A 99223-nucleotide genomic window follows, 5' to 3' on the forward strand; every position below is an offset into this window, starting at 1 on the left:
AAACAGACGTACCAGCGGAATCTCCTCATCGAGGTCAATATCATCCACCGCCAGATTAACTGCTTCGGAAATCCGGGCTCCTGTCGCGTAGAGGAACTCCAGCAGCGCTCGATCTCGCAACGCATTGTTGTCGCCGGGAGCACTAGCGGCCTCCAGCAGGGCTTGGACTTCTTCCACGGTCAACACCGTGGGCAAATGGGCGCTGACCTTGGCAGGCGCGATGCCTTTTGTCGGATTCGAGTGAGCCGCGCCGGTTTCGTAAGCATAGCGATGCCAAGAGCGCACACTGGCGATGGCACGGCGCGCCGAGGAGGGGGCCACCGCAGCATAGTCACCAAAACCCGCTTCTAGGGCACGTACAAACGACTCCAAAACCGGCAAGGTCACCTCATCGAGACTTTTGACACCGTTAGCGACCAGGAATGCTACGTAACGCCGCAGGTCCCGAGTATAAGCCGCTACGGTATGCGGGGAAGCGCCGCGCTCCACCGCCAGATAGTCCAAGTAGGGTTGGGGGTCCAGCCGTTCCGGATACGCAAAATCGGGGGCAGGTCGCGAGCCCATATCCTCCCCCTTTCACCCGGTTTTTTTATAGTATCGAGTGACGGGGACAAAATCCGCGAGTATATATCCGACTTTCCGATAATTTAGGTGATGAGTTATGACATTTGTGGCAAGTGAACTGGACAAACAGGCGATTAACGCCGCCAAGGCTCTGGCGGCAGACGCGGTAGAAAACGCCGGTAACGGACACCCGGGAACCCCAATTTCTCTGGCTCCCGCCGCTTACCTGCTCTACCAGTATGTGATGCGCAGTGATCCGGCAGACCCCTGGTGGTTGGGCCGAGATCGTTTCGTTCTCAGTGCCGGACACGCCTCGGCTCTGCAGTACGTGCAGCTGTTCCTGGCTGGCTACGGGATAGAGCTGGAGGACCTGAAAAAGTTCCGTCAAGCGGGCGGGCTACTAACCGGCCATCCCGAATACCGTCACCAGCCCGGTGTGGAAGTGACCACCGGGCCTTTGGGCACCGGCATCGCGGCTGCGGTCGGCATGGCGATGGAACAGCGCCGTCTGCGCGGGCTGCTGGACCCGGACGCGGCTCCCGGCGAAAGCCCCTTTGACCATCACATTTATGTGGTGTCCGGAGACGGCTGCCTGCAGGAAGGCATCAGCTACGAGGCGATGTCTCTGGCGGGTACTCAGGAACTCGGAAACCTCATCTACCTATATGACGAAAACCGGATTTCTATCGAGGACGATATTGAGATTGCCTTCACTGAGGATATTCGCGCCCGGTTTGAATCTCAGGGTTGGCACTACCAAGAAGTGTCCTGGGTGCAAGACGACGGGTCTTACGTGGAAAACCTGGAGGCCCTATTTGCCGCGTTCGAGGCCGCAAAAGCCGAAACTCACAAACCCTCGATTATTAAGTTGCGTACCATTATTGGCTGGCCCTCGCCGAACAAACAGAATCAGGGTGGCATTCACGGCTCCGCTCTGGGTACTTCAGAGTTGGAAGGCCTCAAGACCGCGCTGGGGCTTGACCCCACTAAGATGTTCGACATTCCTGCCGAAATTGTCGCTGCTACCAGGGAAAACGTCACCCAGCGCGCCCGGGCATTCCGGGCTGAGTGGGACCCGCGCTTTGCCGCCTGGCAGCAAGCTCACCCACAGCAGGCCGCGTTGCTGAAGCGTTTGCAAGATGGGGAGCTGCCCGCCGATGTGGAGTCGGCGCTGCCGCAGTTCGAGCCTGGCAGCGCAATCGCCACCCGCGCCGCCTCCGGCAAGGTCATCAACGCTTTGGCCGGCGTGCTGCCCGAGTTGTGGGGCGGCAGCGCGGACCTGGCAGGCTCCAATAACACCGCCATCGCCGACGAACCGTCTTTTGCTCCCGCCGACCGCGCCACAAAAGCGTGGACGGAAGTCAGCGAATGGGGTCGCAACCTGCACTTCGGGGTGCGCGAGCACGCTATGGCAGGAATCCTCAACGGCATCGCGACCAGCGGTTTGACCCGACCCTATGCGGGAACTTTCCTGGTGTTCTCGGACTTTATGCGCGGGGCGGTGCGCCTCTCAGCGCTGATGAAGCTGCCGGTCACTTACGTGTGGACCCACGACTCTATCGGGGTTGGCGAGGACGGACCGACCCACCAGCCGGTAGAGACGCTGACCAGCTTGCGCGCCATTCCGAACCTGGCGGTGGTACGTCCCGCGGACGGCGCGGAAACCGCGTATGCCTGGTTAGAGATTATGCGGCGGCGCGGCCCGGCTGGTTTGGCGTTGAGCCGTCAAAAGCTGCCCAATCCCGCACGTGGGGCGGACACCGGCTTGGCCAGCGCGAACAATGTGGCGCGCGGTGGTTATGTGCTGAAAGACTTTGGGGACAATCCCGCGGTCATCTTGCTGGCGACCGGTTCTGAAGTCGCTCTGGCTCTGCAGGCCGGAGAACAGCTGGCTCAGGAGGGCGTGGCGGCACGGGTCGTTTCCCTGCCGTGCCTGGAGTGGTTCGAGGAACAGGACGCGGCCTATCGGGAATCGGTGTTGCCCGCGTCAATCCGCGCCCGGGTGTCCATCGAAGCCGGACTGGCGATGCCGTGGTATCGCTATCTGGGCGACGCGGGGGTAGCCGTCTCGGTGGAAACGTTCGGTACTCCGGCAAGCGGTGCGGATAACTTTGCCCACTTCGGGTTCACCGTGGAAAACGTGGTCGCAAAAGCGAAAGAGAGCCTGGCGAAAGCCTAGGCAAAAGCCCCAGAGACCACTGGAAGCCCCGGAATATTCCGGGGCTTCCACTTTTAAGATTTAATGCGGCTTACTTTTGAGCCGGAGCGGGGCTGGTCGGCAAAGCCGGAGTCGGATTGGCCGGAGCCGTAATGGGTGCGGTAGGCGTCTGATTAGCCTTGGCGTCAGGCGCCGCCGGCTTATCCATGGTGAAAGCGAACAGCACGATGGCAAAGAGCCACACCAGGGACACCACCACGGTCAAAATGTTCAGGTTACGCTGACCCACGCCAGAGGAGGACATAGCCGAAGTCAAGCCGCCGCCGAACATATCGGACATGCCGCCGCCTTGACCCTTGTGCATCAAAATGGACAAAACCAGCAGCAGAGAGGTGATAACCAAAAGCACCTGTGCCACGATGTTGAAAGCAAATAACATGTTTTCCTCTGTGTTTATCTGTTCACGAACTCAGCCTTGCAATGATACCACGACCCGGGTATTAAGATGATTTCGTGACCGCAACACCCAAAGATTTATCCCCTCTCAGCGCCACCACCGCTGTCTTTATCGGCGGCGCACTAGGGTCGCTGCTGCGCTGGGGTGGGTCTTTGGTAGCCCGTAGTGCGTCGTCCTCGCCAAGCTGCCAGGGCCTTTGCCGGGTCATTGTCGGGGGCGGCGGAGTCAACATCGACACCTGGATTTTGAACCTCATTTCGGTGGTGGTGCTGGCATATTTGACGGGTCGTTTGGTGTCTAATCCGCATCGGCATCGTTCCCAAGCCCTGAAGCTGACGATTGGCACCGGATTTTGCGGTGGACTGGGGACTTACGGGGGTCCGGTGTGGCAGATTGTGGTTTATCAACAGTTTCACCTGGGGCACTTGCTGGAGCTGATTGCCATGTTTGCCGTGGCTCTGCCGGCGGGATTGTTTGCGCTGTGGCTGGGAACCCGGAGCGCTTTCGTATCCGGCGACATCTACCGCGACTCTCCCGCTGACTTTACCCTGCCCAATGCTAACGACCCGACCTCCCTGCCCCCCTTGTCCACAGCGGCTGCCTCCGCTGCACCGCCCACTGAGTCTTTGGAAAACGCCCCCACCCGGCCTTCTGACCCAGCACCAGTATCTACCAGCGATAACAGCACGGGGAGGTCAGCATGATTCCCCTCTTCATAGCCCTCGGCGGAGGACTGGGCGCGGCCGCCCGTTTTGGCATGGACAAACTATCCACGCGCTGCATCGACAAGTTTCGAGAGAAGCGCAGCGCCAAACACCCCAGTGAAACCGTGACCGGGAAGCGCTTGTGGGGCGGCTGGGGAATTATTTTCGTCAATATCACGGGGTGTTTCCTGGTGGGCTGGGTCGCGACCGCGCCGTGGCTTGATGTCGTCATGGGCGGGCCGTTACAAGCCCAACTACCCACACACACGGTGGCGGACGTGCTGCAAGCCGGTTTCCTGGGAGCCTACACGACCTTTTCCACCGCCATCATGGACACTATCGGCTATACCTGGAAGCCCAAGTTTGACTTTGTGTACGCCGTGAAAGCCACACTGCTGATAGGTGTGGTCATTTTTATCTGTATCGGGGCGGCGCTGGCGGGCGTGGCGCTGAACACCGGCGTTTTCGTCCTGCCGAGCCTGCATTCCTAGGGGTATCAGCGACAAAATGCCAGTTTGAACACGGCACCAAGAGTACTTCTGGTGGGCTGGGGTTTGGGCATCTGCGCGCCGGATTTTGTCACGTCTAATCACATAAAAACCCTGTACTTGTAGCGGTATTAGATGTAAAATTATGCTATAGCGCTCAGTACAAGATGAAGAGAAAGTGAGGGAAGTTAACATGTACATTTACAGTCTTAGACCTTACGTTCCTCCTCCAGATTATTTGAAGGCTTATTCCACACAGATTGACTCAGTACCGAGTTTCAAGATTGATAGTCTAAATCTAGGTTCACTGATTACTGACAAAGAAGAAATTAGTGATGCCGCTAAATTAGCATCAGCAGCTTTTGAAGATTTCTCCAAAGTAGACAACATATTACGTCGTGAAGATAATTCTTTAACCGCTTTCGCAAAGGAATATGCCCGGCGGCGTGATTTGATTATTAAGGCTGGGGAAACTGATGAGACCTACAAAGCGAATCAAGCGAAGTTGATTGACGCTCTCGATACTGCGATGCGTGATCGAGTTTCAGCCTTTGCTGATGACTGCGTGACACTGATTGGTAAAGTAGCTTCTTTAGTCTCGACTGGGGACGCGGATTTGGTGCAATCTGGCTGGGTGCGAGGCTACCAAGGAAGCGAAAAACTCTGGCTTTCAAGCTCTGAAGAACAAGGAATTAAGGCTGATATCAAAGAAATGTTCTCGCTAGCCATGAAGTCCGGGAGCGAGTCCGTGTCGGCAGGCAAGAACGAAAGTTCGATTCCTAATGGCCAATTCTTAGCCTCTTCTGATTTTGCGGGGCGCTCTTTCTACCGAAAGCTAGAGGATTTTTCAATTCAGATAGTCGATAAAGGTTATACTCGCTGGGCTATGAAAGGAACCGAAGAAGGTGAACGTTCTGTCCGGGCAATCTGTGAGAGGGACAGCCTCGGTCTTAAAGCCTTTCAATATGATTGGGAAACCTTTATTGTCGATATGGAGGATACCTCAGCAATTGAGAAATTCTCTGGCGGTCTCAAAGCCATTTTGAGCCGATTCGATGAAGCAGCGAGCGTACACAAGAGACATAGTGATCTCGAATATGACCAAAGCCCAGCTGTGGACGAGTCAATGAAAAAAGTCGCGGAAAAACTGGATCCCAAGGTTCTCGCTGCGGGGACCAAGACCTTTGAGAAATATGCTCCACGCATTGAACGATTTGCCGATAAACTGTCCGATTCTCAAAAGTCTTTGCTCGGAGTCATGTATCACGATGCCGAAATTCTAGGGACAAAAAACGCTTTTAAGAAAGTCGACGCATTCGCGAAAGCTTTGGCGACTAAAAACTTTTATGGTTTTAAGTTCGAGCCGCTCAGCAACCCCAAGAATTTGACCGTGTTAAACCTGTTGCAATGGTTTAATGATGACGAAGCGAGCACGGGGATCCCCAAGGATCGCGCTCCACAAAAGTTGACAGCTTTCGAGAGAAAGGCGCTAATCACCCAAAAATACCTTCCTCACCTGGTAGTTGGCAACGAGATAATCCAAGATGAGCTTGCTCATGCCCTGTTCAAACAAGGCAAAGCCGACGAGGTTAAGAGATTGAATCTAAAATACTCTAAATAGCTTTACCGCACAGGCAGTGATGACTGGCTGGCATCATAACAACTTCCTCGGCTTTTTCCGAGGTCGCGGTCTCATCGGTGTCGATAGCACAGATAGGCTCACACGCTACCACGCACTTGGCGGCTAACCAATGACGCCAAAACTATAGCCCTGTGCAGCAAAGTAGTCGATAATGCTGGGCAGTGCCGCAACGGTAGCTGTTTTTGGCGCCGAATCGTGCATCAACACGACTGCCACGTTTCCGGTACGCGGAACCTGTGAGCGCATTCGATTCACAAGCTGGTTGGCATTCAACGATCGGCTCAACGCGTCCCCGATTTCCACGTTCCAATCTATCCACGTCATTGCGCGTGAAGCCATCAACTGGTTACAAGGTGCCATGCCGCGCCACGACATCTGTCCTCCCGGATACCGGAAAGCGCCGGTCCCCCACTGGGGACCCAAAATCGAACGCACCGTATCGACCGCCCGGGCGTAATCTGCCCCGACATTCGCCGGCGAACACACGCGCCGAGGGTATAGATACTGATAGTTATGCGAGGCGGTATGCACCGCCACCGCATGACCATTGAGCAGTTCTTGGCGCAAAATCTGTTGGGTAGCGGCACTGCCCAGCTGGTTTGTCGCCACAAAGAAAGTGGCGTGAACTCCGCGGCTCGCTAAAGTCTGCAGGTTCTGGGCGGTGTTGGCGGAGGGGCCATCGTCAAAAGTCAGGAACACGACTTTTTGCTGGGGGTAGGTCGGCGAAGTTTGGCGGCGCAACAGCCAGTCCTGCACCTGCCCAGCCGGATAAACGTAGCTTTGCGCGGCATAGATGTGGTTTTGTCCAGGGACTATATCCGTCGGCCGCACCGGTGGCGGGCACACTTTTCCTGTCGCCTCATTCGACACGGCACCGGTGCCACCGAGGACGGTTTTGGTCTCTACTGTCGAAAGGCGCTTGACTACCGGCTGACTGTTGCACGTCGGTCCGCTGAGTAAAACCGGCAACCCCGCAGCTTTTGCCAGAACCGCTCCGGATAGAGCATCGGGGAAGTTCTGGGCCGAAGTTACCAGTGCCCCAGAAAAGCCTTGGCCCCAGAACTGCTGGGAAACATTAAATGCCGTATCGAAACGGTCAGTTCCGCCCACAGACACCAGGGAAACCCCCGGCAGAGATGCCCGAAGCTGGGCTGAGGCATCGGAAGGGAGTTTTTTCCCGATGACGTAAACAGTTTGGGGTTTCAGACGTTTCAGTTCTGTCAAAGTTGTGGCATCAAATCCCGCGGGATTGCTCAGCAACAGCGGCGCTCCCAGGCGGGCCGCAGCCGGTCCCGCCACCAGCGCGTCAGGAAAATCGCTGCCGGAAACCAACATCACCGAATCAGTTTCCGAACCCCAAAAATGCTGCGAAACCGCTGCTGCTGTCTGGTATCGGTCCTCTCCGGAAACTCGCAGCAGCTTCGCGCCAGGCAGGATTGTTTCCAGGCGGTTTTCCATCCCCATATCGATTGCACCCGAACCTCCCACCAGCAGGATTTGCTTCGGATTGAGACGTTTTAACTCAGCCGCGGTCGATGGTGGCAAGCTGGAGTGAGCGGTCAGCAACAAGGGTGCGCCCAAACGCGCCGCGGTGGCGCCCGCCACCAGACCGTCAGGATAATTTTCCCCGCTGACCAGCACGGCTGTGCCCGCCGAAACGGGAAAAATCGTGCGGCTGATTTTAACGGCAGTTTCGTACCGGTCCGCTCCGTCCAGACGTTGCTGGTTAGCCACCTGGACCGAAGGAAGGGCTTGGGGCGTTGTCTCAAAAGCCAACGTGGTTGCGTTGGCCGCGGAATATGCCCCACCAGATGAGGCCACGAACAGTACGGCTGCCAGCAATCCTGCCTTTGCGTTCATGATTGAGATTCCTTCCACGATGACGTGCAAAATTCACTATAGCTTTGTTTTGCTGTGGGATGCCACCCCCGCGATGCGGTCAGTCAGAAAGAAAAATTTTCCCGGGGAGACTACTGATTATCAATAGCCTCCCCGGGAGAGTTTTAGGGTGTGTGTGCCGTGGCGTTACTCACCGAGGCGGCAAATCTTGCCAAATTCTTCGGCTTTCAGAGAAGCTCCGCCGACCAAGCCGCCGTCCACGTTAGGTTGAGCCATGAGCTCGGCCACGTTCGCGGACTTCACCGAACCGCCGTAGAGGACGCGGATTCCATCAGCGGTTTCCTGACCGTAAAGCTCCGCCAGCTTGGCGCGGATAGCCCCGCAGACTTCCTCAGCGTTTTCCGGGGTCGCGGTCTCGCCCGTGCCAATCGCCCAGATAGGTTCATAGGCGACCACACACTTGGCGGCGTCCGGGGTAGGGATAGCGTCAAAAGCGGCTGCAATCTGCGCCAAAACGTGCTCAACGTGCTTTCCAGCCTTGCGCACCTCCAGAGCCTCGCCGCAGCAGATAATCGGTACCATACCCGCCGCCAGAACCTTGCGCGCCTTTTCATTAACGACAGCGTCGCTTTCCTGGTGATATTCGCGGCGTTCCGAGTGACCCACCACCACGTAGGTGCAGCCCAGCTTGGTCAGCATCGCGGTGGACACTTCGCCGGTGTAGGCACCGTTGTCGTGAGTGGAGACGTCTTGCGCGCCGTACTTAATCTTCATATCGTCACCATCAATGGTGGTCTGTACCGAACGAATGTCGGTAAACGGCGGAATGACCGCCACTTCCACCTTGCTAAAGTCGTGACGATGATCTTGCAGATCAAGGTTCAGCTGATTGACCAACTGAATTGCCTCGAGGTGGTCGAGGTTCATCTTCCAGTTGCCTGCCATCAGGGGAATACGTGCCATGCTTAGGCCTCCAATACTTCAATACCGGGCAAAACCTTGCCCTCCAACAATTCTAGTGATGCTCCGCCACCGGTTGAGATGTGGCTGAACTTGGACTCATCAAAGCCCAGCTGGCGCACCGCTGCCGCGGAGTCCCCGCCGCCCACGATGCCAAAGGCAGTGCCGTCCTGCAATGCCTTTGCTACCGCTTTCGTGCCGCCCGCGAAAGCCGGGAACTCGAACACACCCATCGGGCCGTTCCACGCCACGGTCTTTGACTCGGCAATCTTCGCGGCAAAGAGTTCACCCGATTTCGGCCCGATATCCAGGCCCATCTGGTCCTCGGGGATAGCATCGGCGGCCACTACGGTTGCCGGGGCGTCAGCCTTAAACTCGGGAGCCACCACGACGTCTACCGGCAGCACCAGTTCAACGCCGTTTTGTTTCGCCTGATCCAGGTAGCCTTTCACGGTGTCAATCTGGTCGGATTCCAGCAGGGACTTGCCTACTGCGTACCCTTGCGCCGCCAGGAACGTAAACGCCATACCGCCGCCAATCAGCAAGGTGTCGGCTTTCGTCAATAGGTTCGCGATAACGCCGAGCTTGTCGGAGACTTTCGAGCCGCCCAGCACCACCGTGTAAGGCCGCTCCGGGTTCTCGGTGGCCTTGCGCAGGGATTCGATTTCCTTTAACACCAGGAAACCAGCCGCTGCAGGCAGCAGTTTCGCCACGTCATAAACCGAAGTTTGCTTACGGTGCACCACCCCGAAGCCATCGGACACGTAGCAATCCGCCAACGCCGCCATTTCAGCCGCGAAAGCAGCGCGTTCGGCATCGTCTTTCGAGGTTTCACGAGGGTCGAACCGGACGTTTTCCAGCATAAGGATTTCGCCGGATGCCAGGGCGGCAGCTTTCGCTTTCGCGTCCGCTCCGGTCGTGTCCTCAGCCAAAGTGACCTTGACCCCAATCAGTTCAGCAAGGCGCTGCGCTACTGGAGCCAGAGAAAATTCGGGCATAACCTGGCCTTTAGGACGCCCCAGGTGAGCCATAGTGATAACTTTCGCTCCGCTGTCCAGCAACTTTTGCAGGGTGGGCAGCGCCGCGCGGATACGCCCATCGTCAGTAATGACGCCGTCCTTGAGAGGCACATTAAAGTCGCAGCGCACCAAAACGCGCTTGCCGCTCAAATCTCCCAAGGAATCGATAGTTTTCAGCATATTTATTCCTTTCCTTAAACACTAGGAAAATGCGAGAGGACGCCCGCAAATCGCGTAGAAATGCAGGCGTCCTATCTCACTCAAAACTCCTGAATTAGAGCTGCTTGCCCATGAACATGGTCAGGTCAACCACGCGGTTAGAGTAGCCCCATTCGTTGTCGTACCAGGACACGCACTTAATCATGTTGTCGATCTGCTTGGTCAGCGGTGCATCGTAAATGGATGAGTGCGGGTCGGTGACGATGTCGGTAGAAACAATGCCATCGTCGTTGTAAGCCAAAATACCCTTCAAAGAGCCCTCGGCAGCAGCCTTCATCGCGGCATTAATGTCATCGATAGAGCAGGACTTCTTCGGGATGAAGCTCAAGTCGGTGACGGAGCCGGTAATCACCGGCACGCGCAAGGCGTAACCATCGAGCTTGCCCTTCAACTGGGGAAGCACCAGGGCGACCGCACGGGCAGCACCGGTGGAAGTCGGCACAATGTTTTGGGCCGCAGCGCGGGCGCGACGCAAGTCCTTGTGCGGAGCATCGTGAATGCGCTGGTCGCCGGTGTAGGCGTGAATAGTGGTCATCAAACCATATTCAATGCCGAACTCGTCGTCCAGGACCTTGGCCATGGGGGCCAAGCAGTTCGTGGTGCAAGAAGCGTTAGAAACCACGTTATGCTTTGCCGGATCGTAAGTCTCATGGTTTACACCCATGACGAAAGTTGCATCCACGTTGCCCTTGGCGGGAGCGGAGATAATAACTTTCTTGGCACCAGCCTTAATGTGGGCGCGAGCCGCGTCTCCATCGGTAAAGAAGCCGGTGGATTCAATCACAATATCCGCACCCAAATCGCCCCAAGGCAGGTTGGCGGGGTCACGCTCTGCCATCGCGGCAAATTTCTTGCCGTCAACGGTAATGGAATCGTCATCATAGCTGACTTCCCTGCCCAGGCGGCCGGTCACCGAATCATATTTCAACAGGTGAGACAAAGTATGGTTGTCGGTCAAGTCGTTCACGCCAACAATCTCGATGTCCGCGCCCTGCTCCAGGGCGGCGCGGAAGAAGTTACGACCAATACGGCCAAAGCCATTAATGCCAACACGGACAGTCACAGTTTCCTCCATCTTGTGCAACTCTGTGCACATGTAGGTTCTTTAGTTATTCAATCCCGGCAGTGAATGCACTGCGGAACCCGGTCAAAAATGTCGACCAGCCCTTAAAACCTACCTGAAACACACCTATAAATCATCAGAAATCGCAGTTAAATTCCGGTTAATTTCGCTCTTATGCGCCAAAACCGTCCCGAAAATCCCGAATTATTAATTCACAGCGCACCCGTTTCGACACCGCGGACCCGCAGGCCGAGCCCCTTGGCGGGGGACAAAACCGCAAACCAACCCGAAAAAGGACGTAGGATTCAGGTATGACCAAGATTGATGTTTTTTCTAAAGATTTGCCCGCCCTGTCCACTCCCCTGGTGCTTGCTGTCGCCAAAGAAGGCCAGGAACTGCAGGTTCCCACTTTTCCCGCCCTGCGGGATTTTGCCCGCGCTGCCGGAGTGACCGGAAAACTCGGAGAGGTCAACAGGGTTCCCTCCCCGCATGATTTTTCCGCCGCGTTCGTCGTGTTTGTCGGAGTCGGCTCCCCGAAAAATACCGCCGAAACGCTCCAGAACTTCCGCGAAGCGGCCGGCAACGTGACCCGTAGCGTCAACAGTGAAGAACTCGCTTTTTCTTTCCCCACAAAGAACCATGAGGAAGTCCTGGCCATGGTCGAGGGGGCGCTTCTGGGGGCCTATCGTTTTGGAAAGTATCAGTCCAAACCCGCCAAAACCCTGAAAACTCTGTGCATTCCGGCTCACGATGCTCTCAGCGATACGGAGCGGGCCCAACTGCAAACTACCGTCAAGGCGGTCACGCGAGTCCGCGACCTGGTGAACACTTCCCCCTCCGAGCTGTACCCCGAATCTATGGCCAAAGCGTTCCAGAAAGCCAGCAAGAACCTGCCGGTCAGCTTTGAAAAGTGGAGTTACCGGGACCTCAAAGACCAGGGCTTCGGCGGCCTCGTTGCGGTAGGGAAAGGCTCCAAGCGCAAGCCCTGCCTGGTGAAGTTGACCTACGCGCCCGAGGGAGCGAAAGCGCATGTCGCCCTGGTCGGCAAGGGCATCACTTTTGATTCCGGTGGTTACAGTCTGAAACCCAGCAATTTCATGCTCACGATGAAATCAGATATGACCGGCGCCGCCACCATGGGAGCGGTGTGCTTAGCGGCGGCGGAAATGGGTCTGCCGGTGAAAGTCACGGCGTGGCTGTGCTTGGCGGAAAACCTGGTCAGCGGCAACGCATCGCGGGTCGATGACGTCATCACGATGAAAAGCGGGAAAACCGTGGAAATTACCAACACCGATGCGGAAGGACGGTTGGTGCTGGCAGACGGTTTGACTATGGCTGTGGCGCAGCATCCCGACTTGGTCATCGACATGGCCACCCTGACCGGTGCCCAGAGAATTGCTTTCGGTACTCGCATGGCCGGAGTGATGGGATGCCAAAAGGACCGGATACGCGATGCCTCCGTGGCGGTCGGGGAACCGGCTTGGACGGCGCCGCTGCCGGAATACCTGTTGGAGCACTTGCATTCTGACGTGGCTGACATCGCGAATTCTTCCTCGAAACGCGAAGCCGGCATGCTGGTGGCCGGGATTTTCCTGAAACAGTTTGTTGGCGACACCCCGTGGGCGCATATCGATATTGCCGGTCCGGGCTTTAATACCAGTTCAGCCTGGGGATACACCCCGAAAGGCGGTACTGGTTACGGGGTGCGTACCCTGCTGCGGGTCATTGCCGAAATGGGACGCTAACGGCAGTTTTCTCTCACCCTGTTTGCATTAACACATGTAAAACGTTTAGTGAAAGAATGAACCTGCTGAGAATTTTGTTCCTTTGACAGAACTGGAGTTGAACATTGAGCGAAGAACAATACGATGTAGTGATTTTAGGCGGCGGAAATGGCGGTTACGCTTGTGCTTTGCGAGCAACTTCTCTGGGAATGAGCGTCGCTCTGGTCGAAGCGGACAAAGTTGGCGGCACCTGTTTGCACCGCGGTTGCATACCGACCAAGGCTTTGCTGAGAGCCGCGGAAGTTGCTGATACCGTGCACGAGTCCTCGGATTGGGGAGTCATTTCCGCCTTTAACGGCGTCGATATGGCTAAGGTACTGGAGTTCCAGAGCGGAATCATCAACAAAATGCATCGTGGCCTGTCCGGGTTGATTAAGAGCCACAAGGTCGAGTTCGTCAACGCTCACGGCGTGCTCAGCGGAGTCGATACGGTCACCGCTGGAGACCGGGTGCTCAAGGGCAAGAACATCGTTTTGGCCTCCGGTTCCGTCACCAAGACGTTGGGAATGAACTTGGGCGGACGCATTATCGGTTCCGAGCACGCCCTGTTCCTCGATCATGTTCCCAGTTCAGTAGTCATTTTGGGCGGCGGGGTCATTGGTGTCGAGTTTGCTTCCGTGTGGAAGTCTTTCGGGGCAGACGTCACCATCGTTGAGGCTTTGCCACGCTTGGTGCCTAACGAGGACGAGGACATTTCTAAGGGCTTGGAAAAGGCTTTCAAAGCGCGCGGGATTAAGTTCATGACTAACACCCGGTTTAAGAACGCTATAGAGGACGGGTACGGGGTAACGGTCAACACCGAGGACGGTCAGACTCTCCGTGCTGATTACCTGCTGGTAGCGATTGGACGCGGCCCGAACACAGCGAACATGGGTTACGAGGCACAGGGCATCCCGATGGATCGCGGTTTCGTGTTGGCCAACGAACGCCTGCACACCGGAGTGGGGAATATTTATGCAGTCGGAGACATTGTGCCCGGTCTGCAGTTGGCGCACCGCGCCACGATGCAGGGGGTCTTTGTCGCAGAGGAAATCGCAGGACTGAACCCGCGTGTCGTGCCCAATGACAACATTCCGCGCGTAACGTTCTGCGAACCCGAAATTGCCTCCGTGGGCTTGACCGAAGCGAAAGCCAAGGAAGTTTACGGCGCGGACAATGTCATCTCGAAGCAGTCCAATATGTTGGGCAATGCGAAGTCGCAAATGCTGAAAGCCGCCGGGTTCGTGAAGCTGATACAGGTCAAGGACGGTCCGATTGTGGGTTTCCACGCTTTGGGTCAGCGTATCGGGGAACAGATTGGTGAGGGTCAGCTCATTGTGAACTGGGAAGCTGATGCCGAGGATTTGGCTTACCTGATGCACACCCACCCGACTCAAAACGAGATGATTGGTGAAGCGGCGATGGCTTTGGCTGGCAAGCCGCTGCACGGCTGAAACTTCGAGAAAAGTCAATCAAGGGAGAAGGACGAAATAATGGCTCAATCAGTTGCAATGCCCGCGCTCGGAGAATCGGTGACCGAAGGTACCGTGACGGCTTGGTTAAAGAAAGTCGGGGACACTGTCGCCCTAGACGAACCCCTCCTGGAAGTCTCGACAGATAAGGTCGACACGGAGATACCCAGTCCCGTTGCGGGCGTGCTGACCAAGATTTTGGTGCCAGAGGACGAAACGGTTGACGTAGGCACCATTTTGGCTGAAGTCGGCGAGGCTTCAGAAGTCAGTGCCACCCCGGCTGTTCCGGCGGCACCGGCGGCTCCAGAGTTGCCGAATCCCGAAATTCCCTCTACCGTCACGGCTGGTAGCGATGGCGGCGCGCAGGTTGAGTGGTCCTATCCGACAGTTCCGCCGATTCCTCCGAAGGCTGAGGAGATTCCAGCTCCTCCGGTTCCCCCGGTTCCTCCGGTCCCCCCGGCGGCTCCGGCGGTGAGTGGAACGGGTCAGCCCATTAAGATGCCGGCGTTAGGTGAATCCGTCACCGAAGGCACCGTCACGAAATGGCTAAAGAACGTCGGCGACACCGTCGCCTTAGACGAACCCCTCCTAGAAGTCTCCACCGACAAAGTCGACACCGAAATCCCCTCACCCATAGCCGGCACCATCACCCAAATCGTCGTCACCGAAGACGAAACCGTAGATGTCGGCACCGTACTGGCCTACGTGGGCTAGAGCCGGATTCCCGAAATAACCCGCTCAATCGAGTCGGACCACCGAAGCAATCTTCCACGGATTGCCGGATAACAGAATCTCAGATTCCGTATCGGGAATGGCCGCGATTTGGTGGCGGTTCCCGATACGGTCAATTTGGGTGTAGGCGCCTTGCGTCAGAGTCACCTGCAGACGCACTGAACGCGTATTCTTGCCGGCGCCGCCCTTATTGCCCGCCACGATAGTCGCTGACTTCACCGCGGTGGACAGGCCCTCAACCTGGGCTTGACTGGCCTGCAAAGTGGCCAGCAAACTCGCATCGGCGGACCCGGCTATCGAATCCTTGACACTGAGTTTCTCTAAAGCCGCCCGGTCCTGGCGTGTCAGGGCCGCATCGCGTTTGGTCAGCAACAGCTGCAGGATTTCTTGGGCCGAAGCATCGTCCGTGATGGGATCGCGCAAGTTCGGGGTTTTCGCTTGACTATCCGGTGAATTAGGCAACAGGTCAGCCGGTGGTGTGGCTGGTGACGTGACTGCGGGAGTTGCCGGTTCCGCGAGGCTTTCGGACGGCATCATCGCATCGGGCTGGGACGCAGCAGTGTGGTGCGGCAAGTTTGGCGTGTTGGAACTGCCTTTTTGAATCGCACCGGGGCCGGACGAGGTGTTATCCGTCAAAAGCGCCGCCGCGCTCGGTTTTGCGGACTGTGCGGGCAACGCTTGGGCCGCGCTTGGTAGCTCTGCCAGTCGTGGAAACAAGACCGCTCCCAGCGCCAGCGCCGCTCCCGCCAAAGCCGGCAGTCCCCAGCGCAATATCGGGCTGGACGGGCGAGTTTCGTGGCGTTGGCGCCGCGCTGGCACCGGACGGCGCGACCGCGAAACCAGTTCAGTAGCCACGTCTCGTCCCGCTGCCCGCATCCGTGCCGCCATCAGCTCCGACCCGCCCAGCAGGTCAATGCCACAGCACGGCAGACTCTCCCACGCCTCGGCAAGTTCCCCCGCGCTGGGTCGCGCGCTCGCCACCGGGTTCAACGCAGCTTTCAACAGACCCGCATCCATCCCCAATGCCAGCAGCACCTGCGCCATCGCATACACATCACCGGCTTGATTCGCCGCCACACACACCCCGGTATCAACAGCGGATGCCGCCTCCGGTCCAGAGGCTTCTCCCGCCGCGGTGCTCCAGGTGAGCCCCTCCGTCTCTGGCGCGCTAAACGCCCGGGTCGTCCCCACGTCACCGAGCAGGTCTACCAGAACCACCCGGCCTTGTGCCGTCACCATCAGATTCGCCGCCGAAACGTCCCCGTGACTCAAACCGACCTCGTGCAGCGCCGCCAAACCTCGAGCCAGGGACAGCGCGATGAAGTTGACCTGCGGCGTACTGAACTCGCGTCCCGCCCGCAACACTTCCAGGTCTTGCCCGTCCAGATACTCAAAAATAGCCACGTAGCGGCCATCGGTCAGTTTGCGCAACTCGTGGAGTTTCAGCAGGTTCGGGCACGATACCTTTCGCAACGTCCGCAGTCGGGACTCCAGCTGAGCCGACAGCGTGCCGCCCAACAGCTGCAGCGCGTGGGTACCGCCCTGGTCGTCTACCACCCGCCACATGGGGCCGCTTTTACCAAACCCAACCGGTTCATATAAGACATAGCCAACAAGTTCCATAGCTCAATATATATCTAATTACATAAACAAAAATCAACAGACATTTTCAAACCTGTGGATAACTTTGGACACGGCGGCAGAACTCGGTTTACCCCGAGAGCAAAAATCCCCTAAGATAAAGGCGATGGCTAAGAAAAACAACACCGCGACCGGGGGCGACACCTCCGGGAAGAAACGCAATATATTCCAAAACTTAAAGGACTCTTTCACCATTGTGAGGCGGTCCTTCCCGTGGATTGTGTGGGCGATTTTGGCGACTCTGGTAGTGGCGGAAGCCTTGACCGTGTGGTACATGATTGCGGGCAAACACTGGATTATGGGGGCAATCACCATTGTTCTGGTGCTGATGGTTGTGCCGATGGCCTGGATTTCCGCGTTTTTGTCACGGGCTATGCTGCGCCAGATTGAAGGCATGAAGGGCTGTGTCGGGGCGCTGCGCCAGCTGCTGCGCCGGTCCTGGTTTGCCGAGGAAGAGCCCGTTGCGGTTAACAAGGATCAGGACTTGGTGTGGCGTTTCGTAGGGCCTCGCGGGATTTTCCTGGTCAGTGAGGGACCGCACACTCGCGCCAGCAAGCTGCTCAACGATGAGATGAAAAAGACCACGCGGGTCGTTGCTCAGGTGCCGGTACATGCCGTGGAATGCGGTACTGAAGACGGCCAGGTTCGCTTGGAACACGTGATGAAAGCCATGTATAAAGCGCCACGCGCTTTGAATCGAAACGAGATTCCCGCGGTGCAAAAACGACTGCTCGCGATTCACCGCAATCAGGGGCTGCCCATCCCCAAAGGGATTGATCCCTATCGGGTTCGCCCTAATCGGCGCGCTTTGTACGGATAAAATTTCCCACGGCCGTCCCGGATATGCGGGATGAAAAATTATTACAATTTCTCTATTTTTATGCGCTAAGACTTGCATAAAGTTGCATGGCTCTGTAAATTTATACCGATAGTTCATTTACACGACCGTCAACAAGGAGAATCTCATGCGTCGTCTTACCGTTGCCATGCTTCTAGCTGCAGCCTCTCTGGGCTTAGCCGGATGCTCTACTGCTTCCACAGGAAACGCAGGTAGCGACGATGCTGCTAATCCGCAATCCAATTCCACCGCCGCTTTCGATTTTTCGACGATTAAGCCCGACCCCAAGGTTGAGGAGCTGGTTCCTGCCGACGTGAAGGAACGCGGAGTGCTGCGCAACGGCGCTTCTACCAGCTACGCTCCGGCGGAATTCCTGATGGAGGACGGCACTACCCCCACCGGCTACGAAGTGGACATGGTAAAGGCCATTGCCCTGACAATGGGTCTGGAGGACGGCACCACCACTACCGAAGCGTTCGGAGCGCTGCTGCCCAAGATTGGCACGACTTACGATTTGGGGGCATCGTCGTTCACGGTTACGGAAGAACGCGTTGCTAATTACGACATGCTGGCTTATATGGATATGGGCTCACTGTTCGCGGTGGCGAAAGGCAACCCGCAGGGCTTCGACCCCCAGGACGTTTGCGGCAAAACCATCGGGGTTCAAACCGGCACCTTGCAGGAAACGGAACTGTTGCCGAAAATGAGCGAACAGTGCGAAGCCAGCGGCAAACCGCCGGTCGTCATTCAAAAGGAAGAGCTGCTGTCTAATGTGTTCCCGAAAGTCATTTCGGGACAGTATCAGGCGATGCTCGCCGATGATCCGGTCACGACCTATTACGTGAAACAGACCCGCGGTCAGATGGAGCAAGTCGGCGAGATTCTGGACCCCAGCCCCATCGGGATTGTGGTGGATAACCAAAATCAACAGCTGTCCGCCGCAATCAAAGCGGCGATGGATTCCCTGCTGGCCTCGGGCAAACTGCGCGAAATTATGGATAACTACGGCGCTGGCGCGGGCCTGTACGACGCGGTGGAACTGAAAACTTCCGTAGGAAAGTAACCCGGCATCCCAGCCTTTTGACGTCTCACTTTCTGCCCCGGGCTTCTGAACGAAAACCGCATCGGTGAGACTGCACAAAGTAAACGAATCGAAGGAAGAAAACGCATGAGCGAAGACAACCTAGAATTCAACCATCCCCGACCGGTGTTCCGTTTGGGCAGGTGGGTCAGCGTGGCGGTGGTCGCGCTGGTGGTGTTGGGGCTGATTAATTCCCTCTTCACCAACCCCAACTACCACTGGGAAATGGTGTGGGCGTACTTGACGCACCCGAACTTGATTAAAGGCATCGGTTTCACTCTGGCGCTGACGGTAGGAGCGATGACTATCGGCGTCACCCTGGCTATTACCATGGCGGTCATGCGCCAGTCTCCGAACCCGGTGCTGAAAGGCGTTGCCTGGTTCTATATCTGGTTCTTCCGCGGCACCCCGATTTACACCCAGTTGATTTTTTGGGGCTTGTTGCCGACGCTCTACCCGATGATTACCCTGGGGATTCCTTTCGGACCTCAGCTGTTTGCGGTGGAAACGAAGCTGGTGCTAAACATGTTCTGGTCAGCCATGCTGGGACTGGGCTTGAACGAGGGCGCCTACCTGGCTGAAATCGTGCGCGCCGGGTTGAACTCGGTCAATCCCGGACAGTGGGAGGCGGCGACCGCGCTAGGCATGAAACGCGGCATGATTTTGCGCCGCATCATCATTCCCCAAGCCATGCGCGTCATTGTCCCGCCCACCGGCAACGAAACGATTTCCATGCTGAAAACGACTTCCCTAGTCTCGGTGGTTCCGTTTACCTTGGAGCTAAACTTCCAGGCCCAAAACCTCGGACGCCTGACTTTCATGCCGGTGCCGATGATGATTTGCGCCGCCATCTGGTATCTGCTCATCACCTCAATCCTGATGGTGGGCCAATACTACCTTGAGAAATACTTTGGCAAAGGCTTTAACGCTCAACAAGCCACCACTTCGCCGCGCCACAAAACTCTCAGCGCAGCCCCGGAAACGAAAACGCTATTGGATGTGAAATCTTGAGTAACGACCTGATGACAAACAGTCCTCTGGACACTGCAGACCTCGGAGGCATCGTCGATGCTTTCCCGGATTTGCAGCCGGGAGAACTCATTCCCGCCCCCGCAGATGTGGCAGGCACCATGGTGGCTTTGCGCAATGTCCACAAGTACTTCGGTCACCTGCATGTGTTGAAAGGCATTGACTTAGACATTCACAAGGGCGAGGTGTGCGTTCTCATTGGCCCTTCCGGTTCGGGTAAATCTACAGTTTTGCGCTGCATTAACCAGCTGGAAACCATCACTTCGGGACGGATTTACTTGGACGGTCAACTGTTGGGTATGTCCGAGGAAAAGGCCCCGCTACCGGGTCGGAAGCGCTCGTGGTATCTGAAAACCGGCGCTTTGACGGAGCGGAACACGGTCCTGCGCGAACTGCCCGATAAAGTCGTGTCCGCCCAACGGGAACGTATCGGCATGGTATTCCAGCGTTTCAACCTGTTTCCTCACAAGACCGCGCTTGAAAACGTCATGGAAGCCCCGGTTCACGTCTTGCGGAAATCCCGGGACGAAGCTACCGAGCAGGCTCGGCAACTGCTTGATCGGGTCGGTCTGGGCGACCGAATGGAGCACTACCCGTCCCAGCTGTCCGGCGGCCAGCAGCAGCGGGTGGCGATTGCTCGCGCTTTGGCGATGGACCCCGAACTGATGCTGTTCGACGAACCGACCTCCGCCCTCGACCCCGAACTGGTCGGAGAAGTGCTACAGGTCATGAAAGATTTGGCGAGGGACGGCATGACCATGATGGTGGTGACCCACGAAATCGGTTTTGCCCGCGAAGTCGGTCACACCCTGGCTTTCATGGACGAGGGACAAATCATGGAAATCGGCAGTCCCGCCGAGGTGTTGGATAATCCCCGCGAGGCCCGCACCCGCGAGTTCGTCTCGAAAGTGCTCTAGCTATAGGCCAAACCACGCCTGAATCACCTCTGTTCCGCCGTTTGCCGCCACGCCGAAACCGATGGCCAGCGACACTGCCGCAACCGGAATGGCTGTCAGCAAATCCAGCAGCACGTGTTGCTTGGTGAACTGGGTAGCCAGGATAATGGCCAGAGACACCAGCAGCGAAATGACTCGTAGCCACCAAGGCATTTGATTGGTCACCACAGCCACGAAAGCAATCATCATCGAGGTGGAACAGTGCAGGCTGGGGGCGCAATTGACCCCGCGATAACTCGTCTTATAGACCAGCGCTAACACGCGCTCGGTCCTGCCCTGACCCAGCTTTTCACGCTGAAAGGTCGTGGGATACGCCAGGTAGGCTACAACTGAGATGACCACGCAAAATATCCACGCTATCTGGAGCGCCACCCAGTTGCCTGGTGAAAAATAGTACAACCCAATCGGGAATATCACGATGAGTGGAAACCACAGCACATAGGGATAGACAAAAGCGGGAATGCGCGGGATACGCTGATCCAGCCGGCGTTGAGGATTATGAAACACTTGCTGGAAACGCTCCGAGCCGAAGTACAGGATAATCTGAATCACCAGGATAACGGCCTGAATAATTGTTAACTTGGCTAGGGTGTTCACGGTTCTAGGTTTTCTGTTCTGCAGGTTTCCGGGACGGTGTCGCGTCGTTGATACTGGCCGGGTGGCTCAGCTGAACAACACGGCTTCCAGTTGTTCGCGGGCTTCTTTGGAGGTGCGCGGCTGAGCTCCGGGTACCACCGGCCAATCCTCCACTTTACGATCCGACCATAACTCGGCTTTCCAACCGGCGGTCGGACTGCCGGTAGCCATCGTGAGGGAACAGTTTAGGCAAGGGAACTGCGATAACAGGTCAAGGGTCAGGCCCTCGATGCGGTTTGCGCCCCACACGCGCATAATCGCGCCGTGGATGATGACCACCACTGTGGCCTGCGGATCGTCCTCCAAGCCGGCGCACAGCCGCGCAATGCCCCGGTCGAAACGCGCCAAAGTTTGGGCCCCGGTTTCCGCTCCGGGCATCCTCCGGTCCAGGTTGCCGGTCCCCCAGTCGATAGCGGTATAGAGGTATTCTCTGGTGTCCTGTTGGGTCGTGGACATTTCCAGCAGTCCGGCTCTCACTTCGCGAAAATCGGGGTCTACCTGTACGGGAAGGCTAAATTCCTGAGCCAGCGGCTCGGCGGTTTGGCGCGCCCGGAGGATGAAGGAGCTGGCCAAACGCTGCGGAGCCACCCCCACCAGCTGGTGATACTTCTCAACCAAAGCCGCTGCCTGCTCGCGCCCCGTGGCGTTTAAAGAACGCCCCGGCCAAGCCGTATCCAAAGCCCCCGAGAGGTTCGAGTCGGTTTGTCCATGACGAATCAATACCAGTCGCAACGTTGTTCCTTTCTGTGCCCATCCCACCTTAGCGCGTTTTCCTGCTCCGGACTGATTTGGCAGACTGACGTTCCATTCTAGGCCGAAAAAGCGATATCAATTCTTGCCCCGGCGAGGCCAGCGAGGTTCAGGAGCAGCCGGGGTAGAAATTAAAATACTCATCTCAATGAAACCTAGATCCCTCACACCAGGACAAGTTTTCCGCGATATTGCAACAATAAAGTATTTTGTTTTAAGTCTTGACTTAATTGCTTGCGTAGAGTAATCTTGCAACAACGAGTTTGATTGCCTGGCATCCAATGAAGTAGCCGGCAACGCATAACCTAACCTCGAGGGAGGGACAATGAAGTTTACTGACGGCTATTGGTTGAATCGCGATGGATGGAAAGTATTTCACCCCCGCCAGATAGTAGACGTACAGGTGAAAAACGAAACGGTGAGAGCTGTCGCTTCCACCAAGATATTGAATAAACGCGGAGACGAACTCGACTCGACCCAGTTGACCATCAGCCTCACACCTGTATCCGACGGAATAATCAAAGTTAGGCTCGAGCACTACCGCGGTTACCTGGAACCCGAACCTCATTTTGCGCTTAACACTGAGGCTTTCGGGCAAGTACAAGCAGATAAAGAGCACCTACGTGCTGTGGTAATAGCAGGTGATTTACAGGCTGAAATTTCAGGCGCTGACGATTACAACCTCGTTTTCACCAGTCCTGACCACGAACTTACACGGTCAAAGTTACGGTGCGAAGGTATTGCGATTTCCCCGACAGGAGAAAAATACCTCCATGAACAGCTGGTAATACAGCCCGGGGAATCCGTTTATGGCCTGGGTGAACGTTTCGGACCGGTAGTGAAAAACGGCCAGATTGTGGATATGTGGAACGCAGACGCGGGCACCGCTTCCGAACAAACGTACATCAATGTTCCGTTTTACCTGACAAATCGCGGTTATGGAATTTTTGTAAATCACCCTGAAAAAGTTTCTTTTGAAGTCGGGTCAGAGGTTAACACGCGCGTTCAGTTCTCAGTTCCAGGGGAATTCTTGGAGTACTACGTCATCTACGGCCCTACCCCCAAAGAAATCTTGAACCGATACACGAAATTGACCGGTCGTCCTCCCCAGCTTCCTGCCTGGTCTTACGGATTGTGGCTCTCGACCTCATTCACCACCGATTATTCAGAGGATACGGTCAACAGTTTCATCGATCAGATGGAGCAACTTAGCATCCCCCTCTCGGTGATGCACTTCGACTGCTACTGGATGCGCCCCTCGCACTGGTGCGATTTCACGTGGGATCCGGAAAAATTCTCAGACCCGCATGGTATGCTGCGTAGGCTGCACGAACGGGGTATAAAAGTTTGTGTCTGGATTAACCCCTACGTTGGTCAACAGGGTGAAATTTGGCAAGAGGGGAAAGACAAAGGGTATTTCCTGAAGAAAACCGACGGCTCAGTGCGTCAATGGGATCATTGGCAGTCCGGTATGTCGTGGGTAGACTTCACCAATCCTGACGCTAGGCAATGGTACAAAGAACATCTGAAAACTTTGCTTAAACAAGGAGTAGACTGTTTCAAAACCGATTTCGGCGAACGGGTCCCTACGGACGTAGTTTGGCATAACGGCGCTAATCCCGAACGGATGCACAACTATTACACGCACCTCTACAACCAGACTGTTTTTGAAGCCCTCAAAGAGGCTCGCGGGCACGAGGAAGCCATCGTGTTTGCGCGATCTGGCACCGCTGGTGGCCAGCAATTCCCGGTGCATTGGGGCGGAGATAGCGAACCGACTTTTGAGTCTATGGGCGAGACTCTCCGCGGCGGCCTGTCGCTTGGACTGAGCGGATACGGGTATTGGAGCCACGACATGGGCGGATTCGAAGGAAAACCCAACCCGAACGTGTTTATTCGATGGCTGCCTTTCGGTTTGTTATCTTCCCACTCACGACTCCACGGCTCGTCCTCTTACCGGGTACCTTGGATTTATGGGGATGCGGCAGTCAAGACTGCCCAGCGTTTCACCGCTTTGAAAAATCGCCTCATGCCTTACCTGATGACAATCGCTCGAGAAGCGAGCCAAACCGGGACCCCGATGTTACGCCACATGATACTGGAACATCCCGAAGACAGAGGTTCAGCAAACGTCGATACCCAGTACTATTTAGGTGACAAAATCTTAGTTGCCCCGGTGTTTACCGATGAAGGGACTGTTCAGTACTACCTACCGACCGCGGGTTGGACTAACTTTCTGGATGGCACCCGCAAAGACCAGCTTGGCTGGCATACCGAAACTCACGAGCTGGATTCTCTTCCAGTGATGATTCCAGACGGCACGGTGCTGCCTCTAGGCGCTAACTCGAAACGACCTGACTACGACTGGAACGAGGGCGTCTGCCTCTACATTTTCAATCCGCCACCGGGCGAAACTACGCTCAGAGTGCCCGGCCAGTATGACGATGAGTTGTTCCACATTTCCCGCAGGGGTCCGGAAGTTGAAATTCTCAGCGAATCAGAGAAAACTTGGTCCGTTTGTGTTGTCACCAAGCAAGATGTTCAGGTAGTCAGTGGGCAGGTAACTGATGAGTCTTTCTGTCCAGAAGTCGTTTCCGGGCTAAGAATACTGCCGCAAACCGGGCCAGATGTCGGTAACAAGCGTGTAATATCTTATCAATTCATTGAAACAAACAAGTAACTAATACGAAGGAGAGGACTATGGAAGTCAGTATGAGAAAGCGGGCTATTGCCTTGGCCGCCGCAGCTCTAGTAGCGATGAGCGGTGCCCTAACTGCTTGTAGCTCAGCAGGAGGCTCCGCCAGCAGCTCAGGGGAAATTGAAGTCTGGGATTATGAGGGCCAAGGAGTTTCCAATGAAGCAATGGAATCAGCCGTCAAGGCCTTTGAATCTGAGAATCCTGATTTAAAGATTAAACGCACCTCATTTGCTTTTGGAGATTTATCCAAATCTATCGTCCAAGGCGGTGTAGGTGGCGAAGTGCCTGATGTGGCCATTATCGACAACGTAGACAACCAGAATTTTGCTGCCCTCGGTCTGCTCCAAGACATTACCTCGGAAGTGTCTTCGCTGAAAGACGAATACTTCGAAGGACCGTGGAACTCTACGCAACTGGACGGCAAAACGTTTGGGCTTCCCATGAACTCAAATAACCTGGCTTTGTTCTATAACAAGACTATGTTTGCCCAAGCCGGTATCACGGAGCCGCCAAGTACTTGGGAGGAATTGGCCACCACAGCCAAGAAACTTGCTACCGGTGGAAAATCCGGCTTGGCGATTTCAGGTGTCAAGAATGAACAAGGGACTTTCCAAGTACTGCCCTTTGTTTGGCAAGCCGGCGGCGACATTGACAATTACGCTAAGTACGGTGGCGAAGCCTTGAGCTTCCTCAAAAAGATGATTGACGATGGCGCTATGTCCTCGGCCGTATCTAACTATTCCCAGGAAGATGCCCGCACCCAGTTCACGACAGGACAAGTGGCAATGATGGTCAACGGTCCGTGGGAGATTTCCAACCTGAAGGACGTTGACTTTGAGTGGGGCGTAGCTCCTTTACCGAAGGGACAACGTGTTGCGACCGGTCTGGGCGGTGAAAACATCGTGGCTTTCGCGAGTGCCAAGAACCCGGAAGGAGCACTGAAATTCGTGAAGTGGATGGCCTCTCAGAAGGGCGTTCAGACATTCTGCGATATCTCAGGACAGCTCTCACCCCGCCCGGATTTATCCGGAAAGTTGAAGCTATCCAGCGATGCGAATATGCAAGTCTTTGAAAAACAAATGCAAGATACGCATGCACGCTCGTACGGTGAGAACTACAACAAGATTTCCGAAGCCGTTCAGCTTTCCATCCAGGAAGCTTTAACCGGAGCTAAGAGCCCTGAAATAGCCGCTAAGGATGCTGAAACAACTATTTCTGAACTCTTGCCCAAGAAATATAGTTAGGGTAACCATGTCAGCGGAAGTATCCAACAAGACAAGCGGAAAAATTAAGAAAAAGCAGGACAGCCAGCTACGCCTGGGACTGCTCTTGGCGACTCCTGCCTTGATTTACATCATCGTATTCATGGCGTTTCCGCTTTTCTACAATTTTTTCCTGAGTCTCACAGAAGCTAACGGTGCGAACCTAATTTCCAGAACATTTACGTTCAATAATTTTAAGAACTACTCAACAGTTCTTAATGATCACGGATTCTGGAACGGTCTGGTTCTATCGTTAATTTTCACCATTGCATGCTTGATAACTCAATACGTCATAGGGTTTGCCTTGGCGTTATTTTTCAGGAGACCATTTCCAGGCAACGGCGTCATGCGAGCCTTGCTACTTGTCGGCTGGATACTTCCGCCAGTGGTTACTGGCACCATATTTAAGTGGATATTTGACTCAGATTACGGAATTTTAAATTACCTCCTTATAAATATGGGAGTAATTGACGAAGGCATCAAATGGCTAACAGTAGGTCCAACCGCACTTTTAGCAATCATTATTGCAAATCTGTGGGTCGGAATCCCCTTTAATCTTTTACTGTTGCTTTCCGGACTTCATACTATTGACGATTCACTTTATGAAGCTGCCCATGTCGATGGGGCAAATCCGTGGCAACAGTTCTGGAAGATTACCTTCCCTCTGATGAAACCGGTCTCGATTTCTGTCTTATTGCTTGGAGTAATTAACACCTACAAAGTCTTTGACCTGATTTATACCATGACCAAAGGCGGCCCGGTAGACGCCACCACTACCCTGCCCGTCTACACCTATCTGGAGACATACAAGCTCTTCCAGTTCGGTAACGGCGCTGCAGCGTCAGTTCTTACCTTAATACTGCCTTTGGTTCTTTCCTGGTTCTATGTACGTTCCCTAAACGAGGAGGATTTACGATGAATAATGTTCGTTTATCCAGTCAGAGCAAAACAACTATTTTCAAATCTGTGATTGGGTGGCTTATAATTATCATCTACCTCTTCCCTGTTTATTGGATGATAAATACTTCATTCAAAACAGGTAAGGAAATGTTTGCTAACCCACCCACGCTTATTCCGCAAGACTTTTACCTCGGTTCTTACAAAGCTGTTTTCACAGGAAATTACGGCACATGGAACGCGCTGCTTAATTCGATAATCATTTCAGTTTCGGTGCTCTTGCTTACCCTGGTTATCGCTATTCCATCATCTTACGCTGTTGCGAGATTACGGACTCGCACTACTACCTCAATGATGGTTATGTTAACAGTAGTACAATTACTGCCAGCTATCGCCATATCAATTCCTATGTTCGTAATGTTCCGACAAGTCGGTTTGGTAAACACATACGTATCGGTCATTTTGGCGGATATTTCCGTAACTTTACCTTTTGCTGTCATTTTGCTAAGACCGTACTTTAAACAGTTCCCTTATGAAGTAGAAGAAGCGGCGCAGCTGGATGGTTTGAATACTTTACAGACTATCATTAGAATCGTCATGCCAACGATTAAACCCGGAATCGTCATGATTGGATCCTTCTCTTTCCTTATGGCTTGGGGAGAATTTACCTTTGCGTTGACCTTAACCACAAATCAAAATATTCAACCACTCACTGTGGCTTTGAACCGGATTATTGGTCAGTACGGAACCAACTGGAACGATCTAATGGCGGTAGCAACAGTCATAGCGTTGCCTGTGTTGCTGATCTTTATATTCCTGCAGCGCTACATCGTAGCGGGTCTGGCCGGAGGTGCCACAAAGGGATAAAACTGCGTGGGTGTCCCCTACCGGGTGAATTTTCCGAACTCGGTAGGGGCATCCAGGAGCGTTCGGAACCCCCGGATGGCAGCTCCCCGCACAGTTGGCATCTCGTAAGCTGAGCTGGTAATTTGCAGGGATCTTTGCTCGTCAGCGATGGTGTGCAAATGCATCAGTCGGGTTACCTCGGCCTTGTATTCAGCAAAAAAGTTGGTCAAATCTCCGCCGATGATGATGAGAGACACATCCAAGATATTAGTTAGAGCTGCCATGGCCAGGCCTAATGCCCGGGCAGACTCGACTAAGGCAGCTTCATTCCCACGCCGGGTTTCCAATGCCTCCCGGCCTACATATCTTTCCAGGCAACCTTGCGCCCCGCATTTACATTGAATTCCGCGCGGGTCAATGGTCAGGTGTCCGATTTCCCCCACCCAGCCATGACAGCCCTGATAGAGCTGCCGGTTCTCCACAACGGCGGCGCCAACCCCGATTCCGCCTGAGATATAGGCAAATGTATCCAGTCCAGAGGGACAACCCGGGTGTTTCCACGCTTGGGCCCATGCCGCCATGTTCGCCTCGTTGTGGACTTCAATCGACTTTACCGGGAACTGAATGGAACGCTTTATCTGTTGGCACACATCAACGTTAGACCACCCCAGGTTCGGGGCATAGATGACTCTCCTGTTGTCACTGTCAACCAAGCCAGGCACTGACACCGTCACGGAAAAAATTATTGTTTTAACGGAAAGCTGGGAAACAACCCCATTCAACTCGTGGCCGACCCGGGAAAAAACCTCCTCCGGTGGTAAGGATGGAACCTCGAGTTCAAATCGTTTCCGGCACAGTTCCTGGCCTCCCAAGCCCAACCCCAGCAGGCGAATTTCGGAAACCCCAATATCCACTCCCAGTGAGACTAAATTATTGTTCCCCACCAGGACTCTGCCCGGACGACCGGGACCGCCCGTCATAACGGGCGGTAGCTCCTGAATTAACCCCAAAGCGACCAGCTGGTCAGAAAGTCGCGTTGCCGTAGCCCTGGTTATTTGCACCCGGGAAGCAATTGCGGCACGAGTGAGAGCTTCATCAGGACCGGAAGAAAGCACCTCATGGAGCACTCGTCTCAGGTTCATGGCACGCTGGGTGGAAACAGAGACGAACTCTTGCATAACGCTCCTTACGGACCCGAAATCCCCAACAGCGTTATCTTATCAAGTCACCAGCCTGTTTGGCCGCTCCTAACGCCACGTATTCTCCCGGTGGCGCCACCTCGATTTCTATACCAAGCTTAGAGGGCAGTATCTGGGTAACGGCAGGAGATTTAGCTCCTCCACCAATCAGGGTAGCTTTGTTAACCTCAACTCCGCACCCTTGGATTGCCTGCAGGGCATAATCGATAAGTCCCACCAGCCCTTCCACGGCGGCTCGGGCTAGGTGGGCTGGGTCATAGTTTCTCAGAGTCATTCCCCGGATTTCGGCAGTGGCATTAGGCAAATTCGGAGTACGTTCGCCCTGGAAATACGGAATCATCTTTAGCCCGTCCGTATCGGGAACTTGCAAGGCTAGCTGGTCAAAAGTAGACACATCTACATCCAAGAGAGCCGCAGTTTTGTCCATTACTTGAGTTCCGTTCAAAGTACAGGCCAAGGGGAGCCAATTGCCGGTGGCATCCATGAATCCTGTCACAGAGCCAGATTTATCAATAACCGGCTTATCGGAAACTACCGAAACCACACAAGAGGTTCCAATCGAAATAGCCGCTTCGCCAACTCGTAAACCTAAGCCCAAAACTGCACCCGCATTGTCCCCACAACCCGGAGCTATTTTTGTTCCCGCTCTCAGCTCAATCTCGGGAATGTCGTGAGTTACTTCCCCGCCCAATTCCTGAGGAGATACAACTTTAGGTAAGACGAGTTGACGTGCCTTGTCCTCGGGAATTCGCAAAGCATGCGCCAGCAAATCATACCGATACTCACCGGTGTGAGTATCTAAATATGCAGTACCGGAAGCATCTGAGCGATCAGTGAACAGTGAATGGATATCTGCACTGCCTTGTATTCTCCAAGATAACCAATCATGAGGTAGGCAAACCGCGGCAACACGCGACCAGGATTGTGGTTCATGATCAACTAGCCACCTCAACTTCGTAATAGTCAATGAGGCTACAGGGGCACAACCACAGGATTCAACCCAGAAATCTAATCCTTTTTCCTCCACAAGTTGTTTAGCGGCAGCAGCTGAACGGGTATCGTTCCACAGTAACGCATCACGCACGACAGTCCCGTTTTGATCTAAAGCGACCAAACCGTGCTGTTGAGCTCCCACGCTAACAGCTTCCACATCAGCCAGTCCCCCAGCTTGTTTAGCCGCAGAGATAAAGGCTTCCCACCAATGCTCCGGATTGACTGAAGTTCCTTCCGGATGTGGCGCACTTCCCTGTCGAAGAATCTGTTGACTCTCAGTGTCCCAAACCAACACCTTGGTGGATTGAGTGGAGGAGTCCACACCAGCTACAACGGCCATTTTCTGCTCCTAAAGCCCGCACATCTATGAAAATGATTCGCACATGGGGGTGAGACGACGAGTCGAATTCGACTAGTCCCTACCCTACGAGGTGACGCATGGCTTGTTGGTACAACTCCACGAAGTGATATTCACGCTGAGCGGCCTGCTCCGGGTCAACGGTAGGACTGTTCATGAACTCCGCGTAGGTTTCGCCCTCATTCATGGTAGGTTCGCCCAGTTCGAACACTGAAGCCGCTTCCATGAGTTCCTTGGTCAGCGGATCAGCCCGGAAAGCTAACGCTTTGTCTTTCAGCATCAGATACATTTCCATATTGGCCGCCGCGGAAGCCCAAACCCCTTCGAATCCCTCAGTACGCGAGGGCTTATAGTCGAAGTGAATCGGGCCATCGTAGCGGTTCCCGCCGCCGGGGAACCCATTGACCAGCAGGTCCACTGTAAAGAAAGCTGAGGCCAAGTCTCCATGACCGAAGCATTTATCCTGGTCGTACTTCAGCCCCGATTGACCGTTCAAGTCGATGTGGAAAAGTTTCCCGGCGTTCAGCGCTTGAGCCAGAGCGTGGTTGTAGTTCAGGTTTGCCATCTGTTCGTGGCCTGTTTCCGGGTTCAAGCCTACGATGTCCCCATTGTCAAGCTGGGCAATTAGCGCCAAAGCGTGACCAACCGAGGGCAGGAAGATGTCACCACGAGGTTCATTTGGCTTGGGTTCCAGCCCGATGCGCAAGTTGTAACCTTTTTCTTTGATGTAGCCAGCAACAGCGTCTAGACCTTCCTTATACCGTTCAAAGGCGGCGTTAAGATCCTTGGAGGAATCGTACTCAGCACCTTCGCGACCTCCCCACATGACGAAAGTCGAGGCGCCCATTTCCGCAGCCAAGTCAACGTTTTTCAGAATTTTCTTGAGGCCGAAACGACGAATCTCCCGGTCGTTGTTCGTCAACCCGCCATCTTTAAAGATGGGGTGGGTAAACGTATTGGTTGTCACCATTTCGATAACTAAACCAGACTGGTCGCAAGCCTCTTTGAACTTTTTAATGATGGATTGGCGCTCAGATTCCGAAGCTGAAAAATTGAACACGTCATTGTCATGGAAAGTCACTCCCCAGGCTCCAAGTTCAGCAAGTTTCTGGGCGTATTCCCAAGGATCTAAGGCTTCCCGGGTTGCCACACCGAATGGGTCAACCCCCTGCCAGCCCACTGTCCAAATCCCGAAAGAGAACTTATCTTCTTTACACGGCTTACGCATGATCTGTGCTCCTTTACACTCGCGGCGTTCATTACCAGCGATTCTATGCTTTATTCCCCGCTGATATGACAGCCTTCCAAAAACCTATTTTGTTTAGTCTTAAAACTAACACGCTGGTTCTAGAGAGTCAAGGGTTTTACTAATCTTTCACGTCCCGAAAACTAAGGTTCCCCCGGGGTGCCCCATGTGCCGCGCCGCACCCACACTTTTGCGCGTTGACCCAATCACCAGGAACCTAAGAAACGCAGAGCATCGCCGCAAGACTCTAATCGTAAAAGATTTGCTCCACTACCCCGCGGGCCAAGCGCGCGGTGCGCATCCAGTCGTCGGTCAGGTCCTGGTGAGCGCCCTCCGCATAACCCAGCAGCGCCGCCACGGATTACTCTTGTAAAAGTTGACGCAAGGCTCTCATCGGAATGGACGCACTGATGAGCAGGTACACCGCGAAGCCGGCAACAGCGACCCCTGCGGGTATCAAACTGACCAGTGTAGTGGTATTACCAGAGGAATCTTCGCTCCACATTGATCCGAGCAACACCATGACAACGGCTGCCATGCACAGTATTCCCGCGCCAATCAGTTTGGTGACATAGGTTTGATGGAATTTTTCTCGGCGTTGTTTAGCCATGCCATCCACCCCGTATGCCGTCTCCTACGTGTCATTTTCCAGATATTCGAATGGTTTAACTCGCATTCCATAGGCAGTGAGCGCAGCCACGCCGGTTCCTACCAGTATCACCATTCCCACCATACCAATGCTTAAGCTTAAGTTTTCCGAAAGTCTCACTCCCGGAAAATCAATGAGGAATGCAAACAGCACCAGAAAGGCAGCCCCAAAAATGCACAGCGCGATTCCCCAGGCGGCAAGTTTGGAACTTTGTGTTTTCACGTCCAGCAAACCTACCGCTTCCTCCATGGAAACGACTCGTAGCCCGGAGGGAGAAGCATCACTGACGGTGGATTCCTGAACAGATGGGGTAGCATCGGACATCTCCAGTTCGTCTTTGACCAGGAAATCCGTACTCACCGAGAAGATCTTGCTCATATCCAAAATTCGTGTAATGTCCGGTATTGAGCGGGCGCTCTCCCACTTAGAAATCGCCTGCCTGCTGACACCTAACTCGGCCGCTAAGTCTTCCTGTGACCAACCGTTCTTCTTTCGTAGCTGAATGATTTTCTCTGCCATTATCATTTCTAATGCTCCTAACCTAGATTCTTTCGAGTGCCATCGCACCCTCAAATCATTGTGAGAAATTCCCCAGTTGCATTCCAGCACCTCCACCTTGAATCTAATCTATATTCCGCAACTTATGGTTGCATTTTGCAGGTAAGCGGTTGCTTAGTTCTCTTCGGAGAGTTGGCAAGGGGTTAATCGTAAAAGATTTGCTCCACGACCCCGCGGGCCAAGCGAGCGGTGCGCATCCAGTCGTCTGTCAAGTCCTGGTGAGCACCCTCTGCATAGCCCAGCAACGCCGCGGTGGTCACCAAGAGACGATCGACGGGCAGCACGTCGAGTTTTTTCCCGGTAGTCCGCCCCGAACCCAGCACATTGGCGGCGCGAATCGACATGGCCATCATCCACGCGGTACGCAGGGTTTCCGCGTCCGGGGCGGAAATCAGCCCCGCGCTTACAGCCGCGCGCAGGGCGTCTCCGGTAGACACACAACGTAACCCCGGCACGTCGCTAGCATGGCACATCTGCAATAATTGTACCGACCATTCCACATCAGATAATCCCCCGGGGCCCAGCTTGACGTGGCGTACTGCTGCCGCGGTCTTGCCCGCACCAGCGACCTGGCCTCCGCCAATTCGTTCGGCCTCCATGCGGGCTTTCAAGCGACGAATTTCTTTCAGCTCTTTCGCCTCCGGCGGGGTGTCAAACCGCACCGGATCCACTATCGCAGCAAAATCCGTGCGCAAGGCCGGCGAACCCACCACGGGACGAGCCCGCAGCAGAGCCTGACGCTCCCAAGCGCTAGCCCACCGGGCAAAATAATCCTCCAGCAACCCCAAGTCCTTGGACACCGGCCCGGAGCGACCCTCGGGACGTAAATCAGTGTCGACGCGCCAGGCCCCGGCTTGGGCTCCGTTCAAGATTGCGCTGACGGCATTAACCAGGCTCGCTGCCTCCGCCGCAGCTTGTTTGCGGATTTCTGACGCCGCGGGGTCGGTCTCTGTACCCTCTGCGGGGGATTCCGCCACCGGCGCGGTCGGCAAATACCCTGCTGCCGGATTGCCCGGCTCTCGCCAGGGACGATAGTAAAACACCACGTCGGCGTCCGAAGCATAGCCGGATTCCCCGCCACCAAACCGACCCATCCCCACGACTAGGTGGTCGGCGTAATATCCCCCGGACGCCAGGGCGCGCTTCGCGGGCGTCGCAGGCGCAACCTGCGCGGACGTTGGCTCCCCACCATCCTGGTGACTAGGCGCAGCCGGGGGCTGCTGCACGTTGAGCTTTCGCAACGCCAAATCGAGAGCCCCGGCAAGGACCACTTCGCCCACGTCAGTCAGACGCTGAGCGGTTCGCAGCGGGTCAATGCCTTGCAGCACGTCCACCATAGCCGCCCGCAACAGCTCCCGGCCCCGCACTGCCCGCAGCCGCGCGGCTTGCTTGTCCAGATCAGGTTGGCGCTCAAAAGACGCCAGGATTTCGCGCTCCAGCTCCTCGCGAGTCCGCCCGCGCAACTGCGACTCATCGTCAAGCCACTTAATGGCATCGGGATTAGCGGGCAACAACCCCGCCACCAGCGGCGAAGACGACAGCAACCGGGTCAAACTCCGGGCGGCCGTACCCGAATCACGCAGCAAACCCAGATACCAATGCGTGTCCCCCAAAGCGTCAGATACTTGCCGGAAAGCCAACAAACCGCCGTCCGGATCCACCCCATCGGCCAGCCAATCCAGCAACACCGGCAACAGCTGGCGTTGAATCGCCGCCCGCCGACTCACCCCGGTGGTCAAAGCCTCGATGTGTTCCAAGGCTCGTTTGGAATCGCGGTATCCGATGGCTTGTAGCCGGGACTGCGCAGCGGCACTATCCAAGGCCGCTACCCCCGCCGATAGTTTCGCCACGGCGGGCAGCAGCGGGCGATAATAGATTTCCTCGTGCAGCCCCCGAACCTTTTGGCGCACTTCCTGCCAAGCCTGGGTCAGCTTCTCCCCTTCAGAAAAACGGGTCACATCAATGGAACGCGCGACTCTGCGCAGCTGGGCGTCCTGGGGGAACAGGTGGGTACGGCGCATTCGGTCCAGCTGGGTGCGGTGCTCGATGACGCGCAAGAAACGGTAATAGTCCGCCATTTCTTCGCCTTGCTCGCGACCGATATAGCCTCCGGCGATGAGGGCTTGCAAAGCGTCCAGGGTCGCGCGCACCCGCAGGCTCTCATCGACCCGGCCGTGGACCAGCTGCAGCAACTGCACGGTAAACTCCACGTCACGCAGTCCCCCGGCACCGAGTTTGATTTCGCGTCCGGCTTTCTTTGGATCCAGCAGCTTTTCCACCCGCCGGCGCATAGCACGCGTATCTTCCACAAAGCCTTCGCGTTCCACCGCGGACCACACAAAAGGACGGATGGTGCTCAGGTAGCGGGCGCCGAGTTCACGGTCCCCCGCGGCCGGACGGGCTTTCAGCAGCGCCTGGAACTCCCAAGTCTTCGCCCAACGTTGGTAATAGTCCAGGTGAGACTCCAAGGTACGAACCAGGGCGCCGTCCTTGCCCTCGGGGCGCAACGCGGTGTCCAGCACCCACAGCGCCGGTTCCGGGCCGGTCGCGGAGCAATAGGAGCCGAGCGCCTGAGCGATAGCGGTGGCACGCCGGTTCGCCTCGGCGCTATCCAGGTCGGCACCGTCCCGGGCTTGTCCCACGTAGATAACATCAACATCAGAAATATAGTTCAGTTCCCGCGCCCCGGTTTTCCCCATCGCCACCACGCTGAAAGCAATCTGCCCTTCCGGGTCGTGGTCGCGGCGTGCCAGCGCCAAACCGGCCTCCAAAGCCGCATCTACCAGGTCGCTGATGCGCCGGGAGGTCGCCTGGAACTCGCCTTTAGTCGCCGCCATTCCTGCGTGAGCCAGGTCCTCAGCTGCCAGCTGTGCCAGCAACGCGTAGTAAACCCGGCGCAGTTCCAGGTCGCGAGCTTTAGGGTCAGCGACCCAGCACGGGTTTTCGTCGCTTCCCAGGTTCTTTGCTCCCACCGCGTTCAGTAGCCGTGTGAGGTAAGATTCCGGTTCGGGCTGCTGTTCCAGAGGCGCAAGGGCCGCCTGGTGGTTCACCAGGTAGCTGGCAAAGAATTCGGAGGCACCCAGGAGGCGCAGCGTGCGATTTCCGATTTGGCGGGCGCTCAGCGTCGCGGTAATGCCCGAGGGGTGGCGAGCGTCCTCAGAAAAGATTCGGTCCAGGCTCAGCAGCACCTGGTCGGGATCCGCGGTCTGGCCCAGGTTCTCGATAAGTTTCGGGATCTCAATCTGGGGGGCTGCCTGCATAATGGCGGTCAAAAGGGTCTTGGCGCGCCCGACATCTTCCACCCCGGAGGTCAACAGTGCCACCGTCTCGGAATACTCTCGAGCCATTCTTTACCCTTTCAGCACCGCAGTCCCACCACCAACTGAGGCAGGAACCTTCGGCATTGGCTAATGCAGATGCAGCAGCAAACGTTTCTCTTGTTCCGTCACCTGGTGGCGGTATTCGGTCCATTCCGCCAGCCGCGTGCGCAAAACGTAATCAAAGACTTCTTCGCCCAAGACCGCCGGCACCAACTCGGAGGCCTGCAGGTGGCGAATCGCGTCTTCCAAAGAGCGCGGCAGCGCCTCGATGCCGTAGGCTTTCCGTTCCGCGTCGCTCATCTCCCACACGTTGTCTTCGGCTTCTTCGGGCAGTTCCAGGCGCTGTTCAATCCCTTTCAGGCCCGCCTCGATAATCAAGGCAAACCCCAGATACGGATTCATCGCGGGGTCAGGAGCCCGGTACTCGACCCTGGTGTAAGTGTGCAGACCGGGCTTGTGATCTGCCACGCGAATCAGAGCGGAAGGATTATGGTGGCCCCAGCACACGAAAGCCGGCGCCTCATCTCCGCCCCACAGCCGCTTGTACGAGTTCACGTGCTGATTGACGATAGCCGAGATTTCCTTGGCGTAGTGCAACAAACCGGCGGTGAACTGACGGCCCACAATGGACAGGTGGTCAGCCGCGGCGGGATCATAGAACGCGTTTTGGTCGCCCTCCCACAGCGAAAAATGCACGTGCATCCCGTTACCGGGAAACTCAATATCCGGTTTCGGCATAAACGTCGCCAGCAGACCTTTGACTTCTGCCAGGTCCTCTACCGCTTCACGCGTGGTCACCAGATTATCTGCACAAGACAGGGCGTCAACGGAGCGCAAGTCAATTTCGTTTTGTCCGGGACCCCCCTCGTGATGGGAAAACTCGACCGAAATACCGTACTCTTCCAGCATCCGCACCGCCCACCGGCGAAACGCGTTGCCCGGACCTGCCGATACGTGATCGAAGTAACCGCCCTGGTCCACCGGGCGCAGGCGCTCCTCCAGACTGCCGGGTTGTTTGAACAGGTAAAACTCGATTTCGGGGTGTGCATAAGGCACGAATCCCAGGGATTGGGCCCGTTTCATGGTGCGTTCCAGCACGTAGCGGGGGTCAGAATGCGAGCGGGTCCCGTCCGGGTTGTACACGTCACAGAACATCCGTCCGATAGTATCCTGCGGAATATCCGCAAGCTGGGGCATAATCTGGAACGTTTGAGCATCGGGGAAAAGCAACATATCCGATTCCGCCACGCGGGTGAAGCCTTCCACGGAGGAACCGTCGAAAGCCACCCCTTCCGTAAAGGCTCGTTCCAGTTCTACCGGCGCAATCGTGACAGATTTCAATACGCCCAACACATCGGTGAACATGAGGCGCACATACTTCACGTCACGTTCCCCCACCTGGCGAATCACGTCTTCTTGGCGAGAATCCACGATTTCTCCCTTCCATTGTCCGTTCCGGCGGTTTTCCGGAGGCTCACAGTTCCTGGTCTAAAGTTTCATTCTGGCGGTGTAACGGCCCTGCTCCGTGTGGGTTATCTCAAGGTTCAGGCCGTACATGGCGCTCAAAGTCGCACTGGTCAGCACGTTTTCTAGCGGTCCCGAGGCGAATACGCGGCCCTCCTTAAGGGCCAGCGCGTGGGTAAAGCCGGGGGGAATTTCCTCTAGGTGATGAGTGACCATGACCATAACCGGGCTCTTCGGGTCACGGGCCAGTTCCGCCAACCCGCTCAGCAGCAGCTCGCGTCCGCCGAGATCCAGGGCAGCCGCCGGTTCGTCCAAAATCAGCATCTCCGGGTCAATCATGAGAGCCCGCGCCACCAAAACGCGCTGTTTTTCGCCCTGGCTCAAGGTGGCGAACTCGCGGTCTTTCAGGTCAGCCACTTCAAACATGCCCATCAAGGCTTGGGCGCGCTGCCGGTCTATCGGTTCGTAGCTCTCCCGCCAGGATGCCGTCACCCCCCAAATGGAGGACAGCACGGCCTTTTCCACGGTTTCCTGGGGAGGAATCTGCGCTGCTAGGGCTGGGGAGGCATACCCCACCCGCTGACGAATCTCGGCGATTTCGGTTTTGCCCAAGACTTCGTCTAAAACTTCGACCCGTCCGCGCGAGGGGTAAATGCGTCCCGCCAGCATATCAACCAGCGTGGTTTTTCCCGCCCCGTTTGGCCCCAACACCACCCAATGCTGTCCCAGGTGAATCTGCCAATTGAGGCCCTGCAAGATGGAGGTGTGATTGCGCCACAATTCAACGTTGTCACACCGGGCGACCAAAGTCATACTGTTCTTTCCTATCCGCGGCTGGGAGCTTTGGGTTAATTGTGACGCTGAGCGATGACTTTTTCGTACAACGCCACGGTTTTATCCCCAATGGCCTCCCAGGTGAAGTGTTCTTGGGCCCGTTTGCGACCGGCCTCGCCCATCGCCTGAGCCCGAGACGGATCTGCCAGCATATCAGTGATCCGCTTGGCCATCGCCTGCTCGAATTCCTCGGGATGCAGGGGCTTGCCGGTACCATCATTGACCTGTTCAATTGGTACCAAAAAGCCGGTTTCCCCATCGACGACCACGTCGGGAATGCCCCCGGTATCGGTGGCGACCACGGGCAAGCCGCAGGCCATCGCCTCTAGGTTCACGATTCCCAGCGGCTCGTAAATCGAAGGGGTCACAAACAGGGTAGAGCCGGTCAGCAGGGCAATCATGTGGGCACGGTCCAGCATGTCCGCAATCCACACCACTCCCGGACGTTCCTGCTGCAGGTCACGCACCAGGCTTTCGACTTCCTCCATAATCTCCGGGGTGTCGGGAGCTCCCGCGCACAAGACGATTTGGGCGTCACGAGGTACGTCGCGCAGGGCTCGCAGCAGGTAGGGCAGGCCTTTTTGACGGGTAATGCGCCCGACGAAAGCTATCGTGGGTGCCCCTTCTGTCAGTCCGTAGTCAGCCCAGACCTGGCTGCGGAATTCGGGGGTGATATTGGAGAAATCCCAGGTTACTAGGTCAATGCCGTTATGAATGACGTGGACGCGGTCAGGGTCGATAGTGGGATAGCAACGCAGAATATCGTCTTTCATGGCGCGAGACACCGCCACGATGGCGTCCGCGGCTTCGTAAGCGGTTTTTTCCGCCCAGGAGGAAATCCGGTATCCCCCGCCCAGCTGTTCAGCTTTCCACGGACGCAGCGGTTCCAAGGAATGCGCGGAAATAACGTGCGGAATGTCATACATCAGGGAAGCCCAATGCCCGCCCATATTGGCGTACCAAGTGTGGGAATGTACTACATCAGCACCTTCGGCACCAGCCACAAACTCTAAATCCACGCCCAAAGTGCGGATAGCAGCGTTCGCCTCAGCCAGTCCTTCCAGATAGTCGTACCCGGTGACCCCCTGCTCGCCGCCTTCCGTACCCGCGGTGCGCGGACCCTCAAAACAGTGCACCCTGACTTCTGCCCGCTGACGCAAAACCTTGGCAAGTTCAGTGACGTGAACCCCGGCACCCCCGTAAACTTTCGGAGGGTATTCCCGACTCATCAAATCAACACGCATGGCAACCTCGCTTCAACACAAAATGGACCCTGGAAACCCGGTTCGTAACGTCCCCGGAAAAACCCCTGGCCAGCGAACCGCAATTACACTTCTAACTTATCCCATTTGCTGGTAAAAGATGCCCCAAAAGCCCCACAAAAGCTAAAAAATCTTTTAGGGTTAATACGTGGCTCTACCAAAAGTTTTGACAATTATTCTTGCTGGCGGCGAAGGCAAACGCCTGATGCCCCTAACTGAAGACCGCGCCAAGCCCGCGGTGCCTTTCGGCGGACACTACCGGCTCATTGACTTCGCGCTGTCTAACGTGGTGAACTCCGGTTATCATCGGGTCATCGTCCTCACTCAATACAAGTCCCATTCTCTGGACCGACACATCGCCACAGCCTGGCACATGTCGAACATTCTGGGCAACTATGTGGCACCGGTTCCGGCTCAGCAACGCACCGGAAAACACTGGTACATGGGTTCGGCGGACGCAATCTTCCAATCTGAGAACATCATCAGTGATGAGCGCCCCGACTACGTGCTGATTATCGGCGCGGACAATATTTATCGGATGGACTTCTCGCAGATGGTGAACGAACACATCGCGTCCGGTCTGCCCGCTACCGTGGCCGGAATCCGTCAGCCGCTCAGCTTGGCTTCTTCGTTCGGAGTCATTGAAGCGGACGCATCGGGTAAAATCGCAGCTTTCCGGGAAAAGCCCCAAGACGCGGTCGGCCTACCCGATGCCCCGGATCAGATACTGGCATCGATGGGCAACTACGTGTTCAATACTGATGCCCTGCTCGAAGCACTCCAGCTAGACTCCCAAAATGACGATTCAAATCACGATATGGGCGGGGATATCGTGCCCTATTTCGTGTCCCGCGGGGAAGCTCACTGCTACGACTTTATCCGCAATGACATCCCCGGCTCGACTGAACGGGACCGGGACTACTGGCGTGACGTCGGTACTCTTGACGCCTACTACGAGGCCTCCATGGACCTCATCGCGGTTCACCCCGTCTTTAACCTGTACAACCCAAAGTGGCCGATTATGACGACTGTGGACGGCGAGTTGCCCCCCGCGAAGTTCGTCTACGGTGATGATTCCCGCATGGGTCACGCCATCGACTCTTTTGTTTCCAGCGGCACGATTATTTCCGGAGCGCGTTGTGTTCACTCGATTCTCTCCCCGGGAGTCCGGCTGAACTCTTGGTCCGAAGTGACGGACTCGGTCTTGATGAACGGCGTGGTGCTGGCGCGGCACGCGAAAGTCGACCGGGCTATCTTGGACAAGAACGTTTACGTTGGCGAGGGCGTCACTATCGGCGTTGACCTTGAACAAGACCGGGCGCGCGGTTTCCTGGTGACCGATTCCGGAATTACGGTCGTCCCCAAAGATACCCGCGTCGAGCACTAGCCTATGACAGAACCTACGCTACCCCTGCGCTTTACCTGCGTATGGGAGGGGGACTCTGCGGGCGTAACGCCTGGGGCATTTTTGTCCGCGGTAGTTCGTGCAACCGGACTGAGCCCTACCGCGCTCCCCAACCAGTCTTCGTCAGAGGGGCTAAGCCGGGTGTCGCTGTATGTTCCCGTGGCACCCCCCACGACTCGTGAACAGAGAGCCGCGTGGACCCGCGCTTTGGAGCATGACCTGGACTCAGAGGGCCTGGCTGTAGCGATAACGGCAGGGGCAATGGCCCAGCGCGGTCCCGCCTTGGTGGTTTTGGACGGGGACTCCACCCTGTTTACCGGGGAGGGCATCGACCTGGTGGCTGCTCACGCCGGTACGCAGGAGGAAGTCGCCGCCATCACCGCTGCTGCGATGCGCGGTGAACTTGACTTTGCCCAGTCTCTGCGGCGGCGCATGGGAACCCTGCGGGGCCTTCCGGTCAGTGTTTTGGACCAGGTGCGCCAGGATTACCATTTTTCCCCGGGAGCGGCACAAATGGTGTCGGCTTTTCATCGCCGCGGCGTAAAAGTCGGGGTGGTTTCCGGCGGATTCAGGGAACTGGTAGCGCCGCACGCCACAGATATCGGGCTGGATTTTGTCAAGGCAAACAGTTTCGAGGTGGCCAACGGTCAGCTGACCGGCGAGCCGGAGGGCGACATTGTCACCGCTGAAACTAAGGAAACCTGCCTGCGTTCCTGGGCGGCCGAACTCGGAGTCAGCGCGGAGAGATGCGTGGCAATGGGAGACGGGGCTAACGACCTGAAAATGGTGCGCGCCGCCGGATTGGGAGTTGCCTACCTGGCAAAACCTGCTCTGCAAGCCGCTGCCGATGTGCGCCTCTCGCGACCCAACTTGACGGCGCTCTCTGCGCTCACCCTCCCGGACTGATGACCATAGCGAACGCTGTTCACCCGGCAAAAGCCCGCGTTTGCGCTTAGCGGGTCGAGGGACGCTCCGGGTTGGATACGTCCACAACTTTCACACCCTGTACCGTAAACAAAAGTTTAGCTACCTGGGCTTTTTCTACCGAGTCACGCGAATTGCCCCACACCAGGGCTCGGCCGTCACGCAGTTTAAACTGCAACTGAGCGGGGTCGTCGGAAGTCACCGAAGCAATCATGGAGCGCAAATCCTCAGGCATATCTCCAAAAGCAATCAAGGCCGCATCAACCAGCTTGCGGGTTTGCCCGCCCAGCTTCTCCATGTCGACATCCAGCTGCGGCAGCCCCGCCACGTCACCAGGAGCAATCTCCAGAATCACTCCGGACCGGTCCACCCCCACAACTTTGCCGTTTTGCCGTACGGTGGCTACCGGAACGCGCTCCACCACGTGAATCTCTAACCCGTGCGGCCACGCGGGCTTGACTTGTGCATCCTTTAAGGCACTGACTTCCTGCAGCACCGTCTTCGCCACTCCCGCCGTAGCCAAACTGGTGATGGAGCGCCCCTCAAAACGCTGAGTGGCTTGGCAAACCTGTTTAATGTCTACGTTCCGCGCGCCCGTGACATGGCACTGTGCGAGTTGGTAGGTGAACAGCGGTGAAAAAAACACGACGTACAAAACGATGAGGACTCCCGCCAATACCCCAATCAGACTGGAAATCCGCAGACGCAGCCGATGGCGGCGAATGAACTCCTGTTCCTCCAACCGGTCCAGCAGCGTATTGTCTACGCTTGCCACCCGCAGCGAATCCCAAGGGGAACTCGCCTCGTAGCGCGAACCGTCAGCGGGGGACGCATTTGGATGGTGTTTGCGCTGAGAAACCTTTTGGGCCGCTTTCACAGCTTCCCGGTTTGCTTTCGCAGCCCGCTTCTGGGTTTTCTTGATGGCCTTCTTTTCGTCACGTTCCTGTTTATCGAGTTGAGCCGGGGTCAACTTTTTCGATTTCGTTTTCGGTTGAATCGTTTCGGAGTTCGCCGTATCAGTCGCGGCGGCACGGTCACGAGGGCGGCGCGGAGAGTCCTTATCGAGGTCAACGTTTTTGGGGTCGACTACGGGTCGACGGTGTCGCCCCCGACCGGCGTCGTGGCTCTCTGTGGACTTCCCAAGGGTGGGGCGGGGAGGTGGTTTCACGCCTGACTCTCTTTCGCCTGGGCGGCCTGTTCCACCGAGGCATAGTCATGTCCCGCGGCGATAGCGTGGCCCACGTGGGTAATGGAGCCCGCACCCAAGAACAGCAGGAGGTCGCCGGGACGGGCGGCGTGAAATGCGCGCAGTCCCGCCGCGTACATATCCGCCACGTAGGTTCCCTGACCGAGACGCTCGGTGATGATGTTACCGTTTACTCCGGGAATCGGCGCTTCGCGGGCGGCGTAGACCGAGCATACGGTCAGGTCATCCACGGCTGCAAAAACTCGCGCGAAAGCCTCGACGTTGTGATAGGTCCGGGAATACAGATGCGGCTGGAAACACACCAGCAGCCGACCGGTACCGGCTAAGTCGCGGGCCGCCTGCAGAGTGGCCGCGATTTCAGTCGGATGGTGTCCGTAATCGTCATAAATGCGCACGCCATCGCGTTCACCGACTCGCTGCATCCGGCGACTGGCTCCCGAAAAAGTCCCCAACGCGGCGATGAACTGGGGCAAGTCCACGCCTAGGGCATAGGCGGCGCCCAGCGCCCCGCCCGCGTTCAGCAACATGTGCTGGCCCCCAATCCGCAACTTGAGCTGACCGTGAAATACCTGCTGACCGGCATCGGTAACGCTGACTTGGCAATGTCCTTGGCCCGGCCCCAGTTCGGGCTCACTTAACTGAACTACCACGTCGCCTGCCAAGGGAACCCCGAAACCGTAGGAAATAACCCGCGGCCCACCCTCGCCGCGCTGCGCTGAAACCTGCGCGGCAAGCCGCTTGACCCCGGCATCATCGGCACACAGCACCAGCGCACCGCCCTCGCGCAACCTACCCGTGAAATCCACAAAAGCCTGCTCGAACGCCGCCGCGCTACCCCAGTGATCGAGGTGGTCAGGCTCTATATTGGTGATGACTTCCACCGCGGGGGAATAGTTCAGGAAAGACCCGTCGGATTCATCAGCCTCGATGACAAAGGCGGAACCCGACCCCAAACGCGCGCCGGTATCCAGCTCGGCGATGACTCCCCCGATAGCAAAGGAAGGATCCGCCCCGATTTTCAGCAGGGCGTGGGCAATCATGGATGACGTGCTGGTTTTGCCGTGTGCCCCGGCCACCGCCACCAAATCGTGGGAACGGGTACAAAAATCTAAAGCCTGGGAACGATGCCAGATTTCTAAGCCCAGAGCCTGGGCACGAGCCGCTTCGGGATTGTCCTCATGCACCGCTGAAGTCACCACCACGATGGCGTTGGCAGGCACTTGTTCCTCCCGGTGTCCCACAAAAACGGTGATGCCCGCCTCTCGCAGCTGTCCCAGCGTATCGGCCTGTACCTGGTCGGAACCGGACACGTGATAACCCAGGTCGTGCAGCAGTAGCGCGAGGACGCTCATGCCGGCCCCGCCGATACCAATCAGATAGAACTCCTGGTCGGACGGGACTTTGTGGGCTTGCGTGACATTGGACAAATTCGTGGAACTGTCTTTAATCTCGGGCATGTTTAGGCCTCCTCGGGTTTCCCGGTCGTTTCGCCCAGAACTGTCATAATGAGCGCACAGAGATTTTCGGCGCCATGCGTGGTGCCGACCTGGGCCGCTGCCGCACGCATGGCCGCGTTCTGCTCCGGGTCAAGCAGACGCACCAGCAGTTCGGCGGCCGCCTGTTCGGTCAGTTTCTTCTGGTCGAGTAGGAACGCCCCCGCGGCGTTAACGACCCCTTGCGCGTTTAGGGCTTGTTCTCCGTTGCCGATAGGCAGGGGCACGTAGAGGGTGGGAATCGCCAGCGCGGTGTTTTCCGCGACAGTTGCCGCCCCCGCTCGACACACCACGCAGTCAGCTAGAGCCAAACCGTAGTGCATCTCGGTGAGATAGTCGCGCACTTGGTAACGCTGCTCCAGGTGATGTTCAGCAACGAAGTCCTGGACAGGACCGTCCTTACCTTTCCCGGTCAGGTGAATGACCTGGGCAGTCGAGTTTTCCTGGAAGACCCGCAAAAGCGCGCCGGGCAAGACTTCGTTGAGACGCTGCGCCCCCAGGGAGCCTCCGGTGATCAGCACTGTGGGGTGGGAAGCCGGCAAACCGAAAAAGTCGGCAGCTTCAGCTCGCGCCGCATCCCTGGTCAGGGGCATTTCCAGCTGACGCGCCAGTTCGAGAATACTGGGGCGCAGGGGCAGACCGACGACACGAGTTTCGCCGTGCTTTGCTTTCAGCCCGGTTCCCTCAAAAGTCAGGCCCACCCCGGCCGCATAGCGTGACCCTACCCGGTTGGCGAGCCCTGGCCGAGCGTTTTGTTCATGAATGACGATGGGAATGCCCAAACGTTTTGCCGCAAAGTACACGGGGGTGGAAACGTAGCCACCAAAGCCCACTACCAGCCGTACCTCCCGGGCTTGGAAAGTATCGCGCAGCGAAGCCACCACGTGACGCATCCGAACCGGCAAACGAACCAAATCCGAACTGGGGCGACGCGGCATCGGTAGGCGGGGAATGGTCAACAGTTCATAGCCGGCGGCTGGAACCAGTTCGCTTTCCAGCCCCTCGGAAGTACCTACCACCAGAGGTTCGAAGCTCAATTCGGTGGACTGTAGCGCGGCAATAGTCGCCAGCAAAGGGTTCACGTGTCCAGCGGTACCGCCGCCGGCGAAAACAATGACCGGTTTCGAGATGTCACTCACACCCTCAACTTTAGCGTGTTTTGTCCGGGAACATTTTCAGGAGCACGGTTGCTGTGGCGGTTGTGGGCAAAGTTTTCCCTCGGTTTTCGCGCCGCACCAGCTTCGGGAAGCAAACGTTTAACGGTGCATCCGTCCGGGCAGCAAAACAGCCGCACCGCGCCGCAGGGGACGCAGTCGGGCTTTTAGCGCCGCGTCCGCCCCAGGTTCAGCGCGTGCAAAACACATCATCATGCCCATCGCTGCCATGATGGACAGTAGGGAGGAACCTCCAGAAGAAATCAGCGGCAAGGGCACCCCAATAATCGGGAGCAGGCCAACCACAGCTCCGATATTGATGATGGCTTGGGAAAAAATCCAGCCCATCATGCCGGCCACGGTGTAGCTCACGAATTGATTCGTCTCCGAGTTCATCAGCCGCATCATCGTCAGGCACAGCACCACGAACAAACCCAGAACCAGGAAAGTGCCCAAAATCCCGAATTCCTCGCCCAAAATAGCGAAAATGTAGTCCGTATCCGCTTCGGGCAGGTAGGACCATTTCTCCCGGCTGGCACCCGGTCCGACTCCGGTCAATCCCCCGGTGGCCAGGGACCACAAGCCATGTTGTCGCTGGTAGCCGATGCCGGTGGGGTCAGTGGTGGAGGCGTCCATAAAGCCAAAGACCCGCCGACGGCGATTAGCTGAACTCATGACTGCCAAAGTGACCCCAAAAATGCCTAGCAAGACGATGCCCGCAAAGTAGCGCCAGGGAATCCCCGCTACGAAAATCGCCGACAAAATGAGCGCTGCCATCACCATCGCGGTGCCCAGATCCCGCCCAATCATGACCAAACCCAACGACCCCACCGCTGGCACGCCCGCGTTGATGAGCCAACGTTTCTTGTCCCGGGCCTCCCGCAGTTCCGGATCTGCCAAGACCCTCCCTAACGCGACAGCCAAAGCCAACTTCATAAACTCGGAAGGTTGAATGGTAATGACGCCACCGAGGTTAATCCAGTTTGTGTTACCGCCCGCGGACGTGCCGTGCATGCCCGGAACGAACACCATAATCTGCAGCAGCCACGCCGCCCCCAAAAACCACCAGGTCCACTTTTGATAAAAAGTCAGCGGGACCCTGGAGGCAATGAACAAAACCAGCAGCGCCGCCACATAAATGAGTGAACGTTTCCCAAAGGACAGGAACGGATTCGCTCCGCTTTCCAAGGCAGTGATGGTCGAGGCGGAAAACACCAGGATAAAGCCGATGATGAACAGCAGCAGGGTGGTGACCAAAATGAGGTAGTAGCTCAGAACCGGTTGGTTCTTCCACCCTTCGGACAGGGTGCGCAGAGCGGATTTTTCCTGGCTTGGCGTTGCGGACGGGGCTGAGTTGGCGTCAACCAGGGTAGGCGTTGAGTTTCGCGGGGAAAACTTTGCCAGTTTCGCGTCCCGAGGTGCCTCAGGAGCCTTGTTCCTCCCCGCCATCTTGGTTCTCCCCCAGTTTCCGCGCCGCCTGAGCAAATTGGTCGCCGCGCTCGTGATAGTTGTTGAACTGATCCCACGAGGCACACGCCGGAGCCAGTAGCACGGTATCCCCCGGAACGGCTAAAGCTCGCGCCTCTAAAAGCGTCCTTTCCATAAGATTGTCCCCCGGAGCGACCCGTTTCAGCGGGATTCCCGCGCCGTTTTCAGCAAATGCGCTCTCAAAAGGCTCCGGGTCCAAGCCAATCAGCACAGCGGCTTTCACTTTCGGGGCTGCCACCTGCACCAGAGAGTGAAAGTCTTGGCCTTTCGCGTCTCCCCCGACAATCCACACGGCGCGCTTGTCGTCAATGTCACGCAGCGAAGCGGCTGCTGCGTGCGTATTCGTAGCTTTGGAGTCGTCGATATAGGTCACACCTCCGAACGTGCCGACCACGGCGCGACGATGTTCCGCCAACTCAAACTCGAGAATTCCGCGGCGCACCCATTCGGGCTGCAAACCGTAGGCCCGCGCCAGTCCAGCCGCGGCCAAAGTATCCGCCAACAGTGCCGATGTCGGCACTTTCGCTCCGCTCAAGTGTTCCAGGTCGGCAAACGTTGCCAGTTCCAGTGCCTGAGTTTCGTTGTGTTCTCCAAAAGCCCGGTCCACGATGACGTCCTCAATCACGCCTAGGAAACCCGGAGCGGGAATACCCGGAGTCAAACCAATGCACTTTTCCGGGGGAAAGCCCTCGTCTTGGACGAAACGTTTACTGAGTACCTTGGTCGGCAGTTCCTCGGTGGCGGGATACAGAGCGGCACGCTGCACCCCGCTGTAGACCTTCGACTTGTCCCAAGCGTAGTCGTCGGCGCTACCGTGCCAGTCGAGGTGATCGGGGGCAAAGTTAAGCCACACGGAGGCCCAGGGTTTCAGGCTGTACGTGGAATGCAGCTGTGCCGAGGACAGCTCCACCGCCAGCGCATCCACAGCGCCTTCGGCCGCGACTTCAACTATGGGCGTGCCGTAGTTACCCACCGCGGTCGCCACCACACCGCCGGTGATGAGCATCTGCGCCAACATCCCAGTTGTGGTGGTTTTCCCGTTCGTGCCCGTAATGCACATCCACTTGCAGTTACGGTTACCGATGGCTTCCTGGATTTGCCAGGCTAACTCGACTTCTGACCACATGGAGGCGCTGGCCTCGGGAAGGCGATACATGGGATTATGCGGGGCAATCCCCGGGGAGACCACGAAAAGTTTGTGTCCGTTCCCGGCGGCCGCCTCACCTTGGAACTGTTCGCCACTGGCAGTGCAATAGTCGACCCGATCGCCGAGTTCCTCCCGGGCCTGTTCCACAGCATCTGGGTTCGCATCGTAGCAGGTCACGTGCGCTCCGAGAGTGGCCAGTACGGCGGCGGCGGCGCGCCCCGACTTTCCCAGGCCCAACACGCCAATGGAGGCGCCGGTAAATTGCGTATCTTTCACAGCTTCATCACCCAATCGAAATAGAACAGTCCTACCCCGGCGGCAGCCATCAGCCCGGCAATAATCCAAAACCGCACGACCACGGTGATCTCTTTCCAGCCCAACAGTTCAAAGTGGTGATGAATTGGGGCCATCTTAAACACGCGCTTGTGAGTGGCTTTAAAGAACCCGACCTGAATAATGTCGCTGATAACTTCCATCACGAACAGGCCACCGATAATGATTGCCAGGAACTCGGTGTGGGTGAAAATCGACACTCCCGCCAGTATGCCGCCCAACGCCAGCGAGCCGGTGTCGCCCATAAAAATACGCGCCGGTGAGGCATTCCACCACAAAAATCCAATCAGGGCTCCGACCACAGCCGCGCAGAATAATGCAATATCCAGCGGGTCACGGATTTCGGAGTAGCACGCGGGGGCGCTGGTCCCCTCGATGCCGCAGCGCTGCGAGAACTGCCAGTAGGACATCAAGGTATAGCCGCCAAACACGAAAATCGAAGTGCCGGTCGCCAAGCCATCCAGACCATCCGTCAGGTTAACCGCATTAGACCAGGCTGCCACCAGGAAGTTCGCCCAAATCAGGAACAGCACGACCCCCAGACCGAAACCGGCGAAAGCCAAATCCAGGTTCGTGTCCCGGATGACAGAAATCTTCGTAGAGGCGGGGCTCAGGCCGCGCGAGTTCTCAAAGCCCAAGGCCAGACCGGAAAATATGGATCCCACCGCTAGCTGACCGAGTATTTTGCCGGTTGGGTTCAATCCCAAAGAACGGTGCTTAGAAATTTTAATCCAGTCATCCAGCCAGCCGATGAACCCCAGCCCGACCAGCAAAAATATGAGAATCAGAGACGAAGCGCTGGGGCCTTTGCCGCTGGTGACGGCTTGGTGAATATGACCCGCTCCCCACCCGATAATGATGGCGAGGATAATAATGACCCCGCCCATAGTGGGCGTGCCGCGCTTCGTGTAGTGCGCGGTCGGGCCGTCCTGGCGAATAAACTGACCGAATTGCTTATTGACCAGCCACTTCGCATAGAACGGGGTGACCAGTAGCGAGAATAACAGGGCGATAAAGCCAGCTGTCAATACCGCAGTCATCGGACGCGGCCCCTTTCTTCAATTTCTTGAGCCAGTTTCCACAGTCCCGAACCGTGCGAACCTTTGACCAAAATCAAGTCGCCGGGACGCACAATCTCCTGCAACAACCGACCGGCAGCGGTGGCATCCATCACCTGATGGCTTTCCCCGTCACGTTTCAGCGCCGAATAGGCGCTTTCGATGTGTTTCGCCATGGGACCGACCGTCAGCAGGACCGAAATTCCGAGGTTAGCGGCGTAACGCCCGATTTCTCCGTGCAACTGCGGGGCGGTTTCGCCCAGTTCCAGCATGTCCCCCAGGACGATGACCACACGCCGGGTGGCTCCCGATTTCGCAATGACGTCCAAAGCGGCACGTACCGAGTCCGGGTTCGCGTTATACGCATCGTCGATGAGGTCCACTCCGTCCGCCAAATGCACCAGGTTCATGCGGTGTTCACTGACCGGAGTGGCTTTTGACAACACGGCCGCAATCTCAGCGGGGGTCATGCCCGCGACATGCGCAATCGCCGCGGCCGCCAGGGCGTTAGCGACGTGATGGGCACCGAGGAGCTGCAGCTGAACCGGGGCGCTACCGGCGGGAGTGTGCAGCAGGAAGCTGCCCCGCGAAGCCTCGTCCAGACGTAAGTCGGTGATGCGCACCGGGGTATTCTTTTTTGTCGAAAAGTACATGAGGCGTCCCGAAGTCCGCCCGCTCATCGTTTCCACACGCGGGTCGTCCGCGTTCAAAATGGCCATGCCTGAGGGCCCCAGGTTTTCCAGGATGGTAGCCTTCTCAGCTGCCAGGGCCTCAACCGAAGAGTACGACTCCAGGTGAGCCACCCCCACCATCAAAACCAGAGCCACATCCAGGGGAGCAATATCGGTCAGGTAAGCAATGTCGCCGGGCTGCGAAGCGCCCATTTCCAATACCAGGTACTCGGTCGCGGCGTCAGCTTCCAGAACCGTGAGCGGCAGGCCCACCTCGTTGTTGAACGATGCCACGGGAGCGACAGTGGCGCCTTTGGTGGATAAAAGCTGTTTCGTCAGGTCCTTGGTGGTGGTTTTGCCGGCAGAACCGGTGATTCCGATAACAAGTTTCAGTTGGCCGGTTCCCTCGCGGGCTTGGGCACGCAGTTGGCGCAGGTGCGCCTGAGCCAATCGCCCCAGGGCATACTGAGGGTCGGGAACCTGCAATACTGTCAACTGGTTCAATTCTTCCTCGGTAGCCCACCCCTGGTCCAGAATCTCTGCGCGGTCGCGGCTGACGATGGCGACTCTGCCTCCGCGGCGAGCCACAGACCCCAGGAAGTGATGCCCGTCAGTATTTTCTCCGGGCAGCGCTACAAAGACATCACCCGTACTGACCAGCCGCGAATCGGTGTGTACCCTGCCTTGAATCCGAGTCGAGTTTTCCCCAGGTTCTAAACCAATCGCCTCACATAGGGCGTCAAGGGTCATATCTATCAAAGGTGGACTCCTTCAAAAGGCCAACAAATCGGCTTTAATCTTATCTCACGCCGGCTCCGGTCAGAAAAGGGGTCAGCTCCGCTTCGCTAGAGCCTCGCGAGCGACCACTCGGTCGTCAAGGTCATACTGCCCTTCGGGCGTGAACATGATGGGTTCGTGACCCCGCCCCGTAATAACAACGGTATCTTCGGGACGAGCGTCCAAAATTGCTCGCTCAATCGCCGTCTCGCGGGGGGCGACCTCCACAAATTTATCTTCATAGCCCTTCATGCCCGCCATCACGTCCCGGCGAATCCCGCTGGGTTCCTCCTCGTGAATGTCCCCGTCCGTAAGGTAGGTGAAATCCGCCAGCTCGGCAGCAATCTGACCCAAAATCGGCCGTTTGCCCGGATCGCGCTGCCCGTCAGCGCCCATCACTAGCAGCAACCGACCTTTGGTCGAAATCCGCATGGTGTCGAGCAAAATCTTGGTGGAATCCGGGTTGTGCGCGAAGTCCACAATCACGCGGGGTGCCTCGCACAGCAGCTCCATACGTCCCGGCACATCCAGACGGATGGGATTCACAGTCAGGTGGCGCAAAATGTCCCCGTCTAGCTGACGCGGGCTCGGAGACAATCCCGTCACGACCATGACAATGGCCAGGGCGGCATTGATTGCGTTAAACGTGCCGGGCATTCGGACCTGCACAGAGGCCTCTTTGCCGTCAAAAGCCCGCAACCGCAGTTCGGTGAAGCCGCCCTCTAACTCGATAATTTTTCCTTGCCAATCGGCCGGACGGCCCGTCAGGGACAGGGTCACAAAATCATGTTGGCCACCGCGTTCCAACTGCTCAGCCAGGCGCTGGCCCCACACGCCGTCAACGATGATGACCTGGCGATCACTGCGCTGCGGGGAAAACAGCGAGGCCTTGGTTTGGAAGTATTGCTCCATGGTGCCGTGGTAATCCAAGTGGTCCTGAGACAGGTTCGTAAATCCGGCGCAGGCGAAATGCAGCGGGTCTACCCGCCCCATCGCTAAGGCGTGCGAGGATACTTCCACCACCATGTGATGCACATTTTCTTGCACCGTCGTGGCCGCAAAGGCTTGCAGCTGCGGGGCTTGGGGAGTCGTGATGAAAGCGGGGGCAGTCTTCTTGCCCACCGCGGCCTCCACCGTGCCCACCAGGGAGGACAGATGCCCGACTCGATGCAGCATGTGACGCAAAAGGTAGGTGGTGGTGGTCTTTCCGTTCGTGCCCGTCACGCCCCACGCGCTCAACTGTTGGCAGGGATTATTGAAGGCGACAGCAGCAGCTGGACCAGCTACGGAAGCCACATCGGGAACGATGATAGCGGGGATATCCAAGTTCTCGAGGAATGCCATCCCAGCCGGATCGCTCAACACAGCCCCGGCTCCGCGCGCCGCGGCATCCGCCGCGAACTTAGCGCCATGCACGTGGAATCCCGGCATCGCCACAAACAGCTCTCCGCCGCGCACGACCCGGTTATCAATAACCGCACCGCGCACACGGCCGCCGTTACCGTAAACCGTACCGTCCACGGCTTTTGCCAAATCCGTAACTTCGACCCAGGGCAAGCGAAGCAAATCCGGCGCGTAAGGGTCAAAAGCAACTTCCAGAGTCATATTTCTCTAATCTCCAATCGGATACAACTGCGGATTCGTGTCGGTGGGCGGGATTCCCAGCTCTCTAATCGTAGCCCCCGCAATCTCTTTAAACGCCGGGACCGCGACCACGGATCCGTATATCGAGGCAGAAGGGCGATGCACCACTACGGTGATGACCACGCGGGGATTGTCGGCGGGAAACACCCCGGTAAATGACCCGACAGTCCCGGTTTGCCTGCCGTTAGCCTCAATAATCTGGGTGGTACCGGTTTTCCCCGCCACCGGGTATCCCTCGATTTGGGCATCGGGAGCACCGCCTTTTTCCGAGACGACCCCCTCCATCATGGTTAGCAGTTTCCGGGAAGTGTCCTTGGTGTAAACTCTGGTACCCGCGTCTACAGCTTTCTTTTCTACGCTGCCGTCGGGCTTCGTCCACGATTCGATGAGGTGGGGTTGCACTTCCACTCCCCCGTTTGCCACTGTGGCGATACCGTTGGTGACCTGGAGAATAGTCGCCGCGATACCTTGGCCGAACATGATGGTGTAGCGTTGGCGGCCGTCCCATTTCTCGGGGGCAGAGAGCAGCCCGGCGCTCTCACCGGGCAGTTCGACGCCGGTAGGTTTACCAAAACCAAGTTGTTTCAGCTTTTGATACCTGTCCGTGTCCGTGATTAAGTCGCCAACCTGGACAATCCCCACGTTCGACGATTTGGCAATAATCCCCGCCGCGGTCAGAGCATAAGTACCGTGGGCAATCGAGTCCCGAAAACTTTGCCCGTTAGACATGGTGATTTCACCCGGTACGGTAAATGTGTTGGTGGGCTCCACTTTGCCAGCTTCGATGACCGCTCCCATCGTGTGAACTTTCAGGGTAGAACCCGGCTCGTAAACCGTGGAAACGGCTTTCGAGCCGCGATTCCGTTCGCTGGTTTTCGTGGGTTCTGAGGGGTTGACCGTATCCGTCTCGCACAGAGCGAGAATCTTTCCAGTGCCGACCTCTTGAACTTCCGCCATGACGGATTGAGCCCCGAACCGGGCTTTAGAATTGTCTACTACCTGCTGACAGGTATTTTGCAGGTCCAGCAGAATGGTCGTCTTAATGGTTTGCCCCGCAATGGCGTCTTTACGATAGTTGTCCTGGACCGGAATGGTTTGTCCACGCCGACCAATCTCGGTGAAGTCTTTGCCGTCCACTCCGGCGAGCTTGCTATTTTGGCTCAGTTCCAGCCCAGCTAAACCCACTCCATCAACATCGGTGAAACCGATGATGTTGCCGGCCACGTTACCGTTGGGATAAATCCGTTTCGTGATTTCTTCCGGCTCAATGCCCGGAATCCCCAGCTTCGCGATTTTACGCCAGACCTCGGGAGTCACTTCTTTGGCGATATACACAAAGGTCGAGGGTTTTTTGCCGGGCTGCGCGGTCAGTTTCCCGCCCAGCTCGGCGGGGTCGGCGTCCAAAAGCGGAGCCAGCTTTTTCGCCGCCGCTGCTGGTCCATAAGCCGCGACCTCGGGCCGATCGAATTCATCATAGATAATCTTCGGCTTGCCTTTCGCGTCTTTCCCCGCGGTTTTCGGCTGAAAATAAGTATTGATTTTTACCTGATTAACCCCGATGTTGTAGCGTTTCACGGAGGTCGCCATCTGCCGGCCCGAGGAGTCCAAAATATCCCCCCGCTGAGCTTTAATAATGTGGGTACGGCTGCGTTGATCCTGGGCTGCCGCGGCGAGTTCCGGTCCCTGCACCAGTTGCACCACCACCAAGCGGACCGCAAAAATGAACAGCACCGCGATAATGGCCCCCACCAACAGGTTTTTTCGGACTCTACTCACTTGACCAGTTTCGCCCAGCTTTGCCAGGTTTTCACGCTCCCACGCCGTGACCGCGAGGGGTTTAGCTAGGCGCAGTCGCTTTCCCCGCCAGCCCTTATTGCGCGGCTTTCCCTGGAATAATTTCTCCAGTCGCCAACGTCACGTAGCCCTGTTCGGCGGCCGGAACCAATCCAATTTCCTGCGCTTTCTTTGCTAGGTATTGCGGGGACTGAGCTTCACGCGCCTGGGTCACCAAATCGGCTTGCTGATCCAGCAGCAAGTTCAACTCGTTTTGCATGGCGTACATATCGTAGGAAGTCATCGCCAACTGGGTGTTGACGACGACCGGTACGACCAGCGCGGCGACGAGCATCGCCGCCACCGTCAGCCACATCGGCCACGTGATGCGGCGCTTCTGAAAAGTCGGGACCAGCTGAAGCTGCGGCCTGGGGGCGTTCTGAGCAGGAAGCGGCATCCCGGCAACGCTGCCGGGTTTACGCAATGCCAGGTTGGAAGTAGCTGCGTTAGTCACGTGAGTCTCCTTCGGTTAGGGGGTGAACAGGGTTTTGGGCACGTAGTTTCGTCAAGGTGGGAAAACGTTTCTCCACCGGCTTTTGTTTTGTTTTCACAAGGGTCCCCACGAGGTTTTCCAGGTCGGGTTCCCGTGTCTTTTCCACGGCACGCAGCCGTAGTGAGGCGGCGCGCGGATTGTCGGCGACCTCAGAGTCATCAGCTAAACGCGAGCCGTGCGTGAGGTCCCGCAGCCAAGGCTGCGCCTGCTCAGGCAGTACGGGCAGCCCCTTGGGCGCCGCAGGATGAACCCCCGCGGCAAAAGCCCTCTTGACCAGGCGATCTTCCAGGGACTGATAGCTTTCGATGACGATGCGTCCACCGACCCGGACTGTTGACAGCGCCTTCGTCAAGAAACGCTCCAAGTCGCCTAGCTCATCGTTGACCGCCACCCGCAAGGCTTGGAACGTGCGCTTCGCCGGGTTTCCTCCACTGCGGCGGGCCGGGGCAGGAATCGTGTCGCGGATGACTTCCACGAGCTGACCCGAAACTTGCAACGGCTGGTCCAGGCGGGCCTTCACGATAGCTTTCGCGATGGGCCACGAGAACTTTTCTTCGCCGTAGGTGTGGAGCACCGCGGCGATTTCTTCCGCTTCAGCCAGGTTCAGGAAGTCGGCAGCGGTGAAACCTGCGGTTTGGTCCATCCGCATATCCAACGGTGCTTCGGGTTGGGCATAAGCGAAACCGCGCTCCGCCTCGTCCAGCTGCAGTGACGAAACCCCCAGATCCGCTAAAATCCCGTCCACTTGGCTCAGACCGTGCTGCGCCAATACGCTATCCAGTTCCCCGTAAGTTGTGCCGGCGATGCTGAGGCGATTCGCAAAAGCACCGAGTCGGGACGCCGCCAAACGCCGAGCCTGCGGGTCACGGTCGATACCGATAATGCGCAGCTGCGGGTGACGCTCCAACAGATATGCGCTGTGTCCCCCCAGGCCGAGGGTGGCGTCAACCAAAACGGGACCCTGGATACTGCGAAAATCAGCAGTGGAGGGAATCGGGGTGGCCGCGTCCGGCGCGAAATCCAAGGCGGGCGCCAATAAATCAGCGCACACCTCAGCCAGCACCGGCTGGTGGATTTCGGCAACTGATTTCACGTTTCTTCCTTTTTCTTGGGGTAACCCCCGTTTTTCTAGCGACTCCCGCGTTAGCCAGGTTTCCCACCGTGTCTGCCTGCGGGGAAGAGCATTCAGAATCGGTAGGACACCAAACCCACGCGGGTTTATGCAGTTATGCGCGAGTTTCCCTCACAGCAGTCCCGGAAGGATTTCTTCCGAGACTTCCGAGAAGTCCTCCTCGGCGGCAGCCAAGAACTCGTTCCAGGTCTTAAGGTCCCAAATCTCCACACGGGAACCCGCTCCGAAAACCGCCAGGTCACGTCCCAGTCCGGCGTACTCACGCAGGGCGGGCGGAATGTTAATCCGTCCTTGCTTATCCGGGATTTGATCGCTCGCCCCGGACAGCAGCACACGCGAAAAGTTTCGCGCCTGCTTGTGGGTGATGGGAGCCTGGCGAAGTTCCGTATACAGGGTTTGGAACTCGCCAGTCTCAAACGCATAAACGCAGTGGTCCTGACCCTTGGTCAAAACCACTCCGCCTGCGAGTTGCTCCCGAAAACGGGCAGGCAGTATCAGGCGACCCTTGTCGTCGAGCTTTGGCTCGTAGGTCCCTAAGAACACAACCTTCCCTTTCACCCTCAGCGTGATGCTGATTTTTGACCCGATACCTTTACGGTTTTCGTTACACCCCACTTTACTCCACTTTCATCCACAAATTTGCAAAAACGTGACAGATTTTGCATTTTTAGCAAATTATTTATTGGAAATTCAGAGAATTCTTAAGTGGAGGAAGATTCTACAATGAGCGGCTTTTAGAGCTGACGAAAGCGATGACGAGAAACAAAAAACCGGCTACCGAAAATCGGTAACCGGATCAGACGGGTGAGTCAGAGACTCGGGATAGGAATCAGAGGACTACTCGCCGTGCTGACGGCGTTCCCACCGCTCATTTTGACGATCCATAAAGGACCCTCGCGAGGCAGGCGCACCAGCAGGCTGGCCGTGAGGGGCCGGTTTCGATGCGGGGGATTTTGAGCCTACCCCGAAAATCTTTAGAACCCCCAGGACGACAACCACGAACCCCAGTACCCCGATAGCGGTACCCAAAAATTCCATGCCTTTCAGGTAGGGCGTGGCGATGAGTCCTCCGACCAGCACTACTGCCCCAATCAAAACCAAAACGACCCCGAAAGCAACCCGCCGCGGACGGCTTGCCGTGGATTCACCGACCTTTGTGGAAGTCTGGCGCATCCTATCGGCCATCTTGGGATCTTCGTTGTGGAGCTGGGCCTCCATCTGCGCCAGGACTTGCTTTTCATAGTCCGACAATGCCATGACCATGTCCTTTCAGTGCGCGGCCGAGGAAAGCACCCCAAAACCAAAACGAACGTGTTAACACAAACTAGTTTACCTGTTTTTACCCTCATCGCGCCACATGGGTCTGTGCACGAGTTCTCCGAAACTCGATAAACAGAACTTTTTACTGGTTTAATTGTGTTATGCAAGCGTTGATTATCGGCCTGTGGTGGATTGTGGCACTGGTGATTGCTGTGGTCCTCATTTATAGAGCGCGCCCTCAGAACAGCGTGGAGTACTACCGCGTTCAAGCGTATATCAAAGAAGTTGAGCCTCTCACCGAGAACGACACCATGCGCTCTCTGCCTTACGAGGTCACCGTACTGTTACCCTTTTTGGATCCCAACGAAGCCAACACGTACTACTACCTGACATTGAACCCGGAAGACCTCCACATCGGTCGGGCCCGGACCTGCGCTCGCTACCATCTTCCGATCCCGGCGTGGGTTTCCGCCGTTGATCCGCGTGACATACGTTTCGAGAACTCTCACTCCTGGAACACGGATACCATCATCAACGCGGTCTTGCTCCTGGTCGCACAGTTCATCATGACGGGAACCTGCCTGTTCAACATGGAACTCATCACGAATTCCGACCCCTATTTCGTGCTCCTGTTCCCGCCCACGATACTGTTCTTTGCCTTCGCTACCCTCTATGGGTTCATGCGTTTTGGACAAGCTGCCAGGGTGTGGGTACGTGTGGCCTCAGACCCGGCCACCGCACCGGCGTCTATCAGCGGAATCCGCCGCATCAACAGTCATGCCGGTCACCCCGGTGGTTTCGAAGTGTCCCTTATGTGGGCTCCCCTGGGAATGCCAGCACAGTACGGAAAAGTGCGGATTCCCGGCTTCCAGCGCCGCACCATCCTGCTGCTACAAAAACTGGTGCGAAACCAACTGGAGGAAGAATCGAAAGGAGTGTGGCGCGTCACCCCGGGAATCCCGCAGGACCAGGCTAAACCCCACACCGCAGTTTCCGAGTTACACACCCCCCAAGGGCCCACGACCGTGAAAATCACCGCCCTGCCAGCAAACGATCCTCGCTTCGACCCGCGCCCTCCGAAAGTGCGCGCGGCGGCAGAAAAAGCCCGTCTGAAGCGCGAGGCCGAACTGTTGGCGCAGCGCGAAGCCTTTGAACGCGCCACGGCACGAGCCCGGATTGAGGAAGCTAACCGGGCAGAGCTCGGTAATGAAGAGAACAGTCTCGATGAGGTCGCCGCCCAGGGTCCCCAGGCATGGTACTACCCGATGAACCCCTCGCGGGTAAACCTGGTGGGAATCGGCACGGATCCGGGGAATCGCTCGAACCTGATTGGACCGGGCATCGGTTGGCTTTGCGTTGCTTTGGTGGCAGGGCTGGCTGTGGCATGGCTCGGGTTTATCAATCCCAACATTATGTTCCCGGTTTACGAAGCCCCCTCCGGAGATCAGCCGCTGGGCGGCTGGACTCGCTAATTGTCCGGCATTCCAAGGGTTTCGGGCAGATTTAATCCTCCGGGGTATCGCGGCGATGCCGACCCCGGCGAGGACGGAACTGTTCGATGTTGCGTTTTTCGTAAGGCGTGTCGCGCAGGGACGAAATTCCGGAAGCATCACCTACTGGCGGTAATTCTTCGTCAAGATTTGAGAGTTTCGCCCCGCGATTCAACCGATCCGTGCGCTTCAAAAATTCTTCGAGGCGAGCTCCCAGTTCCTCGGCGGTGGGCAGCGGTTCTTCGGGAGTCTCAATAATTGCCATCGGTTCGGCTTCGTCAAAGTGCTGTTCCAGAATCTCAACGATATGTTCAGCTTCCTCAGATTGTTCCACCATCTGGTTGATTTGGCCCAAGGTGAGGGTGGAAGCGGCTTCGATGTCTCCCACCGGTAGTGCCAATCCGGTCTTGGCGGCCACTGCGGACATCAGCGCCGCGGCCGCCGGTGGGTAGTCCCCTTCTGCCAGGTAATACGGCACCGCCGCAATGATTCCTACCGCGTCCAGACCGGCTTGTCCCAGGGGGAATTCGATGAGCTGATCCATCCCCGCCGGCAGCAGCATTTCACCGACCATCTTGGGCTGTTTGGGCAAACTCTCCGAACGTGCCCCGTGCATATGCACCGGAGTGGGCCGCGTGTGAGGCACCCCGGCTGGCATTCCGGTCACGCCTACCGTCTGGCGCACTCCCAAGCGTCGGACAATTTCTTGGATAGTGTCCAAAAATAGATTCCATTGGGCGTCCGGTTCTGGTCCGTGCAGCACCAAGAAATTCCGGTCGTTGTCGTCGCTGAGCAAATCCAAGCGGATTTCCGGCATTTCCACTTCAGTAAACTTCCAGTCTGAAAAACTCAGCCAGGGCCGATGGGAACGAAAATCCACCAATTTATCGGAGTTAAATGTCGCAATAGTCTGATGCGGCAGGGCTTCCACCAAATGCTCCAACATGCCTCGCCCGGAATGCCCAGCATCCATCGCCCCGTTGAGGTGGTGCAGCATAACGTCGGCGTGGCCACTGAGGTCCGCGCCAGGCGCTAATAAAGTATCAAATTTGTCTGCGTCCATTTTTCCCTCGAAAAGTTCAACCCCTAAATGTTATCAAGACTTAGCCCCAATTCGCTCCTCGTAAACCTTTTAGGGCATAATTGATTACCCTTTTGATGCCTTGAGGAGAGATAAATTGGCTGACGCAACGGTGCCGTCGTCTTGGCAGTCCGAGATTGCTAAGGAGCAGACTTTCGTTGACCGCGCCTATGAAACCCTCGATGAAATGCGGGTCTATTACCGCCGGCGGCAAGACGAAGTCGCCGCGGAAATGAGTTCTAACCCCTCAGCCAGGGCTGACCGCGATGCCTTGGCGGCTCATTATGGAGACGAAGCCACTCGCTTGGAGAGCGTGGAAAATCGCCTGGTTTTCGGCGTTTTAGACCTGGAGGACGGCACCAGTTTCCACATTGGTCGCGTGGGTTTGCGAGACTTTGATGCGACCGATGCCGAAGCCCCGGCTCTCGGTATCACCCCGGCGCTTTCCCCCACCGAAAACCCTCCCGACACCACTTTGGAAACACCGGCCGCGTCGGAAACACTTGAGGAAAAACCTGGTGAAGGCGTGTCTCGCCAACTGTTGGTGGATTGGCGAGCGAAAGTCGCCCAACCGTTCTATCAAGCTACGGCAGTAGCCCCGATGGGGGTGTGGAAGCGGCGGCACGTAGCTACCAGTTTGCGCGAAGTGGTGGGCGTGGAGGATGAGCTGTTAGCTTCCGGTGCCGACACCGATGCCGCCCAGACGGCGTCGCTGCAGGGTGAGGGTGCTTTGATGGCGGCGCTGTCACGAGCGCGCAGCGGCCAGATGTCCGACATTGTCTCAACGATTCAGGCCGAACAAGACCGGGCGATTCGTTCTGACCTGAACGCTTTTTTGGTGGTGCAGGGCGGACCCGGCACCGGCAAGACGGCCGTGGCGCTACATCGGGCTGCTTATCTGCTCTATGCCCACCGGGATCAGCTGGATTCCCAAGGGGTGTTGGTCATTGGTCCCAACCACACGTTTTTGCGCTATATCGAACGGGTGCTTCCCGCCCTGGGCGAGACCGGAGTGGTCAGCCTGACTATCGGGGAATGTTTCCCCGGCGTACACACCGTGGCGGAACGTCCAGAACTGCGCGCTCTGAAAGGTGATACCCGCTGGATTAAAGTCGCCGCCGCGGCCGTGGCCGATTTGAAGCGTCCTCCCCGCGAGGATCAAATCCTGCAGTTGGACCACGTCCAGCTAAATCTGAGCGCCGCCTTGGTGCGTGAGGCGATGGAAGCCGGTTCGCACGGTGGCTCAACCCACAATCAGCACTGGGCTGCCTACGCCAAATTCCTGGTCCGCGAGTTAACCAAGCTCTATGCCGGGCAGACCCCCACCAAAGAGGACATGGAGTGGATGACTGAGGAAATCCGCGGCTCGGCGGAGGTGCGCCGAGCGGTCAACCGCTGCTACCTACCCGCGGCCGCCCCCGATTTGCTGGCGCGCCTCTATGCCTATCCGGATTATTTGCAGCGTATCGCCTCGGGGATTTTCACCGCGGAGGAAATCGCCGCGTTGCAACGTCCCAAGACCAGCCCCTTCACGGACGCGGATGTGCCGATTTTGGATGAACTGGCGGAGCTGCTGGGGCCGCTACCGGGAATGACGGATTCGGCGGCACAGCGCCGTACCCGCGAACAGCGCGAAATCGAGCGGGCGGCGGAGGCTATTGAAGCGATGGATTTGGGCGGAGGGCTCATCAACGCACGGATGCTGGCGCGATCAACCCGCGGTGAGGTGAGCCTCTCTCCCCTAGCTCAGCGCGCCCGGGCGGACCGTTCTTGGGCTTACGGGCATGTCGTTGTGGACGAGGCACAGGAACTTTCGCCGATGGACTGGCATCTGCTGCTGCGCCGGTGTCCTTCCCGGTCGTTCACCGTGGTTGGGGACGTCAACCAAGCATCGCAAAACTGGTCGAACGCACCATCGTGGTCCGACCTCCTGGGCCCAGCCATGCGCGCCGCTCCGGTGATGGAGCAGCTCACCATTAACTACCGCACCCCTCGTGCGGTGATGGATTTGGCGCAAAAGGTGCTGGCGGCCAGTCCCGAGAGTGCGGTAGTGCCGCTGCAGTCGGCACGAGATGTGGCGGGAGCCCTGGCGTTTACCCGGCTGAAGGGCGAACCACGGGACAACCTGTGCGAACCGACCCACGGGGCGGGAAACCTTGTGCCCGTTCTCAGAGAAACTCTCCAGGCAGAAACGGCACGTTTGGAAGCGGAAGTCGGGCAGGGGGTCGGCAAGCTAGCGATTATCGTCCCTACCGCGGCGCGTTCGTATCTCGCTTCGGCCTTGGGCTTAGAAACGGCCGATGTCGTAGCTGACCAAGTGTGTTGTCTGGATTCGCGGGCAGCAAAAGGGCTCGAGTTTGACACGGTTATCTTGGTGGAACCAGCCGTTATCGCCAGCCAGTCAGCCGGAGATCTCTACGTGGCGATGACGCGCTGTACGAAACGGATGCATGTCTTGGCCAGCGATTTACCCGCGGGAATGGACTTTCCCTTCCCCAAGGATTGACGCCAACCCGCGAGACTACCCCTGACATGGGATTTCAGCACCGCGCTCTTTTGGTCTAAAGTGGTGCTATGACAAAGATACTGCTGCTTGAAAACCCCCACGAAGTCGCCGACAAAGTATTTAGCGACGCAAATGTCCAAGTCGACCGGGTAGACGGCGCTCTGGACGAAAACGACCTGATTAAGGCTCTGCAGGGCTATCAGATGGTTGGGATTCGTTCCAAGACGAACCTGAGCAAGCGAGTTTTTGACGAATGCCCGGACCTGGTCTGCGCCGGGACTTTCACGATTGGCACGAACCAAATCGACCTGCCAGAAGCGGCAAAACACGGGGTGGCAGTGTTCAACGCCCCTTATTCCAACACGCGTTCCGTGGCGGAACTGGCCATCGCCGAGATTATCGCGCTAGCCCGCCAGCTGCCGGTGCGCAACTCTCACCTGCAAAACGCCGACTGGCAAAAGACCGCCAAAGGCTCTCACGAGGTGCGCGGCAAGACCTTGGGAATTATCGGCTATTCTTCGACCGGTACCCAACTGTCCATCCTGGCTGAGGCCATGGGCATGAAAGTCCAGTTCTACGACTTGGCAAAGAAGCTGCCCATTGGCAACGCAAAACAGTGCAACTCGCTGGAGGAAGCTCTGCAGGGCGCCGATTTCGTGTCGCTGCATGTGGACGGGCGCGCCTCTAATGAAAATATGTTCACCAGGGTACAAATGAACCAGATGAAGCCCGGAGCGAAGCTGTTGAACTTGTCCCGCGGTTTTGTCGTCAACCTCGATGACTTGGCCGAGGCTTTGGATTCGGGCCAGATCGGGGGTTGCGCCATTGACGTATTCCCTGATGAACCGCGCAAAAATGGCGAGGAATTCCACTCCCCGATTATGGGCAAAGAAAACACCATCCTCACCCCACACATTGGCGGGTCTACGCTGGAGGCTCAGGAGGACATCGGCTGGTTCGTGGCCGGAAAACTCTGCACTTACCTACAGTCCGGCGAAACCGTGATGAGTGTAAACATGCCGAACTTGAGCCTGGAACCGACTGGCAATACCAAGTACCGCATCACTTTGATTCACAAGAACATCCCCGGCGTGATGGCGAAAATCAACCAGTTGTTCTCTGACGCGGGAGTGAACATCGAGGGTCAGGTCCTGGGTACCAACGGTGAAGTCGGTTACGTTATCGGCGATATTTCCTCCGAGATGCCCAAGGCGGCGCTCGATGAAATCTCTAAATTTGAATCCACGCTGTCCCTGCGTTGCATTCCGATAGAGGGCTTCGTTCGGGACGAAGAGACCGCGGTTAACTAACTCCCCTGACGAACCGAAAAGGCCGGATGGTCGGGCACCTCTGTGAGGTGACGGGCGCCGGGTCAAGAGCCGTTTAGCTGGCAGAAGTTTCGTCGCGCCGGACGTTTGTCGGGTTTTCGCCGATTTTGTCCAGTCTTTCGCTGGGCTTCCCGTCGCCGGGAGCGCCGGGTTTTACCGGACAAAATCCTGGTGAAAAGGATTTGACCGGCCGGTTTGCGTTAGGGTTGAGATATGACTGAAACAGTGGATTTGTTGGAACTCGCTCCCGCCGCGGGGATTCACTTGCCCAGGTACGTACATACTCCGCCCGAGCAAGATTCAGAGCTGACCAAACGAATGCGTCAGCTTTACAATCCCGATGTTCCTGCCCAAATCCCCGTCACCGATCAGCTGCTGATTGATGTTTTGCGCACTCAATCCAATAAATATCCGCGTCGCGTAGCCTTGGATTTTTTCGGTGCCACCACGACTTACCGGCAGCTGGGTGAAAATGTGCAGCGTACTTCAGCGCTGCTGCTTGAGCACGGCGTCAAGCGTGGCGACCGGGTTTCCATTGTGGCTCCGAACTGCCCGCAGTTCGTCTATCTGCTCTATTCCTGCCTACAACTTGGGGTGGTGTGCGTGTTGCACAACCCCCTGGCGGCCCCGGTGGAGCTGAAGTGGCAAATCGAAAATGCGGAATCAAAACTGGTCTTTGTGTGGCAAAAAAGCTCCTTAAGCGTCACCGAGCTGGTGCGCGACATGGACACCGAAGTTATTTCCCTCGATGTTTCTGCGGCTTTGCCCAGGCGGCTGCGTTTCGCCTTGCACCTGCCGATTAAGAAAGCCAAGGAGTTGTACCAACAGCTTTGCGACCCGCAGACCAAAGATTTGCCCGATTACGATACGCTGCTGGAAAAGCAGAAACCACATAACCGCATCGTGCGAGTCGACCCGGATGTTCCGGCCGTGATGCTCCACACGGGAGGAACTACCGGCAAGCCGAAAGCGGTCATTTTGACCAACCGGAACTTGGTGTCTAACTTGTTTGCCAATGTGACCTGGGTGACCAAGCTGCGTCCCGGCAAAGAAACCTGGTTCTGCGTTCTGCCGTTCTTCCACGCTTTTGGCCTGACGCTGTCCCTGAACGGGGCGATCGGTTTGGGAGCCACCGCGGTGTTATTCCCGAAATTCAGCACCCGGGCCGCCCTGGCCGCTCAACGCCGGCGTCCGGGCACTTTCATTGTGGGAGTACCTCCGATTTTTGACCGCCTGGCGAAAGCAGCCGAGGAAAACCCGAAAATTGACCTGTCGTCTTTCCGATACGCCATTTCCGGAGCGATGCCACTGACGCAGGATGTCGCAAAACGCTGGGAAAAAGCCACTTCCGGCTACATCATCGAGGGCTACGGCATGACGGAGACTTCACCGACGGTACTGGGCTCCCCCATGAGCCCCGAACGCAAACTTGGCTGCATGGGCATTGTGTTCCCTTCTATCCAAGTGCGGGTCATCGATCCGGATACCCTGGTTGATGTCGAACCCGGCGAGGTGGGGGAACTCGTGGTGAAGGGACCGGGGTGTTCCCCTGGTTATTGGCGCGATCAGGTCGAAACCGATTTGCTGTTCACTCCCGATCATTGGTTGCGCACCGGCGATTTGGTCGAAGAACACGAGGGTTTCTTGCGGATGAGTGACCGGCGCAAAGAGCTCATCATTATCTCTGGTTTCAATGTATACCCTTCGGTGGTGGAGGCGGCAATCGCCACGATGCCCCAGGTTGCAGAAGTCGCCGTGGTCGGCATTCCCGATCAAACTGACCCGGCCCGGGGTGAACAGGTTCACGCGGCGGTGGTGCTCAATCCGGGAGCGAGCCTGACCTTGGACAAGATTCGGGCTTGGGTTGCTGATTCCCTCCCCCGTTACGCAATTCCGCGTTCGGTCTCTTTCCCGGAGGAGTTGGCACATAACGAACTTGGCAAGATTCAACGCCGCAAAGTGCGTCAATCCGTTCTGGAACGGCTCTCTGAAGGCTTCCGTATGTAAGGGTTAGCGGCTCGGAAAGGGCTACCGGCCCGCTTCCCGCGGTTAACTCTGCGAGTGGCTCTTTAATGAGGCGATAGCATCCTCGAAGTCCTCCAGGGAGTTGAAATCTGAATAAACCGAAGCGAAACGCAGATAGGCGACTTCGTCCAATTCCTTTAGCGGTTCCAAAATGGCTTTGCCGACTTCCTCGGAGTTAATAACGGCTTTCCCGGAAGCCCGCAGGGTTTCCTCAATGCCTTGAGCCATAAGCGCAAGCTGATCGGAGCTGATGGGACGGCCTTGGGTGGCTTTGGCCAAACCGGCAATAACCTTGCTGCGCCGGAACGGCTCGGTCGCTCCGGAACGTTTCTTGATCAGCAGCAGTGTGGTTTCCAAAGTGGTGAAGCGCCGGCCGCAACTGGGACATTCGCGACGCCGCCGAATGGAGGCACCGTCGTCAGCAGTACGTGAATCAATCACGCGGGAATCTTCGTGATGACAAAACGGACAGTGCACGTCGCCCTCCTTCACCGCTGCAAGACTACAGGTTTCACCGTAAGTGCAAACTGAAGTTTTCGCAAGCTGGAATGCAGGGCTAAACCCCATCATTTCAATAAACCGGAACTAACAGCGTTTGCCCAGTTCTCAGCACGGAACCCGCGTCTAAGGCATTTGCGTCCATCATATCCGCCAAGACCTCGTCAGTCGGCACGCTGGCGGCATTAGCTGCGGCAATATCCCACAGCGTATCGCCCGGCACGACCGTGTGTTGCATGAAATCCGTGGGAACGAAGTCAGGACTGAGCCCCAGCCCCAACACCATACCCAGGAACACCATAACGAGGGCAGCCAGAATAAAGAACCCCACTCGCAGGGCCACGGCATCCCACGACAAGACCGGCTGGACAACCACAGTCGGGGACTCCGACGCCTTCGGAACCAAACGCAGGTAAGCCGGACGCGACTGCCGGGCTCTGAAAGCACGCACCGCCGGGTGGTTCGGAGCCAGCTCGCTAACCTCAAAACTCGGTGCCAAAACTGCTGTCATGGTAATCCTTCCATTCATTCGAACATTTGTTCGTTCGAACATCTGTACGTATAATATAAACCATCGCCGGCGCGTTGTCGAGCCAAAATCGAACATTTGTGCGAATATTAATTTTGACCGCAGTTAACCTGACAATTGCCAGTCTGACATGGACCCCGGAGGCGAAAATCCGGCAGTTCCTGCAGACGGCTTTTTTACCGCTAACTCGCGCAAAAGTACCAGATAAAGGAGCAGTAGTGAGCGACCTGACCAAACGACAACAGGAAGTTTTAACGACTTTGTACCAACTCAGCCAGAAGCTCACCTACCCCCCTTCGGTGCGCGAGCTCGCCGAGGCCATGGGTCTATCCTCCCCTTCCTCGGTCAAACACCATCTCGATGTGCTGACCAAGAAGGGCTACCTGCGCCGGGCTCCCAACACGCCGCGCGCCTTGGAATTTGTGAAACTTCCGGAGGGGATGGAGACTCCTCAGCCGGACTCGGCACCCGGCGCGACATCGTCTGCCACCGTCACCACCATCCCGGTGGGTATCGCCGACACCGCTGCGGAGACAGCCGTCCCTCTTGTCGGACAGATTGCAGCAGGCACCCCCATCACCGCGGAGGAAATGGTTGAGGACACATTCGCCCTGCCCCGCCGCTTTACCGGTTCCGGTGAACTGTTCATGCTCGCAGTAAGGGGCGAATCCATGCAGGACGGTGGCATTTTAGACGGGGATTGGGTCGTGGTGCGCCATCAAAGCGATGCTCGCAACGGTGAAATCGTGGCGGCGATGATTGACGGCGAGGCCACGGTGAAAGAGTTTTCCCGTGCCGATGGACACGTTTGGCTGCTGCCCCACAACGATAACTACGCGCCCATTCCCGGCGATACGGCCACCATTTTAGGAAAGGTCGTCACCGTAATCCGTTCCCTGTAACGTTTTGGGGTACGCCTGCCCCTAGGGAACTTGCTGGTGCAGTCGCCGCAAAGCGTCCAGCACCACCTGCGCGTCCTCGGTAGGCCACAAGGGCGGTAGGGAGGCTCGCAAAAAACCCCCATACCGCGCGGTCGCCAGACGTGAATCTAACACCGCCACCACCCCGCGATCCGCGGCGGAACGCAGCAGCCGCCCGGTTCCCTGTGCTAGCAACAGGGCGGCATGAGTCAGGGAGACCTCCATAAAGTCACTGCCCCCGGCACGTTTGACCGCGGCACAGCGCGCCTCAATGACGGGGTCGCTGGGAACCGGGAAAGGAATCCGGTCAATCAGCACCAAACGACACGTATTTCCTGGTAAATCCACCCCTTGCCACAGCGAGAGAGTCCCCATCAGGCAAGCGGAATTATCCTCACGCATGTCCCGAACCAGGGCTGCCATGGAATCTTCACCTTGGACCATGATGGGTAAATCGGTGCGTTCCCGAAGTATTTCCCCCGCGCGCTCGGCCATTTTGCGCGAGGAGAACAGCCCCAGCGCCCCGCCTCCCGAGGCCTCAACCAGCTCCACCAGCCGATCCCAAAACACTTCGGGGTGCTCCCCGCGAGTGGGCGCGGGCAAGTCCCGAGCCAGATACAAAATGCCCTGCCGATCGTGGCGAAACGGGGAGCCGACATCTAGGGTTTCCGGCTGCGGATCATCAAGCTGCAGACCCATCTTGTGCATGAGCGGCGCAAATGTGCCCCCCAGCTTTAGCGTGGCCGAGGTAGCGATGATGGCGTGTTCGCTCCATAATCGATTCGCGAGCTTTCCGGCCACATCCAGCGGAGCGGTGTAGAGCCGGGGTTCCTGGTCCGCATCGCGTCCCCGACTCAGCCACAGAATCGTTTCACCGTTCGCGACCGATTCCGGGGTCATCGTCTCAAGCGTATCTAACAGGCTGGTCAGAATGGCTTTCGCGACGGCAGTCCTCGCGGCGTCCGCTGTTTTTTCGCCGTCTGAACCCGCATCGGCCCCGCCCTTCGCGCTCAACTCCGTCAGGGCGGCTTTCAAAGGCGACAGGGACAGCAACCGGCATTCCGCCACCGCCTCAGGCATTTGTGTGAAACGGCCATCTTCCAGATTCTGTAGTGCCACACCCAGTGAGATAGCTTGCTGGGCGAGTTCCTCGCTACCGGAAACCCCCAAGCTACCAGCCGCTTTGGCACAATTTGCCAACATATTGGCGCTGAACTCAGTAGACGCCTGAGAACGCACCCTTTCAGCCAGTTCATGAGCCTCATCAATGATGATGGCCTCACACTGGGGCAACGGATTCTGTTTCCCGGCGGCTTCTAGCCCAATCATGGCGTGGTTTGTCACTACCACCTGCGCCTGCGCTGCCTTGTCGCGAGCCGAGACCTGGAAGCACTCGGAACGGAACGGGCATTTTTCCCCGACACACTCCAAGCTGGAGAGGGAAACTTGCCGCCAAGCCCGAGAGCCGATACCGCGCGGGGCTTCGTCCCGATCCCCGGTCGGAGTTTCTCGAGCCCACTCGTAGAGTTTCTTCGTTTCCGCAGCAAATCCCCGCATTTTCCGCGCGGCTTTCACCCCCTGTCCCGATACGGCCTCGCCACTCCCGTCAGCTGCGGGACTCAGGGAATCTTCCATAGCGGAGAACAAATCGTCCTCGCTACCTTCGTAACCGCCGTTCAATTTGTGCAGGCAGACGTAGTTTTGCCAGCCTTTGAGAACCTCCACGCGCAGCTCGGAACCGGTCACGTTTTTCACCGCTTCCACCGCCAGGGGGGCATCCTTTGTGATGATTTGGTTTTGTAGAGCCAAAGTTGCGGTTGAAATGACCACTCGGGCGTCCTCGTGCAGGCAATACAGCAGCGCCGGCAGTAAGTATCCCAAGGATTTCCCGGTTCCAGTCCCCGCCTGAACTGCTAATTTGCCATCTGAGTGCAACGTCTGTTCCACCGCTGCCGCCATTGCCACCTGACCGGGGCGCTCGCTGCCGCCCAATAAAGAAACCGCCTCAGTCAGGACCTTCTGCAGCTCTGAACCGGGAACATAGTCCGCAAAAGCGCCCGCCCCAGCAGCAGGTTTGACCGCGGCGCTATCATCAATCGTTTGTGACACTGTCGGCCCCCTCGCCCGTTTCATGATTATCTTCCATAGCCTGATCAAGCAGTTTTGCCCCCAAAGCCGGGGGTACCCAGGCATCTACAAACGTGCCGTCCTCACGATTCTGGCGGGTCAAGAGTTTGCCGTCACGATAAATCCGTTCCAGCAGACCCGTGTTTTCCCACTTCACCACGACTCGAACCCGCTGCCCCGGCCAGGGCAGACGGTCGGCAATAGCATCCTGCAGAGCGGCAATGCCTTCCCCAGTTCGGGCCGAAACGTAGTATGCCTCCGGTAGGGAATGACGCAGCAGCGCAAGGGCGGGAGCCGTAGCCTGATCGATTTTGTTTACCACCATCATGACCGGGACATCCTCGATGCCCTCCACAGCCTCCAGGGTGGCATCCACCGCCGCGATTTGAGCCAGCGGGTTGGGGTTGGAACCATCCACAACGTGCAAAATCAAATCAGCCATAGCGGTTTCTTCCAAAGTGGAACGAAAAGCCTCCACCAGTTCAGTAGGCAGGCGCCGCACGAACCCAACCGTATCTGTCAGGGTGTATTCCCGCCCTTGAGGAGTATGAGTCCGGCGCACACTGGGGTCAAGGGTGGCAAACAGGGCATCATGCACCAGCAGATTGGCCCCCGCCAGCCGATTCAATAGCGAGGACTTGCCGGCGTTGGTATATCCCACAATCGCCACCGCTGGGATCTCCCCAGCTCTACGACTGGCTCGTTTCGCCTCACGAGTTGGAGCCAAAGATTTTATGGTGCGCCGCAGCCGAGCCATCCGGGAACGAATCCGGCGCCGATCGAGTTCAATCTTGGTTTCACCCGGTCCGCGTGCGCCGATACCCTCACCGGCGGCAGCACGCCCCCCGGCTTGGCGGCTCATCGATTCGCCCCAGCCACGCAGTCGCGGCAGCAGGTATTCCAACTGAGCCAGTTCCACTTGGGCTTTGCCTTCTCGCGAAGTGGCATGCTGGGCAAAAATATCCAAAATGAGGGCGGTACGGTCTATGACCTTGACTTTTACTACGTCCTCAAGGGCGCGACGTTGACTGGGAGCTAACTCATCATCGACGATGACCGTATCCGCCCCCAGAGCGGCAACCTGAGCTTGCAGTTCACGGGCTTTGCCCCGCCCCAGGAAAGTCGCTACGTCCGGTTTCTCGCGCCGCTGCAGCAGCCCGGCCAGCACGACGGCTCCCGCCGTTTTCGCTAGGGCAGCAAGCTCTTGTAGTGACAATTCGGCCTCGTCCCGGTCGGCAGCGAAAATTCCCACCAAAATGACCTTTTCCAACCGCACTTCACGGTACTCAACCTCACTGATGTCCTGCAGCTCGGAACCGATGGATTCCACCCGCCCCAAGGCATAGCGATCGGCCCACCGCTGGGCTTGTTCGGCAGCATCGTGTTGAGACCGGGGCGGATTGTCAGGCACAGGTTCCTCTCCCGTTGGCGGCGCAACGGCAGCAACGGGCGAAAGGACACCCAAGTTCGGGCAATCCTCCGTGTTTTCCTGCAAGTTACGTTCCTTCCGCCTAGAATTTAGGGTATCTCCCAGCCCATGCAAGTAAAGGTTTGAGCTTTGGTTTTAAAGGATACAACGGACCCCGGAGACAAAAATTCTAATGCTCCGTCTGAGCGGCGTGTGTCCCCGTTTGGCCAGTCGCTTCCCCGCACGGCCCCCGTTCCCAGTCCTACCGATGAACGCCTCAAGAATCGCCACAAGGCCCTGTACAACGTGCCTGACTGGCGCTCTGAAGAAGAAATCATCCTCGAAGCAGCCGAACTCGATTCCACCATTATGGTTCCCGAACAACTGCGCCGAGACAAGTCGAAAGTCATTGATTCCGAGCCCGAGAGAACCACCGCTAATCCCTCACAACCCGTCGAAATCGAAGCTCCGGCGCAACCTGCCGCCGAAAATGCCGCTTTATCAGCGACTACGGAAACGACCGGGGACGAAACGGTCTATCCTCAGCCCGGAACCCCGGCCTCCAGCAATCCAGCAGCGCCCCCAGGGATGAAAACGAGGAAAACCGCTGATGCAACCGACACCTCTTCTGCCGACCGCCCAAAAACGGCACAAAAACCGATTATTCAGGGTCATTCGCAGCTCATTTCGCAGCACGTGGAGCGCCGAGCCCCGTCAAACCGTCCCGTGGGACCGGCCGACCCGCACTCGCCTGTTGAAATCGCCAATCTCGTAGTAAGACTGCTGGCAAACCTGCTGGTGCTGACGATTCCCACCCTGTGCGTGCTGCTGCTCTCTGGCTGGGGTCCGCAGGAAATCGCCATTATTTTTGAAGACTTTTGGCCCTACCTCGGTCTGTCATTGCTGGTCACAGTAGTCCTCGTCGTTTTGGACGAAGCGGTACAAACCGTGGCGCTCCACGTAAAAGTTCCGCAACTGTTGGAGTGGATGATTGAGTTCGTGCTTTCTGCCCTAGGCGCCGGCGTTTGCTTATTTTTCTTTACGCACAGCATTTTGGGAGCGTTCCTGCTGGGACTGATTGTCAGTGTGCTCACTTCGTTAATCAGTCACGTGGTCGCTAAACTTTTCTGAGACAAGTTAGGAGACCAGTTGAGTCCGCAGCCTGCCGGCGAGCACTATTTCGCAGCCACTCCCCATTCCGAGAGCTCCACTCGGGAGTTGACCGTTTCTATAGCCGGTCGTGATTTTCGTGTCACGACGGCTCACGGGGTTTTTTCTGGTCACGGTTTGGACAAGGGCACTGAGGTGTTATTGCGTAAAGTTCCCTCCCTGCCCTCCTCGTCAGAGTTGGGGGGGGCAGGAGTTTTGGTCGATGTGGGCTGCGGATGGGGGCCGTTGGCGCTGACTCTAGCCGCCGAGCGACCCTCCGCCCAGGTCTACGCCGTGGACGTAAACACCCGCGCCCTGGAGCTGACCAGTGCAAACGCAGCCGCTAACGGTCTGCCTAATATTCAGGCACTGAGCGAAGCTGAGGCTTTTGCGACCCTGGGGCCAAACTCTGTGGATGTCATTTGGTCCAACCCGCCGGTACGGGTGGGCAAAGCGGCGCTGCACGCGATGTGGGAGGCCTGGCGAACCCGTTTAAAGCCGGAGGGAGTCGCTTACCTCGTGATGGGACGCAACCTGGGATCCGATCCGTTCCTGGCATATCTAAATGAGCACGGCTGGGACGGCGAAAAAATCGCCTCCTCGAAAGGATTTCGGGTGCTGCAGCTACGCCGGGGCGCCGCTTGAGGGCGCCCCCGGACATTCTGGACAGATGAAAACCGCGGGTTTTCGACCATGCTGCGAGCGTCACCGACAAAAAACGACCAAATTCCTTGTGAACAGTGCCATTACGGGTAGCTGAATTATTCGGCCCCCCGTTTTCACCCAAAGCACGAGCCCGCCCCGTAACATTAAATTATGCCGCAGTTGACTGCTCAACGTCCGCGGGTGGTGACACTGGAACGCGTCTGCGAAGCCCTCGATGGTGCTTCTCGCAGCTATGTTGTGGACGTTTACGACTCTAGGCGCACGGTGATGATGCCTGGCGCAACCGCCACCAGTTACATTGACTTGGTGACGGGGGTCTTGCGCATGCGCTCGGTCTGGCGCGCCACGGTTTCCGTCCACGAACGCTCTCGGCTGCTGCCCTACGTCCTGCACCACAATCGCGAGGCTGTCGGTCCAAGAGTGGTGACTTATCTGCACGGCAATCACTATCATCTCTGTGCCCAGACGAATGCCCAGGTCACTGTTGGTATGGGCGACCAGCAGTTGGAAGCCCATCTGTTGCTGGCTTTGATTATGGCTGAACGGTTCTTTTCCAGCGTAGAAGCCGATTTTCCCTGTGAGCTAGACGCGGAAACGGACTTTTCCCATCATGACCTGCTTCCCAAACAGCACATCGTCCAGATTGTTCCAGGGTTTTCGGATAATGCGCTCACCGCGCCGGTCAGTGTAGAGTCGGTTGCCCAGGCCGCAGACCGACTCAACCTGCGAGTATATCGTGACGGCACGGTACTGCGCCTGCGTGATTCAGACGACTTGATGGTTCTGCGGCTATTCGGAGAAGACACCTGGCTATCCACCTCTATGCTGGTCGAGCTGGGACAGCCGTTTCCTGCCGAAAGTTTGTTTGATGCCATCAATGAGTTAAATACGTTCAACACCTTGGGTGTAACTTCGGTTCTGGGGATGCGGACTCAGCCCTACCTGCGTTTTGATTACCTGGTTTCCGTGGGTGAAGGTCTGAGCGAACGTCAGTTAGACACGGAAATCGTGGCGGGATTGTCAGTGACCCAGAATCTGGCTGCGAGCCTGCGCAAAAAAGCTCCGACCCTGTTCCTCTAAGCCGGTGTGACTCCAGGCGACTTCCACTGCTCGTTTGTCACGGCGGAACCACTTGATTTGTCGCCGGGACAGCTGCCGGGTCGCCAAAGCGGTGGCCGCGATACCGTCCTCTACCGTCATCTCACCGCGCAGCACCGCCAGCGCTTGGCTGTATCCGGTGGCCTTTTGCGCGGTAATACCCAAGGGGTGAGCCCGGTCGGCAGCGAGTTGTGCCGTTTCCTCAAGTAGTCCTTGGCTAAACATTTCGCGTGAACGGGCATTGATGCGTTCGTCCAGTTCATCAAGGTTTCGCGTCAGGTAAAACACGTGGGTGTCAGGCTGCCAGTATTCCCCGCGGGGCAAAGTCGAGGAAAATGGGCGACCGGTAATTTCCATGACTTCCAAGGCTCTGACCAGGCGACGCGCGTTCATCGGCTCGATGGTTTCTGCCGCTTTCGGGTCTTTGCGCTGCAAGATTGCGTGCAGTTGTGCCGCTCCGAGTTGCTCCGCCTGTGCCTCCCACCGGGCGCGAACCGCGGGGTCGGTGGGCGGGAATTCCAACACATCCAGCATCGCCCGCACGTACAGCCCGCTACCCCCAACTACCAGGGGGAAAGCGCCACGTGTTTGAATCGCCTCCACGTCAGAACGGGCATGTTTCTGATACGCCGCCACCGAGGCTTCTGCATCGGGCCACAGCACGTCTATCTGATGGTGCGGAATCCCGTGGCGTTGGGATTCCGGGGTTTTCGCGGTACCCACATCCATGCCCCGATAAAGCTGGAAAGCGTCCGCGCTGATAATCTCTACCCCGCCCGGAAACCTGGCGTTAAGCTCCGGGTCGCGGGACACTCTCTGCGCGAAGTCCAGCCCCAGGTTGCTTTTTCCCGTAGCGGTCGGCCCCACAATCGCAACAATCACGGTTTAGTCCCTATTTCGTTGGTCCCGGCTTGAGTCCGGGCATTCCCAAGAGGGTGCCGCGAGGCTTTTCGAGGTGCGCTACTTCCCACAGGTCGCCGGCGCGAGTGGGGCGAACGGTGAATACGCCGCCCGGAGTAAGGGCGGAATCCGCCACGAGGTGGTGCGGCGCACCGTGGGTCACCGCCACTGTCACGAAGTCTCCGGGGCGAATTTTAGTGCCTTGGGGAACCGCAAAGTGAACCAAACGATTATCCCGGGCACGTCCGCTCATTCGCGCGGTGGCTTCGTCTTTACGGCCGCCCGCGGTGACCAGGACTTCCACCGTCTGCCCCTCTAACTTTTCGTTTTCCTCCAAAGTGATTGTTTCTTGTAGTTCCAAGAGTCTTTGGTAGCGCTGCGCCACGACTTCCGGGTCCACCTGGTCATCTCGATCGGCGGCGGGAGTTCCGGGGCGGCGGGAATAAATGAACGTGAACGCGGCTTGGAACCGAGCTTCGCGCAGAACGTCTAGGGTCTCTTGGAAGTCAGCCTCAGTTTCGCCGGGAAATCCGACAATAACATCGGTGGTGATGGCGGCTTCGGGGATGGCGCTCCTGACCTCCTCAAGAATCTTTAAGAACCGTTCGGACCGGTACGACCTGCGCATCTGCCGCAAAATCCGGTCCGAGCCAGATTGCAGCGGAAAATGCAACGAAGGCATCACCGTCGGAGTCTGTGCCATGGCGGCGATGACATCCTCGGTAAAGGCCGCGGGGTGGGGCGAAGTGAAACGTAAGCGTTCCAGTCCCGGCGTTTTTCCTACAGCTCGCAGCAAATCGGCAAAAGCGCCGCGCCTTCCGAAGCTCATTCCGTAGCTGTTCACGTTTTGCCCCAGCAAGGTAACTTCCACAGCTCCCGCGTCCACTACCGCCTGCACCTCCGCCAGAATGTCGGCGGGATTCCGGTCCCGTTCCCGACCCCGCAGGGAAGGCACGATACAAAACGTGCAGGTGTTGTTGCACCCCACAGAGATGGATACCCAGGCTGAAGCCGGGGATTGCCGGTGCGCCGGCAGGACGGAGGGAAAGACTTTCAGGCTTTCCTCGATTTCCACCGCCGCTTCTTGGTTGTGTTCGGCACGCTTCAACAACACCGGGAGGGCGTCGATATTATGCGTCCCGAACACTGCGTCTACCCACGGAGCCCGGTCGAGGATTTTCGAGCCTTCCTGCTGGGCGAAGCATCCTCCCACGGCAATCATCATTCCGGGGCGATTTCGTTTCACATCTGCCAGCTGCCCCAAATGGCCGTAGAGTTTTGTTCCGGCAGCCTCACGCACCGAACAGGTATTCAAAACCACCAGGTCAGCCCCGCCATCTCCGGCGTTGGTTGCTCGCGCAGCTTTTTGCGGAACCTCCTCAACCGGCACCCAACCGGCAGCGTCAAGCAAGCCAGCCATGCGTTCGGAGTCGTGTTCGTTCATCTGGCAGCCAAGCGTTTTCACCAGGTAAGTTCGCGGAGTATCCATCACCGGCTCATTTTATGTCATGCCGCTAATGCCGTCACTTTCGCCACCTAAAGCCAACCGCCGCGACTGGACGCTGCGTCCGGGATTCTCAGCACAAGTGAGACACCAGCAACTCCAAAGCCGCCCGCACAAATGACGCGCGAACTTCTGGGCGAGTGCCTGGCTGGTTGACCTCCCGCACTTCTGTGCCTTGCGCAGTGGCTAGGCTGACATATCCTTTCCCCGGCGCCACGCCTTCATCCGGGCCAGGACCCGCAACTCCGGTGGTAGCCAACGCATAATCCGAGTGAAACATCTCTCGTGCCGCAGTGCTCATCTGTACCGCAACCTGAGGGTCGTAGGCAGTGTTCGTTTGCAGCAGCTGTGGATTCACTCCCAGCACCGCGGTTTTCACCGCATCGGAATACGTCACGATTCCGCCGCGAAATGTTTGGGAAGCCCCGGGGATTCTGACGAAAGCATCTGCCAGCAGCCCCCCGGTCAGCGATTCCGCACACGAAATCGATCGTCCCTGCTCACTGAGTTTCTCCAGCGCTTTGGTGGCTAATTCATCAGCCGATACGGCGTCACTCATCGGTTCTTCCATCCTCGGTTCGTCCCCACGCTAGCTTTGGCCGTCCAGTTTCAGTTCCTCCATCACGATATTGACTACGGTGGTGGCCAAAGCTGAGGAAAACCCGCGTGTCGCTACATAGCGCCACAGCTTGGCTTTCAATTTGCGACAATCGTCAAAGTTGCTCAAATCCAAGCCCCGCCGTGCCGCCGCAAGTTTGCTCTCCAGCAGAGTTCGGGCGTTTTCCGTTTCCCAGTCTGGATTCTCAGCATCGAGGGCCGCTAGACCCGCGGATATGGACTGGGTATCCAACCCACGCTTTTCCATATCCGCAGCCAACTTGGCTCGTGACATTCCGGGGCGCTGGCAGCGCTGACGCAAAAACTCCACGGTGTAGTCCCGGTCATTCAGCCAGCCGCGAGCGGCGAAAGCCGCCACCACATCATCGACAGCCGCGTCACCGAATCCCTTTTCAGCCAGGTAGTCACGCATCTGAGACTCAGTAACAGCCCGCCGATCCAGCAGGGACAAACCAGCTTCCGCGGCGGCATCCGTCGCCGCATCCACTACTCGCAAACTCATGAGGCTTTTTGAACCTTCTTGGCGGACGTATCCTCATCTGCGGAATCGTCATCCATCACGACAGCGAGTTTCGTGCCCTCGCCAGTCTCTGGCTGCGCTGCCGCGTTCGGGTCCTCACGCACACCCAAAGCGATGAGAATCTTATCTTCGATTTCGGCGCTGAGCTCGGGGTTATCCACCAAGAACTTCCGCACGTTCTCTTTGCCCTGGCCCAACTGCATTTCGCCGTAGGTAAACCAAGAACCTGACTTCGTCACGATCCCCGCTTCCACACCAAGGTCGATGAGGCCGCCCTCTCGGGAAATGCCCTGACCGTACATGATGTCGAATTCCGCCTGCCGGAAAGGCGGCGCCATCTTATTCTTAACGACCTTGGCACGAGTTCGGTTACCGACGGCTTCCCCGTTTTCTTTCAACGTCTCAATCCGGCGCACGTCAATGCGCACCGAAGCGTAGAACTTCAACGCTTTGCCGCCGGTCGTGGTTTCGGGAGAGCCAAAGAACACCCCAATCTTTTCGCGCAGTTGGTTAATAAAGATTGCGGTGGTGCCGGTGGCGGACAGCGCTCCGGTAATCTTTCGTAGCGCTTGGCTCATCAACCGAGCCTGCAAACCCACGTGGGAATCCCCCATGTCACCTTCGATTTCAGCCTTCGGTACCAGAGCCGCAACCGAGTCAATAACGATGATGTCCAGGCCGCCGCTGCGAATCAACATATCCGCAATCTCTAGCGCCTGTTCTCCGGTATCGGGCTGGCTGACCAGCAGATTGTCAATATCAACGCCAAGTTTCTGTGCGTAAACCGGATCGAGAGCATGTTCCGCGTCGATGAAAGCCGCGTTCCCGCCCTGTTTCTGAGCGTTCGCCACCGCGTGCAGAGCCACGGTGGTCTTACCGGAAGATTCTGGACCGTAAATCTCAATAATGCGACCCCGTGGGAGTCCCCCAATCCCCAAAGCCACGTCCAGGGCTACTGACCCTGTAGGAATGACCGAAACATTCGTGTTCACGGCCGAGTCGCCCAACCGCATCACGGAACCTTTGCCAAACTGCTTATCAATCTGACCTAGCGCAGTTTGCAGCGCTTTCGCGCGTTCGTCTTTTGCCATTGCGTATTCCTTTCATCTGCGCGGCTCTCCGCCGCCCCAATAGTTCGGGTGTCATTGTTGAGCTCCTCTCCGAAGCTCTCAAGATGAACTTACGCCCCACCCCGGAAGCGAAAAATCGAAAGTTTCTCTACCTGTGGAAAAGTCCTTTTTCGACTCATCTGTGGAAAACCCTATATCGAACATGCGTTCGAATCATCCGACACGCCGATCGTCCACAAAAATTCCCCACTACACCCGCTTTTGCAGACCCCACCCCCTGCCTCACCTCAACATGTTGAACTGGCAATATCCCCCGCAAACCCGAACTTTTGACGATTCTTTTACTAAAAGTACCTGTGTGAGAAACCTCACACAGCATGCGATTCCCTAAAGTTCTTAAACCAATTGCCGATATGGAGGCTGTCGCTAGGAAGGCGACAGGAGTCTATGAGCCACGGAGGGCGAAATGGCCACTATGCTTGCCATGCGTAATTTCGGGATGCGTAATCTGTACGTTCCCGGAATGGCTCAGCGTGCCGCAATTCGCTCTTTTGCCAAGGAAAACGGCACCCTCACTGATGAGAACAAGAAAGCTCTGGACGCCCTGGACAGGTTTGAGATGGATCAGGCGCGCGTTCGCGCGATGGCAAAGCAAAACAAAGCGAAATCAAAGAGTCTAGGCCCCTTAGGCGGGACTGGTTCCTCGATTGGTTTTGCCTCTGATTCCGCGCACGCAAAACGTTTAGCACGCAGCTATGAGGCCGATGCGGTGGCATATACAATGCGGGCTCGCGCCGCCGTGGATATGGGCGATGAAGAAGCCGCGCGGAGCTATGAAGCCAAGGCTCGCCAGGCCGTGAGTGACGCCAACAAGATGTATGCCAAGGCCGCTGAGCTGGGCCGACAAGAAGCCGAGAAGCGCAAGGAAAAAATCGAACGAGAAGGCCGGGAACGAATCGAGCGGCGCAAGGCGATGGAAAAAGCCCGCGAAGCTGCCGCCGAAGCGAAGCGCAAGCGTCTGGAAATCGCGCAAAAGAAAGTCTCAGAAGGCTGGATGCACCTGCGCGAAGCTGATAAGGCCACTCAAAAACGCAAGAAAGCGGAAGCTGAGATGTGGGCTAAGCGCATCGAAGAAAGCCAGTTCTGGATTCATCAGATGCACCTGGTCCAGATGGGTGAACACCCTGACCAAGCCATCGCTCAGGCTCAGATTCAAGCGTTCAGAGATGCGTCGACCTCTGTCACCGAGGTAGCTCCGGACTATACCCCGACGTCTGCTCCCGCCGAGCCCGTGGTGGCTTAGGTTCCCACGTTATTTTCCACTACCGCACCAGGGTTGGGGGGCGTGCCTTTCGGTTTCGATACCGTTTTGAAGTACGTCTCGACAGTTCAGGAGAGGCCCTGTTCCCGCTTTGACCAGGTGGTTTGGCTGCGCACTGCTCCAACAGCCCAGCAAATCAGGAATATCAGGAAAGAAATTGTGGTGATATAGGGCGAAATCGGCAATCCGGGTCCGAGAGAGAGCAGAATACCGCCCTCGGCGGCTATGAGCGCAAACAGCACCGCCCAGGCGTGCTGACGTAAGGGATTGGCAGAAATGCGAGCAGCCGCCGCTCCCGGAGTAATCAGCAACGACAAAACCAGCAGCGCGCCCACCATCTGCACTGCCAGCGCCACAACCAAACCGAGGATAAGCATGAACCACAAATTCATCACTCGTGGGGAGACCCCTTTGGACAGCGCCACCACCGGATCGACCGCAGCGTAATACAGTCGACGCCCAAACAGGGCTATGGCAGCCAAAACCATCGCTCCGACCACGGCAAACACGGCCAGTTGGTTCTCATCAACAGAGACAATTTGACCCGTCAACAGGCCGAATTTGTTGGCGGAACGCCCTTTGTAAAGCGCCAGGAACAGCACCCCGATACCCAAGCCGAACGGCAGCAGCACGCCGATGAGAGCATTTGTACCCCAGCGCCGCGTGTAGGTCGCGGACATCAATAGCGCCGCCACGATTGATCCCGCGATGGCTCCGCCGGTAACGCTGGCCCCGAGAAACAACGCCACCGATGCTCCTGCGAAAGACAGTTCGGACGTTCCGTGAACCGCAAAAGCCGCGTCCCGCAGCTGCACCAGCGGGCTTAGAATCCCTGAAACGACAGCCAGAATTGCCGCGGCGACCAGTGATTCCCGAACCAGCGGTACCAGTTGCCAAAAATCCTGGAAGTTGATGATTGCCTCCATTAGTGTCCCGCCTCCTTGGGATTGTGCGGTGACTCTGCTGATTCAAAATGGCTGGCGTGATGGTGACCGTGCAGGGCTTCCTCCACAAAGCCGGATTCGGACCCGTTCTGGGCTCCCACCACGAAATACGTTCCTCCCAGGTTCACGACACGGACTTCCTCGCCATAGAGAGCTGACAATGTTTCGCTGGACATGACTTCTGACACCGAACCCACCGCGGCCCGTCCGAGGGCAATATACACCACGGTGTCCAGCAGTTTATCCACGGAGTTTAACTCGTGCGTCACCAGCAGGATGGCGGTGCCCTGCGCTGCCAGATTGCCAAAAATCTTAACAATGTCGGTTTGGTGCTTGAGGTCGAGGGACGCCAACGGTTCGTCGACCAGCAGTAAATCGGGACGTTGCACAATGGCCGCCGCGATACGTAAACGCTGCAGCTCTCCCCCGGACAGTCCGCTAATCGGCGTATCTGCGTAACTCTGCGCCCCCACTAGAGCTATCGCGCGTTCGACCTTTTCGCGCGCCCCGGGGGAAGTCCAAAACCCCAGTTTCGCTCCGTCAAGCCCCAGGTAGACCACGTCTCGTCCGCGAATCTGCACAGATTTCGGGAAACGCCCGTGTTGAGGAAGGTAAGAAATTTTTGCCGAGTCCCGTCGAAAAATGGTTCCCGCGGCGGGTTTCACGTCACCGAGTACCGACTTTAACAGGGTCGTTTTTCCGGCTCCGTTTTGTCCCAGGATTCCCACGACTTGTCCCGGTTCGACCCGCAGGTTCAAGCCGGAAAATACCTGTCGTGTCCCATATTTCAATGCCAGGTCCCGCATCTCCAACAGCGGTTCTTCGCTCATCTGATTCCTTCCCCAGTCCCCCAGTTCACTTCCTGGTTTCATCTACCTTAACGGATTATGTCCGGGCTCCAGGAGCTGCGCTCTAATCTGAAGCCCGGACTTTTATATACCCTAATCCTGTATTATTTCAAAGCCTTATCTATCTGGTCTAAGGCAGTGCCAATCCAGCTGACATAGTCGCTGGCCCCCGCCAAGGTCTCGGTCAGTGTCACCACCGGAATGCCTTTAGTCTCAGCGGCATCCTGCAGTGCCTGAGACACCGGGTCTTCCGTCTGGGAGTTAACCAGCAGCACGTCAACTTTCCCCTCCGTAATCAGAGCCTTGGTGTCAGCCTGCGTCTTTACGCTGGGCCCGGATTCCGTTTCGGACTGTTCCACGTATTCTTCAGGAGTCAGATCATGGATACCGGCGTCCTCCAACAGGTAGTTCGCCAAAGGTTCGGTCGCCAGGGAATGCTTTTCGCCCCGCGCCTTAATGTTCTCTGCCTGCGATTCCAATTCATCCAACTTGCCTTGGAATGCCTTTGCAGCATCCTGGTAAGCCGCAGCATTATCGCCGTCAGTCTGGCTCATCGTATTAGCAACTGCCTTGGCGACTTCGCTCACCGCGTGCAAATCGTAGAACACGTGCTCATTGACGGAGCAATGGTGATGATGGTGCCCCTCATGTCCCTGCTCATGTTCATGCCCATCCTCATGTTCGTGCGCATCCTCATGTTCGTGCGCATCCTCATGTTCGTGCGCATCCTCATGTTCGTGCGCATCCTCATGTTCGTGCGCATCCTCATGTTCATGGCCGTCCTCGTGGTCGTGACCTTCCGCGTCGCCACAGTCAATACCAGCCAACTCCACCGCATTTAGCACAGTGGGTTTGTTGTCCGCTGACTTGGCCAGCTGCAGCGCCCAATCGTCGTAACCCCCGCCGTTCACTATTACCACGGAGGCTTGGTTCACCAGCTTCTTATCTTTCACGCTGGCTTCATAAGAATGCGGATCCAGGTTCGGCTGGTCGATGGACGTAATCACGTCTGCGTTATCTCCCACCACGGCTTTTGCCACGGAAGCCCATACGTCAGTAGAGGCGTACACCGTGGGTTTGTCCGCAGCAGCGTCCCCTGCCGCGTCTTTCTTTTGGGTGTCGTTTGCGGTCGAGCAGGCGGTCATACTCACGGCTAGTGCGGCGGCACCGAACAAGGCGCCGACAGTCTTCAATTTCATATTGTCCTTTCCCCTCAGGGGTTATAGTTTTTGTTCTTATTGCGAATCGTTCTCATTATCACTCAACTGGAAAACGCTGTCAAAACGAGACACAATGTTAGGCTAGGAGCGCGAAAACGGGAGGGAAACTACCAATGACCACAGGTAAATCGACACCCCAAAGCCCCGCTCGGCAGCGCAAAACGCGACAATTAGAAGCGGTACTTTCCGCGGTCAGAGGAATGGCTGATTTTCAATCAGCCGCTGACATCTTTACAAAACTCCAGCTAAACGGCACCCCCGTAGGATTGGCGACTGTTTACCGCAATCTCGCGGCGCTGGCGGAAGACGGCGTCTTGGACACGGTCAAGTCCGCCGATGGCACTACCCTGTATCGAGAGTGCGAGAGTTCCGAACACCATCACCACCTGGTGTGTCGGAGTTGCGGAAAGACCGAAGAGTTCCACCTGAAAGGGCTGGAGGAAACCCTGAATGAAATGGGCCGGGAAATGGGGTTCTCCGCTTTGCGCCACACGGTGGAGCTGACAGGGTTGTGCCCTCAGTGCTCTGCTAAAAAATAATACCCTTTACTGTATATTTCGTTTACTGCAAAATCTGGCCTTTGAGCAGCCCGATTAACCTATCCAGCACCCGCGCGTCTTGACGCAAACCGTTGTGTTCATATTCACTGGTAACCCACAGACGGCAATCTTTTAAGATGCCAGCGGTTTCGGTCGAGAAATTCAAAGGCACGTAGGCATCTTCATAGTAGGCCGCCGCCGCAACCGGTACGTCTGCGCTGGCTAGGCGTTCAGTCGAATAGAGTTGGCTCCATTCATAATTGGCCAGTATGTCGGCAGCTTCACGCAAAGGCCGCAATTCAGATGATTCCTCAAACAGGTCACGAGGCAGATGCTCCCCTGCTAACAGCGTCCCGTCACGTTTCACTTCCCTGGGCATAGTACGGCTAGCCGCCCAGCGTGTTGCCACTCCGTCCGCGTAACAAGACTCGTGCAGGATGGCATAGAGCGGATTGCGCCCCTCAAATGGCAGCATCGCAGCTAAATCATGGCGAAATGCCGGCGAGAACGGATCATTCTCCAGCAGTTCATGCAACTTCATGCCCCCGCCTTGTGCACCCAAGACAATCCCTACGGTACGCCAACGATCCGCACCGACCTTGTCGCCGTTGGGCGTAATAATCTTCCCCTCCCGAGCCAGGTTATAAATCTGGCGCACCCGGTCCCGATCCTCGGGGAACTGGCGATAATAGGTTTCGGATTTATCCATCATAATCCGCCAAGTTTCGGCGTAAACATCTTCAATAGGATGCCCCACGGCCGTCAGCCCGCCGGTCAGAATAGCCCCGGCCAGGCCTTCGGGGTGGGAACTGAGATAGCGCACGGAAGTAAAGCCCCCAAATGACTGCCCCAGCAGCGTCCAGCGCTTCCCACCCAGGTAAGCGCGCAGGGCTTCGGCGTCTCGAACGATCTCATCGGCACGCAAGTGAGTCAGGTATTCTGCCTGTTCAGATGGGGTTAGCCCCGCCAGCGGGCCGAAATCCGGATCTGCCGAAACCGGGGTGGATCGCCCGGTACCGCGCTGATCGAGCATAACAACCTGATAGTCCTCCAGGGCGCGGGGCAGCCAGGTCGGCTGCGGTGAGGGGTACAACGCGGGCCGGGCCGCCTCATGTCCGGGTCCGCCTTGTAGGAACAGCAGGTAGGGTCGCTTTTCCCCGTCCTTACCGGTGACGACTCGTGCGAATATCTCAATCATTCCCGCGGCTGGATTGAGATGATCCAGCGGCACTTGCAAAGTAATCTCACGTAGTTTCAGTCCCGGCAACAGTTTCACTTCATCACTCATGTGTTTCAGCTTAATGCCACCTGCCGGGCTTGGCCTTAGACTTGAAGACATGTTTTGCGAATACTTTGAGGCGCTGGTCTGCCGGTCGTGTCCCCTCATAGGGGTGCCCTACAGCCAGCAGGTGCGGGATAAGGAACGGGCCTCACGCCGAGCTTTGGCCTCTCTGGACCGTCCCTCCTCACGGCGAAATCCCGCTCATCCACCCGCTGCGAAGTCCCATTTCGAGTGGCTGCCAACCTACCGCAGTCCCCAGAAAGAATTTCGTAATAAGGCAAAAATGGTGGTGTCAGGGTCCAAGAAGTCGATTGTGCTCGGACTGGCCCCCACTAAAGATTTTCCCGCTGGCGTCGATCTACAGTCGTGTCCGCTGTATGCACCGGCAATTCGCGCCGCTTTCGCGCCTATCCGGGCTTGGTTGCAGCGCCTCGGAGCTCGCCCCTACAACATCGCTACCTCTAAGGGCGAAGTGAAATACGTGCTGGTCAGCGCCAATCCTGCGGGCGAGTTGATGGTGCGTCTGGTGTTGCGTTCGAAAGCTGCCCTACATCGGATTGAAAATACGTGGTCCGAGCTTCAGGCCGAGTTGCCCCACCTGCGGGTGTTTTCGGTAAACATTCAGCCCGAACACACCACCGTCATTGAAGGCCGGGAGGAAATCATCCTTTCGGAAGAAAAGTTTATTTCGATGCCCGGTATCGGCACGGATTTATGGCTGGCGCCGGGGGCGTTTTTCCAGACGAATACCGCCGCATCTCAGGCTATGTATACGCAAGCTGCCGCTTGGGCGCGCGAACTCCAGCCGGAAACCGCTTGGGATTTGTATTGCGGAGTGGGCGGATTTGCCTTTGCACTGAGTTCCGCCGGGGTTGCGCAGGTGACGGGCGTGGAAGTCGTGGGGCCGGCTATTGATGGCGCGAAAAAGGCCGTGGCCGAAATGGCGGGTGCGACTGCGGCTAGCGCGGTGGGGCAGGGCGTTGAGAAAACCCTTAAGAGCTCCCGCGGTGACGCTGTGGCTAGGCCGCATTTCATTACCGCCGATGCGACTAAGTGGGCTACTAATCAAAAACTTGTACCGCCAGATTTGGTGGTGGTGAACCCGCCGCGGCGCGGACTCGGGCCCGAATTATCCTCCTGGCTGGAGCACTCCGGTATCCCCCACCTCATCTATTCCTCCTGTTTCCAGGAAACCCTAGTGGAGGACCTACGCCGAATGCGTTCCTACCGGATTACTGCAGCCAAACTGGTAGACATGTTCCCGCATACCTCACATGTCGAGACGGTAGTATTGATGTCGAGGAAATCAGGATGAACGGCTTGAAACGCTCAGATTGTTGTCAAATAGTACTGTAACTGTAGTTTCGATGTCCATGGAGGAATAAACCACGAGCGAGGATAAAAGACATGAAGCATAGAATGAATCTTAACGATGCTCCGTTTCGGATGATAAAAAGCGGAGAAAAAACGATAGAGCTTCGCCTGTATGACGAAAAAAGGAGAACGGTCAAAATCGGAGACATGATCGAATTCGTCTTGATGGGAAACTCCTCAGAGCGTTTGACTGCACAGGTGACAGACCTGCATGTGTTTAAGTCTTTTGAAGAGCTTTATCACGAGCTGCCTCTGCTGAAATGCGGCTACACAGCTCAGAATATCGGCACGGCGTCACCGGCTGATATGGACATTCATTATACAAAAGGCGAGCAGCAAAAGTACGGCGTGGTCGGCATTGAGCTTCGCCCTATACAGCCGCTCCAGACAGAGCGGCTGATTCTCCGTCCTTGGACAGAAGCGGATGCGGAAGAGTGTTATAAATACGCAAAAGATCCACGTGTAGGTCCTATTGCCGGATGGCCGGTGCATACAAGTGTGGAAAACAGTCGTCAGGTCATCATGGACGTGCTAATGGTGCCTGAGACTTACGCCATCGCGCTGAAGGAGACAGGACTTCCTGTTGGCAGCATTGGTCTGCATTTTCACAGTGACCTTGCTGAAAAGGATGACGAGGCTGAGCTTGGATATTGGATGGGTGTACCCTACTGGAACCAGGGTCTTGTTACGGAAGCAGCAAGGGAAATGTTGCGCTATGCCTTTGAAGATCTGAAACTTTCCCGGGTGTGGTGTGGCTACTATGATGGCAACGAGAAATCGAAACGTGTGCAGGAGAAGCTTGGATTCAAGTATCAATGGACAACTGAGGAAGTACCTGTGCCGCAGATGGGCGAAATACGTAAGGGACACGTCAACATGATGACGAGAGAGGAATGGGCAGGCCTCATTACGCATGATACGCCGTCTTTGGAAGACCGCTAGAATGGTGTAGATGTTCTTTATGACTATATTGCTATCGATAATCCGGCAATTAAGATGTTTCAAAAGTATACTTTTAACGAAATGGGATGTGCTGAAACAGCAAAAGCCTATGTATGAACAATTATTTAGAATTTGAATTTAAAGGAGTATAGCGATGGAACATGACTGTTGTTTCAGAGATGGAGATAAGTGATTTAGATATAGAGCAGCAGCAATTATAGTCGAAGATAATTGCGTCTTGTTTGCAGGAAATAAAGTCAATGACTATTACTACTCCATAGGCGGAGGAGTTCATTTAGGGGAAACATCTGAGGAGGCCGTAAAAAGGGAAGTATTTGAAGAAACCGGGGTCAAATATGAGGTAGATTATCTTGCGGTGGTACACGAGAATTTCTTTGCTGGAAGTTCCGACTTAAAGGGCTACGACTGCCATGAGATTGCCTTCTATTACATGATGAAACCGAAGGGCAATAAGAATCTTAACAGCCAGAGCGTTACTATGGGCAGCGTAAAAGAGACTATGCACTGGATACCTATTGATGAACTTTATAATTGCAAGTTCGCAGCGCACTTGGACACATACTCTCCAGCGATACTCCTCTTGCCGGCCTACCTCCTGCAATGAGCGTACAGACAGGCTTCTTGATGCATGGTTATCATCAGGGCAGTCTTGATACACCTCGAAACTTTGGTATTACTGTCAAGGCACTCATCGAGCCACGCAATTATCTCTATGGGAGGATAAGCGCCTAACAACTACCCGACATGCCGGCAAATGATTGGACGTAATTCATATGTTGTTTATAGAAGCGACCGTTTTGTGCGCGGTATTGTTCATACTCTGCATTTTAAGAACTGGCACCGATGCTAAAAACTTACAGAACTACAGTTCTTACCCCGATGCGGTGCAAAGCCGGATCCGTGCTATCACGGAATACCAACACCGGTTCAAGGAACAGAATCCTTTTCTAACCTTTACCGCCAATTTTCTTCTCTTCCTAGTCATATTATTTGTTTTCGGGATATTTATCCGCCAGAGCAACTTTGCGCAAAATTTCCTCTCCCTGCTGATTCTCGGACAAACCTTGAACGTTTTCGACCTAATTGTCATTGATTTGTTGTGGTGGCGACGTACCCCGCGCATCAGATTCTCAAAGCTCCCCCAACCCGCTCTCTACCAGGACCCACGAAAGCACATCTCCGCTTTCATCAGGGCGTTCATCATGTACTTTGCCATCGCCCTAATCGATGGCTACCTGCTGACTCTATTTTGAAACCTATACCCTGAACGCCCGTCTAACCTATGGGCGTGATTACCCCTGAACTACTAGCATAGAAACCGTGGTGTCCTCGGATTCGGAGCAACAAAACAATCCTCGCTGGTCGCGGACTATTTCGCGCGGAGCGTTCACGTTTATTGTCCTCATGGGTATCGTGTCCATGTTCTCGGATATGACTCACGAGGGCGCTCGCTCGGTTTTGGGTGAGTATCTGAACCTGACCGGGGCATCGGCAGCAGCCATCGGTTTTGTCTCTGGTTTCGGGGAACTGTGCGGCTACTCGTTGCGCCTGCTCTCAGGTTTTTGGGCAGACAAAACCAATCACTACTGGGGCTTGATTATTTTTGGCTACACGATTCAGGTGTTGGCCATTCCCGCTCTCGCGCTCGTTCCCGACAACGGCTGGATTTTTGCCTGCAGTCTGGTGGTTTTGGAACGCGTGGGCAAAGCCATTAAGAAGCCCGCGAAAAATACCCTAGTCAGCTTTGCGGCGGACGAAATCGGTACTGGTAAAGGTTTCGCACTGCAGGAATTCCTCGACCAACTCGGCGCATTCCTGGGTCCCCTGCTGCTGTTCCTCGTTGGTCTGATTATCGGCACGCAAGACCTGTTCGGGACTTACCGCCTCGGCTTTCTCACCTTGGGTATTCCCGCGCTCCTCACCATCGCGCTCACCATATTAGCCTGGCACTTCTATCCTCATCCCGAAAATTTTGACCAACCCGCCACCTCACCGGAAAACGCCCACGCCCCGACTGACTCGCTCCGGGAACCTTGTGCGCCCGACCCGACCGCCGACACCCCCACCGGCGACACCTTTACGAACGACGCCCCCACAAGCGCGTTACCATCCGTTTCCGCTGTCACCCCCGGTTTTCGTTTCAACCGAACTTTTGCCCTCTATATGGCCGCTATCTGCTTGTTCGCTTTTGGTTTCGCGGACTTCACGCTGATTACTCTGCATGCCGCGAAAACTGCGGCATTCCCGAAAGCGGCATTAGCGCTGCTCTACGCGGGGGCAATGGCGGTCGATGCCATAGCCGCGCTCATTTTTGGAACCTGGTTCGACCGTATTGGCTTGCGGGCACTCATTGTCTCAACCCTCCTGACGGCGCCGTTTTCAGCATTCGTATTCTTAAGCGGCAATCCCTGGTTCATCAGCTTCGGCATCGTGCTGTGGGGGCTGGGGATGGGCGCCCAAGAAAGCATCATGAAAGCCGCGGTAGCCAAAATTATGCCCAAGGATCGGCGCGCCACCGGGTTCGGCATTTTTGAAACCGGCTTCGGAATCGCCTGGTTCCTCGGATCTTGGCTGATAGGAGCCCTCTATGACCTCAATATCCCCGCGATGGTTGCGGTTTCCATCATTTCGCAGCTCGCGGCCGTGGGGTTCTACCTCCTGACCCTGAAAAATTTGCCAACTTTACCTCCGCAATAACCGAAATCGCCCTGTAATAAGCTGTTTTAACGTTAGGCTTAACGCGTGAATATTTCGGATCTGACTCCCGCAACGCAAGGACCACGTCGGTGGCCACGTTCCTGGTCGCCCGGCATTTTTCACGCCAAGAAAGAAACCATTGAACCGCTGGAAATCCCCAGGACCAGGTGGAAATTTGCTCTCCTGCTCACCCAAGTCGGAATTTATGCTTGTTTTTTTGCCCCCATTCAGCTGCTCATCGGCATGCAAGCCTCGATGATAGCTCACGAACAAAAGGAAATTGTGCTTTCCGTAGTTACCGGCTGCGGCGCACTCATGGCGATGATTGCCGCTCCTGTTTTTGGAGCTTTGTCCGACCGGACTTACTCAAAATACGGACGCCGGGCGCCTTGGGTCTTGGGCGGGGTTTTATGTAGAGTTTTCGCGCTCGCAGGCTTGACTTTGTCGTGGTGTCCCGCAGCTTTGGCGGGAACGTGGGTTTTGACCCAGGCGGCGCTAAACGCCGCATTTATCGCTACCAGCGCCATTCCGAACGATTCTGTCAGGATTGAGTACCGCGGCGAAATGGGCGGCTGGTTGGGAGCTGGTCAGACCCTAGGGTCTTTGATTGGGGTGGTATTGGCTGCCCTTTGTACGAACTTCATCAGCAACTACATGGGCATCGTGGCAGCCTACGTCGTCTTAGTGCTGCTACTGACCGTCTGTGTAGCTCCCTACTTGTGGAACGCCAACGACCGTTTCCTCGGTGCCCGCCGCGACCCGATCCCCATCAAACAGTTTTTCCAGCGATTCTGGGTTCCGCCGCGCAAATACCCGGATTTCATCTGGACTTGGCTCTCGCGACTCCTGATGTTCATACCTTTCATGACGATAACGCTTTACCTGCTGTATTACCTCGAAGATGTGCTGCATTACCCGAATCCGACTACAGGTGTCCTGATTTTGTCCACGATTTATGCGGTGCTCACCATGATTGTCGCCTTCATCATCGGTTTTGTCGCCGACTATCTTATGAAGTACCGCTCGCTCATCTTCATTTCCTCAGTCATCATGGGGATTGGCAGCCTCATCCTCGCGTTCTTGCAAACTTGGACCTGGGCGATTTTCGCAGCGGTCTGTATTGGGATTGGCCAAGGTATTTTCATCACGGTGAGCTTTGCAATCACCACCCGAGTCCTTCCTCCCACTGACGATTCCGGTCGTGACCTCGGTGTTTTAAACATTTCCGCGACCCTCCCGCAGGTGTTAGCCCCTATCTTTGGGGTGCCGGTCATTACCCTCATCGCCAGCTATTCCGTGGGTTACACGGTCCTATTTAGCGCTATGGCGGTGATGTTCGTGATTGGCGGGCTGATGATTTATAAGGTGAAATCCGTAGAGTAATCGGGTCTCGTTTCTCAGGCGGCATCGCCGCCAAAACGGAGGAAAATGATGCAGTCGCAAGCCGTGGTGGACAGTTTCGGGGTTCCGCTGCTTCCCCTTGGGGACGCCTTGTCAGGTTCTCCAATCACGAGGATTCCTCAACTGGGTTTCGGTACCTATAAAATTGCTCCCGAAAATGCCCAGGAAATCGTGGAAAACGCGGTGGAAGTGGGGTATCGCCACATTGATACCGCCCAGATGTATGGAAACGAAGCGCAAGTTGGCGCGGCTTTGAAAGCCTCGGGTGTGCCCCGAAAAGATATTTTCTTGACCACTAAACTAAACAATCCCCATCATGAGCCAGATGTCGCCCGCCGCACTTTCGCCGAATCATTGCAGCGCCTGCAAACCGATTACGTGGATTTGTTCCTCATTCACTGGCCAATGCCCGAGGCTTACGGCGGTGACTATCCCGGTTTGTGGCGGGTATTGCAGGAGTTCGTGGCGGATGGGCGAGCCCGTCACGTGGGGGTGTCCAACTTTGAAGTCTCGCATCTGCGGCGACTGCTGACTGAGACGGGAATTTTTCCGCAGGTCAACCAGGTCGAGGTACACCCGTGGTTTGCCAATAACGCGGTGCGGGAATTCACCAAAGCGCACGGAGGGGTCATTGAGGCGTGGTCTCCCCTGGCACGAGGCCGGTTCTTTGACACCCCGGTTTTGATTGAGACCGCCAAACGCCTGGGGCGAACCCCGGCCCAAGTCGTCTTGCGTTGGGCTTTAGAGCGCGGGGACGTGGCCATCCCGAAGTCGAATCATGTTGAGCGGATGCGGGAAAACCTTGCCGTGCTGGAATTTCAACTTGATGCGCCCGCGCGGGCGGCTCTTGATGGTTTGGGTCGGGGCGAGGCAGGCCGCACTGGATCGCACCCCGACCACGTAAACGGTGCAAAATAAACGTTTCCCGAGTCTTTTGACTGGCATCACCAGCGTGTTGCGGTCATCAGTCCCGCGGCTCGCGGTACTTGTGAATCTGGCCCTCACCGGTAACGCCGTCGATAGCGTACACAGAGAGCCAACCGTCCTTTTCCACCCCGGATTCGAGGTCGATGACCCCAGGGTTCACAAAGTTTTCCCGGCTTTCGTTGCGATGCCCGTGCAGTTGGACAATTTCATGGTCCCCCATCTCGGGGAAATTCTTAAACTCGTAGCGCCGCCGGTAGGTGTTGGCACGCGTACCCACTCCAAAAATAAAGTAATCATCAGGTAAATCGCAGTAGCCGGTGCGGCGGATTTCTCGGATGGTTTCGGGATATACCCCGCCGTGGGATACAAAATATTCGCGAGCTCCCGGGCGTTTCTCCGCTCCAGATTTCGTTCCCGGAACTTCGGAAACCGAGGGCGTGGCTGGGGTCCCCCCGACTCGGAAGTCATAGAACGGCACAGTGGAACGATACCAATCTTCGAGTTGTTGGCGGGTCGCTCCAGCTGTCAGCAACTGTTTGACTGATTCTTCGGTGGCGCTCTTGGTGCCTCGTCCTTTCAAGGCGTTCAAAAGGGATTTCTCGTGGTTTCCGGTAATCACCACGTTATCTACGGAACACAGGATTTTCCAAACTTTTCCAGCATCGGGACCGCGGTCAAACAGGTCGCCCACGAAAATCCACTTGGCGTCCGGAGTGCCCAGTTCCGCCACGGCCTGTTCCAAGGCGCCCCCGCAGGACTGCACATCGCCAACCACTCTCACCGGCCGATTGCCCAGGTCAACCTGGCAAGTTTTAAAACAATCCAGCATCTGTGCCGGAGTGATGGTCTGCGGCGGCGGAACGGAATCAAAGCGATCCAAGAATGACTCGATATCAGGAATCCGGTCTCCCCCACGTTTGAGGTTACGGGACAGCAATTCTTCGCGACTAACCTGGGTAAAGTCCACCGCTAAAACGTCGTAGCCGTGCGAATCCGCCAGCGCTTCCCACTGCGAACGAGAGCGAGGCGAGGCATTGACAGCATCGATGATGACCGGAGAGCCTAGAAACATCAGGTTATCAGCTTGTTCTTGCACAATGCGGCGGGTCAAACGCTGCAAATGCTCCCCGGCGATTAAGACCGTGTCACCATCGAGAGCGGGAACATAGCGGGAAAACATGCGACGCACTTCATCAGCGCTGACGGAAAATTCATCGAGTTTATTTTCCTGCACAAACGTCGTTTTGCCGGCCCCCTGCGGGCCGTAAAGTATAAAAAGTTTGCGCATCTCTCCGCCACTTTCGCGTGTTTTCGCCTCGTTCTCTCGGGATTTTAGACAGAATGCCGGAATTCCTCTGACCCCGGCCTCCACCTAGATGAGGCTCCTCTTACCTCCATTTCTATCAGATTCTCAGTGTTTTTTACAAACACTTGACTTCGTGGCGTTTGGAGTATAGACGGAAAGAGCGGTGAACCTCTCACTGTCGGTAGGGCTTACCGCAGTACCCATCTCAGTATTATTTCAGTCTTGTTGCCGCGCTACCCCACATTAACCTAAGGGACAAGACGCCACGAGGGAAAATGAATCGTAAATAGGTCGAAGGGCGGTAATCCGGAAGATTATCGCCCTTCGCTATGAAATTTTCTGAACAGATTTCTAAACGTGCTTGGTCACATTGATTTCCAGCTCCTTACCGCTCGAAGGGTTGACCCTCACGGACACGGCCAGGGTTTCCCCGGCAATGAGCTGCTCGTGAGCCTTCACCCATTCGAGGTTATCGGCGGGCACGCCAAGCGTCAGGTCAATCCGGTCAGCCACGTCCAGGCCCGCGTTCTTACGCGCGTCTTGCACCGCGCGAATCGCATCGCGGGCGTAGCCTTCCGCTTCTAGCTCCTCGGTCACTTCGGTGTCCAGCACCACGAAAGTGCCACTGTCCAGCACATCGGCGACGGTTCCCGGCTCGGCTGCAACCTTTGTCACCAGCCCAAACTGTTCACCCGTGAGGCGCACCGGCTCTCCACCGAGTTCCACCCCATCGAACACCACCGCGTCACCGTCCAAGCGCCACTGACCGGACTTTTGCGCCTGGAACAACGCAGAAGTGAGTTTGCGCACCTCGGGGGCAAAAGCCTTGGGATTGAGCGTCAGTTCCTGGCTTGATTGCAATCCGGACTCGGCAACGCCGAGCACCTCCACGGACTTGACGTTGACCTCGGAGGCAATGAGCGCCGTGTAATCACGCAGGGCCTCCGGATCCGCGGCGACCACCTGGAGGCGGCTCAGCGGCAAACGCACCCGCAGGTTAGCGCCCTTGCGCAAGGCGTGGGCGCACGAGACGACGTCGCGCACCTCGTTCATAGCGTCCACGAGCGCGCCATCGTACACAGCATCGTCCCAGTTCGGGTAGTCCATCAGGTGTACGGAACGCCCCCCGGTCAGCCCCCGCCAGACTTCTTCTGCAATCAAGGGCAGCAACGGAGCCATCGCTCGCATCAGCGCCTCTAACACGGTGTAGAGCACGTCAAAGGCGGCCGGATCCTCGTCCCAAAAACGCTGGCGAGAAATGCGAATGTACCAGTTGTTCAAAACCTCGGTGAACTGGCGGACGTGTTCGCAAGCCTCCGGAATGTGGAAGTTATCCAACTCCGTGCGCAAATCGTGGAACAGCTGGCGCGCGGCGGACAGCAGATAACGGTCCATCATCGGCAGCGCGTTGACACTCGCGGCATCATCCACGTCCACGGGCTTCGCCTCGTAGCCCGCGCCCTGCTGACAGGTGCCGGCATAGAGCGTAAAGAAGTAGTAGGCGTTCCACACCGGCAGAATCGTTTGCCGCACCGTGTCGCGAATACCCTTATCGGTCACAATCAGGTTGCCCCCGCTGACCACTGGGGAACTCATCAGGAACCAACGCATCGCGTCCGCACCGTACTTGTCGAAAACCTCGTTAACATCCGGGTAGTTGCGCAGAGATTTACTCATCTTGCGCCCGTCATCACCCAGGACGATACCGTGCGAGATACAGTTCAAGAACGCCGGCCGGTCAAACAGCGCGGTCGCCAATACGTGCAAGGTATAGAACCAGCCACGGGTCTGACCGATGTACTCCACGATGAAGTCGCCGGGGTAATGCGTCTCGAACCATTCCCGATTTTCAAAGGGATAGTGAACCTGGGCGTAAGGCATGGAGCCGGATTCAAACCAACAGTCCAGCACTTCCGGGACGCGACGCATCGTGGACTTTCCGCTGGGATCATCGGGATTCGGGCGGGTCAGACCGTCAATGAACGGCCGGTGCAGGTTATCAATCTTGACCCCAAAGTCGCGTTCCAGTTCCGCAAAAGAGCCGTAGACGTCAATGCGCGGATAGGCGGGATTGTCCGACTTCCATACCGGAATCGGGGAACCCCAGAAGCGATTACGCGAAATCGACCAGTCGCGCGCCCCGGCCAGCCAGTTACCAAAGATACCGTTCTTGGTATGTTCCGGCGTCCAGGTGATTTGTTGGTTCAACTCCACCATCCGGTCGCGGAATTCGGTGACGCGCACAAACCACGAGGACACTGCCTTGTAGATGAGCGGTTGGCGGCAACGCCAGCAGTGCGGGTAGGAGTGCTCGTAAGAGGCGACTTTCACCAGGCAGGGACGCTGGCGCGCCTCACGGGTCGCCACCGGTCCGGTTTCGTCGCGCAGGTCCGCGATGATGTAGCGGTTTGCCTCAAAAACGTTCTTTCCCGCGTAATCTGGGACTTCCGCGGTGATAACCCCGTTTCCGTCTACTGGCATGACCACCCCGATTTGGTGGGTAGCGCAAACATTCATGTCGTCCTCGCCGAAGGCCGGGGCGAGGTGCACCAGCCCGGTGCCGTCCTCGGTGGACACGAAGTCGGCGCCGATGATGGTCCAGGCTTTCGACCCCGGTCCCACGTGTCCGGGCTGGTCTGCCGTACCATCAGCGATGGCGGCGGCTTTCGCATCTTCAAAGTAATCAAAAATGGGATAGTACGCGAGGCCAACCAGTTCGGAGCCTTTGAAAGGTGCGGATACCTGCGGGTTTTCCCCAAGTTCTTTTTCATAAGCCGCCAAGCGAGCCTGGGCTAGGATGACGGTTTGTCCCTGCAGTTCCCCCTGGGTCGGCGTGACGCGCACGTAGTCGATGTCCTCCCCAACGGCGACCGCTAGGTTGCTGGGCAACGTCCACGGGGTCGTGGTCCAAATCAGCACCATCTCGTCGGTGTCACGCAGACGCAGCCCCACCGTGACTGTTTGGTCGGTGCGGTTTTGATAGATGTCGTCATCCATCTTAAGTTCGTGGTTCGACAGGGGCGTTCCGTCGTGCCAGCAGTAAGGCAGCACCTTAAAGCCTTCGTAGATGAGCCCCTTGTCATACAGGGTCTTAAACGCCCAAATGACCGATTCCATAAAAGTGGGGTCGAGGGTCTTGTAGTCGTTTCCAAAGTCGACCCAGCGCGCCTGGCGCGTCACATATTCTTCCCATTCTTTGGTATATTTCAGCACCGACTCACGACAGGCCTGGTTAAAGGCCTCAATCCCCATTCCGCCCGGGCCTTCGATTTGTTCCTTGTCCTCGATGCCCAGGATGCGTTCCGCTTCCAGCTCGGCGGGCAAGCCGTGAGTGTCCCATCCGAAGCGCCGCTCCACACGGCGTCCCTGCATGGTCTGGTAACGCCCCACGATGTCTTTCACGTAGCCCGTCAACAGGTGGCCATAGTGCGGCAAGCCATTGGCAAAGGGCGGTCCATCATAGAACACGAACTCGTTACTGCCGTCTTGACCAGCGGGACGGGCATCTACAGAAGCCTGGAAAGTATGATCCGCAGCCCAAAATGCCAGGGTTTCAGTTTCAAGGCTCGGAAAATTCGGGCTGGCGTCCAGGGAAGTGTCCCGGTGTTTGGGGTAGAACCCGCGTTTTTTCTCGCTCATCTTCGTCCTTATCGCGAATCGTTCATTCACGAGGACGCCTGCGACACTCTGTCGGTGGGCGCGGTACCACCTCGCTTGCTCACGTGATCATGCAAAAGTCTGGGTGCCGACCAATCGGTGCGGCCAGACTATTGAGTTGGCCAAGTGAGCCGCTCAATACGGCTGTAACGGGCCTGCCCGTCGGAGTCTAATGAGTCGCGTGCACGGCACACAACCGTTCTTTCCGAAGCTCCCCGGCGATATCCGGGCTCAACAGTCCGGACCGGTTCAATGCGGATTCCACTCTATCCAGTTTTTTCTCTGGACTCAAAAAAGTGACTGTTTTGCCTGTGGTTCAAAAAGCCCAACGGTCAGGACGGATTCTTAATCCTGCGGGGTATAGCTCAAAATGTCTCCCGGCTGGCACTCCAAAACTCGGCAGATTTTTTCCAGTGTAGAGAAGCGGATTGCCTTGGCGTGACCATTTTTCAATATCGAGACATTAGCCGCCGTGATGTCCACAGCCTGCGCAAAGTCCTGAACCGACATACCTCGCTGGGCCAGCAACACCGACAGATTTACCGTAATCACTTAGATGACCTCCGCTAATTCTGCCGCATCGTCCAGTGCGGCTTGAAAAATACTCTTAGCCAGGCTGACCAGGGAGAATAGCCCCACTCCCAAAACTATTCCGCCGAGGAATAAAAGTGGCGGCTCCGGTCTGGTTGCCGGTGCAAAAATGCTCATATGCCCACCGGTTATCGCGACGATACCGGGGCCGATAGCAACCATGAGACGCGCCAGATTAATCCATTTCATGGTTTTAGCAGTAAAAAAAGCTCCTTTGCTAACTGCCCTTACCAGCATCATCAACGCCACAATCAGTATCTGCACACAAATGAGCGCCGCTACGGCCGCCAGCGCGTATGGTACGACCAGGTGGCGAACCTCTGGGAATTCCTCCCCCGTTTCCCATGCCGCTAATACGCAAAATAGCTGGAGCAACAACACCCCAGGAAGAGCTGCAATCAAGGCAACTTCCGACAAAATTACGTAAGCTCGAGAAAATTTCATATATCGATTATCGATACTTATATATCGTTTGTCAATAGGTCAGCGTACCTTATGTACATAAAACGCGAGCGTTATTCAAAACGCCGCACCTTTCGCATGCCTACACTATCAGCCCTTGACACCGCCCTCTTGCACGCCGCGGAAGAACATCTTTTGGCTGGCCGCAAAGAGAATAATGATAGGAATCAGCGCAATTACCGTGCCAGCAGCCACCACTCGGGGATTGGTCCCAAAAGATGACTGCAAGTACTGCATGCCAACTGTGAGCGTGTACTTCTTTGGATCAGAAAGAACCACCAACGGCCACAAGAAGTCATCCCATGCTTGGATGAAAGACATCAGAGCAACCACCATCGCCATTCCTCTCACATTGGGCCAGACCACGTAACGCAGTTGCTGTAACGTTGAAGCCCCATCAATCGTGGCAGCGTCTAAAACGGCAGGAGGGATAGAGCGCACTGCCGTAGCCATCAAGAGAACGTTAATCGCAGTAATGGCAGTCGGCAGGAAAACCCCCACCAAGGTGTTAGCCGCACCCAATGCCTTCACCGTCAAATACTGGCTGGTCAGAGTGACTTCTCCGGGCAGCATCAGCGTGGAGAAAAATAAGGCCAACATTAAAACACTAAAACGGAAACGCATGGTGGCCCAAGCAA

Annotated in this window: 84 protein-coding genes and 1 pseudogene; 34 read left to right on the forward strand and 51 right to left on the reverse strand. The window is 56.7% G+C overall.

Features of this window, described 5'->3' with window-relative positions; genetic code table 11:
- On the reverse strand, positions 1-564 hold a 564-nt coding region (locus AC5LBQ_RS01005), incomplete at its 3' end, for a tyrosine-type recombinase/integrase (RefSeq protein ID WP_493264352.1).
- 97 nt (positions 565-661) lie between these two features.
- Between AC5LBQ_RS01005 and tkt the strand changes: the two genes are divergently transcribed.
- Entirely contained in the window at positions 662-2743 is a 2082-nt protein-coding gene (tkt, locus tag AC5LBQ_RS01010; protein WP_493264353.1) for a transketolase, read from the forward strand.
- A gap of 70 nt (positions 2744-2813) precedes the next feature.
- On the opposite strand, the gene secG is transcribed toward tkt, so the two are convergent.
- A complete protein-coding gene (secG, locus tag AC5LBQ_RS01015; protein WP_297346386.1) occupies positions 2814-3161 on the reverse strand; it encodes a preprotein translocase subunit SecG in 348 nt (115 codons plus the stop codon).
- 74 nt (positions 3162-3235) lie between these two features.
- Between secG and AC5LBQ_RS01020 the strand changes: the two genes are divergently transcribed.
- The 3 genes from AC5LBQ_RS01020 (at position 3236) to AC5LBQ_RS01030 (ending at position 5992) form a co-directional block, all read left to right on the forward strand.
- Positions 3236-3883, forward strand: a complete 648-nt coding sequence (locus tag AC5LBQ_RS01020; RefSeq protein WP_493264354.1) for a fluoride efflux transporter FluC — start codon at positions 3236-3238, stop codon at positions 3881-3883.
- Positions 3880-4374 (forward strand): fluoride efflux transporter FluC, encoded by a 495-nt coding sequence (locus tag AC5LBQ_RS01025; protein ID WP_493264355.1) that lies wholly within the window; start codon positions 3880-3882, stop codon positions 4372-4374. The genes AC5LBQ_RS01020 and AC5LBQ_RS01025 overlap by 4 nt, the downstream gene beginning before the upstream one ends.
- A 190-nt stretch (positions 4375-4564) precedes the next feature.
- Positions 4565-5992 carry a hypothetical protein gene (locus tag AC5LBQ_RS01030; RefSeq protein ID WP_493264356.1) on the forward strand — a complete coding sequence of 476 codons (1428 nt, stop codon included), beginning with the start codon at positions 4565-4567 and terminating at the stop codon, positions 5990-5992.
- Here AC5LBQ_RS01030 and AC5LBQ_RS01035 read toward each other — a convergent pair.
- The 5 genes from AC5LBQ_RS01035 to gap form a co-directional block, all read right to left on the reverse strand.
- The gene (locus AC5LBQ_RS01035; protein ID WP_493264357.1) at positions 5985-6104 is read right to left on the reverse strand and encodes a hypothetical protein; all 120 of its coding nucleotides are present in this window, start codon (positions 6102-6104) and stop codon (positions 5985-5987) included. The two genes, AC5LBQ_RS01030 and AC5LBQ_RS01035, sit on opposite strands and share 8 nt — an antisense overlap.
- Before the next feature lie 11 nt (positions 6105-6115).
- A complete protein-coding gene (locus AC5LBQ_RS01040; RefSeq protein WP_493264358.1) occupies positions 6116-7873 on the reverse strand; it encodes a cell wall-binding repeat-containing protein in 1758 nt (585 codons plus the stop codon).
- A gap of 165 nt (positions 7874-8038) precedes the next feature.
- Complete coding sequence (gene tpiA, locus AC5LBQ_RS01045) at positions 8039-8815, reverse strand: triose-phosphate isomerase (RefSeq protein WP_004010716.1); 777 nt, start codon at positions 8813-8815, stop codon at positions 8039-8041.
- A 2-nt stretch (positions 8816-8817) separates the two neighbouring features.
- Positions 8818-10008 carry a phosphoglycerate kinase gene (locus AC5LBQ_RS01050; RefSeq protein ID WP_307742438.1) on the reverse strand — a complete coding sequence of 397 codons (1191 nt, stop codon included), beginning with the start codon at positions 10006-10008 and terminating at the stop codon, positions 8818-8820.
- 97 nt (positions 10009-10105) lie between these two features.
- Positions 10106-11113, reverse strand: a complete 1008-nt coding sequence (gene gap, locus AC5LBQ_RS01055) for a type I glyceraldehyde-3-phosphate dehydrogenase (RefSeq protein WP_493264359.1) — start codon at positions 11111-11113, stop codon at positions 10106-10108.
- Positions 11114-11424: 311 nt separating this feature from the next.
- On the opposite strand from gap, the gene AC5LBQ_RS01060 reads away from it, so the two are divergent.
- The 3 genes and pseudogenes from AC5LBQ_RS01060 to AC5LBQ_RS01070 form a co-directional block, all read left to right on the forward strand.
- Positions 11425-12858, forward strand: coding sequence for a leucyl aminopeptidase (locus AC5LBQ_RS01060; RefSeq protein WP_493264360.1), 1434 nt, complete (start codon positions 11425-11427; stop codon positions 12856-12858).
- A gap of 104 nt (positions 12859-12962) precedes the next feature.
- Positions 12963-14330, forward strand: a complete 1368-nt coding sequence (gene lpdA, locus AC5LBQ_RS01065; protein ID WP_493264361.1) for a dihydrolipoyl dehydrogenase — start codon at positions 12963-12965, stop codon at positions 14328-14330.
- Positions 14331-14369: 39 nt separating this feature from the next.
- A pseudogene (locus AC5LBQ_RS01070) lies at positions 14370-15059 on the forward strand (biotin/lipoyl-containing protein); the annotation flags it as partial.
- Positions 15060-15086: 27 nt separating this feature from the next.
- Here AC5LBQ_RS01070 and AC5LBQ_RS01075 read toward each other — a convergent pair.
- Positions 15087-16703: a protein kinase domain-containing protein gene (locus AC5LBQ_RS01075; protein WP_493264362.1), complete on the reverse strand. Its 1617-nt coding sequence runs from the start codon at positions 16701-16703 to the stop codon at positions 15087-15089.
- A 124-nt stretch (positions 16704-16827) separates the two neighbouring features.
- Between AC5LBQ_RS01075 and AC5LBQ_RS01080 the strand changes: the two genes are divergently transcribed.
- The 4 genes from AC5LBQ_RS01080 (at position 16828) to AC5LBQ_RS01095 (ending at position 20586) form a co-directional block, all read left to right on the forward strand.
- Positions 16828-17541 carry a DUF4191 domain-containing protein gene (locus tag AC5LBQ_RS01080; RefSeq protein WP_295026951.1) on the forward strand — a complete coding sequence of 238 codons (714 nt, stop codon included), beginning with the start codon at positions 16828-16830 and terminating at the stop codon, positions 17539-17541.
- 145 nt (positions 17542-17686) lie between these two features.
- Entirely contained in the window at positions 17687-18622 is a 936-nt protein-coding gene (locus AC5LBQ_RS01085) for a transporter substrate-binding domain-containing protein (RefSeq protein WP_493264363.1), read from the forward strand.
- A 105-nt stretch (positions 18623-18727) separates the two neighbouring features.
- Positions 18728-19651: an amino acid ABC transporter permease gene (locus tag AC5LBQ_RS01090; protein ID WP_295026947.1), complete on the forward strand. Its 924-nt coding sequence runs from the start codon at positions 18728-18730 to the stop codon at positions 19649-19651.
- The gene (locus AC5LBQ_RS01095) at positions 19648-20586 is read left to right on the forward strand and encodes an amino acid ABC transporter ATP-binding protein (RefSeq protein ID WP_493264364.1); all 939 of its coding nucleotides are present in this window, start codon (positions 19648-19650) and stop codon (positions 20584-20586) included. The genes AC5LBQ_RS01090 and AC5LBQ_RS01095 overlap by 4 nt, the downstream gene beginning before the upstream one ends.
- Here AC5LBQ_RS01095 and AC5LBQ_RS01100 read toward each other — a convergent pair whose 3' ends face one another.
- Together AC5LBQ_RS01100 and AC5LBQ_RS01105 are read right to left on the reverse strand one after the other, a co-directional pair.
- A complete protein-coding gene (locus tag AC5LBQ_RS01100) occupies positions 20587-21222 on the reverse strand; it encodes a phosphatase PAP2 family protein (protein ID WP_295026944.1) in 636 nt (211 codons plus the stop codon).
- 66 nt (positions 21223-21288) lie between these two features.
- A complete protein-coding gene (locus tag AC5LBQ_RS01105) occupies positions 21289-21993 on the reverse strand; it encodes a histidine phosphatase family protein (protein WP_295026943.1) in 705 nt (234 codons plus the stop codon).
- Positions 21994-22336: 343 nt separating this feature from the next.
- Between AC5LBQ_RS01105 and yicI the strand changes: the two genes are divergently transcribed.
- Genes yicI through AC5LBQ_RS01125 form a run of 4 tightly spaced genes read left to right on the forward strand, consistent with a single transcriptional unit; the run spans position 22337 to position 27735 of the window.
- A complete protein-coding gene (yicI, locus tag AC5LBQ_RS01110; protein ID WP_295026941.1) occupies positions 22337-24691 on the forward strand; it encodes an alpha-xylosidase in 2355 nt (784 codons plus the stop codon).
- A gap of 20 nt (positions 24692-24711) precedes the next feature.
- Positions 24712-25953, forward strand: coding sequence for an ABC transporter substrate-binding protein (locus AC5LBQ_RS01115; RefSeq protein ID WP_493264365.1), 1242 nt, complete (start codon positions 24712-24714; stop codon positions 25951-25953).
- 7 nt (positions 25954-25960) lie between these two features.
- Entirely contained in the window at positions 25961-26890 is a 930-nt protein-coding gene (locus tag AC5LBQ_RS01120) for a carbohydrate ABC transporter permease (protein ID WP_295026938.1), read from the forward strand.
- Positions 26887-27735, forward strand: a complete 849-nt coding sequence (locus AC5LBQ_RS01125) for a carbohydrate ABC transporter permease (RefSeq protein ID WP_295026936.1) — start codon at positions 26887-26889, stop codon at positions 27733-27735. The genes AC5LBQ_RS01120 and AC5LBQ_RS01125 overlap by 4 nt, the downstream gene beginning before the upstream one ends.
- Before the next feature lie 17 nt (positions 27736-27752).
- On the opposite strand, the gene AC5LBQ_RS01130 is transcribed toward AC5LBQ_RS01125, so the two are convergent.
- From AC5LBQ_RS01130 to glgA, 9 genes are all read right to left on the reverse strand, one after another.
- Positions 27753-28892 carry an ROK family transcriptional regulator gene (locus tag AC5LBQ_RS01130; RefSeq protein WP_295026934.1) on the reverse strand — a complete coding sequence of 380 codons (1140 nt, stop codon included), beginning with the start codon at positions 28890-28892 and terminating at the stop codon, positions 27753-27755.
- A gap of 34 nt (positions 28893-28926) precedes the next feature.
- Complete coding sequence (locus AC5LBQ_RS01135) at positions 28927-30246, reverse strand: xylulokinase (protein ID WP_295026932.1); 1320 nt, start codon at positions 30244-30246, stop codon at positions 28927-28929.
- A gap of 79 nt (positions 30247-30325) precedes the next feature.
- Positions 30326-31492, reverse strand: a complete 1167-nt coding sequence (gene xylA / locus AC5LBQ_RS01140; protein ID WP_295026930.1) for a xylose isomerase — start codon at positions 31490-31492, stop codon at positions 30326-30328.
- Positions 31493-31871: 379 nt separating this feature from the next.
- On the reverse strand, positions 31872-32120 hold the full coding sequence (locus tag AC5LBQ_RS01145; protein ID WP_493264366.1) for a hypothetical protein: 249 nt from the start codon (positions 32118-32120) through the stop codon (positions 31872-31874).
- Positions 32121-32144: 24 nt separating this feature from the next.
- Positions 32145-32678, reverse strand: a complete 534-nt coding sequence (locus tag AC5LBQ_RS01150) for a helix-turn-helix transcriptional regulator (RefSeq protein ID WP_493264367.1) — start codon at positions 32676-32678, stop codon at positions 32145-32147.
- Positions 32679-32860: 182 nt separating this feature from the next.
- Positions 32861-36064, reverse strand: a complete 3204-nt coding sequence (locus tag AC5LBQ_RS01155) for a bifunctional [glutamine synthetase] adenylyltransferase/[glutamine synthetase]-adenylyl-L-tyrosine phosphorylase (protein WP_493264368.1) — start codon at positions 36062-36064, stop codon at positions 32861-32863.
- Between the two features lie 60 nt (positions 36065-36124).
- Entirely contained in the window at positions 36125-37468 is a 1344-nt protein-coding gene (locus tag AC5LBQ_RS01160) for a glutamine synthetase family protein (RefSeq protein WP_493264369.1), read from the reverse strand.
- A 57-nt stretch (positions 37469-37525) separates the two neighbouring features.
- Positions 37526-38314 carry an ABC transporter ATP-binding protein gene (locus AC5LBQ_RS01165; RefSeq protein WP_493264370.1) on the reverse strand — a complete coding sequence of 263 codons (789 nt, stop codon included), beginning with the start codon at positions 38312-38314 and terminating at the stop codon, positions 37526-37528.
- Positions 38315-38349: 35 nt separating this feature from the next.
- On the reverse strand, positions 38350-39579 hold the full coding sequence (gene glgA, locus AC5LBQ_RS01170; protein WP_493264371.1) for a glycogen synthase: 1230 nt from the start codon (positions 39577-39579) through the stop codon (positions 38350-38352).
- 166 nt (positions 39580-39745) lie between these two features.
- Here glgA and glgC point away from each other — a divergent pair, with 166 nt between their 5' ends.
- Together glgC and serB are read left to right on the forward strand one after the other, a co-directional pair.
- Positions 39746-40984 carry a glucose-1-phosphate adenylyltransferase gene (gene glgC / locus AC5LBQ_RS01175; RefSeq protein WP_491681203.1) on the forward strand — a complete coding sequence of 413 codons (1239 nt, stop codon included), beginning with the start codon at positions 39746-39748 and terminating at the stop codon, positions 40982-40984.
- Between the two features lie 3 nt (positions 40985-40987).
- Positions 40988-41908, forward strand: coding sequence for a phosphoserine phosphatase SerB (serB, locus tag AC5LBQ_RS01180; protein WP_493264372.1), 921 nt, complete (start codon positions 40988-40990; stop codon positions 41906-41908).
- A gap of 46 nt (positions 41909-41954) precedes the next feature.
- Here the strand turns inward: serB and AC5LBQ_RS01185 are convergent, their stop codons facing one another.
- From AC5LBQ_RS01185 to AC5LBQ_RS01245, 13 genes are all read right to left on the reverse strand, one after another.
- Positions 41955-43094, reverse strand: a complete 1140-nt coding sequence (locus AC5LBQ_RS01185; protein ID WP_493264373.1) for a cell division protein FtsQ/DivIB — start codon at positions 43092-43094, stop codon at positions 41955-41957.
- On the reverse strand, positions 43091-44590 hold the full coding sequence (gene murC / locus AC5LBQ_RS01190; protein WP_493264374.1) for a UDP-N-acetylmuramate--L-alanine ligase: 1500 nt from the start codon (positions 44588-44590) through the stop codon (positions 43091-43093). The genes AC5LBQ_RS01185 and murC overlap by 4 nt, the downstream gene beginning before the upstream one ends.
- Before the next feature lie 2 nt (positions 44591-44592).
- The gene (locus AC5LBQ_RS01195; RefSeq protein WP_493264375.1) at positions 44593-45765 is read right to left on the reverse strand and encodes a UDP-N-acetylglucosamine--N-acetylmuramyl-(pentapeptide) pyrophosphoryl-undecaprenol N-acetylglucosamine transferase; all 1173 of its coding nucleotides are present in this window, start codon (positions 45763-45765) and stop codon (positions 44593-44595) included.
- 117 nt (positions 45766-45882) lie between these two features.
- Positions 45883-47229 carry an FtsW/RodA/SpoVE family cell cycle protein gene (locus tag AC5LBQ_RS01200; RefSeq protein ID WP_493264376.1) on the reverse strand — a complete coding sequence of 449 codons (1347 nt, stop codon included), beginning with the start codon at positions 47227-47229 and terminating at the stop codon, positions 45883-45885.
- The gene (gene murD / locus AC5LBQ_RS01205) at positions 47204-48691 is read right to left on the reverse strand and encodes a UDP-N-acetylmuramoyl-L-alanine--D-glutamate ligase (RefSeq protein WP_493264377.1); all 1488 of its coding nucleotides are present in this window, start codon (positions 48689-48691) and stop codon (positions 47204-47206) included. Before murD ends, AC5LBQ_RS01200 begins: the two co-directional genes overlap by 26 nt.
- On the reverse strand, positions 48688-49788 hold the full coding sequence (gene mraY, locus AC5LBQ_RS01210; protein WP_493264378.1) for a phospho-N-acetylmuramoyl-pentapeptide-transferase: 1101 nt from the start codon (positions 49786-49788) through the stop codon (positions 48688-48690). The genes murD and mraY overlap by 4 nt, the downstream gene beginning before the upstream one ends.
- Positions 49785-51236, reverse strand: a complete 1452-nt coding sequence (locus AC5LBQ_RS01215; protein ID WP_493264379.1) for a UDP-N-acetylmuramoyl-tripeptide--D-alanyl-D-alanine ligase — start codon at positions 51234-51236, stop codon at positions 49785-49787. The genes mraY and AC5LBQ_RS01215 overlap by 4 nt, the downstream gene beginning before the upstream one ends.
- Positions 51237-51308: 72 nt before the next feature.
- Entirely contained in the window at positions 51309-52859 is a 1551-nt protein-coding gene (locus tag AC5LBQ_RS01220; RefSeq protein WP_493264380.1) for a Mur ligase family protein, read from the reverse strand.
- Between the two features lie 6 nt (positions 52860-52865).
- Positions 52866-54674: a peptidoglycan D,D-transpeptidase FtsI family protein gene (locus tag AC5LBQ_RS01225; protein ID WP_493264381.1), complete on the reverse strand. Its 1809-nt coding sequence runs from the start codon at positions 54672-54674 to the stop codon at positions 52866-52868.
- A gap of 94 nt (positions 54675-54768) precedes the next feature.
- On the reverse strand, positions 54769-55185 hold the full coding sequence (gene ftsL, locus AC5LBQ_RS01230) for a cell division protein FtsL (RefSeq protein WP_493264382.1): 417 nt from the start codon (positions 55183-55185) through the stop codon (positions 54769-54771).
- Positions 55178-56317 carry a 16S rRNA (cytosine(1402)-N(4))-methyltransferase RsmH gene (gene rsmH / locus AC5LBQ_RS01235; protein ID WP_493264383.1) on the reverse strand — a complete coding sequence of 380 codons (1140 nt, stop codon included), beginning with the start codon at positions 56315-56317 and terminating at the stop codon, positions 55178-55180. The genes ftsL and rsmH overlap by 8 nt, the downstream gene beginning before the upstream one ends.
- Positions 56318-56467: 150 nt before the next feature.
- A complete protein-coding gene (gene mraZ / locus AC5LBQ_RS01240) occupies positions 56468-56899 on the reverse strand; it encodes a division/cell wall cluster transcriptional repressor MraZ (RefSeq protein ID WP_295026900.1) in 432 nt (143 codons plus the stop codon).
- Positions 56900-57193: 294 nt separating this feature from the next.
- Positions 57194-57613 (reverse strand): DUF3040 domain-containing protein, encoded by a 420-nt coding sequence (locus AC5LBQ_RS01245; protein WP_295026898.1) that lies wholly within the window; start codon positions 57611-57613, stop codon positions 57194-57196.
- Between the two features lie 164 nt (positions 57614-57777).
- Between AC5LBQ_RS01245 and AC5LBQ_RS01250 the strand changes: the two genes are divergently transcribed.
- Positions 57778-59088, forward strand: coding sequence for a hypothetical protein (locus tag AC5LBQ_RS01250; protein ID WP_295026897.1), 1311 nt, complete (start codon positions 57778-57780; stop codon positions 59086-59088).
- A gap of 31 nt (positions 59089-59119) precedes the next feature.
- On the opposite strand, the gene AC5LBQ_RS01255 is transcribed toward AC5LBQ_RS01250, so the two are convergent.
- Positions 59120-60169: a PAC2 family protein gene (locus AC5LBQ_RS01255; RefSeq protein ID WP_493264384.1), complete on the reverse strand. Its 1050-nt coding sequence runs from the start codon at positions 60167-60169 to the stop codon at positions 59120-59122.
- Between the two features lie 100 nt (positions 60170-60269).
- On the opposite strand from AC5LBQ_RS01255, the gene AC5LBQ_RS01260 reads away from it, so the two are divergent.
- The 3 genes from AC5LBQ_RS01260 to AC5LBQ_RS01270 all read left to right on the forward strand — a co-directional run bounded on the left by AC5LBQ_RS01260 (position 60270) and on the right by AC5LBQ_RS01270 (position 66028).
- The gene (locus AC5LBQ_RS01260) at positions 60270-62693 is read left to right on the forward strand and encodes a HelD family protein (protein WP_493264385.1); all 2424 of its coding nucleotides are present in this window, start codon (positions 60270-60272) and stop codon (positions 62691-62693) included.
- Between the two features lie 68 nt (positions 62694-62761).
- On the forward strand, positions 62762-64003 hold the full coding sequence (serA, locus tag AC5LBQ_RS01265) for a phosphoglycerate dehydrogenase (RefSeq protein WP_295026892.1): 1242 nt from the start codon (positions 62762-62764) through the stop codon (positions 64001-64003).
- Positions 64004-64234: 231 nt separating this feature from the next.
- Positions 64235-66028: an AMP-binding protein gene (locus AC5LBQ_RS01270; protein ID WP_493264386.1), complete on the forward strand. Its 1794-nt coding sequence runs from the start codon at positions 64235-64237 to the stop codon at positions 66026-66028.
- A 42-nt stretch (positions 66029-66070) separates the two neighbouring features.
- Here AC5LBQ_RS01270 and nrdR read toward each other — a convergent pair whose 3' ends face one another.
- Complete coding sequence (nrdR, locus tag AC5LBQ_RS01275) at positions 66071-66487, reverse strand: transcriptional regulator NrdR (protein WP_493264387.1); 417 nt, start codon at positions 66485-66487, stop codon at positions 66071-66073.
- 130 nt (positions 66488-66617) lie between these two features.
- Entirely contained in the window at positions 66618-67055 is a 438-nt protein-coding gene (locus AC5LBQ_RS01280; protein ID WP_493264388.1) for a LysM peptidoglycan-binding domain-containing protein, read from the reverse strand.
- A 236-nt stretch (positions 67056-67291) separates the two neighbouring features.
- Here AC5LBQ_RS01280 and lexA point away from each other — a divergent pair, with 236 nt between their 5' ends.
- Positions 67292-67975 carry a transcriptional repressor LexA gene (gene lexA / locus AC5LBQ_RS01285; RefSeq protein ID WP_493264389.1) on the forward strand — a complete coding sequence of 228 codons (684 nt, stop codon included), beginning with the start codon at positions 67292-67294 and terminating at the stop codon, positions 67973-67975.
- 21 nt (positions 67976-67996) lie between these two features.
- Here the strand turns inward: lexA and AC5LBQ_RS01290 are convergent, their stop codons facing one another.
- Both AC5LBQ_RS01290 and hflX read right to left on the reverse strand, forming a co-directional pair.
- Positions 67997-70126 carry an ATP-dependent DNA helicase gene (locus tag AC5LBQ_RS01290; protein ID WP_493264390.1) on the reverse strand — a complete coding sequence of 710 codons (2130 nt, stop codon included), beginning with the start codon at positions 70124-70126 and terminating at the stop codon, positions 67997-67999.
- On the reverse strand, positions 70086-71663 hold the full coding sequence (gene hflX / locus AC5LBQ_RS01295; protein WP_493264391.1) for a GTPase HflX: 1578 nt from the start codon (positions 71661-71663) through the stop codon (positions 70086-70088). Before hflX ends, AC5LBQ_RS01290 begins: the two co-directional genes overlap by 41 nt.
- Before the next feature lie 78 nt (positions 71664-71741).
- Between hflX and AC5LBQ_RS01300 the strand changes: the two genes are divergently transcribed.
- The 3 genes from AC5LBQ_RS01300 to AC5LBQ_RS01310 all read left to right on the forward strand — a co-directional run bounded on the left by AC5LBQ_RS01300 (position 71742) and on the right by AC5LBQ_RS01310 (position 74423).
- On the forward strand, positions 71742-72659 hold the full coding sequence (locus tag AC5LBQ_RS01300) for a hypothetical protein (RefSeq protein WP_493264392.1): 918 nt from the start codon (positions 71742-71744) through the stop codon (positions 72657-72659).
- An 18-nt stretch (positions 72660-72677) separates the two neighbouring features.
- On the forward strand, positions 72678-73322 hold the full coding sequence (locus tag AC5LBQ_RS01305) for a class I SAM-dependent methyltransferase (protein ID WP_493264393.1): 645 nt from the start codon (positions 72678-72680) through the stop codon (positions 73320-73322).
- Between the two features lie 171 nt (positions 73323-73493).
- Positions 73494-74423: a type III secretion system chaperone family protein gene (locus AC5LBQ_RS01310; RefSeq protein WP_493264394.1), complete on the forward strand. Its 930-nt coding sequence runs from the start codon at positions 73494-73496 to the stop codon at positions 74421-74423.
- Here the strand turns inward: AC5LBQ_RS01310 and miaA are convergent.
- From miaA to recA, 5 genes are all read right to left on the reverse strand, one after another.
- The gene (gene miaA, locus AC5LBQ_RS01315) at positions 74364-75323 is read right to left on the reverse strand and encodes a tRNA (adenosine(37)-N6)-dimethylallyltransferase MiaA (RefSeq protein ID WP_493264395.1); all 960 of its coding nucleotides are present in this window, start codon (positions 75321-75323) and stop codon (positions 74364-74366) included. The genes AC5LBQ_RS01310 and miaA overlap by 60 nt on opposite strands.
- A 10-nt stretch (positions 75324-75333) precedes the next feature.
- Positions 75334-76830, reverse strand: a complete 1497-nt coding sequence (gene miaB, locus AC5LBQ_RS01320) for a tRNA (N6-isopentenyl adenosine(37)-C2)-methylthiotransferase MiaB (RefSeq protein WP_493264413.1) — start codon at positions 76828-76830, stop codon at positions 75334-75336.
- 88 nt (positions 76831-76918) lie between these two features.
- The gene (locus AC5LBQ_RS01325; protein ID WP_493264396.1) at positions 76919-77404 is read right to left on the reverse strand and encodes a CinA family protein; all 486 of its coding nucleotides are present in this window, start codon (positions 77402-77404) and stop codon (positions 76919-76921) included.
- 30 nt (positions 77405-77434) lie between these two features.
- Positions 77435-77965, reverse strand: a complete 531-nt coding sequence (locus AC5LBQ_RS01330; RefSeq protein ID WP_493264397.1) for a regulatory protein RecX — start codon at positions 77963-77965, stop codon at positions 77435-77437.
- The gene (gene recA / locus AC5LBQ_RS01335) at positions 77962-79074 is read right to left on the reverse strand and encodes a recombinase RecA (protein ID WP_493264398.1); all 1113 of its coding nucleotides are present in this window, start codon (positions 79072-79074) and stop codon (positions 77962-77964) included. The genes AC5LBQ_RS01330 and recA overlap by 4 nt, the downstream gene beginning before the upstream one ends.
- 445 nt (positions 79075-79519) lie before the next feature.
- Here recA and AC5LBQ_RS01340 point away from each other — a divergent pair, with 445 nt between their 5' ends.
- Entirely contained in the window at positions 79520-80356 is an 837-nt protein-coding gene (locus AC5LBQ_RS01340) for an exopolyphosphatase (protein WP_493264399.1), read from the forward strand.
- An 86-nt stretch (positions 80357-80442) separates the two neighbouring features.
- Here the strand turns inward: AC5LBQ_RS01340 and AC5LBQ_RS01345 are convergent, their stop codons facing one another.
- The 3 genes from AC5LBQ_RS01345 to AC5LBQ_RS01355 all read right to left on the reverse strand — a co-directional run bounded on the left by AC5LBQ_RS01345 (position 80443) and on the right by AC5LBQ_RS01355 (position 83365).
- Entirely contained in the window at positions 80443-81300 is an 858-nt protein-coding gene (locus AC5LBQ_RS01345; RefSeq protein WP_493264400.1) for a metal ABC transporter permease, read from the reverse strand.
- The gene (locus AC5LBQ_RS01350) at positions 81300-82148 is read right to left on the reverse strand and encodes a metal ABC transporter ATP-binding protein (RefSeq protein ID WP_493264401.1); all 849 of its coding nucleotides are present in this window, start codon (positions 82146-82148) and stop codon (positions 81300-81302) included. Before AC5LBQ_RS01350 ends, AC5LBQ_RS01345 begins: the two co-directional genes overlap by 1 nt.
- Before the next feature lie 122 nt (positions 82149-82270).
- Positions 82271-83365 (reverse strand): metal ABC transporter solute-binding protein, Zn/Mn family, encoded by a 1095-nt coding sequence (locus AC5LBQ_RS01355; RefSeq protein ID WP_493264402.1) that lies wholly within the window; start codon positions 83363-83365, stop codon positions 82271-82273.
- A gap of 134 nt (positions 83366-83499) precedes the next feature.
- Between AC5LBQ_RS01355 and AC5LBQ_RS01360 the strand changes: the two genes are divergently transcribed.
- Positions 83500-83925 carry a Fur family transcriptional regulator gene (locus AC5LBQ_RS01360; protein WP_493264403.1) on the forward strand — a complete coding sequence of 142 codons (426 nt, stop codon included), beginning with the start codon at positions 83500-83502 and terminating at the stop codon, positions 83923-83925.
- A 22-nt stretch (positions 83926-83947) separates the two neighbouring features.
- Here AC5LBQ_RS01360 and AC5LBQ_RS01365 read toward each other — a convergent pair whose 3' ends face one another.
- Complete coding sequence (locus AC5LBQ_RS01365) at positions 83948-85213, reverse strand: alpha/beta fold hydrolase (protein ID WP_493264404.1); 1266 nt, start codon at positions 85211-85213, stop codon at positions 83948-83950.
- A gap of 277 nt (positions 85214-85490) precedes the next feature.
- Here AC5LBQ_RS01365 and rlmC point away from each other — a divergent pair, with 277 nt between their 5' ends.
- The 7 genes from rlmC (at position 85491) to AC5LBQ_RS01400 (ending at position 92560) form a co-directional block, all read left to right on the forward strand.
- A complete protein-coding gene (gene rlmC / locus AC5LBQ_RS01370; protein ID WP_493264414.1) occupies positions 85491-86522 on the forward strand; it encodes a 23S rRNA (uracil(747)-C(5))-methyltransferase RlmC in 1032 nt (343 codons plus the stop codon).
- 92 nt (positions 86523-86614) lie between these two features.
- Positions 86615-87523: a GNAT family N-acetyltransferase gene (locus AC5LBQ_RS01375; protein ID WP_493264405.1), complete on the forward strand. Its 909-nt coding sequence runs from the start codon at positions 86615-86617 to the stop codon at positions 87521-87523.
- Between the two features lie 217 nt (positions 87524-87740).
- Positions 87741-88148, forward strand: a complete 408-nt coding sequence (locus AC5LBQ_RS01380) for an NUDIX hydrolase (RefSeq protein WP_493264415.1) — start codon at positions 87741-87743, stop codon at positions 88146-88148.
- 169 nt (positions 88149-88317) lie between these two features.
- Complete coding sequence (locus tag AC5LBQ_RS01385) at positions 88318-88797, forward strand: ABC transporter permease (RefSeq protein WP_493264406.1); 480 nt, start codon at positions 88318-88320, stop codon at positions 88795-88797.
- Positions 88798-88864: 67 nt separating this feature from the next.
- Entirely contained in the window at positions 88865-90241 is a 1377-nt protein-coding gene (locus AC5LBQ_RS01390) for an MFS transporter (protein WP_491680276.1), read from the forward strand.
- Between the two features lie 45 nt (positions 90242-90286).
- Positions 90287-91624: an MFS transporter gene (locus AC5LBQ_RS01395; RefSeq protein WP_493264407.1), complete on the forward strand. Its 1338-nt coding sequence runs from the start codon at positions 90287-90289 to the stop codon at positions 91622-91624.
- Positions 91625-91669: 45 nt separating this feature from the next.
- Positions 91670-92560 carry an aldo/keto reductase gene (locus AC5LBQ_RS01400; RefSeq protein WP_493264408.1) on the forward strand — a complete coding sequence of 297 codons (891 nt, stop codon included), beginning with the start codon at positions 91670-91672 and terminating at the stop codon, positions 92558-92560.
- 46 nt (positions 92561-92606) lie between these two features.
- Here AC5LBQ_RS01400 and AC5LBQ_RS01405 read toward each other — a convergent pair whose 3' ends face one another.
- From AC5LBQ_RS01405 to AC5LBQ_RS01425, 5 genes are all read right to left on the reverse strand, one after another.
- Positions 92607-93857: an AAA family ATPase gene (locus AC5LBQ_RS01405; protein ID WP_493264409.1), complete on the reverse strand. Its 1251-nt coding sequence runs from the start codon at positions 93855-93857 to the stop codon at positions 92607-92609.
- 369 nt (positions 93858-94226) lie between these two features.
- Positions 94227-97514 (reverse strand): isoleucine--tRNA ligase, encoded by a 3288-nt coding sequence (gene ileS, locus AC5LBQ_RS01410; RefSeq protein ID WP_493264410.1) that lies wholly within the window; start codon positions 97512-97514, stop codon positions 94227-94229.
- A 363-nt stretch (positions 97515-97877) separates the two neighbouring features.
- Complete coding sequence (locus AC5LBQ_RS01415) at positions 97878-98084, reverse strand: helix-turn-helix domain-containing protein (RefSeq protein ID WP_295026844.1); 207 nt, start codon at positions 98082-98084, stop codon at positions 97878-97880.
- Complete coding sequence (locus AC5LBQ_RS01420) at positions 98085-98567, reverse strand: DUF2975 domain-containing protein (RefSeq protein WP_493264411.1); 483 nt, start codon at positions 98565-98567, stop codon at positions 98085-98087.
- 108 nt (positions 98568-98675) lie between these two features.
- Positions 98676-99223: carbohydrate ABC transporter permease (locus AC5LBQ_RS01425; RefSeq protein WP_493264412.1), on the reverse strand; the 548-nt coding region annotated here is incomplete at its 5' end.

Source organism: Mobiluncus sp., assembly GCF_985070215.1.

Coding starts and splice junctions, on each gene's coding strand:
- AC5LBQ_RS01325 (WP_493264396.1), bottom strand. CDS start 77,404: ATGAGTGACGCCGTATCGGCTGATGAATTAGCCACCAAAGCGCTGGAG.
- AC5LBQ_RS01075 (WP_493264362.1), bottom strand. CDS start 16,703: ATGGAACTTGTTGGCTATGTCTTATATGAACCGGTTGGGTTTGGTAAA.
- AC5LBQ_RS01090 (WP_295026947.1), top strand. CDS start 18,728: ATGAGCGAAGACAACCTAGAATTCAACCATCCCCGACCGGTGTTCCGT.
- AC5LBQ_RS01200 (WP_493264376.1), bottom strand. CDS start 47,229: ATGGCGGGGAGGAACAAGGCTCCTGAGGCACCTCGGGACGCGAAACTG.
- AC5LBQ_RS01255 (WP_493264384.1), bottom strand. CDS start 60,169: ATGGACGCAGACAAATTTGATACTTTATTAGCGCCTGGCGCGGACCTC.
- miaB (WP_493264413.1), bottom strand. CDS start 76,830: ATGGATACTCCGCGAACTTACCTGGTGAAAACGCTTGGCTGCCAGATG.
- AC5LBQ_RS01405 (WP_493264409.1), bottom strand. CDS start 93,857: ATGCGCAAACTTTTTATACTTTACGGCCCGCAGGGGGCCGGCAAAACG.
- AC5LBQ_RS01130 (WP_295026934.1), bottom strand. CDS start 28,892: ATGCAAGAGTTCGTCTCTGTTTCCACCCAGCGTGCCATGAACCTGAGA.
- AC5LBQ_RS01165 (WP_493264370.1), bottom strand. CDS start 38,314: ATGACTTTGGTCGCCCGGTGTGACAACGTTGAATTGTGGCGCAATCAC.
- AC5LBQ_RS01250 (WP_295026897.1), top strand. CDS start 57,778: ATGCAAGCGTTGATTATCGGCCTGTGGTGGATTGTGGCACTGGTGATT.
- AC5LBQ_RS01420 (WP_493264411.1), bottom strand. CDS start 98,567: ATGAAATTTTCTCGAGCTTACGTAATTTTGTCGGAAGTTGCCTTGATT.
- AC5LBQ_RS01145 (WP_493264366.1), bottom strand. CDS start 32,120: ATGGCTAAACAACGCCGAGAAAAATTCCATCAAACCTATGTCACCAAA.
- xylA (WP_295026930.1), bottom strand. CDS start 31,492: ATGCGTAAGCCGTGTAAAGAAGATAAGTTCTCTTTCGGGATTTGGACA.
- AC5LBQ_RS01125 (WP_295026936.1), top strand. CDS start 26,887: ATGAATAATGTTCGTTTATCCAGTCAGAGCAAAACAACTATTTTCAAA.
- AC5LBQ_RS01375 (WP_493264405.1), top strand. CDS start 86,615: ATGAAGCATAGAATGAATCTTAACGATGCTCCGTTTCGGATGATAAAA.
- AC5LBQ_RS01350 (WP_493264401.1), bottom strand. CDS start 82,148: ATGAGCGAAGAACCGCTGTTGGAGATGCGGGACCTGGCATTGAAATAT.
- recA (WP_493264398.1), bottom strand. CDS start 79,074: ATGGCAAAAGACGAACGCGCGAAAGCGCTGCAAACTGCGCTAGGTCAG.
- AC5LBQ_RS01085 (WP_493264363.1), top strand. CDS start 17,687: ATGCGTCGTCTTACCGTTGCCATGCTTCTAGCTGCAGCCTCTCTGGGC.
- AC5LBQ_RS01135 (WP_295026932.1), bottom strand. CDS start 30,246: ATGGCCGTTGTAGCTGGTGTGGACTCCTCCACTCAATCCACCAAGGTG.
- AC5LBQ_RS01330 (WP_493264397.1), bottom strand. CDS start 77,965: ATGAGTTTGCGAGTAGTGGATGCGGCGACGGATGCCGCCGCGGAAGCT.
- tkt (WP_493264353.1), top strand. CDS start 662: ATGACATTTGTGGCAAGTGAACTGGACAAACAGGCGATTAACGCCGCC.
- tpiA (WP_004010716.1), bottom strand. CDS start 8,815: ATGGCACGTATTCCCCTGATGGCAGGCAACTGGAAGATGAACCTCGAC.
- AC5LBQ_RS01115 (WP_493264365.1), top strand. CDS start 24,712: ATGGAAGTCAGTATGAGAAAGCGGGCTATTGCCTTGGCCGCCGCAGCT.
- AC5LBQ_RS01340 (WP_493264399.1), top strand. CDS start 79,520: ATGGCCACTATGCTTGCCATGCGTAATTTCGGGATGCGTAATCTGTAC.
- AC5LBQ_RS01355 (WP_493264402.1), bottom strand. CDS start 83,365: ATGAAATTGAAGACTGTCGGCGCCTTGTTCGGTGCCGCCGCACTAGCC.
- AC5LBQ_RS01245 (WP_295026898.1), bottom strand. CDS start 57,613: ATGGCATTGTCGGACTATGAAAAGCAAGTCCTGGCGCAGATGGAGGCC.
- murC (WP_493264374.1), bottom strand. CDS start 44,590: ATGCCCGAGATTAAAGACAGTTCCACGAATTTGTCCAATGTCACGCAA.
- AC5LBQ_RS01155 (WP_493264368.1), bottom strand. CDS start 36,064: ATGGCTCGAGAGTATTCCGAGACGGTGGCACTGTTGACCTCCGGGGTG.
- AC5LBQ_RS01080 (WP_295026951.1), top strand. CDS start 16,828: ATGGCTAAGAAAAACAACACCGCGACCGGGGGCGACACCTCCGGGAAG.
- AC5LBQ_RS01310 (WP_493264394.1), top strand. CDS start 73,494: ATGCCGCAGTTGACTGCTCAACGTCCGCGGGTGGTGACACTGGAACGC.
- mraY (WP_493264378.1), bottom strand. CDS start 49,788: ATGACTGCGGTATTGACAGCTGGCTTTATCGCCCTGTTATTCTCGCTA.
- AC5LBQ_RS01060 (WP_493264360.1), top strand. CDS start 11,425: ATGACCAAGATTGATGTTTTTTCTAAAGATTTGCCCGCCCTGTCCACT.
- serB (WP_493264372.1), top strand. CDS start 40,988: ATGACAGAACCTACGCTACCCCTGCGCTTTACCTGCGTATGGGAGGGG.
- AC5LBQ_RS01025 (WP_493264355.1), top strand. CDS start 3,880: ATGATTCCCCTCTTCATAGCCCTCGGCGGAGGACTGGGCGCGGCCGCC.
- AC5LBQ_RS01270 (WP_493264386.1), top strand. CDS start 64,235: ATGACTGAAACAGTGGATTTGTTGGAACTCGCTCCCGCCGCGGGGATT.
- AC5LBQ_RS01280 (WP_493264388.1), bottom strand. CDS start 67,055: ATGACAGCAGTTTTGGCACCGAGTTTTGAGGTTAGCGAGCTGGCTCCG.
- serA (WP_295026892.1), top strand. CDS start 62,762: ATGACAAAGATACTGCTGCTTGAAAACCCCCACGAAGTCGCCGACAAA.
- AC5LBQ_RS01220 (WP_493264380.1), bottom strand. CDS start 52,859: ATGACTCTGGAAGTTGCTTTTGACCCTTACGCGCCGGATTTGCTTCGC.
- rlmC (WP_493264414.1), top strand. CDS start 85,491: ATGGTGGTGTCAGGGTCCAAGAAGTCGATTGTGCTCGGACTGGCCCCC.
- AC5LBQ_RS01360 (WP_493264403.1), top strand. CDS start 83,500: ATGACCACAGGTAAATCGACACCCCAAAGCCCCGCTCGGCAGCGCAAA.
- glgA (WP_493264371.1), bottom strand. CDS start 39,579: ATGCGTGTTGATTTGATGAGTCGGGAATACCCTCCGAAAGTTTACGGG.
- AC5LBQ_RS01120 (WP_295026938.1), top strand. CDS start 25,961: ATGTCAGCGGAAGTATCCAACAAGACAAGCGGAAAAATTAAGAAAAAG.
- AC5LBQ_RS01150 (WP_493264367.1), bottom strand. CDS start 32,678: ATGGCAGAGAAAATCATTCAGCTACGAAAGAAGAACGGTTGGTCACAG.
- AC5LBQ_RS01400 (WP_493264408.1), top strand. CDS start 91,670: ATGATGCAGTCGCAAGCCGTGGTGGACAGTTTCGGGGTTCCGCTGCTT.
- ileS (WP_493264410.1), bottom strand. CDS start 97,514: ATGAGCGAGAAAAAACGCGGGTTCTACCCCAAACACCGGGACACTTCC.
- AC5LBQ_RS01290 (WP_493264390.1), bottom strand. CDS start 70,126: ATGAAACGGGCGAGGGGGCCGACAGTGTCACAAACGATTGATGATAGC.
- secG (WP_297346386.1), bottom strand. CDS start 3,161: ATGTTATTTGCTTTCAACATCGTGGCACAGGTGCTTTTGGTTATCACC.
- AC5LBQ_RS01365 (WP_493264404.1), bottom strand. CDS start 85,213: ATGAGTGATGAAGTGAAACTGTTGCCGGGACTGAAACTACGTGAGATT.
- yicI (WP_295026941.1), top strand. CDS start 22,337: ATGAAGTTTACTGACGGCTATTGGTTGAATCGCGATGGATGGAAAGTA.
- AC5LBQ_RS01030 (WP_493264356.1), top strand. CDS start 4,565: ATGTACATTTACAGTCTTAGACCTTACGTTCCTCCTCCAGATTATTTG.
- AC5LBQ_RS01385 (WP_493264406.1), top strand. CDS start 88,318: ATGTTGTTTATAGAAGCGACCGTTTTGTGCGCGGTATTGTTCATACTC.
- AC5LBQ_RS01345 (WP_493264400.1), bottom strand. CDS start 81,300: ATGGAGGCAATCATCAACTTCCAGGATTTTTGGCAACTGGTACCGCTG.
- AC5LBQ_RS01040 (WP_493264358.1), bottom strand. CDS start 7,873: ATGAACGCAAAGGCAGGATTGCTGGCAGCCGTACTGTTCGTGGCCTCA.